The organism is Ellagibacter sp. (genome assembly GCF_048412355.1).
In the GTDB taxonomy this organism is placed as follows: domain Bacteria; phylum Actinomycetota; class Coriobacteriia; order Coriobacteriales; family Eggerthellaceae; genus Ellagibacter.
In genome coordinates this window covers 1-89841 of record NZ_DBFSAP010000020.1, presented here as the reverse complement: position 1 = coordinate 89841, position 89841 = coordinate 1, and the positions used below count along the sequence as shown (strand labels likewise).

The 89841-nt window shown below is 59.7% G+C and carries 72 protein-coding genes, 1 pseudogene and 1 riboswitch; of the genes and pseudogenes, 52 read left to right on the top strand and 21 right to left on the bottom strand.

The features are described 5' to 3' along the window. Positions 1–234: 234 nt before the first annotated feature. Positions 235–1494, bottom strand: coding sequence for an IS30 family transposase (locus tag ACMRQN_RS02915; RefSeq protein ID WP_418733747.1), 1260 nt, complete (start codon positions 1492–1494; stop codon positions 235–237). 380 nt (positions 1495–1874) lie between these two features. Here ACMRQN_RS02915 and ACMRQN_RS02910 point away from each other — a divergent pair, with 380 nt between their 5' ends. The 3 genes from ACMRQN_RS02910 to mscL all read left to right on the top strand — a co-directional run bounded on the left by ACMRQN_RS02910 (position 1875) and on the right by mscL (position 5591). After that, positions 1875–3839, top strand: a complete 1965-nt coding sequence (locus ACMRQN_RS02910) for a fructose-1,6-bisphosphatase (protein WP_418733746.1) — start codon at positions 1875–1877, stop codon at positions 3837–3839. A gap of 7 nt (positions 3840–3846) precedes the next feature. Beyond that, a complete protein-coding gene (locus ACMRQN_RS02905; RefSeq protein WP_418733745.1) occupies positions 3847–5034 on the top strand; it encodes a cysteine desulfurase family protein in 1188 nt (395 codons plus the stop codon). A gap of 119 nt (positions 5035–5153) precedes the next feature. Next, positions 5154–5591 carry a large conductance mechanosensitive channel protein MscL gene (mscL, locus tag ACMRQN_RS02900; protein WP_418733744.1) on the top strand — a complete coding sequence of 146 codons (438 nt, stop codon included), beginning with the start codon at positions 5154–5156 and terminating at the stop codon, positions 5589–5591. 95 nt (positions 5592–5686) lie between these two features. Here mscL and ACMRQN_RS02895 read toward each other — a convergent pair whose 3' ends face one another. The 5 genes from ACMRQN_RS02895 to ACMRQN_RS02875 form a co-directional block, all read right to left on the bottom strand. Further along, a complete protein-coding gene (locus ACMRQN_RS02895; RefSeq protein ID WP_418733743.1) occupies positions 5687–6661 on the bottom strand; it encodes an L-lactate dehydrogenase in 975 nt (324 codons plus the stop codon). Between the two features lie 83 nt (positions 6662–6744). Further along, positions 6745–7155: a pyridoxamine 5'-phosphate oxidase family protein gene (locus ACMRQN_RS02890; protein ID WP_418733742.1), complete on the bottom strand. Its 411-nt coding sequence runs from the start codon at positions 7153–7155 to the stop codon at positions 6745–6747. Between the two features lie 72 nt (positions 7156–7227). Then, positions 7228–8028: an energy-coupling factor transporter transmembrane component T family protein gene (locus ACMRQN_RS02885; protein ID WP_418733741.1), complete on the bottom strand. Its 801-nt coding sequence runs from the start codon at positions 8026–8028 to the stop codon at positions 7228–7230. Continuing rightward, positions 8025–9977, bottom strand: a complete 1953-nt coding sequence (locus ACMRQN_RS02880; protein ID WP_418733740.1) for an energy-coupling factor transporter ATPase — start codon at positions 9975–9977, stop codon at positions 8025–8027. Before ACMRQN_RS02880 ends, ACMRQN_RS02885 begins: the two co-directional genes overlap by 4 nt. 3 nt (positions 9978–9980) lie before the next feature. After that, complete coding sequence (locus tag ACMRQN_RS02875; RefSeq protein ID WP_418733739.1) at positions 9981–10574, bottom strand: ECF transporter S component; 594 nt, start codon at positions 10572–10574, stop codon at positions 9981–9983. Positions 10575–10718: 144 nt separating this feature from the next. Next, positions 10719–10889, bottom strand: a riboswitch (FMN riboswitch). 685 nt (positions 10890–11574) lie between these two features. On the opposite strand from ACMRQN_RS02875, the gene ACMRQN_RS02870 reads away from it, so the two are divergent. Continuing rightward, a complete protein-coding gene (locus tag ACMRQN_RS02870) occupies positions 11575–12624 on the top strand; it encodes an inorganic phosphate transporter (RefSeq protein ID WP_418733738.1) in 1050 nt (349 codons plus the stop codon). A 193-nt stretch (positions 12625–12817) separates the two neighbouring features. On the opposite strand, the gene ACMRQN_RS02865 is transcribed toward ACMRQN_RS02870, so the two are convergent. The 4 genes and pseudogenes from ACMRQN_RS02865 to ACMRQN_RS02850 form a co-directional block, all read right to left on the bottom strand. Then, a complete protein-coding gene (locus ACMRQN_RS02865) occupies positions 12818–14248 on the bottom strand; it encodes an MATE family efflux transporter (protein WP_418733737.1) in 1431 nt (476 codons plus the stop codon). A gap of 134 nt (positions 14249–14382) precedes the next feature. Then, a complete protein-coding gene (locus ACMRQN_RS02860) occupies positions 14383–15087 on the bottom strand; it encodes a class I SAM-dependent methyltransferase (RefSeq protein ID WP_418733736.1) in 705 nt (234 codons plus the stop codon). A gap of 36 nt (positions 15088–15123) precedes the next feature. Continuing rightward, positions 15124–16812, bottom strand: coding sequence for an NAD(P)H-dependent oxidoreductase (locus ACMRQN_RS02855; protein WP_418733735.1), 1689 nt, complete (start codon positions 16810–16812; stop codon positions 15124–15126). Then, a pseudogene (locus tag ACMRQN_RS02850) lies at positions 16809–16904 on the bottom strand (hypothetical protein); the annotation flags it as partial. The gene ACMRQN_RS02855 and the pseudogene ACMRQN_RS02850, both read right to left, overlap by 4 nt. A gap of 507 nt (positions 16905–17411) precedes the next feature. On the opposite strand from ACMRQN_RS02850, the gene ACMRQN_RS02845 reads away from it, so the two are divergent. The 3 genes from ACMRQN_RS02845 (at position 17412) to ACMRQN_RS02835 (ending at position 20333) form a co-directional block, all read left to right on the top strand. Next, positions 17412–18092: a hypothetical protein gene (locus ACMRQN_RS02845; RefSeq protein WP_296059595.1), complete on the top strand. Its 681-nt coding sequence runs from the start codon at positions 17412–17414 to the stop codon at positions 18090–18092. Between the two features lie 138 nt (positions 18093–18230). Next, positions 18231–19490 (top strand): MFS transporter, encoded by a 1260-nt coding sequence (locus tag ACMRQN_RS02840; RefSeq protein ID WP_418733734.1) that lies wholly within the window; start codon positions 18231–18233, stop codon positions 19488–19490. A 30-nt stretch (positions 19491–19520) separates the two neighbouring features. Beyond that, entirely contained in the window at positions 19521–20333 is an 813-nt protein-coding gene (locus ACMRQN_RS02835; RefSeq protein ID WP_418733733.1) for a rhomboid family intramembrane serine protease, read from the top strand. A 491-nt stretch (positions 20334–20824) separates the two neighbouring features. Here the strand turns inward: ACMRQN_RS02835 and ACMRQN_RS02830 are convergent, their stop codons facing one another. Continuing rightward, complete coding sequence (locus ACMRQN_RS02830) at positions 20825–21034, bottom strand: hypothetical protein (RefSeq protein WP_418733732.1); 210 nt, start codon at positions 21032–21034, stop codon at positions 20825–20827. Between the two features lie 79 nt (positions 21035–21113). Between ACMRQN_RS02830 and ACMRQN_RS02825 the strand changes: the two genes are divergently transcribed. The 18 genes from ACMRQN_RS02825 (at position 21114) to ACMRQN_RS02740 (ending at position 49177) form a co-directional block, all read left to right on the top strand. Next, positions 21114–21815 carry a LexA family protein gene (locus tag ACMRQN_RS02825; protein ID WP_418733731.1) on the top strand — a complete coding sequence of 234 codons (702 nt, stop codon included), beginning with the start codon at positions 21114–21116 and terminating at the stop codon, positions 21813–21815. A gap of 494 nt (positions 21816–22309) precedes the next feature. Next, positions 22310–24868, top strand: a complete 2559-nt coding sequence (locus ACMRQN_RS02820; protein ID WP_418733730.1) for a hypothetical protein — start codon at positions 22310–22312, stop codon at positions 24866–24868. A 135-nt stretch (positions 24869–25003) separates the two neighbouring features. After that, positions 25004–25396: a metal-sensing transcriptional repressor gene (locus ACMRQN_RS02815; protein WP_418733729.1), complete on the top strand. Its 393-nt coding sequence runs from the start codon at positions 25004–25006 to the stop codon at positions 25394–25396. 3 nt (positions 25397–25399) lie between these two features. After that, entirely contained in the window at positions 25400–28270 is a 2871-nt protein-coding gene (locus ACMRQN_RS02810; RefSeq protein WP_418733728.1) for a heavy metal translocating P-type ATPase, read from the top strand. Positions 28271–28566: 296 nt separating this feature from the next. Beyond that, positions 28567–29403 (top strand): ThiF family adenylyltransferase, encoded by an 837-nt coding sequence (locus ACMRQN_RS02805; protein WP_418733727.1) that lies wholly within the window; start codon positions 28567–28569, stop codon positions 29401–29403. Then, entirely contained in the window at positions 29400–30221 is an 822-nt protein-coding gene (locus tag ACMRQN_RS02800; RefSeq protein ID WP_418733726.1) for a TatD family hydrolase, read from the top strand. Before ACMRQN_RS02805 ends, ACMRQN_RS02800 begins: the two co-directional genes overlap by 4 nt. A gap of 401 nt (positions 30222–30622) precedes the next feature. Further along, complete coding sequence (locus ACMRQN_RS02795; protein ID WP_418733725.1) at positions 30623–31501, top strand: hypothetical protein; 879 nt, start codon at positions 30623–30625, stop codon at positions 31499–31501. Next, positions 31410–36599, top strand: a complete 5190-nt coding sequence (locus tag ACMRQN_RS02790; RefSeq protein ID WP_418733751.1) for an NEAT domain-containing protein — start codon at positions 31410–31412, stop codon at positions 36597–36599. Before ACMRQN_RS02795 ends, ACMRQN_RS02790 begins: the two co-directional genes overlap by 92 nt. A gap of 6 nt (positions 36600–36605) precedes the next feature. Beyond that, on the top strand, positions 36606–37829 hold the full coding sequence (locus ACMRQN_RS02785) for a heme-binding Shp domain-containing protein (protein ID WP_418733724.1): 1224 nt from the start codon (positions 36606–36608) through the stop codon (positions 37827–37829). Positions 37830–37831: 2 nt separating this feature from the next. Further along, positions 37832–38752, top strand: a complete 921-nt coding sequence (gene isdE, locus ACMRQN_RS02780) for a heme ABC transporter substrate-binding protein IsdE (RefSeq protein ID WP_418733723.1) — start codon at positions 37832–37834, stop codon at positions 38750–38752. Between the two features lie 6 nt (positions 38753–38758). Continuing rightward, positions 38759–39751 carry a FecCD family ABC transporter permease gene (locus tag ACMRQN_RS02775; RefSeq protein WP_418733722.1) on the top strand — a complete coding sequence of 331 codons (993 nt, stop codon included), beginning with the start codon at positions 38759–38761 and terminating at the stop codon, positions 39749–39751. Further along, positions 39741–40589, top strand: a complete 849-nt coding sequence (locus ACMRQN_RS02770) for an ABC transporter ATP-binding protein (RefSeq protein WP_418733721.1) — start codon at positions 39741–39743, stop codon at positions 40587–40589. Before ACMRQN_RS02775 ends, ACMRQN_RS02770 begins: the two co-directional genes overlap by 11 nt. A gap of 107 nt (positions 40590–40696) precedes the next feature. After that, on the top strand, positions 40697–41131 hold the full coding sequence (locus ACMRQN_RS02765) for a YbaN family protein (protein ID WP_418733720.1): 435 nt from the start codon (positions 40697–40699) through the stop codon (positions 41129–41131). Between the two features lie 277 nt (positions 41132–41408). Beyond that, positions 41409–42320, top strand: coding sequence for an aromatic amino acid DMT transporter YddG (gene yddG / locus ACMRQN_RS02760; protein ID WP_418733750.1), 912 nt, complete (start codon positions 41409–41411; stop codon positions 42318–42320). A 197-nt stretch (positions 42321–42517) separates the two neighbouring features. Further along, positions 42518–43780 carry an amidohydrolase gene (locus ACMRQN_RS02755; RefSeq protein ID WP_418733719.1) on the top strand — a complete coding sequence of 421 codons (1263 nt, stop codon included), beginning with the start codon at positions 42518–42520 and terminating at the stop codon, positions 43778–43780. A 264-nt stretch (positions 43781–44044) separates the two neighbouring features. Then, entirely contained in the window at positions 44045–47503 is a 3459-nt protein-coding gene (gene dnaE / locus ACMRQN_RS02750; RefSeq protein ID WP_418733718.1) for a DNA polymerase III subunit alpha, read from the top strand. A gap of 271 nt (positions 47504–47774) precedes the next feature. Continuing rightward, positions 47775–48575 (top strand): tRNA pseudouridine(38-40) synthase TruA, encoded by an 801-nt coding sequence (gene truA, locus ACMRQN_RS02745; RefSeq protein ID WP_418733717.1) that lies wholly within the window; start codon positions 47775–47777, stop codon positions 48573–48575. A 2-nt stretch (positions 48576–48577) separates the two neighbouring features. Beyond that, the gene (locus ACMRQN_RS02740; protein ID WP_418733716.1) at positions 48578–49177 is read left to right on the top strand and encodes a hypothetical protein; all 600 of its coding nucleotides are present in this window, start codon (positions 48578–48580) and stop codon (positions 49175–49177) included. A gap of 163 nt (positions 49178–49340) precedes the next feature. Here ACMRQN_RS02740 and asnB read toward each other — a convergent pair whose 3' ends face one another. Then, the gene (gene asnB / locus ACMRQN_RS02735; protein WP_418733715.1) at positions 49341–51344 is read right to left on the bottom strand and encodes an asparagine synthase (glutamine-hydrolyzing); all 2004 of its coding nucleotides are present in this window, start codon (positions 51342–51344) and stop codon (positions 49341–49343) included. A gap of 134 nt (positions 51345–51478) precedes the next feature. Beyond that, entirely contained in the window at positions 51479–51847 is a 369-nt protein-coding gene (locus tag ACMRQN_RS02730; RefSeq protein WP_418733714.1) for a hypothetical protein, read from the bottom strand. A 284-nt stretch (positions 51848–52131) separates the two neighbouring features. On the opposite strand from ACMRQN_RS02730, the gene ACMRQN_RS02725 reads away from it, so the two are divergent. The 3 genes from ACMRQN_RS02725 (at position 52132) to ACMRQN_RS02715 (ending at position 55599) form a co-directional block, all read left to right on the top strand. Then, positions 52132–53211, top strand: a complete 1080-nt coding sequence (locus tag ACMRQN_RS02725) for a helix-turn-helix transcriptional regulator (protein ID WP_418733713.1) — start codon at positions 52132–52134, stop codon at positions 53209–53211. Positions 53212–53226: 15 nt separating this feature from the next. Beyond that, positions 53227–53934, top strand: a complete 708-nt coding sequence (locus ACMRQN_RS02720) for a hypothetical protein (protein ID WP_418733712.1) — start codon at positions 53227–53229, stop codon at positions 53932–53934. 411 nt (positions 53935–54345) lie between these two features. Beyond that, positions 54346–55599, top strand: a complete 1254-nt coding sequence (locus ACMRQN_RS02715) for an ATP-binding protein (RefSeq protein ID WP_418733711.1) — start codon at positions 54346–54348, stop codon at positions 55597–55599. Positions 55600–55796: 197 nt separating this feature from the next. Here ACMRQN_RS02715 and ACMRQN_RS02710 read toward each other — a convergent pair whose 3' ends face one another. From ACMRQN_RS02710 to ACMRQN_RS02685, 6 genes are all read right to left on the bottom strand, one after another. Then, a complete protein-coding gene (locus ACMRQN_RS02710; protein WP_418733710.1) occupies positions 55797–57002 on the bottom strand; it encodes an RtcB family protein in 1206 nt (401 codons plus the stop codon). A 583-nt stretch (positions 57003–57585) separates the two neighbouring features. Beyond that, the gene (locus tag ACMRQN_RS02705; RefSeq protein WP_418239720.1) at positions 57586–58770 is read right to left on the bottom strand and encodes a Fic family protein; all 1185 of its coding nucleotides are present in this window, start codon (positions 58768–58770) and stop codon (positions 57586–57588) included. A gap of 680 nt (positions 58771–59450) precedes the next feature. Then, positions 59451–60683, bottom strand: a complete 1233-nt coding sequence (locus ACMRQN_RS02700; protein WP_418733709.1) for an ATP-binding protein — start codon at positions 60681–60683, stop codon at positions 59451–59453. A 549-nt stretch (positions 60684–61232) separates the two neighbouring features. After that, a complete protein-coding gene (locus ACMRQN_RS02695) occupies positions 61233–61865 on the bottom strand; it encodes a tyrosine-protein phosphatase (RefSeq protein ID WP_418733708.1) in 633 nt (210 codons plus the stop codon). Positions 61866–61871: 6 nt separating this feature from the next. After that, the gene (locus tag ACMRQN_RS02690) at positions 61872–63074 is read right to left on the bottom strand and encodes an LCP family protein (protein ID WP_418733707.1); all 1203 of its coding nucleotides are present in this window, start codon (positions 63072–63074) and stop codon (positions 61872–61874) included. An 18-nt stretch (positions 63075–63092) separates the two neighbouring features. Next, positions 63093–63689: a class B sortase gene (locus ACMRQN_RS02685; RefSeq protein WP_418733706.1), complete on the bottom strand. Its 597-nt coding sequence runs from the start codon at positions 63687–63689 to the stop codon at positions 63093–63095. Positions 63690–63882: 193 nt separating this feature from the next. On the opposite strand from ACMRQN_RS02685, the gene ACMRQN_RS02680 reads away from it, so the two are divergent. From ACMRQN_RS02680 to ACMRQN_RS02610, 15 genes are all read left to right on the top strand, one after another. Beyond that, positions 63883–65319, top strand: coding sequence for a lipopolysaccharide biosynthesis protein (locus ACMRQN_RS02680; RefSeq protein WP_418733705.1), 1437 nt, complete (start codon positions 63883–63885; stop codon positions 65317–65319). Then, a complete protein-coding gene (locus tag ACMRQN_RS02675) occupies positions 65319–66461 on the top strand; it encodes a polysaccharide pyruvyl transferase family protein (protein ID WP_418733704.1) in 1143 nt (380 codons plus the stop codon). The genes ACMRQN_RS02680 and ACMRQN_RS02675 overlap by 1 nt, the downstream gene beginning before the upstream one ends. Further along, complete coding sequence (locus ACMRQN_RS02670; RefSeq protein ID WP_418733703.1) at positions 66451–67443, top strand: Coenzyme F420 hydrogenase/dehydrogenase, beta subunit C-terminal domain; 993 nt, start codon at positions 66451–66453, stop codon at positions 67441–67443. Before ACMRQN_RS02675 ends, ACMRQN_RS02670 begins: the two co-directional genes overlap by 11 nt. Then, positions 67440–67952: a glycosyltransferase family 2 protein gene (locus ACMRQN_RS02665; RefSeq protein ID WP_418733702.1), complete on the top strand. Its 513-nt coding sequence runs from the start codon at positions 67440–67442 to the stop codon at positions 67950–67952. Before ACMRQN_RS02670 ends, ACMRQN_RS02665 begins: the two co-directional genes overlap by 4 nt. 22 nt (positions 67953–67974) lie before the next feature. Continuing rightward, on the top strand, positions 67975–68388 hold the full coding sequence (locus ACMRQN_RS02660; RefSeq protein WP_418733701.1) for a hypothetical protein: 414 nt from the start codon (positions 67975–67977) through the stop codon (positions 68386–68388). Positions 68389–69135: 747 nt separating this feature from the next. Beyond that, entirely contained in the window at positions 69136–69534 is a 399-nt protein-coding gene (locus tag ACMRQN_RS02655; protein WP_418733752.1) for a hypothetical protein, read from the top strand. Next, positions 69417–70922, top strand: coding sequence for a zinc-ribbon domain-containing protein (locus tag ACMRQN_RS02650; RefSeq protein ID WP_418733749.1), 1506 nt, complete (start codon positions 69417–69419; stop codon positions 70920–70922). Before ACMRQN_RS02655 ends, ACMRQN_RS02650 begins: the two co-directional genes overlap by 118 nt. Before the next feature lie 353 nt (positions 70923–71275). Further along, positions 71276–71464: a sugar transferase gene (locus ACMRQN_RS02645; protein ID WP_418733700.1), complete on the top strand. Its 189-nt coding sequence runs from the start codon at positions 71276–71278 to the stop codon at positions 71462–71464. 418 nt (positions 71465–71882) lie between these two features. Further along, positions 71883–72407, top strand: coding sequence for a hypothetical protein (locus ACMRQN_RS02640; RefSeq protein ID WP_418733699.1), 525 nt, complete (start codon positions 71883–71885; stop codon positions 72405–72407). Positions 72408–72493: 86 nt separating this feature from the next. Beyond that, positions 72494–73690 (top strand): ATP-dependent nuclease, encoded by a 1197-nt coding sequence (locus tag ACMRQN_RS02635; RefSeq protein WP_418733698.1) that lies wholly within the window; start codon positions 72494–72496, stop codon positions 73688–73690. A 252-nt stretch (positions 73691–73942) separates the two neighbouring features. Next, positions 73943–75484 carry an AAA family ATPase gene (locus tag ACMRQN_RS02630; RefSeq protein ID WP_418733697.1) on the top strand — a complete coding sequence of 514 codons (1542 nt, stop codon included), beginning with the start codon at positions 73943–73945 and terminating at the stop codon, positions 75482–75484. A 36-nt stretch (positions 75485–75520) separates the two neighbouring features. Then, the gene (locus ACMRQN_RS02625) at positions 75521–76354 is read left to right on the top strand and encodes a DNA adenine methylase (protein WP_418733696.1); all 834 of its coding nucleotides are present in this window, start codon (positions 75521–75523) and stop codon (positions 76352–76354) included. Between the two features lie 101 nt (positions 76355–76455). Beyond that, entirely contained in the window at positions 76456–76686 is a 231-nt protein-coding gene (locus ACMRQN_RS02620; RefSeq protein WP_418733695.1) for an FRG domain-containing protein, read from the top strand. A 494-nt stretch (positions 76687–77180) separates the two neighbouring features. After that, entirely contained in the window at positions 77181–78068 is an 888-nt protein-coding gene (locus ACMRQN_RS02615; RefSeq protein ID WP_418733694.1) for a sugar transferase, read from the top strand. Further along, entirely contained in the window at positions 78062–78202 is a 141-nt protein-coding gene (locus tag ACMRQN_RS02610) for a hypothetical protein (RefSeq protein WP_418733693.1), read from the top strand. The genes ACMRQN_RS02615 and ACMRQN_RS02610 overlap by 7 nt, the downstream gene beginning before the upstream one ends. A gap of 175 nt (positions 78203–78377) precedes the next feature. Here ACMRQN_RS02610 and ACMRQN_RS02605 read toward each other — a convergent pair whose 3' ends face one another. Next, positions 78378–79607: a nucleotidyltransferase family protein gene (locus ACMRQN_RS02605; RefSeq protein ID WP_418733692.1), complete on the bottom strand. Its 1230-nt coding sequence runs from the start codon at positions 79605–79607 to the stop codon at positions 78378–78380. 238 nt (positions 79608–79845) lie between these two features. On the opposite strand from ACMRQN_RS02605, the gene ACMRQN_RS02600 reads away from it, so the two are divergent. The 4 genes from ACMRQN_RS02600 to ACMRQN_RS02585 are packed head-to-tail and all read left to right on the top strand — an operon-like array spanning position 79846 to position 83388. Further along, positions 79846–80646, top strand: a complete 801-nt coding sequence (locus ACMRQN_RS02600; protein WP_418733691.1) for a hypothetical protein — start codon at positions 79846–79848, stop codon at positions 80644–80646. A gap of 43 nt (positions 80647–80689) precedes the next feature. After that, positions 80690–80956: a PqqD family protein gene (locus tag ACMRQN_RS02595; RefSeq protein ID WP_418733690.1), complete on the top strand. Its 267-nt coding sequence runs from the start codon at positions 80690–80692 to the stop codon at positions 80954–80956. A 60-nt stretch (positions 80957–81016) separates the two neighbouring features. After that, positions 81017–81550 (top strand): hypothetical protein, encoded by a 534-nt coding sequence (locus tag ACMRQN_RS02590; protein ID WP_418733689.1) that lies wholly within the window; start codon positions 81017–81019, stop codon positions 81548–81550. Continuing rightward, positions 81550–83388, top strand: coding sequence for an ABC transporter ATP-binding protein (locus ACMRQN_RS02585; protein ID WP_418733748.1), 1839 nt, complete (start codon positions 81550–81552; stop codon positions 83386–83388). The genes ACMRQN_RS02590 and ACMRQN_RS02585 overlap by 1 nt, the downstream gene beginning before the upstream one ends. 62 nt (positions 83389–83450) lie before the next feature. On the opposite strand, the gene ACMRQN_RS02580 is transcribed toward ACMRQN_RS02585, so the two are convergent. Then, positions 83451–84776 carry an ATP-binding protein gene (locus tag ACMRQN_RS02580; protein WP_418733688.1) on the bottom strand — a complete coding sequence of 442 codons (1326 nt, stop codon included), beginning with the start codon at positions 84774–84776 and terminating at the stop codon, positions 83451–83453. Between the two features lie 482 nt (positions 84777–85258). Between ACMRQN_RS02580 and nrfD the strand changes: the two genes are divergently transcribed. From nrfD to ACMRQN_RS02555, 5 genes are all read left to right on the top strand, one after another. Next, on the top strand, positions 85259–86179 hold the full coding sequence (gene nrfD / locus ACMRQN_RS02575) for an NrfD/PsrC family molybdoenzyme membrane anchor subunit (RefSeq protein ID WP_418733687.1): 921 nt from the start codon (positions 85259–85261) through the stop codon (positions 86177–86179). A gap of 69 nt (positions 86180–86248) precedes the next feature. Beyond that, positions 86249–86665, top strand: coding sequence for a GntR family transcriptional regulator (locus ACMRQN_RS02570; RefSeq protein WP_297149676.1), 417 nt, complete (start codon positions 86249–86251; stop codon positions 86663–86665). After that, positions 86646–87611, top strand: coding sequence for a slipin family protein (locus ACMRQN_RS02565; RefSeq protein WP_418733686.1), 966 nt, complete (start codon positions 86646–86648; stop codon positions 87609–87611). Before ACMRQN_RS02570 ends, ACMRQN_RS02565 begins: the two co-directional genes overlap by 20 nt. Before the next feature lie 267 nt (positions 87612–87878). Next, positions 87879–88649: a DmsC/YnfH family molybdoenzyme membrane anchor subunit gene (locus ACMRQN_RS02560; RefSeq protein WP_418733685.1), complete on the top strand. Its 771-nt coding sequence runs from the start codon at positions 87879–87881 to the stop codon at positions 88647–88649. 24 nt (positions 88650–88673) lie between these two features. Continuing rightward, a partial coding sequence (locus ACMRQN_RS02555) for a molybdopterin-dependent oxidoreductase (protein ID WP_418733684.1) occupies positions 88674–89841 on the top strand: 1168 nt, incomplete at its 3' end.

Below are 89841 nucleotides of genomic sequence, written 5' to 3'. Positions count from 1 at the left end.
GGTTGATTTTCATCTCTAGCCGGACACTTGCGGCATAAATAGAGTTTTCGCAGTTAGCAGGACGGGCGCGTGAGCGCCCGTCCTGTGTTTTCCCAGGTCGATATGGCCCGGTCTGCGGCAAATCGGGGCGTTCGGTTGAGTTTTGGGCATAGCTCCGCCTTCCCGTCTGGGTCGGATTTCAGACTCATCCGGACGGGCTGGAGGGCCTTGCCTATTCGGTTTTCCGGGCGCCGGCTACGGCACGAGCGGCTCCTCGCCTCGCTCGCGGCGGGCGGCCTCGATGGCCCCGGCGGTCATGTCGAGCCCGCCGTAGGGGACTTTCTCGACGCCGAGCGCGTCGAGCAGCTCGCGCCCGTCGTCGCCCAGCGCGGCCAGCAGCATGTCGATGGCGCACATGCCGCCCAAAGACGGCCTGGGCTCGGAGTTCAGGTGGGACATCAGGACGGCGCAATCGCGCCCCGTGAGCCGGTCGAAGCTTATGCCGCGCCGCTTGGGCAGCAGCTTGCGCAGCTCGACGTGGTTGCGCTCGCATCCGCCCTTCTGCTGGGACTGCCGGACGTCGCAGTAGTAGACCGAGCAGCGCCTGGCGGACGGGTCGAGCGCGGAGCGCTCGATGCCCCCGCAGTCGGAGAACTCGACGCCGTTATCGGTCAGGAGCAGGGAAAACAGGCGGGCGAAGGCCCTAGGCGCGGCTTTCTCGAGCATATCCAGCGCCGATTCCGTCGACGCCGCGGCCTTGTCGGGCATCAGCAGCGCGAGCTGGAGCCTGAACGCCCTCAGGTACAACGTGAGCAGGCACCGCCGGTCGGACGCGAGCCCGACCACGGTGTCCATCTCGCAGGCGGCGGCGCGCTCTTCCTCGGGCAATTCCATGAACGCGGCGAACGAGCGCGCCTCGCCGTGCGCCGTCGATTTGGGCGGCGCCGAGTGGGATCTCGGCTTGTAGCCGCACTTGCGCCGCAGCTCCAGGTCGCTCATGCCGGCGTAGCCGCGCTCGATCCACCGGTATATCGTCGATGGGGACGCCCCGACCTCGGCCGCCCTGGCCAGCGCTATCTGCTGGGGCGACAGGCCGCGGGCGATGTCCGCCCTGACCAAGCCCATCACGCGCTCGAACTCGGCCTCGCCTCGGTCGACGCCCATTCTGGATTCCCGCAGCTCGGCGTCGGCGAGGGCCTGCGCCCTGGCCGCCGAGTACTCGCAGCGCCAGGGCCGATTGCAGTGGTACCTGCGGAGCCTGCACCCGTTGCAGCAATGCGGCCACGACGCCAGCTTGGGGCAGGCGTCCTCGGGCTCGCCGGCGACGCGCCCTCCCTTGTTCGGCCCGCGCGAAACGGTTCGGTTGCGGGCCACCTCGTCGGCCACCGTCGACGGCGAGCGGCCCAGATCGCGGGCCATCTGCCTGCACGACTTGCGCTTGTCCAGGCCGTTCTCGATCGCGGCCCGGTCGGACTTGTCCAGCCTGCGGTACGCCTTCGTGGGCTTTTCCTCCATGCTTCTTCCTTTCTCTCGGGAGGGCCTTCGGCCCTCGCCTCCAGAAAGGAATTCTCGAACTCAGCCGGACATGTCCGGCTGAGTTCGAGAACGAAACTTAAGTGTTCGGATGAACTTGCAAATTAACCTTTTTCTTTGCCGTGATGTCGCGGCCTTCGAAGGGGACGTGGGTTGCGGCGGGTGTAGCAACTGGGGCTTTTCTAGCTGACTTCACCATTCCTTCACAACTTATCGTCGATTTTGTACACGACCTTGCTCGGGGCCCTTTCCGCGTGCCAAGGACTCGCCGAGCAATCTTGCCTTTGCTATATCGCTCATTCCCGCGAGCGCAGAAACCAGGTACCATGAAATTCGTACGCGCACGCAAGAAGGAGGAGCCCATGGAAGCCGGCGAAAAGCGCTATCTCGAATTGCTTTCCCGATCGTTTCCCACCATCGCTGAGGCATCTGCCGAGGTCATCAACTTGTCGGCAATCTTGAATCTCCCCAAGTCGACGGAATTCTTCGCTTCCGACATCCATGGCGAGTTCGAAGCCTTCTCGCATATCCTGCGCAACGGCTCAGGCTCGATCCGCCTGAAGGTCGACGACGTGTTCGGCGACACGCTCTCCGACGCCGAGAAGCGCGCGCTCGCCACGCTCATCTACTACCCGCGCGAGAAGGCGAAGCTTGCGCTATCGCAGGTGGAAGACGAGTACGCATGGTACGCCGTCACGGTGCCGCGCCTCGTCGCGGTCTGCAAGCGCGCCGCCCGCAAGTACACGCACTCCAAAATCCGCCGCGCCGTGCCAAGCGAGTTCGCCTACATCGTCGAGGAGCTTTTGACCGAGGATCGCCACGGTGTTGACAAGGAAGCCTACTACAGCGCCATCATCGATGCGGCGGTGCGCACGGGCCGCGGCATCGCGCTCATCGAAGCGCTCTCGACCATGATTCAGCGCCTCGCGGTAGACCAGCTGCACATCATCGGCGACATTTACGACCGCGGCCCCGCGCCGCACACCATCATGGACACGCTCATGGCGTACCATTCTGTGGACATCCAGTGGGGCAATCATGACATCGTGTGGATGGGCGCCTCGCTTGGCCAGCGCGGTTGCATCGCGCACGTGGTGCGCAACTGCGCGCGCTACGGCAACCTCTCCATCCTGGAAGACGCCTACGGCATCAACATCCTGCCGCTCGCCACGTTCGCGCTCGACGCCTACGCTGACGACCCGTGCGTCGGGTTCGCGCTCAAGGGCAACCCCGACCTTCCCCCCTCCGAGCTCGAGATGAACGTGAAGATCCAAAAGGCGATGGCAATCATCCAGTTCAAAGTGGAAGGCCAGCTCATCGATGAGAACCCGGCTTTCGGCCTCGATGAACGCAAGCTTTTGGACAAGATCGACTACACCCGCGGGACGGTGATGCTCGACGGCACCGAGTACGATCTCACCGACAAGGTCTTCCCGACCATCGACCCGGAGAACCCCTACGCCCTCACACCTGCCGAACAGGACGTGATGGAGCGCCTCGTCGCCGCGTTCACCGGATGCGAGAAGCTCCGCCGCCACATGCAGTTCTTCCTGGAAGCGGGAAGCCTCTACAAGGTGCACAACGGCAACCTGCTCTTCCATGCCTGTGTGCCGCTCAACGCCGACGGCTCGCTCAAGGAAGTCGACGTCTACGGCAAAACGTACAAAGGCCGCGCGCTCTACGACGTGATGGAGCGCCACGTGCGCGCCGCGTTCTTCAGCCATGACGAGGAAGAACGCCGTCGCGGGCGCGACATGCTGTGGTATCTGTGGCTTGGGCAGGGCAGCCCGCTGTTTGCGAAAAGCAAGATGGCCACCTTCGAGCTCTACCTCATCGCCGACAAGGCTGCGCGCAAGGAAGTGAAGAACCCCTTCTACACCCTGATCGACGACGAGGCTGTGGTCGCGAACATCTTCCGCGATTTCGGGCTCGACCCGGAAACGTCCCATATCATCTGCGGGCATGTTCCCGTGAAGGTGAAAGATGGCGAAGATCCCGTGAAATGTGGCGGCAAGGTCATCATGATCGATGGCGGTTTCTCGAAGGCATACCAGCCGACCACGGGAATCGCCGGCTACACGCTTATCTCGAACTCCTACGGGTTCATCCTGGCGGCCCACGAGCCTTTGGAATCGGCCCAGGCCGCGATAGAGAAGGAAATCGACATCCACTCGTCCCGACATATGGTGGAGCAGGTGAAGAAGCGCACGCTCATGGGGGACACCGACGAGGGGCAGCAGATGAAGCGCGAAATCGCAGATCTTGAGCGGCTGCTCAAGGCGTATCGCACGGGAGAGATTCCAAGACAAGAGCAAAAAGGTGAATGAAACCGCTATGAGCCATTCAACTGAAAGCTACCTCGACAACGCGGCGACCACGCCTACGCGTCCCGAGGCCATCGAGCGCATGAACGAGGTGATGCGCGACGCGTGGGGAAACCCCTCGTCGGTTCATGCCGTGGGAATGCGCGCGAAGGAAGTCCTCGAGGAGAGCCGTGCCACTATCGCCTGTGCGCTCGGGGTCGAGCCTGGTGAGGTGTACTTTACTTCGGGGGCTACCGAATCGAACAACCTTGCCGTCCGCGGTGTGTGCTCGGCGCGTCGCGACAACCCCGCCAAGATCATCACCTCGACGCTCGAGCATGCGTCGGTCACGCGAAGTGTGCGCGGTATGCGCCGCGAAATGGATTGGCCGGTCACCTATATCGATGCGGTTGATGGCAAGCTCGACCTAGGGCAACTGCGCGATGCGCTCACGGAAAGCCCCACGTCGCTCATCACTATCATGAACGTGCAGAACGAAGTGGGCTACATCTTCCCCTCGGCGGAGATTGGCCGCATGCGGGACGAGCTTGCCCCCGACGCGCTCTATCACGTCGATGCCACCCAAGCGTTCGGCAAGCTCTCCCCGAAACCGCGCGAATGGCACGCCGATTTGGCATCCGTCGCCTCGCACAAGATCGGCGGGCCGCGCGGTGTCGGCGCGTTGTACGTGCGCGACGGCGTCAAGCTGCACACGAACGCATTCGGCGGCGGGCAAGAGCGCGGGCTTCGCTCAGGCACGGAGCCGGTATTCCTTGCTGCGGGTTTTGCGCGTGCTATCGAGTTGGCGCAGGCCGAGCATGAGGAAACCCTCGCGCATGTGCGCGCACTGAACGCGCAGATTCGCGCCGAGCTCGCGCGTCTTGTTCCCAACGCCATCGTGAACTCGCCCGAGGACGCGTCCCCCTTCATCGTGAGCGTGAGCGTGCCCGGGCTGCGCAACGCGAAGTCGGTCGCGTACCTCAGCGACCGCGGCGTTTACGTGTCGCGCGCATCGGCGTGCGAATCGAACCACGAGCACGTGGCGGCCGGTACCTGGCGCAAGAAGCATCCGCTATCGCTCCAGGCGGCGGGCATCCCGCTCTCGCAGGGCAACACGACGCTGCGCGTGAGCTTCTCGGGCGCGACGACGGCGGACGATGTCGCGCGCTTTGTGGCAACGCTTGCGGAATGCAATGCAGAGCTCGGGAGCCGCAAATAGCAATTGACGGGGAAGCGTTCGGCGCGTGGCTATCCGCCGCACCTGGGGCATGCAGCGATTTTTGCTATAGTATCTCGCTGTAAGTTCGCACGCTTTCTTTTCAATCGATTGGGGAGGACATGAAGAAGTTCCTAGGGGAATTCAAAGACTTCATCAACCGCGGCAACGTGATGGATCTGGCCGTCGCCGTCATCATCGGCGGCGCGTTCACGGCCATCGTGACGGCGCTCACCACCAACATCATCAACCCGTTCATCTCGTTTATCGCAGGCGGCACTCCGGGCGAGATCTCGGGGCTGGTGGTGCCGGGCACTGAAATCGATTTTGGCGCCTTCATCTCGGCGGTCATCAACTTCCTCATCGTGGCGTTCATCGTGTTTCTGCTGGTGAAAGCCGTCAACAAGGCGCAGGAGGCCGCCGACAAGCTTGCAGGCAAGGAAAAGGAAGAAGAAAAGAAGCCGCCCGTGTGCCCCTTCTGCCTGGAGGAAGTGAAGGAGGGTGCGACGCGCTGCCCGCACTGCACCGGCGCCTTCGACGAGCCCGCGAAGAGCGAATAACCTGGTAATACGCCCCTAAGCGAGGCGCTTGCCATCAAAAACGCGGCCGCATCTTCAAACGGGAAAGTGCGGCCGCGTTCGTTTTGCAGGTCAGTTTACAGGTCGAGCTGCTCGATGACGCCTTTGAGCATGTCGGCGGACTCGCGCAGGCGCACTTGCTCGTCTTCGGAGAAGGGCGCGGGAACCTTGTACTCGATGCCTGCGGCGCCAACGACGGCGGGCATCGAAAGCGCGATGTCGGAAATGCCGTACTCGCCTTCCATCAAGTTCGATACGGGAAGAATCGGCTTCTCGTCGCGCACGATCGCCTCGCAGATGCGCTTCACAGACATGGCGATGCCAAAGTAGGTGGCGTGCTTCTTCTCGATGATCTCATACGCCGAATTCTTCACGTCGGCCTCGATTTTCGCCATGGTTTCGACGCTGTGCTCGCGCCCGCGCAGGCGGCTGAACACGTCGATCGGGATGCCCGAGACGTTTGCCAGGCTCCAGATGGCGATTTCGGAATCCCCGTGCTCGCCGACGATGCGCGCGTGGACGTTGCGTGGGTCGACGCCGAGATGTTCGCCGAGCACGTACTTGAAGCGTGCGGTGTCGAGCACCGTGCCCGACCCGATGACGCGGTTCGCGGGCAGCCCCGAGAGTTTGAGCGCCACGTAGGTGAGGATATCGACCGGGTTCGACACGACGAGCAGGATGCCGTCGAAACCGCTTTGCGTGATTTGCGGCACGATTGATTTGAAGATGCTGACGTTCTTGCTAACTAGATCAAGGCGCGTTTCGCCCGGCTTTTGGTTCGCACCCGCCGTGATAATCACGACGCCGGCGTCGGCGATGTCAGCGTAATCGCCCGCGTAGATGTTCGCCGGCGATGCGAGCGGCATGCCATGCGCAATGTCGAGCGCCTCGCCCTCGGCGCGGTCGTGGTCAACATCGATCAGCACCATTTCGGAGAACAACCCGCTTTGCATCAGCGCAAATGCGGATGCGGATCCCACGAACCCGCATCCCACGATGCCAACTTTGCGGAAATTTGCAGGCCGCGTGCCTGCCTCGGTGCCGTTTGCCATGAGCTGTTCTCCTTCGTCGAATGTCGTTTCGCTATTGTGCCACAAAACGGCCGTCGGCCCAGGGCAGCGCGGCGGTAATTCATCTAGAGCTCTACGGGAACCCATTCCTCATGGTTGCAAATCCAAGCCTGCGGTTCCTCCACGCTGAAGAACGTGAGCGTGGGGTCGTTTGGCCCATCGTAGGTCTCGCCAAGCCCGCTCAAATGCGCGAAGCCGGCGTAGCGGATGCCGTCGTTGACCTTGTCGTCGAGTCCCGCGCGTCCGCGGAGGATAAGCCAACCGTGTCCCGGCCACCATGCCGTCGCCTCGAACTTCGGGTTCGCGACGAGCTCGTCCCACACGTCCTTGGTCGTCGCGGTGCAAAACCAGATCTTGCCGTCCTGCTCGGCGGCGAAGCTGAAGGGGCGCACGTGCGGCTGGTCGTCCACGCTCGTGGCGAGATACCACGCGGGCACGGCGCTTAAGTACTGCAGGATCTTCTCGTTTCCAGTCATGAGGGTTCCTTTCCTTAAACGGTAGGGTACGAAATAATCTACGGGGAGGAATGCTAATTCGCCCCGACAGCCTTACAGCAGGATGTTCACCGCGATCACACAGGCCAGAAGGACGGCGATAAGCCCGCAGGCGACGCCGTCGCGAGGGGCGAAGCTGAGCGGATGGAGCCTCGTGCGCCCCTCCTTGCCGTGGTAGCAGCGCGCCTCCATTGCCGCCGAAAGCGTCTCGGCGTGGCGGAAAACGCTGGTGAACAAGGGAGTCATGAGCGACGAGAGCATCTGCACGCCGCGCACGGGGCTGGTCTTGAGCCCCGCACCGCGTGCAAGCTGTGCTTCGCGAATGCTCGAGAACTCGGTTGCGAACTGCGGCATGAAGCGCAGGGCGATGCCCATGATCATGCCGATCTCGTGTGCCGGCACGCCAAAGCGCGCGAAGGGGGAGAGCAGCCGTTCAAAGGCCTCCGTCAAGTCGAGTGTCATCGTGGTCAGCGTGACGAGGCTCATTCCCGCCATCATGAGCAGCAGCCGGCAGGCGATGAGCAAGCAGGTGAGCACGCCCTGTTCGCTTATGCGAATGAACGCCCATTCAAAATAGACGGGCCCTCCCTGCACGACGAACAGGTTCATGATCGATGCAATCACGACGATGAACATGAGCGGCGCGAGCGAGCGCAAAGCCTTCCTTGCGGGAATGCGGGCGAGGGCGTAGGCTCCCACCACGAGCAGCGCCACGGGAATAAGCGCAAGAAAGGACCTCGCGTTCAGGGTGATCACGATGAACGCGCACCCGAGCAAAAGCTTCGCGCGCGCGTCGAGCTTGTGAATGGGGCTTGTGCTAGGTACATAGCTTCCGAAAGAAAATCCGCGCATCATAAGAGACCTCGCAGACAGGAGACGATCGAGTCTTCGGTGGCAAGCCCCTCGTGCGCAACGGCAAGCCCGCCTTCGCGCAGAAGGTTCGCGAAATGCTCGGGCGAGGTGGTCGCAAGCCCAACGGCAGTCAGCTCGGCGGCGCGAGAGAACACCTCGGCAGGCGTTCCCTCCATGAGGAGCTTTCCTTCGCTCATGACCGCAACACGGTCGCAGAGATTCGCAAGGTCGTCCATATTGTGGGACACCATAACCACGGTGAGCCCCTCTTTGTGCAGGTGAGACACCATGTTGAGGAACGATTTGCGCGCCTTGGGGTCGAGCCCTGCGGCGGGCTCGTCGAGCACGAGCACCTCAGGCTCCATGGCGAGCACGCCCGCAAACGCCACACGGCGCTGTTGGCCGCCCGAGAGCTCGAAGGGGCTGCGAGCGGCGATTTCCTCAGGGTCAAGCCCTACGGTGCGCAGGGAGCGCTCGACCCGCGCAGAGACCTCCTCTTCCGAAAGGCCCAGGTTGCGCGGCCCGAAGGCGACATCTTCCGCCACGGTTGCCGCGAAGAGCTGGTTCTCGGGGTACTGGAACACCACGCCGACGCGCCCGCGCACGTCGTTGGCGGCGCCCTTCTCCGCGACATCGCGCCCGAAGGCGACGACGCGGCCGTTTGTGGGGTGCAAGATGCCGTTCATGTGCTGGATGAGGGTCGACTTGCCCGAGCCGGTATGGCCGGCGATGCCTAGGAACTCGCCTTTGCACACTTCGAGGGTTACGTTGTCGAGCGCCCAGAGCGCTTCGGGGGAATTGCCCCATTTTGCCTGCTTAGGGGCTGGTTTTTTGCCGGCTTTGCGCTGACGGCGTGCCTCGGCGGAGTCGTAGGTGAACGATACGCCCTCAAACTGGATAAGCGCATCGCCGCCCGCGGGCGCGGTGGAAGGTGCGGAAGTTTTCGTGCAGCTGGTCGAATCCTCGCGCACGGCCGCCGCTTCCGCAGGCGAGCCCTGGGATGCCACCTCATCGTGCGCGCTTCGGCGCTCGGCATCCTCACTATCGCCGCTGCAAGCTTTCGCCACACGTGACCCGAACAGGGAAAACACGCTTTTCGCAAGCTCCTCTTCGGTTACGGCGGCGGCCACGGGGACGCCAGCTCGACGCAGCGCCTGGGAAAGCTCGGCTGCGAAGGGAACCTCCAGGTTGAGGGCGGAAAGTGCATCGACATCGACAAGCACTTCCTGCGGCGTGCCGATGCGCGCCACTTTCCCCTCATCGAGCACGATGACGCGGTCGGCGAGCGCGGCCTCCTCCATGAAGTGGGTGATCATGACGACGGTCATGCCTTGACCGTTAAGCGAGCGAACGACGCGCATGAGCCCCTTGCGGCCGCGGGGGTCGAGCATTGCGGACGCCTCGTCCAAGATGAGGATCTCTGGGTTCATCGCAAGGGCACCCGCGATGGCGACGCGCTGCTTCTGCCCGCCGGAAAGAGCGTGCGTCTCGTGCTTCTCAAATCCTGAAAGGCCGACGTCTTTAAGGCGCTGCGTCACGCGTTTCCGCAGCTCGGCGGTGGGAACGCCGAGGTTTTCGGGCCCGAAAGCCACGTCGTCTTCCACAAGGGAGGCGACCAGCTGGTCGTCCGGGTTCTGAAATACCATGCCTGCGCTCTGGCGAATCGCGTAGGTGTGCTGGCGCTCGGAGGTGTCCATGCCGCAAACCTCCACCCGCCCCTTATCGGGAACGAGCAGCGCGTTCAGATGCTTCGCAAGCGTCGATTTCCCCGATCCGTTGCCGCCGAGGATGCACACGAACTCGCCGCGCTCGATCTGCGCGCTTGCGCCCGAGAGTGCGAACGCCTCGCCGTCGTAGGTGAACGAGACGTCGCGCACGCAGATGATGGGCGCCTCGGCGGACGCGGGGGCGGAGTTCTCGGCGGGTTCTTCGGGCAGAGGTTTCCCAGTCATGGCTTAGCGGCCTTTCACCTGGTTCTTCTTCGGGGTGATGAGGTTCGAGATCGCCTTGTATACGATAAGCGTCAGAAGCGAGTTCAGCACGGTTTTGATCAGGTTGAAGGGCACGACGGCGGGAAGCAGAAGCGGCATGATGACGTTAACGCTGCCATACCAGAACGCCACGCCGATCGTGAGGTTCGTGATGATGGCGCCGACGGTCGCGCACACAACGCCCACGATGAGGCCGAGAACGGCGCCTTTCAGGGTGTGCATCTTCTTGTAGATGAGCGCCGCGGGGACGACGAAGAACAGCGTCGCGCAGATGTTCATGAGCGAGCCGACCCATTCGCCCAGGATAAGGCCGTGAATCACCGCCGCGATCGCGCCGACGACGAAGCCTGCGCCCGGGCCGAAGGCGAAGCCGCAGACCATTGCGGGCATAAGCGAGGGGTCGTAGGTGAGGAAGGGCGCGGCCGGTAGAAGGGGGATCTGGATGAAGGAGAACAGCGCGGCGATGGCGCACATGAGCGCCATGGTGACAAGCTGTCGCGTGCTCCAGCGGTTCGTGTTCTCGAGTTCGACCTGCTTGGTTGTTTGTGTGGCTGACATGGCAGCCTCCTTTTCGCAAGGTGGGTTTCTGCGGGTCCGCTTCTCACCCTGCACAAAAAAGCGGGCCCGTATGAATTCCTTTGCATACGGGCCCGCGAATACGCATCAACGACACGCCCGGCAATTGCCGCGGCGCGCTGCGATTCTCTGCCTCTTCCATCCGGACTGTAACCGTTGGTCCCGGATTCTCACCGGATCAGCCAAGCGAACGAAGCACGGTGGGCGCCTCATCTGCTCGGGTCGCGGACTTCCAGCTTGACATGCTGCCTTCTGGTTACCGCCAGTGGGGAATCTCACCCCGCCCTGAAACAGAATTCATCTAGTCCGTATTGTATGTGCGAAGGCGACAGGCTTCAACCTCTCTGCGGAAAGTTTTTGGAAAAGGGAAGTGATAGGGTGATTTGAGGCTGGCGGCCCGCATGCCCCGTGTCGCGAAAACGGGTCATGCGAAGAAAAGACGCGCCCCTTTCCAACCTTAACTTGGATGAAACGCGCGGGAAACATGCATCGAGTATCTTTGAGGTGTCGACGCGGGAGGCCGCGCGGAAAGCGTCTGCGCGAAGCCTCGCGGTAGCGGCGAAATGCAACGTTGAGCGATTACGACGTAACGCAAGACCGCACGACGATGAACACCCTAAGGCGGCTCTGCGGCACGATGCCCCCAACCCACGTGCCGCACCCGCCAATTTCTTTTGCTGTGCAGTTGCTGCACAGAAACGGGGCCTATTTGCTCGTTTTTTCGAAGGGGAAGACCCTCGACCGCGCACAAGACGTTCCCGCTCCCCGTGGTTCTCGGTGTCAAGGGTTTGCCTGCGAGTCTCCGTCGTCGGCAGGTTTTATGCACGTTGCCGATATTGCAACCTTGCGTCCCCAGGCATGCTCTACATTGTTAAGGCTGTGTAAAATGCGGTCTGCATGAGGCGGCATGCCTCGTGATTGACACGCACGGGACCAAGACGAACTCCCGAAAGGGCGTTCAACAACATAGACGGGGTTGCACGTGGCGCTTACGTTCGTAGATTTTCTTACCCAGGCGATGGCTCAGCCCATCCTGTTCGTGATTTTGATCCTCGTCATCGGCGTGACCGCCGTTTCCGGCGCCACCGACGCGCCGAACGCCATCGCGACGGTCGTTTCCACGCGCTGCCTCAAGCCGAATACTGCGATTGCCCTCGCGGCTGTGTTCAACTTCGTCGGCCTGGTCGGCATGACGTTCATCTCCACCGCTGTCGCGAAGACGATGTTTGGGATGGTCGACTTTTCAGGAGACACGAACGCCGCGCTTTTAGCCCTGGTCGCAGCTATGATAGGCGCCATCGCATGGGGCATCATCTGCTGGATTTTCGGCATCCCGTGCTCGAAGTCGCACTCGCTCATCGCCGGCATCACCGGCGGCGCCATCGCGCTCAACGGCTGGGCGGGCGTGGTTCCCGCCGAGTGGGCGAAGGTCATCTACGGTATGGTGTTTTCCCTGGTCGCAGGCTTTATTTTGGGCTGGTTGTTCACCAAGGTCATCGAAGCGCTCTTCCGCAGTGTAAACCGCATCTACGCGAACCGCCTGTTCGTCATCATCCAGGACCTGTGCGCTATCGCGCTGTCGTTTCTCCACGGCGCGCAAGACGGCCAGAAGTTCATGTCCATCGCCATGCTCGGCGTGGCCTTGTCCTTCGGCAGCTCGACGCCCGATTCGAGCGGCTTCCCGATGTGGATCATGGTCGTGTGCTCGGCGGCCATCTCGCTCGGCACCGTCGTCGGCGGCAAGCGCATCATCAAATCCGTCGGTATGGATATGGTGAAGCTTGAGAAGTACCAGGGCGTCGCCGCGAACTTCTCGACCACGTTCACGCTTCTGTTCGCGAGCCTGACGGGCATGCCCGTCTCCACGAGCCACTGCAACACGTCCGCCATCATGGGCGTGGGCGCTTCGAAATCGATTAAGCGCGTGAACTGGAGTATCGCGAAGAACATGCTGCTCGCTTGGATCATCACGTTCCCCGCATGCGGCGTCATCGGTTTCGTTCTGGCGAAGCTTTTCATGATGTTCGCGTAGGCACATGCCCGTCTTGGGTTTGCCTGCACCCCGACATGTCCCGGTTTTGGGTCTAACTTCGATCTCTTTGCATAGGTAAGGGGTCCCGCGCCGCAACGAAGAGCGCGCTCGCGTGCACTGGCGCTAGGCTCGAGCGGTTGCGCCCCCTTTTCGGGCGCAACCGCTTATTCATTTTGCAGCGTTTATTCCCCTGTTACGCGGCGGCGCTGGAACGCGCTGCCTGCTTCTGCTTGCGCGCAGCGATCTTCGCGCGCTCCTTCGCGTAGGTGCGCTTCCTTGCGAAAAGGTAGAGCGCGATCATCGTGGTGCCGGTGACGATCCAGGTCACAGGGTAGATGTTCAGCAGCGCCTCGAAGCTGCCGAGCAGCGGGAACAGCGTGAAGACATAGATGACGCGCAGCACGCATGACCCGATGATGACGACGACTGTCGGAAGGATTGACCATCCCATGCCGCGCAGCGCGCCTGCCGTTATCTCGTAGGTGCTGGGGAGGCATTCGAGCAGCTCGACGTGCCATAACCTCGTGGTTGCGAAAACGAGGGCGCCCGCCTCGGTGGTGAAGATGCTCAGGCCCGTGTTTCCCAGGCTGACGAGCGCAACCGACACCGCAAAGGAGAGCCCGAGGGAGAGGCCCATCGACCAGGCGACGATTTTGTCGCAGCGTGAAAGGTTCCCTGCCGCGAAGTTCTGCCCGACAAAGGTGATGGCGGCCTGAGAAAACGCGTTGATGATGAAGTAGGTGTAGTACTCGAAGTTGAGCGCAGCGGTCGAGCCCGCGATCGCATCGGTGCCGAAGCTGTTGATCGACGTCTGAATGATGATGTTCGATACCGCGAACACGACGCCCTGCAAACCCGAGGGCACGCCGATGTAGAGAATCTGGTGCAGGGCCCGCTGGTCGACGCGAAGCTCCCGCACGTTCAGGCGGAAGTCTTCCTCTTCGTGCATGAGCATCACAATCACGATCGCCGCGGCGAGTGCGTAGGCGGCAACGGTGGCGGCGGCGACTCCCGCGGCGCCCAGGTGAAGGACTGACACGGCGAATATGTCGAGCACGGCGTTCGCCACCGCGGAGATGGCGAGCGCATAGAGCGGACGCCGCGTGTCGCCCTTTGCGCGCAGGATTGCCGAGCCGAAATTGAACACGAGGAAAAAGGCGACGCCGGCGAAATAGATTCGCAGGTAGCTAACCGATTCGGCGCGCGCTTCGTCGGGGATCCCCACGCTGTCTACGAGGAAGCCTGCGATGGCGATGCCGATCACGGTTACCAACACGGCGGAGACAATCGCGATCACCGCGGTGGTGTGCACGGCGGCGCGGATTTTCGAGCGGTCGCCTTGCCCGATCCGTATGGCGATCGTTGCGTTCGTGCCGATCGAGACTCCTACGAAAAAGCTGATGAACAACGCGACCAAGGGCGATACGCCGCCGATTGCGGCGAGCTCGGTGGAGCCGAGGAGGCGTCCGGCGACGATGGCGTCGGTTGAGTTGAACAGCTGCTGGAAGATGCTCGAGAAGGCCAGCGGAATGGCGAAGAGGAAGAGCTTGCCCACAAGCGGCCCATGCAGCATGTCGATGCTGTTGCGGTTCGCCTTCTTCTCCACAGTGTTTTGCGACGACATTCGAAATCCCCCAGATATCTCAATCGCTTGATAGTGACGCGCTCGCGCATTCGCGTTATTACGCCCGCGCGCAGTCGCCGAATTTCCTTTCTACCGCGCTGCGGGAGGTTGCGCAAGGGAGAAGCGGTGTGAAGTTAAGCGAGCGGTACCTTTATGCTCGCGGGGGTGATGACGTCGTAGCGCACCGCTTTGCCGGCGAGCGAATGGCTCGGCTTCACGCCCGCGAGATGCGGGCCTTTCGCAGGGCGCTTCACGACCACTTTGCGCGGGGAGGCGGAAATGGCTGCGGCGAGGAGCGCCCCTTCGTTTTGGCAGGGCGCTTCAAGATGGTGGATGAGCTGGAACTTCTTCTTCACGGCGGCGCTCTTGCGGCGCTCGGGGAACATGGGGTCAAGATAGATCACGTCGGGCGTGTCCCCAAGATGGGTCATGGCCTCGATGCTGTCTTCCTCGAAGAGCTCCATGCGGCGCGCGATGTCGGCGAGCTTAGGGTCGGCCTGCGCACGGGCGAGCGCGTCGCGCACGAGGGCCGCGATGGTGGGGTCCGACTCGTACATGCGCACGCGGAACCCAGCAGCGGCCAGGAGAAACGAGTCCTCGCCAAGCCCTGCCGTAGCGTCGATCGCCCACGGCTCGGTGCAGCCGCGGACCTTTGCCGCACGGACGAGGAGCTCGCTTGCAAGACGGCCCTTCCGGACGCGGGGGAGCAGCTGCGAGAAGTCGCCGCGAAGCTCCATCCCGCCGCCGACGAGGGCGAGCCCACGCTCGTCGCGCTGAAGCGACGCGGCGCAGGCCTCATCGCTTTCCGCTAATTCGATCTGTTGGTTGCTTTTCCTCATGGGATAGCATTCTAGCGTGTTTTTCCCGATAATGCGCTATCCGCGGGCAACGTGGCGGGGGTACCACTTTTGGAACCATGCGGTGAAGACGCCCATCAGCGCGGGGAGGACCGAGTTGATCGCGCCGACGAGGCTGGCGGCGTCCGTCTGCATGATGTAGTACGTCCAGACGGGCGTGACCAGGTAGAGGATTCCCCACGCTGCGGTCAGGATGCGGTTCGTCCTCATGAAGATCGGGTTGCGCAGCGCCGCGTCGCCGTTGTAGCTGTTCTTCGAGTAATGCGCGGTCAGCGGCACCTTCGTGAAGCAGGAGAGCGTCCAGATCAGCCCGAACAGAAGATACGATGCGGGAATCACCAGGATGGGAGGGGCTCCTGCCAAAAGCGCGACGGAGCACGCGCCAACCCCCAAGCCCGAGATCTGGTCGTAAAGGGTGGCCTTCGTTCGATGCATCAATACGGGCAGCAGCGCGCATACCGCCACGCTGGCAAGACTGCCCCAGAAGCCGTCGATGGAGGCTGCGATCCAAAAGACGATCCAGGGGATGAGGAGCAGCATCATGTTGGTTTTCGGCTCGGCCTCGTTCTTGGCGTGCGCTGTCGTGCTGCCCGCTGAGTCCGCGTCCGTGCCCGCGTCCATGTTGCCCGTGCCGCCCGCCGTGCCTGCGTTCGCGGCCCCGAAATACTCATCCCAGTGCATCATCAGGTCGAAGTCGCCCTCGACCGTGTACAAATGCCTCATGAGCGCTTCGTCGCCGGCGATCTCGCCGCTGGCAATCGAGCGCCAAACGCTCAAGGGGGTGTTGATCTGCGTGGTGCAATCCGAGGCAAAGCCCTCGACGGGTTTCTCCTCCACATGGCTTCCGCGCTCGCCAAGGACGATGCGGTAGGTCTTGCCGATGTCGGTGTAGTTCATGTCGAGCACGACGTCGCGCCCCGGCCACGCCTGCCTGCGATAGAGGGCTGCCATCTGGCGCGTGAACACCAGGCTGGGATCTTCCTTCTCGCCCGACTTGCCGACTCCCCAGCTCGCGTCCGCCATCGCCTCGAAGACGTCGCGCGGGAACAGGTTCTGGTCAAGCTTGCTGCGGGTCTCCTCGCGGATGCCGTCGCGCGCGAACTCCTCTCCGGCCTTCCTGACCCAGGAAAGGTACTCGTCGGTGCGCTCCGCCAGCTCGCCCACGCGGAAAAGCTCGCCCTGCCCGCAGAAGAGCGCGGTGTAGCCGCCCTTTCCGCAAAGCCGGTCGAACAGGTCGGTTACACCGCCGTAGTTTCCCTTCGCGGTGTAGAAACCGCAGGTCGAAATCACGACCGTGCGCTTGCCACTCATGTCATAGCGCGACGGGTGCCCGCCGTTTTCCGCCTCCGCGCTCATGAAGGGGAGCGACATGGGAAGCTGCCGATCAATCAGGTTCTTCAGCGGGCCGGGCAGCCCGAAGTAGTACAGCGGGAAGCTCCAGATAACGACGTCGGCCCACAAAATCTTCTCGATGACACCCTGCATGTCGTCGCGGATGCAGCATTTTCCCGGCGTCTTGCTCCAGCAGGAGAAGCAACCCCGGCAGGGCTTGATGTCGAGCGCGCCGACGCTCAGGGTCTCGATTGCGGGCGCCTGCCCGTGGGCACCTTCTTCTTGGGCAGTGATTCCTTGGAGGAAAGCGCTGGTCAGACGCCAGGTATTGCTTCGCTCGCCCTTGGGGCTGCCGTTGATTGTCAGGATTCTCATTTCGCGCTCCTCAGTTCGGCGGCGCAGTGCTCGGCCCAGTCGATGTGCATCTGCAGGCTTCTTCTGCCGAAGTCGGCGGTCATCTTCCAGTACGGGCTTCGGTCCTCAAGGCCGAGCTCGTCTTCGAATTAGTCGATGATATACCACAAACGGAATATGGGAAGAGGCCGCCAGGTAAATGTTGCGTAAGGTCGAAGCTGTGCCGCGCATTTTCAAAGGGGGTCCTGCCAGAATTCGGGCAGTTTTCATCATATCGGGAAGGCGGGGCTTGGGGGAAGGGGAGGTCCATCGAGAGGCATGTCTCGCTGACCTGGCATTATGCTTCTGTGCCGCCCGCACTCGCTTGCCGCAGGAATCGGACAGCGCTTTGCGAGCGACCTTCGGTGATGAAAACCACCCGATTTCTGGCAGGTTGGGGTGGCTTTTGTGACACGCCTCCTGCTTTTGGCGGCCTGAGCTCATTCCGTGGAAGACGGCGCAGCACGTTAGCGCTAGAATTGGTGCAATTGTCTCAAGGCCCAGGGCAAAGCTCCAAGCCCAAGCCCCAACCCCAAGCCCCGCCCGAGGCCAAAGGGAAAACGAAACCAGAGGAGAGACACGTGGCACAGGACTTCTTCGACCTGCTCTACAACGGCTATACCGGCGAGTACCAGCTGATGAGCTCGCTGTACCGCAACGGCCTCGACGCGCTGCGCCCGCCCGCCGACATGGGAATCGATGTGGTGTCGCTCAACCTCAAGCAGCAGCTCGAGCATCCCGGCACGGCTCCCGAGACGTTCTTTTTCCAGGTGAAAACGGCGGTGACGAACGTGAGCGAGGCTGCCGACCGTCCCGGCGCGATCGCGACGGTGGAGTTCAAGCTCAAGCAAAGCGAAGTGGACCTGCTCGCCTGCTCGCGCGACCGCGCGCTGTTCTGCTACGTCTACAACTACGAGGCCGATTCGCTCACGGACGCGTTCGAAGCGCCGTTCATCTGCTTCTGGCTCGACGGTACTCTCCTCGAGAAGGTTCGCAGCGGCGGCGCGTTCTTTCGCAAAGAGGGCGAGCCTAAGCTGACGCTCGCCTGCCAGCTGCGCAAACCGAAGCACGAATACGGCCACTGGCACGCGGTGGTGGTGGACGAGAAGGGCAGCAAGGTCGAGGGCGGCTACCTCGGCGTTGTCGGCGGCTCAGGATACCCGGCAGACGACGAGGCGGATCACTACAGCGTGGTCGGCTATCTCAAGTACGCGCGCAGCTGCTCGGGTGTCGCCGAGAAGTCGGACTCTCCGACGCAATAGAAGGGGAAATTTGCCCAGTTCGTGGGCTTCTTGGCCGAAACATGCCCGTGTGCTGTGCAAGGTGCTAGCATGGTGGGCAGGATTCGACGACGAAGGCGCCCGCGCGGCGCCTTTTTCAGGAGAGGAGGCCGCAAGGATATGTCGACGGGTGCGATCAAGCGACACTACGAGAAGGTGATCGCGGCATGTTGCTTCCTCATCCTGTTCACGAACGTCGGCCTGCCCTCCACCTCGTTTTCCGTGTTCCAGCCTTATCTGGTCGATCTGCCTGGCGTTGGCAACACCGGCGGCTCGATCATCATCTCGGTACGTACGTTCGTGTCGCTGATTGGCATGCTCGTGGTCGGGCGCTATTATGACCTGCTCAACTGCCGTATCGGTGCGTTTCTCGCATCGCTGTGCGTCTGCGCGGGCTTCTTTCTCTATTCGCAGAACACGGGAAGCTTCATCGGGCTGTGCGCGGGCTCGGTGTTCACGGGGCTCGGGTACGGCTTGGGCGGCATGATTGCCTCGACGATGCTGATCAACCGCTGGTTCCGCTCGAACGTCGCCACGGTGGCGGGCATCGCGGCGGTCGGGTCGGGGGTGGCTGCTGTCATCTTGCCGAACGTGGCGGTTGCGCTCATCGGCACGTACTCGCTTTCCGCGGCGTTCCTCTTCGAGTCGGCCCTCGCGCTTGTCCTCGGGGTGCTCGTCTTCTTGCTTCTGCGCAACTATCCGCGCGACCTGGGGCTTGAGCCTTACGAAGCGCCCGAGGGGAAGAAGGCGGGCAAGCCCGGCCGCGCCCGCGCCGCTCGTCGCAACCGCAACGTCCCCGCGAAGCTCGCGCCGCTCGTGCTGGTCGCAATGACGTTCGTCGGCTGCATCTCCGTCGGCGGCACGAGCTATCTGGCCGTGCTGTTCACCTCGGAGGGCTTTTCCGCCGAGGGTGCGGCGGCGCTCGTGGCGCTGTGCGGCGGCTGCCTTACGGTCGCCAAGCTCGCAAGCGGGGTCGTGTTCGACCGCGTCGGGACGAAGCGCGGCTCGATGTTCTTTTTCGCCCTGTTCATCGGCGGCACGCTGTTGCTCTGTTTGTCGGATATGGGGAACGTGGGGCTTGCGGGCGTTGGCGTGTTCCTTTACGGCCTCGGGCTCTCCCTCGGCACGGTGGGCATATCCGTTTGGTCGATCGAGCTCGCGCCGAAGGGGCGCGAGGCCAAGACGATCAAGAACTTCCAGCTCTGCTATGCGCTCGGCGGGTTCATCTTCACGTTCCTCCCCGGCTTTTTGGCAGAAGCGTTCGGAACCTATCTTGTTACGTACGTGATTTTGCTCGCGATGATCGCGTTCGCCGCCATGGTCGTCGTGGGTGTGTACCTTTTGGGAGACCGTCGGGTTTCTGATAGCATACGTTCGTAACACGCAACGGTTCCACGACAAGGAGCGGCAATGACCGACGATCCGATCACCTCACCTGACGCGCAGCAGGCGCCGGTATCTCCCGCGGGCACGCGACCTGCGCCCATTACCGACGAGCAGCTCCGCGAGATGATGCGCGACGAGGAACCTTCTTTTCTCGAGCGCAACTCGGGGCGTGTGGTGACGCTTGCGCTGATTGCGGTGAACGTGGTGTGTTTCGTGGCGGAGATGCTCATCTCGGGCACGGGCCAGGACATCTCGATTCTCACATTGGTCCAGATGGGAGCCATGTACGCCCCGATGGTGCAAGGCCCTGCCGACCTGTACCGCTTCGTTGCGCCCATGTTTTTACACATGGACCTCATGCATCTTCTGTTCAACATGGTCGCGCTCTACAGCGTGGGCGAGCTTTTGGAACGCGTGCTTGGGCGCGGGAACTTCCTTTTGCTCTATTTCGTCGCGGGCATCACGGGCAATGTTGGCTCCTACGCGGTCGACATGGCGCAAGGTGGCGGGCTGTCTGTTTCCGCCGGTGCCTCGACAAGCGTGTTCGGCCTGTTCGTAGCTGTGGCGCTTCTGTGCGTCCTCGTTCGCGGCAACCGAGCGGTCTTCCGCGACTTCTCGAAGAGCATGCTCTCGATCATCGCGGTGAACGTCATCTACACGCTGCTTGTGCCGAACATCTCGATCAGCGGCCACCTGGGTGGTGCCATCGGCGGCGCGATTGCGATGCTGCTGCTTCCTGCGGCGAGCCTTCGCACCCCGCGTTCGGTCCGCATCGTCGTGGCCGTGCTGTGGGTGGGGGCCGTCGCTGCCGTCCTCGTCTGGGGCGGCGTTTTCTAGAAAGCAATCGATGGGAATGCGGCGTGCTGTGCGGGATGAGCCGCTTTTGCTGGATGCGCTCCCGCTGTCGCTCGCGTTGCGCCCGCGCTTGCCGAGCGCCTCTGTTGCGCGAGCGCGCATCGCGCGGGCGCCTGCCCTGCCGATGCGCGCTGGTTCGATCGTGTCAGTTTTCGCGCAGGTAAAAGCTTGCGAGCTGGATGCCGTAATCGTAGCTGGAAACCGCTTCGAAGATGCCCGCCGCGATAGAAGGTTACGAATTTGTTTCGGCGGGCGCGCCGATTGGATGGCTCGGGTGCGGGGAGCCTCGCTTGTCGGGGCGTGGGCTTGGAGGCTTGGCTTCGAGGTGTGCGCGCCGACTGGTGGGATAATTTGGCGCCTACGAGCGAGGGGTTGCGTCGGGGCATGTGATGGTTTGGCGCCTATGAGTTTGGCGTCGTGGCTCCGGAGCGCTTCGAGAGCATGCTTGGCGCCTGCGGGTTGTTGCCTTGCTGCTATGCGCGAAGGGACTCGAACGCGCCTTCGATGAGGGCTTGGCCTGCAGAGCCCATCGCGCAGGCGAGGGCTGCGAGCTCGTTTAAGGTGAGCGTGCCAGGGTGGCGCTCCACTTGGGCGTATTCCGATATCGGCAAATCGATAGCGTCCGCACATTGCTGTGTCGTTAGCCCCGATATCTCGCGTGCGCGCGTGAGCCAGTTTTTCACGCCGCCTCCCTTCCCGTGAATTTGGCGCTATTAAGTTTAACGGGTAACAAGGCCTCGTCAATCGAGGGAATATGCAAGTTTGGTAGCATTGTTGCGGCAATGGGAGGTGCGCGTGGGCGATACGACGGACAATGCGATCGGCAACAACATCAGGGCGGTGCGCGTTGATGCGGGGCTGACCCAAACCGAGTTTGCGAAGCGCCTCCAAGTTTCTCAGACCACGGTTTCGTCGTGGGAGACGGGCAGCTCGCAACCTCGTCGCAGCAACCTCTTCATCCTGCTCAGCGAATTTCCCGGCCTCACCCTTGAGGATATCAACAGCGAGAAGAACGGTTTTGCTCGCCGGTCTCTTCGCCGCTCGAGCGATTCGCAACCTGAGCAAGCGCCATTGCTCGGGCGCGTGGCTGCGGGAGCTCCGCGCGACGCGTTCCCTATCGAGGAATACGTCGCTGTGCCGCATTCGCTGCACGAGCGTTACCCGAACGCGTTTTTCCTGCGCGTGTCCGGCGAATCGATGAATCGTGTGCTGCCGAACGGCTGCCTCGCGCTCGTTGTGCCCGAGTCCGAGGTGGTCAATGGGCACGTGTATGTGTTCGGGACGGAGAGCGGCGACTTCACGGTGAAGCGTGCAAGCGTCACCGAAGACCGCATAACGCTCATGCCCGATTCCTACCTTCCCGGATACGAGCCGATCGAGTTCACCCGAAGCGGCGAACACCCCCTCCCGCGCGTGATCGGACGGGTGGTGTGGTTCACCATGCCGGAGAGATTCCGCGTCTAGCTCTCACGGCCGGCGGACGTTCGCGCGCCCTCTTCTCGCAATCCCAGTTTAAAGGACGCGAAGGCAAGTCGCCGTGCCGCGTGCGCCAATCTTCCTGTAAAGGCGCGGCGGGTGCGTCTTGGCGGGGCAGGCGCGTTTGGGTGGGGCAGGCGCGTCTTCGCCGCCGCTGCGAAAACGGCCGCATGGCATCGGTTGCCTGGAAATCGTCTTGGTCCCGTTCCTCTCTTATCTCGAAATCGACTCGTCGTGGACAAAAACCACCGATATGTGAGGAGTTGCACTAGGGAAACTTTATGTTGAAATTTCTGAACTGGGAAAATGCGTGAGGCGAGTTCGCATATCTCCTCCTTCCCCTTCGAAAGGCACACATATCGGCCTTTATTGTCCACGACTTCACGAATTCGGGAAAGAAGCTTGCTCGCGCGGCGCCGATTTTGATGTGGGGGCGCGGTGGAAGTGGGCGCGCCGCGTGGCATCGCGCTTATACTTGGGGTATGGCTAACAACGATCAGGGATACGATCCGTTCGAGCCGGGCCATTCCACGCCCGAGTTCGAGCAGTTCGCACGCGAAAATCAAAAATATCGGAAGGCGAGTCACGCTCGCGGCGGCGCGGGTGGACAAAAGCGCATGCCATCGTCGGGTGCGCGCTCGCGCTCGGCTGCTGCGGGCGGTGCAGGGCCGCGGGCAGCGGGTTCTCGTAATGCGAACTCGCGCGTGGCCAGCTCCCGCAGCGGCTCGCCTCGTGCGGCTGCTCCTGCGGGAAGGGGCGGCTCGCCGTCTTCCGGCGGCTCGGGCAAGCACGCTTCGCGCGGCGCAGGCAAGACGCTACCGCAGACGCGTGCTGCCGACAGCCGCAAAACGGCAGGTCGTGCGGCTGCCCCTATGGGGAAGGCGCCCTCGCGCTCGTCGCGGCCCGCATCCCCGCAGCCGCCCCTGCAAACTCCCGAACCTCAGCCCGTGCTCGCTCGTGCGCACGGCAAGGCGCACAATGTCGTAGGGGTTCTCGTCTGCGTGCTGCTGGCGATTGCACTCGAGGTGTTCGGCTACAACTTCCAGTTCTTCTACTCCATGACCTATCCCGATGCGGGAAGCTATCTCGTCAATGGCGCGCAGCCCTCGCAAGTGGGCACGATTACGCTCGATTCCTCGTCGAGCTCGTTTGAGATCACGGGGCTCAACTCCACCGTGCGCTCCATCCACTTCACGCCGGTGCTCTCCGATGCCGCCGGTGCCGCGAAGGCGACCGACAGCAAGATCCAGGTCGTCATCTCGCTCGCCGACGAGGGCAACGCGAACTACTACGCGAACCCGGCCGTGTCGGTCGACCCCGCCGACCCCGCGACTACCTACATCTCGCTCGATCCCGCTGGCAAGTGCCATTCCATCAAGGTGAACATGACGAACCTCGCGGACATCGGCGCAGTTCAGGTGTCGGGCATCTCGCTCAATCAGAAGGTTCCGTTCGATTTTGACCCGCTGCGTGCAGCGTCGGTGCTGGCCATCCTGCTCGTGCTCTTCGCGCTGCGCCCTGCGTCGGGCCTCTACAGCCGCGTTCGCGACTCGCGCCTGACGAGCCACCGTATCCTTATCGTCGCACTCGTCGCCGTGCAGTGCGTGGTCGTGCTTGCGCTCGTGCTGTCAAACTCGCACTACGTGTCCTTGACGCAAACGCCGTCCTACGAGAACCAGTTTCAGTACCAAAAGCTCGCCGTCGCGCTCACGCAGGGGCATTTGTTCCTGAACGACGTGCCTTCCGACGCGCTGCAGGCGATGGCGAACCCCTACGATACGCAGGCGCGCGCGGCGCAGGGCGTGCCTTATCTTTGGGACCATGCGTACTTCCACGGGAAGTATTACGTTTACTTCGGCATCCTGCCGTGCCTTGTGTTCTACGTGCCGTGGCTGCTCGTGACGCACACGGGCTTTCCGACGTGGCTCGGCGTCGCCATCTGCGATTGCGTCTATGCGGCAGGGCTTATGTACCTGCTCTCGGCGGTGTGCCGCCGCTGGTTCCCGCGCACGTCAATCGGGGTGCTCGTGGTGCTCGACGTGATGCTGTTCATCGCGGGCGGCGGCATTATCCTCGCGCGCACGCCGTCGATGTACTTCATGCCCGAGGCGATGTCGCTCGCGCTCGTTTCGTGGGGCCTGGGGCTGTGGGTTTCGGGCACCTCGCGCGGCTATATCGAGCGGGGGAAGATCGTGCTCGGCGCGCTGCTCATCGCGCTCACCATGGCTTCCCGACCGCAGATGGTGCTCTCCGCGGTGTTCGGCCTCGTCCTTTTCTGGCCGTTTTTGCGCGACTCGAAGGGCGATCGCGGGGCCAGACGTAATGTCATGGGCGTCTTCAAGGTGGCGATGGTGCCGTTTGTGCTGGTCGCCGTTGCGGTGCTGGCTTACAACGCCGCGCGATTCGGCTCGCCGTTCGACTTCGGCGCGAACTACAACCTCACCACGAACGATATGACCCATCGAGGGTTCCACCTCGACCGCATCCCGTTCGGGCTCTACGCATACCTCTTCCAGCCGCCCGTGTTCGGTAGCCAATTCCCGTTCCTGCGGCAGGCCTACCTCGACCCGGCGTACCAGGGCATCACAATCTACGAGCCCATGTTCGGCGGCTACTTCTTCCTGTACCCGATGACGCTGGCCATTTTGGGGATCGCCATCGGCCGCGTGCGCGCTCACTTAAAGGAACAGCGCCTCATGCCGCTGTTCGTGGCGCTTGTGTGTGTGGCGTTCGCGCTGTGCATCTTCGATTTGCAAGGTGCGGGCATCCTCATGCGCTACGTGTGCGATTTCGGGTTGTTCTTCGCACTGGCGGGCGCGATTGTGTTCCTTGCGCTTCTGCAGGTCAAGAGTGAAAAGCGCCTCACGAAAGATTGGACGACGCAATTCTCTGCCGTAGGCTCGCGCGGGGCTGTCGCGGCGGCGGGCGAGGGCGCAGAAACCGTATCGGTGTACCGTATCTCGCTATACTTTATGTTCGCGACGCTTGTGCTCATGGTGATCATGAACGTGATGCTCTGGAATGTTTTCGGCATGTATTGATGTCGGCGCGTCCCCCGCTGTTCCTCGCTTGGTTTCGCCACTTTGCGTGTATTCCCTTGCATATACCCCTAGAGGGTATATAATGCCGACTGAAAGATACCTCCAGGGGGTATGTGAAAGAAAGGAAAGGTTGCGATGGCGAAGGCTAACGGCAAATGCACGGTAGAGGATGCGGACAAGGTCTCGGCTGATCGTGAGCACGCCGCATGCGAAAGCAAGGGCGCGCGTGCGCAAAACTGCTGCTGCCACCATAAGGCAACGCCGCGCTCCGAGGAGTTCCAGCGTGACCTGCAGAAGCGCCTCAACCGGGCAATCGGCCAGCTCAACGGCGTGAAAGCCATGATTGACGACAACCGCTACTGCGGGGACGTCCTAACGCAGCTCGCCGCCGCGGAGTCCGCCGTGCATTCCATTTCCGCCATCCTTCTGCAAAACCACCTGGAAACCTGCGTCGTCGAGCAAATCGAGGCGGGCAACACCGCCATCATCGACGAGGCGATGCAGCTCATCAAGAAGTTTGCGAGGTAGAAGATGACGCAAAAGCAAACCTTCGACGTTTCGGGTATGACGTGCGCCGCTTGCTCAGCCCGCGTCGAGAAGACGACCTCGGGCGTCGCCGGCGTCGAGCACGCTGTGGTGAACCTGCTAAAGAACTCGATGGAGGTGGAATACGACGGCAATCCCGCCACGCTCACCGCGATCAGCGCGGCGGTCGAGAAGGCGGGCTACGGAGCCGTGCCCCGAGTCGAGGCTGGCGCAGTCGCAGGTGCCCCGAGCAGTCCTGCCTCCCCGTCCGCCGCGCGGGAAAACGCCGCCGCAAAGGAGGCGGCGCACGTGCGCATGCGGCTCATCGTGTCGTTCGTGTTCACCATCCCCTTGTTCTACTTATCCATGGGCCACATGTTCGGATGGCCCTTGCCCGCTTTTTTCCTGGGCCATGAGAACATGCTTACGTTCGCGTTTACCCAGTTCCTGCTCTTGCTGCCCGTGATCTTCGTGAACTTCAAGTTCTTCCGCGTGGGCTTCAAGACGCTCTTCCACGGCTCGCCGAACATGGACTCGCTCATCGCGCTCGGCTCGACGGCGTCGACGGTCTACGGCATCGTCGCGATCTACCGCATCGGCTGGGGGATGGGCCACGGCGACATCGATTTCGCGCACATGGCGGCGATGGATTTGTACTTTGAGTCGGCGGCGATGATCCTCACGCTGATCACGCTTGGCAAGTACTTCGAGGCGCGCGCGAAGGGGAAGACCACCGACGCGATTGCGCAGCTCATGGACCTGTCGCCTAAGACGGCGATCCGCCGCAACGCCAATGGCGTCGAGGAAGAGGTTCCCGCCGAGCAGGTGCGCCCGGGAGATATCCTCATCGTTCGCGCCGGCGCGAGCGTGCCTGTCGACGGAGTGGTGATCGAAGGCGCGGGCACGGTCGATGAGTCCGTCATCACGGGCGAGAGCGTGCCGGTGGAAAAGGGCGTGGGAGCTGCGGTTACGGGTGCGACGGTGAACCGCACGGGATGGTTTGCCATGCGCGCCGAGCGCGTGGGCGCCGACACCGTGCTCGCAGGGATCGTGCGCATGGTCGATGAGGCAACAAGCTCTAAGGCCCCTATCGAAAAGCTCGCCGACAAAATCTCGGGAGTGTTCGTGCCCGTGGTCATCGCGACCGCGCTTCTCACCTTCGTCATTTGGTTGTTCGTCGGTGCGGGCGTGGCGACCGCGCTTTCCCACGCGATCAGCGTGCTCGTCATCTCATGCCCCTGCGCTCTGGGCCTTGCCACTCCGACCGCCATCATGGTGGGGACGGGACGCGGCGCCGCGAACGGCATTCTCGTGAAGTCGGCCGAGGCGCTGCAGACCGCGCACGATGTGAAGACGGTCGTGCTCGACAAGACGGGGACCATCACGAAGGGCGCGCCGGAGGTGTGCGAGGTGCTGGTGGCTGAAGGAGCCTCGGCGCTCGCTTCGGACGCCGCAGGTCGTGTCGGTGGAGCCCCGAGCATGGCAGATGGCTTCGGCGGCGCTCAGTCGCTCAGCAGTCCTGGCTCGCACGAGCAGTCCACTGGACTGTTCGGCTCGTGCGGAACTCGCTTTGTGAGCGCAGCCGGAGCCATCGACGAGCTGAATTGCAATGATGCGGCAGCCACTTTCCTTTCCCTTGCGTACTCCCTCGAGAAGCGCTCGGAGCACCCGTTGGCCCAGGCTATCGTGGTATACGCTGAGGCGCACGGCGTCACAGCCGAGGAGGTCGAGGCCTTCGAGCAAGTCCCTGGCGGCGGACTTCGCGGTCAGGTTGCGGGGCGTGCGTGCCTCGCCGGTAACGCGCGGCTCATGGGGGAGGGCTGCATCGACATCGCAGGGGCGGAAGGAGAGGCGCAGCGCCTTGCCGACGAGGGCAAGACGGTGCTCTTCTTCGCGGTCGACGGTGCGCTCGCGGGCCTTATCGCGCTGGCGGATGAGCCCAAGCCTCGAAGCGCTTCGGCGCTCGCCGAGCTTTCTCGCATGGGCATCCGCACTGTCATGCTTACCGGTGACAACGAGCGCACGGCGCACGCTATCCAGAAGCGCGTCGGTGCAGACGACGTCATCGCTGGCGTGCTGCCTCAGGGTAAGGAAAAAGTTATTCGCGACCTGCAAAAACAGGGGACAGTTGCCATGGTGGGCGACGGCGTGAACGACGCTCCCGCCCTCGCGCGCGCCGATGTCGGCATCGCGATCGGCGCGGGCACCGACATCGCCATCGACAGCGCCGACATCGTGCTCATGAAAAGCGACCTGGCAGATGTGCCTGCGGCGATCTCGCTTTCGCGCGCGACCATGCGCAATATCAAGCAGAACCTGTTTTGGGCGCTCATTTACAATGTGATTTGCATCCCCGTGGCGGCGGGCGCGCTCTCGTTCGCGGGCGTAACGTTAAACCCCATGATCGCCGCGGCGGCAATGTCGTGCAGCTCGGTGTGCGTGGTGTCGAACGCGCTTCGCCTTCGCGGCTGGAAGCCTGTGGTGTTCGGCGAGGCGGCATCGGCGCTGGAACCCGAGGCTGCACCCGACGCCGCGCCCGAGGCTACGCTCGCAAGCGAGGCGGGTGTGCCCACGATGGACGAGCCCTCTGCGGAAGACGGCGATGGTTCGCCTGTTTCCGCTGGTCATAGTGAAAGAGTACAAACCGTGAAACCGAAGGAGATCACCATGGAAAAGAAGCTGTCCGTTGAAGGAATGATGTGCCAGCATTGCGTCGCCCACGTGAAGAAGGCGCTTGAGGGCGTCGAGGGTGTGGAAGAGGCCGTGGTCGACCTTGACTCCAACAGCGCGACGGCGAAGCTCTCTGCCGACGTGGCCGACCAGGTGCTTGTCGACGCTATCGTCGATGCGGGATACGAAGCGAAGGTCGTCGAGTAGCAAGACGCCTCCTTCGTGGTCAAAAGAAAGAGTTGTGCGTTGTTGGTGACTCGCTAAAGTGACATTCCCTCTGTAGTTACACCCCACATTACCAAAATCTGGGGTGTAACTGAGACAATTCTCGACTCCCACCCATTTGAAAGAAGCGAACGAGTGCGCATATCTCGCTCAGTTGACCACGAACTTGCCCTACTGCTCCACGAGGCGTTGCGAACACCTATCTATGGTGCGCTTTTGAGGGCAAGCCACGCCCCCGCCCCCCTAATTCGCCAAAGTCCACCGGAAGGAACGCACTCATGGCTGAAAACGCCGAACCGAACACAACCCCCGCACCTGATGGGCGCCCGCTCGTTGCGCGAACATCCCCTCTCGAGGATCGATGGGGAAGGCTCTCCATCGTGTTCGGCCAGGACGGCGTCGAGCTTCTTGCTGGCAAGAAAGTGCTCCTCTTCGGTTTGGGCGGTGTCGGCTCGAACTGCCTTGAGCCCCTCGCGCGCGGCGGTATCGGATCGTTTGTGCTGGTCGATTGTGACGTTGTGCAGCCCTCGAACGTGAACCGCCAGGCGGTTGCTTGGGAGAGCACCATCGGTCGACGCAAGACGGACGTTGCGCGCGAGATGGTGCGCGCGATCAACCCCGAAGCTCAGGTGGAAACGGTCGACGAGTTCGTCCTGACCGAGAACCTGCCCGCCTTCCTCGATGCGCACAGCGACGTCGACTTCGTGATCGACGCAATCGACACGGTCTCGGCGAAAATCGCCCTCGCGAAGCTGTGCGAGGAGCGGGGTCTTCCGCTCGTGTGCTCGGCGGGCGCTGCGGATCGTTTCTTTCCCGAGCGCCTTTCGTTTGCGAACATCTACGATACGCATGATTGCGGACTTTGCCGCATCTTGCGCAAAGAGGCGCGCAAGCTCGGCATCAAGCGCTGGACCATCCTGTACTCCGATGAGCCCTCGGCGCGCGAGCTTTTGGGCACCCAGCGCCTGCCCGAGCCCGAGCAGGCGCCCGGTGAGCGTCGCCGGAAGCTTCCGCTCGGCACTACTTCCTGGATGCCTCCCATCATGGGACAAATGATTGCGGGCTATGTGATCTGCTCGCTTATGGGTTTGGAAAACGGCGGGCGATCGCTATGATGGAGGGGATCCCGCTCATCGACGCGCACTGCCACCTGGACTTTGCGGGCAATGCGGCGGAACTTGCCGCTGCGTATGCCGCATGTGGCGGCGCGCTTTCGGGAACCTGCGATCCGCGGGATTTCGAACGGGTGCGCACGATGCTCGCCCCCTGCGCCCCGCGCGTGCGGGTTGGCTTGGGGCTTCATCCGTGGTGGGTTGCCGATGGCACCTGCGGGGAAGGGGAAATCGCGCTGTTCGAGCGCTTGGCTCCCACCGCGCCCCTGATCTCGGAGGTGGGGCTCGACTTCCAGCCGCGGCGAGCGGAGACGCGCGATGCGCAGATCGCGGCGTTCGAGCGCGTATGCCTTGCTGCCGCTCGCCCGTTTGGGGATGGGAAGGCCGCGGGGCGGTGCACCGCAAGCTCATCCGCGGAATTCCCGCGACGCATTATGTCCATCCACTCATCGGCGGCAGCGATGTGTACGCTCGATGTGCTCGAGCGCACGGGGTGTCTCGATGCTTGCATCTGCATCTTCCACTGGTTCTCTGGCTCGCAAGAGGAGCTGAACCGCGCAATCGAGGCGGGATGCCTCTTCTCCGTGAACGAGCGCATGCTCAAAACGAAGCGCGGCCGTGCCTATGCGCGCGCCATTCCCGAAGAGCGCCTGCTCATTGAGACTGACTTCCCGAGCAAGCCGACCCCTATGGCGATTCCCCAAGACGTCTCCCCGCGCCTCGAGCGCACGATGTCGTTACTTGCTGAAGCGCGCGGCGCCGACGAGCGCTTGTTGGCCTCGGCCATCGCCGACGCAAGCGAGCGCATTCTCCTCTCATAAGGAAAAGTGAGGCTATCCCTCAAAGGGGACAGGTATAGCGACAAGCGCAAGAAGGTTATCATTTCGCCAAAATGCAGTCGACTTCAGTTAGAAGCCTTAGTAATATCCCAATTGTAAGATCCTGAGTCAAGACGCCATAACAGTTTCCTGCAGCTAACTTTATGAAGTTTTCATGAACTAACTTAAAAAGGAAGCAAATCGATAGTTTAAAAGTTAGTGAAGGGTTACAGTGGCTCGGTGCACTTAGAGTTACCCATATGTAACTTGTGGCCGAGCTTAGCCGACAGGCTGCCGACGGTTTGTCAAAAACAATGAGGAAGCTCACCGTCAGTCGAAAAGCCGTCCCAAGTTTCTCGAGAGGTAACAGCCCTAATGTGGAAATGGCGAGGAAAGGAAGTGGGATGGAAAATAATTCGCAACCGAACGATAAGGGAGCCGCGAGAGCGAGCCTTTCGCGCAAGGATCCCCTGGTGGCGGCCCTGCCGCGTCGTGCCACAAATGTAGTTTTGGCGGCAACGCTGGCTGCAAGCATGGTGCCTTCGGCGGCGTTTGCGTCGTTCATGGACGAAGTGAACCAAGCCATGACGCAGAACCAGGGCGAGGTTTCTCAGAACCAAGACGCCATTGACCAGGCGGACGAACTGTATGCGCAATCCGTGGCTGAAGAGGGAACGAGCTCTGCGGTTCAGACCTTGGCTACAACCGCCGACGATACGGCAGCATCCCTTGACCATGCGAACCTGCCCGATGGTCAGTATAGCGTGAACATCAAGATGATGAACGCCAACAGAAAGCAGGTGTCCATGGCCAACGGCGCCGTGGGCAATGTGGTGGGCGATGACTATTGGCATCAGATGACGCTTGACGTGGTGAACGGCGAGTACTGGTTGACCATGCGTTGGGTGCCGCTTGACCGTATGCTCGGGAGCACGCACTTCGTCGGCTATCTGGCGAACCTGTCCTACTTTGAGGACTACACGACTACGCCGTACATCAAGGGCACGCAGGTCGACGCCAAGGTGCTCGCGCTATGTCAACGAAGACGGGACGCCTGTCTACGACAGCTACAACGACCCGTCGTCGTCTTCGTTTGTCGGAAACAACGTGTACCCGAAGGACGTGCAGATCAAGATCTCGGGCAGCGCTCTCGAGGACGGCTATCAGCCAGTGCATGTGTTCGTGCCGGTCATGGAGGCCATCATGACGGGTGCTGGCGACCAGAACTGCTATGTGCAGCTGGATTGGGACACTCTGTCGACGAACTACCTTTCCGCGGATAAAAGCGAGTTGAAGAAATCTCTCGATGTGGCCAACGCCACCGAGCAGGGGTCTAAAAGCGATGACGCATGGAGTGCTCTTGAGGCGGCCATCGCAACTGCCCAAGGTGTCTACGACAACGCCTCCGCCACCCAAGATGATGTGAACAACGCCACCACCGCGCTCGACGCTGCCGTAAAAACCTTCCAGGATTCGGCGGATGTTTCCTCGAATGACCCCTACGAGGGCAAGCTTGAGCAGGGCGTTCGCTACAAGACAGCCCAGCTGCTCTATAACGCCGATGGCAGCGATTTCAAGTCCTCCGATGGCGAGCCCAATGTGCTGAACGGTTTTTGGACCACGTTTGAGACTGTGGACAACGCTGATGGCAAATATGCTGTGACCATTGAGGATCCCTATAATACGGCAACTCCGGCAACCGATCCTGTTGCGGACTCCGTCGCATATGTCGCCTCCGATGGCTCTGTCAAACAAGCGGTTAAGGTGTGCGATCGCCAAAAGGGGTCGGAGAACAGCCGTCAGACGGAATGGGTGGTGTATACCGACAACCTGAACGAGAAGATTCAGCTGAATCTGTCCTACACGATTGATGGTCAGGCGAAAACCCAGACTGTGTATTTGCAGCCGGCAAAAGAAGGCGCGACGCTGGTCACGAGCTTACTCAGCGCTCTTTCCGGAAGCGGCTACATGAAGTCGTCGGATACGAATTACTCGCCGTTGTATCTGGCGATTCAGGATGCGAAGTCCGTCGAGCAGGGCAAAAAGACTGCGGAAGCGTACGCCGCTTTGCAGCAGGCTATTACCGCCGCGCAAACGGTGCTGGACAGCAATAACAAAAAGCAGCCTTCGGTGAACACCGCCACGGAAACCTTGAAGTCGGCGATTGAAACTTTCCAGGATTCCGCGGATTACGTTGACCCGTTTGAGGGCAAGATCGTCCAAGGCGAGATGTATCAGCGCGATGCCGAATTCGTCGATGCATCGGGCAACAAGCTGTCTTCGAACCCTCTGTCCGGTACCGATTGCTTGAGCACGTTCGGTCTGTCAACGGACGGAGATTCCAAGTACTACGTCACATTCAGGAACAACTACAACACCCAATCGAACTTGCGCGACAAGTATCCCCAGGTCACTGCTATCGAGTATAAAGTCGGCAACGTTTCTCAGTCCGCCGTGCTGACCTGCGATCGTTCGGTTGGCAACAACATTCATTACGGCCTTTGGAAGCTCGGTCTTGACGATTTGACCCAGCAGGTTGAGCTGACCGTCCATTACACCACGTCATCTGGCGAGCAGAAGTCTGACGTCATCTACTGCACGCCCCTTAAGGCGGACGCGAAGTTCGGAAAGTATCTGGATGTGGTTTTGGACAAGGCGGTTTGGTGCGTTGCGGCAAAGGGCACGAAGGTGGACTATGCTCCGCTGTACGCTGAAATTCAATCTGCTAAGGCGCTGCAGCAAGGTGATCATTCCGACGAGAAATGGAATGCGCTGCAAGACGCCATTACTGCTGCTCAAACGGTTCTTGATATGGATACCACCGACGGGAACACGCAGGAAAAGCTCGACGCTGCGGTATCGGACCTGCAGGCTGCGGTCGATGAGTTCAACAAGAAGGAGGCCGTCAATTCCTACGAGCTTGAAGTGGGTAAATGGTACGGCGTGTATGGCGGCTACACCGCGAAAAGCGACATGTCGTCTCAGGGCCTGTTCTCCATGTCGGACTACCGTTTCACCGAAGACGGCACTTACGACCTGAATATTTGGTTCCTCGCTACTGAAAAGCCGACAACGGTGAAGTATTCGACCGAAAACGACCTTTCCAAAGCCGAGACCGCATGGATGTCCAGCGCCATGACTGCTCGTTTGAACGTTCCGGAATTGAACAAGCTGTACATGTGGGTTACCTACACGGATTCCGAGGGAACTCTTCATGAGAACGTTCCGTTCACGGTCGACTACAAGTACCTGAGCAAGGGCAATTTCAGCTTGCGCGATAACCAGCTTGATCAGGGCTATCTGTATGCGGCCTTGCAAACCGCCAAGGCAATCGAGTACGGCGAGAAGAGCGATGAGGCTTGGGCTGCTTTGCAGGATGCCGTCGCATCTGCAACGAAGGTCCAGAAGACAAGCAGTTCCGAGAAGAGCCAAGCCGAGGTCGATAAGGCCACGGCCGATTTGAACGCTGCCATGGAAACCTACAACGCCGCTCCCGATGCGACTTCCCGAACGTATGGCTTGGAGGTTGGGAAGCAGTACTCCAATCTGTACGAGGAGCTGATCGATGCAAACGGAGCAGCTGCCCCCATTGGTGCCGAAAGCCCATTCTATGTGTATGGCCCGTCGTATTCGCTGCAGCAAGACGGAACCTTCTCCATGGAGGTCGATACCCACGACAACGTTGGTTCCAACGCGAATGAAGAAGTGAAGTCGTGCTTGGTCAGTGCTATTAAATGGAATACCAGCGACGATGAGTCGACCGCGAAGGACGCGGTGAAGGTGGGCGGTTACGTAGGAAACTACACGCCCGGCACCGGAAAATGGATGCTTGAAGGCGTTAACGATCCGGCTCAGTTGTATTACTGGGTGACCTACACCGACGGTAATGGCGTAAAGCACGAGAACGAGAAGTACTCGGCGAAGCTGACGAAGCTCAGCTCCTCGGACCACGGTTTCTTCGAGCAGAGCACGACCTACACAACCGACGATACGAAGCTCTATGCCGCGTTGAAGAAGGCAGAAGCCGTTCAAAAGGATGAGAACAAGACAGACTTGGCGTGGACCACGTTCGAGCTGATGCGCGAGACGAATTACATCTACTACGTCAACGAGGCCCTTGCGCGTCCGCAATCCGAGGTTGACGAGCATACCAAGACCGTTGAGGACGGAATCGCCCTGTACTTGAGCAGCCAAACCAACAAAGCCGATTTCAGTGCTTTGACTTCTTCTATCGCCGAGGCCAAGAAGGCTCTGGCCGATGCGAGCGCAATGCAGGATAAGGCCGCTGCCCTTCTTCAGGGGCAGATCGACGCTGCACAAAAGATCGCTGATGACGGCAATTGCGGTCAAGAAGCCGTCGACAGTGCAAGGCAGGAGCTCGACGCAGTTCTGGATTCCTACAAGGCCTCCGCAACGAAGGCAAGTGTGAAGTCGCTCTCCGATGCGTTGACCGAGGCCGGCAAGCTGAAGGACGCGGGCAAGGGCACGGCGGAATCCCTCGAAGCGCTTGAGACCGCCATCACCGCAGCTCAGGGGGTCTATGACAAGGCCACCGGTTTCGCTGGCGATCAGATCCTGGGCACCGATGCCGAGGTGAGCGAGGCGACCGTTGCCTTGAACGCCGCCATCGCCACGTTCAAGGAGGCGAACGCCGAGACTCCTTCTGCGGGCGACCTCGACTTCGCCAACCTGGCGGACGGCACTTACACGGTGAACGTCGACATGTACAAGATGGACCGCGCGAGCAAGTCCATGTCCGACCAGGCCATCAACCACGAGGTCGAGCTGACCGTCAAGGGCGGCGAGTATTACTTGACCTTTGATTTCCAGGGGCTGAAGTACCTGGGGCAGTTCGGCTATCTGGGCTGGCTGAAGTACTACGACCAGGGCTACACCTACTCGTACGGATACCCTCAGGGCTCGACTTCCGATGCCACGGTGCTCACCACGCAGAAGAACGACGACGGCTCCGACGTGTACGACGCTTTCAACACCGACGGGTCAGCCGACAAGCTGTTCAGCGGGCTGTATCCGGACAAGGTGCGGGTCAAGTACGTGCAGACCGCGCGCGATGACGCCGACGGCTTCGTTCCGCTGCGTGTGTTCGTGCCGGTGATGGAATCGATAAGCGCCGGCAGCGGCGAGCAGGACGTGCTGGCCAAGGTCGACAAGACGTCGCTTAAGAAGAAGGAAGACGCCGCCGTCGATGCGACCGAGCTGCAGGCAGCCATCGCTTCTGCCGAGAATGCGCTTGCCACTAGCAAGAAGGGCGATGCCGCGAACGAGAAGCTTCAGGAAGCCGTGGATGCTGCCCGCGCCGTTCTTTCCAAGGATGGCGTGACGCAGCCCGAGGTCGATGCTGCTTTGGCCGCGTTGCAAAAGGCTACCGACGAGTTCGACGCAGCCCCTGATGCGGTGGTCGTCGACAAGACGGGGCTCGCTTCCGCCATTTCCGAGGCCAAGGCTTTAGAGCAGGGCAAGAAGACCGATGACGCCTGGAACGCTTTGCAAGCTGCCATCGCGAAGGCCGATAAGGTTAACAGCGACGCTGACGCCACGCAAACCGATGTAACTTACGCACTGGAAGCGCTGACCAATGCTGTGAACACGTTCAAAGCCTCCGCCGATAAACCCGCGGAAAGCACGCTCGACTTCTCGAACCTGCCTGCCGGCACGTACAGCATCACCATCGACATGTACAAGATGAACCGCACCGACAAGTCGATGTCCGACGTGGCTATCAACCACAAGGCGAAGCTGACGGTCGACGAGAACGGCGAGTACTGGATTACCCTCGATTTCGGGAGCGTGAAGTCCGGCACCACCAACGGTTACCTGGGCAGCCTTTCCTACTACGACGACGGTTACACCTACAGCGGAGCCAAGGTCAACGGCACGCTGGTTGCCGGCACCGTCGTGGACTACCAGACTGGCGTGGACGGCAAGCAGTATCCTAACCACGTGACGGTGAAGTTCGTGAAGCAGGCGCGGGAGGACTCCGATCACTTCATTCCGCTGCAGGTGTTTGTCCCGGTGATGGAAGAAATCGCGGCCGACTGCGGTACGCAGGACGTGCTCGCGAAGTACGACCCGTCTTCGATTCAGAAGCTTGACGGCGAGATTCCCGACCAGACCGAGCCGGGTGTGAACGGTACCGATACCCCCTCTGCAACGACGCCGACTACCACCGTTACTGGTCCGACCACTGCGACGAAGGCTGGCGTGACAACGGCTACCAAGGCGTCGTCTAGCTTGGGGAAGACTGGCGACGCGACAGCTAACGGCCTGATGGCAAGCGCGGTTGCAGGTATCGTCGCCGCGGCGGTTGCTGCATGCGCCGCTGTGCGCCGCCGCTTCGGCAAGCAGGAAGGCGAGGAGTAATCGATCATGCACGCCCGCAACTCCTCTTTGCGCGTAAGCGCGATGTTTCTGGCGGTGTGCGCGGCTTGTACGGTAGCGCTGGCCCTTGCGGTTGGCGTTACCGTACTTCAGCCGGGTGCCGCCTATGCTTCCGACTACTACTCCGCCACGGCGACCCCGTGGTATCGCAACCCTGCAACGGGTATCATCGAAGACTCCGGCGGCGAGGACTCCGAGGTCTTGGGCCAGTCCATGACCGAGGGTTGCGTCTCGCCGAACGCGTTCCTCGAAATCGACGACGCAGGCAACCGCTATGTCACGTTGCGCCTGGGCCTTATGGACAATATCAACAATGTGAACATCCTGGCCGATGATGACTGGGTGAACGCGTATTACCAGTGCTCGCCCCAAACCATCGCCGTCGATGGCGCCACCACCGATTTCCGCTTCCTCGTGGGAAGCGAGGGCGCTATCTTCCGCATCAACATGTACGTAGTGCCCATGGGTCGCGAGGTTATCTTCTATGTGACGCTCTCGGGCTTTTCGGAAGGCGTGAACAACGGCGGGTTCTACGTGGAAGGCTCGAGCGGTTCTTCGACGACGGCGACGCCTTCTGCGGGCACTGTCGCGGGGGTGACGGCGTCCACGGGGTCGGCCGTCACCGCGTCAACTGCGCAGTCGGGGGTTACGAGTGCATCGAGCGCGGCTCAGCAGCTGAAGGCCAAGATTGCCGAGGCCGAGCAGCTGCTGAAGAGCTCCACGAAATCCGACGAGCTGAACCAGGCACTGCAAACGGCCCTCGACGAGGCCAAGGCTGTGCAGGAGAAGACCGATCCCGCCGATGACGAGCTCAAGGCTGCTGCCGATAAGCTTGGCGATGCCCTGACCACGTTCAAGAACTCCGTTTCGGCCCAGTCCGTGGCGGGCTCCTCCGATGGCATCGAGGAATACGACGCCAGCGGCAACAAGGTGTCGCAAGACGACGGCGCATCGGCTGCTAGCGTGAACGTGCCCGTCTCGACCCTGGTCGTCGGCGGCGTGCTGCTGGTTGTGATTATCGCGGGCCTGGTGTGGTTCTTCGCGTATTATCGCCCGCGCCATGTGGGCGGTCCCTCGAGTGCCGCTGCCGCTGCGGCAGCGCCTGCGGGCGGGGCGTTTCGGCCCTATGAGGCCGGCCCTGCCGTGTTGCCCGAGGAGAGCGAGTCCACGAATGCATCCGCTTCATCTTTCGCATCTGAACAGGGGAGATAATTGTGACAAGCAGCTTCAACGCGTTTGCGCGGCGCGGCTGCACCCGACGCAGCGCCTTGACCCTCATGGGCCTTGGCGCTGCATCGCTGGCGCTTTCCGGCTGCGTGAACCAGCATCCCGATCGCGATTCGGGCGAGGACGGCCAGCTGCGACTCGTCGCCACGTCGCCCGCTTCCGCCGACATCACCGACAAGCTCAACCTCGACTTGGTGGGCGTGTGCTCAAGCTCCATCAGTTCCATTCCCGATCGCTACGCCGACGCTACGCAGGTAGGCACGGCTATGTCGCCTGACCTGGAGGTTCTTAAGTCGCTCGACCCGAGCTACGTCATTTCGCCGAACTCGCTGCAAAGCGACTTGCAGCCGAAGTACGCTGGCGCGGGGCTTGCCTGCATCTTTCTGAACCTACGCAGCGTGGACGGCATGTACAAGTCCATCGAGGGACTGGGTAAGAAGTTCAACCGCGAATCGGAGGCGAATTCGCTGATCAGCGACTACAACGCTTTCATGACGGATTATCGCCAGAAGAACGCGGGGAAGGAAAGTCCGCGCTGCTTGGTGCTGATGGGCCTGCCCGGCAGCTACATCGTCGCGACCGACAACAGCTACGTGGGCAGCCTCATGGCGCTCGCCGGCGGAACGAACGTGTACCAAGATACGGACATGGAGTTCCTGAACGCCAACACCGAGGACATGAAGCAGAAGGAGCCCGACATCATCCTGCGTTGTGCGCACGCGCTGCCCGACCAGGTTGTGGAGATGTTCAAGGAAGAGTTTTCCACCAACGACATCTGGCGGCATTTCAAGGCCGTCGAGCAGGGGCGCGTCTACGATTTGCCCTACGATCAGTTCGGCATGAGCGCGAAGTTCAACTATCCCGATGCGCTGGATACGCTTCAGCCCATCCTGTATGGGGAAGGGTAGGCCGCCATGGTAAGTATGGGAAGGAAAGTCGCTGCCTTCTGCGTGGTTGTCCTGGGGCTGCTTTTGCTGTTCGTGTTCGCCGTGAACACCGGCAGCCTTCAGGTTTCGCCATTGCAGCTGTTCAATGGCTTGTTCGTGGCGTACGATCCCGATGTCGCAACCATCTATGACCTGCGTTTCCCGCGCATCTTCATCGCCATGGTGGGCGGTGCGGCAACGGCGACCTCGGGCGTGTTGCTGCAGGCGGTCATCCGAAACCCGCTTGCGGATCCGGGAATCATCGGCATCAACGCAGGTGCCTCTCTTGCCGCCATTTTGGTGACGGCGTTTGTGCCTGTATTGTTCTACTTCACGCCGCTGTTCGCCTTTGCAGGCGGATTGGTGGCGTTTGCCCTGGTCTACAGCTTGTCATGGAAGGGTGGGCTTTCGCCTTTGCGCATCATCTTGGTGGGTGTTGCGGTCAGTGCCATGTTCACGGGCATCGCGAGCGCGCTCGATAGCGGCACGGGTTCAAGCATGTCGAGCGTCACGAGCATCGTGGATGCTAACATCACGATGAAGACGTGGAGCGATTTTTGGACGCTTTTGGCGTACGCCGTGGTGGGCCTACTGCTCGCCGTGTGTGTGTGGAAGCGCTGCGATTTGCTGGCGCTCTCTGACAAGACGGCGCGCTCAATCGGCGTGAACGTGGACCGCACGCGTATCTTCGTGTCATGCATTGCCGTGCTTTTGGCCTCCATCTCAACGGCAATCATCGGCCCAATCAGCTTCTTGGGCCTGATCGTGCCGCATATCGCGCGCCTTCTGGTGGGGTCGGGGCACAAGACTCTCATCCCGTTCTCCATGCTGCTTGGCGCGCTTTGCCTGCTTTTGGCTGACACAGTCGGACGCACCATCGCTGCACCGTACGAGATTTCGGCGGCAATCATTATGAGTGTCGTGGGCGGCCCGGCCTTCATTCTGCTGCTGAGGAAAGCGAGGGCGAGCTATGGTGAATAGGGACGAGAACACGACGTACGCCCAGGTGGAAAGCGAGTTGCGGGGTGCAAGTGCTTTGCACGCTTCGGGCAGCTTGTTCACCATTCGGGGCCTAACGTTTGCCTACGGTGACCAAGTGATCTTCGACGGCCTCGACTTGACGTTGCGCGAGGGGCTTGTGACCACGCTCATTGGCGCGAACGGCAGCGGCAAGACCACCCTGTTCAACCTGATGACCAAGCAGTTGCGCCCTCAGGCCGGGGATGTGTATCTTCGACGCGGCAACATCGCCTACATCGGATTGCGTGATTTCGCACGACTGGTTTCGATCGTGCATCAGAACAACACTGCGCCGGGCGATTTGTCCGTCGAGAAGCTCGTGCGCTACGGGCGCGAGCCTTATCACGGCATCGGTCAGGTTGCGAGCACTGAAGAGGATGACGCCATGGTACGGTGGGCTATCGATACGTGCGACCTGCGCGGATTCGCCGAGAAACCAGTGGCTTCGCTTTCGGGCGGCCAGCGTCAGCGCGCCTGGATCGCCATGGCGCTGGCTCAGGGCGCGCGCGTGCTTCTGCTCGACGAGCCCACAACGTATTTGGATGTCCGCTATCAGCTGGATATTCTGCGTTTGGTCCGCCGCCTGAACCGCGAGTTCGGCTTGACGGTGGTCATGGTGCTGCACGATATCAACCAGTCGCTCTATTACAGTGACGAGGTGGTGGCGCTTGCGGGTGGCCGCATTGTGGCGCAAGGCGCTCCCGAACAGTTGGTGACTCCGCAGCTGGTGAAGAAAGTGTACGGCGTTGACCTGGGGATAACCGAGATTAATGGTAAGCCTTTCGTGCTGGCGGTATAAGGCAGGTCTCCCCCTCGAGCGTGTTATCCTTGGTTGATTTCTTATCTAAGCCTTGGTAAACTTTTTCAAATTTGTGAGAGATGTCAAACAGTAAGCAGGTACGATACGTGAACGAACAAGCTGCGCAAATCGAGCAGGGCGTTGCGGTTGAACAGGCAAACCAAGAAAACTTTCGCCTGCGCCACGGCCTGTGGGCGGCGGGAGGCTTCCTCTTCTTCGTGCTGGGGATGGCGGGCGTGGTGCTGCCAATTCTGCCTACGACGCCGTTCATCCTGGTTGCCGCCTTCTGCTTTGCGCGCAGCTCCGATCGCCTGAACAGCTGGTTTAAAGGTACAAAGGTCTACAAGATGGTGCTCGAGGGCTATATGACCAAGCGCTCCATGACGCTGCGCGCGAAGCTCACCATCCTCGTGCCCGTTACCGTGCTTCTGGCTGTGGGCTTTGCCATGATGAGCAGTGTTCCCATCGGCCGCGCGATTGTTGCCATCGTGTGGGTGGGCCATATCGTCTATTTCGGGTTTATCGTGAAAACGGAGCGCTAGGACGTTGTCCCACGTCAGCTGGGACGGTTTCGAAAGCCGAAGCCCTCGCCCGAGGCAATTTCCTCCAGGTCAGAGCTCTTTGAAGCTTGCGCCCTCTTCGCCCCATGCGCCTAGCGGCCCTTCTACCTTGCAACCCCGTGTTGCCCTTCGCTGTAGAGGCGGCGCCCATCGCCGACCCTCCTCCTTGTGCGGGTGACGCTGGCCATTGCGCCCGCGCTCCCTTACAATAAGGCGGTTTGGCGATTTGGTAGGGAAGGAAAGCGGCCGCGTGAGGCGAATGGGCAGAAGCGATCGTGCCACGATGGTGGGCTTTCTTGCGCTCGTGTTCTGGAGCATGATGTTCGGGTTTGTGCGCCTGACCTCGCAGGGTTTCGGCGTCTTGCTCGGCGGTGCGCTCATCTACACGCTTGGCGCGATCTCGCTGTTCATCGTTTTGCGCCCGTCGAGGCCGCGCGCCTATCCTTTGAAGTATTTCCTGGTCAGCGGTGGACTTTTCGTGTTCTACGAGGCAGCTATCAGCGCCTCGATCGGCCTTGCCGCCTCGTCCACGCAAGCAGTCGAGCTCAGCATGGTGAACTATTTATGGCCCTCACTTACCGTTCTTTTGAACTCCACGGCGATGCGCGGCGCGCGCGGATTCGCCCGTGCTCTGCCGGGTGCTGCGGTTGCGACGGTGGGCGTAATGCTCGCTATCGGGGGAGATGCCGGCCTTGACGCGGGCGTCGTTGCGGCGGATATCTCCTCGAATCCACTTCCGTTCGCCCTGACGCTCGCGGCGGCACTTGCCTGGGCGTCCTATTCCGTCGTCACGCCGCACATCACGAACGGCAAGGATGCCACGCCCTATTTCATGATCGGCGTCGCGGCGGTGTTCTGGGTGATGTTCGCCACCTCGGGCGCGCCTGTTCCCCAAAGCATGCCGTCTATCGGGTCGATCCTGGCGCTTCTTGCTGCGATGGGCTCGATCGCCGCGGGATATGCGTGCTGGAACCACGGGCTGCTGTTCGGCAATGTGTCGCGCATGGCGCTTGCATCGTATGCGGCGCCCTTCCTTTCGGTGGTGGCGAGCTCGATCATCTTGGGGCTCGCGCTACCTGGTCTTTTCTGGGCGGGAGTCGCCTTCGTCGTTGCGGGTTCGTTGCTGAACCTGCTCATGGGCAAGCGCGCGGAGAGCCGCGGAGATAACTAAATCGGGAAGGGAAGGCTTAAGGAGCTCACCCGATAGAAGGGCGTCTCTGGTTCTTTTGCGTCCTGACAGCTCGTTTTCTCACCGTTTGTCCGCTTTAATTCTGGTTTTGCGCGAATTTGCCGCTTTGTGCTGGTCTTTCGCACGTTCTTCCAATACCATCATGGTCGATTTGACCTTATCTTTACGGAGGAATCCCCATGCATCCTTGCGCCGATGCCGAAGCGCTTGCTTTCGCCCAATCCGAACCTGCAGGAAAACTGACTGCCGAGCGCGTACGCGATGCGGCCGCGTCCGCCGAGGGCGCCATCATCGAGTGGCGCCGGCTGTTTCATCAGTATCCTGAAGTTTCGGGGAAGGAATCGCATACGCAGGAGATGCTCTGCGACGAGCTCGGTCGCCTCGGGGTGGAATATCGCCGCCTCGATAACAACGGTATCATCGCGATGATTCGCGGGGAGGCCCCCGGAGCCTACGATTCCGCCGGCGTCCCTGCGCGCCGCGTGGCCCTTCGCGCCGACATCGATGCGCTTCCGGTGACCGAGGATACGGGCGCGCCGTTCGCTTCCAAGAACGAGGGCGTCATGCATGCGTGCGGCCACGATGCGCACATGGCCATGATGCTCGGCGCGATCCGCATTCTTCTCGATATGAAATCGCAGCTTAAGGGAGAGGTTCGTATCTTGTTCCAGCCTGCTGAGGAAATCTCGATCGGCGCGCTTTCCATGATCGACGCGGGCGCGCTCGACGGCGTAGACGCTATCTACGGCGCGCACATCTGGAGCGAGGTTGACGCGGGCACGGTGTCGTGCGCACCGGGGCAGCGCATGGCCAATACCGACTGGTTCCACATCGACATTGAGGGCGTCTCCGCGCACGGGTCCATGCCGCACAAAGGCGTCGACGCCGTTGTCGTGGGGGCGGAGATGGTCAACGGGCTGCAGGTGCTCGTCAGCCGCGACGTGTCGCCGTTCGACCCGGTCGTTGTTACCGTCGGCGAGTTCCACGGTGGCGAGGCGCGCAATATCATGGCTGGTCACGCCTATCTTTCAGGAACGGTGCGCACCTGGACCGAAAGGCTGCGCCGCGAGGTTCCCGATCGCCTCGAGCGCATCGTGAGCAAGATAGGCCACGCTTTCGGGGCCAAGGTGAAGTTCACGTTCGAGGAGGGCAACGCGGGCCTCGCAAACGACCCCGTGTGCGCGGAGGTCGCGCGGCGTGCGGTCGTGGATATGCTGGGGGAGTCCGCGGTGTCGGATTACCGCGGTACGCTCTCGGGCGAGGATTTCAGCGAGTACCTGAACATCGTGCCCGGCGTGTTCTGCTTCGTCGGCACGCGAAACCCCGAGGTGGGGGCTTCGCATCCGCAGCACAGCTGCCATTTCACCATCGACGAGAGCGTGCTCGCAAAGGGCAGCATGGTCGCCGCCCAATGGGCCTGCCGCATGTTGGTAGCGGAATAGCGGGCGTCGTCGTGCGCACTTTGCGGGTTCCCTGAGGGCCCGCGGCTGCTTGCGGGCGCTCCGCCCCGATGCTGGCGGAGATTCCTCGCGGCGGCGCATGTCGGGCTCTCGTGCGCCTTCCCTGAAAAACCATCATTTGTTCGCTGTGTTAGCCATGCAAAACTTGCCACTTGCTGCTATGATTAAACGCGAGAAAACAGCTGCGCACTCACACTTGCAAATACACTCCGCGCGCATACCACGTAAGCGATTCGAGGCATATCCATGGCGTTCGTACATTTGCACAATCACACCGAATATTCCCTGCTCGACGGCTTGACCCACGTGAAGGACATGGTTCGTCGCGCCGCCGATCTCGACATGCCGGCGGTGGCTATCACCGACCACGGCGTCATGTCGGGCGTGCCGGAGCTGTGCGACGCGTGCACGGCGGTCGAGAAGGAAACGGGCAAGAAGGTCAAGCCCATCTACGGCTGCGAGGTCTACTTCACCACCGATGAGGAGCTGCGCAAGGACGTAAAGCCGAAGCTGTACCATCTGCTGCTCCTTGCGAAGACCAACGAGGGCTATCACAACCTGTTGCACCTGGTCAGCGAATCGCATGTCGACAACTTCTACTACAAGCCGCGCACGACGTTCTCCATGCTGCAGAAGTACGGCCACGGCATCATCGGCTCGTCCGCGTGCATCGCGGGCATCATCCCGAAGCTTCTGGACAACCGCCAGTTTGACGACGCGGTCGAGTGGGCACGCCGTTTCGCGAGCTGCTTCGACGAGGGCGACTTCTACATCGAGCTGCAAAACCAGGGCCTGCGCACCGACGCCGGCATGACGCAGACCGAGCTCAACCGCCAGCTCACCAAGGTCGCCCAGCTTGCGGGCCTAAAAACCATCGCCACGAACGACTTCCACTACCTTAAGAAGGAAGACGCAAAGGCGCAGGACATCATGCTGTGCATCGGCACGGGTTCGGCGGTGAACGACGCGAACCGCATGCGCTTCGAGAACGACGAGTTCTACATGAAGACGGAAGAGGAGATGCGCGAGGCGCTCTCCGAGTTCCCCGAGGCGTGCGACAATACGGTCGAGGTGGCCGAAAAGATCGACGTCGTGCTCGAGCGCGACTCCATTCTGCCGCGTTTCCCCTTGCCAGAGGGTGAAACCGAGGAAAGCTGGTTCCGCAAGCAGTGCGAGTGGGGCTTGAAGAAGCGCTATGGCGACCCCGTGCCCAAAGAGGCATGGGATCGCTATGAATACGAGGCTGGCATCATCTTGCAGCAGGGCTTCCCGGCGTACTTCCTCATCGTGCAGGAATACATTGCCTGGGCCCGCAGCCAGGGAATCGGCGTCGGTCCGGGCCGTGGTTCGGCCGCAGGCGCCATCTGCACTTATGCCATGGGCATCACCGACCTCGATCCGCTCCCCAACGGGCTTCTGTTCGAGCGCTTCCTGTCGCCCGAACGCGTGGAGATGCCCGATATCGACGTTGACTTCGAGGATGAACGCCGCCAAGAGGTTATCGAGCACATCAAGGAAGTCTACGGCGAGGACCATGTGTCGGGCGTTATCACGTTCGGCAAGCTGCAGGCGAAAAACGCCGTGCGCGATGCTGCGCGCGTGCTCGACTACCCTTACAGCGTGGGCGACCGTATCTGCAAGATGATCGGCGACGAGCTCGGCATCACCATCGACAAGGCGCTCGAGACGAACCCTGACCTGAAGAAGGCCTACGACGGCGAAGAGGACGTGCGCCAGGTCGTCGACGCCGCGAAGTCGATTGAAGGCCACGTGCGCGGCGAGGGCGTGCACGCCTGCGCAACCATCATCTGCCGCGACCCCATGGCCGACCACGTGCCCATGAAGCGCGACACCAAAGGCGGCGGCATCATCACGCAATACGACGGCCACTACACGCCTGACCTGGGCTTGCTCAAGATGGACTTCCTTGGACTGCGCACTTTGGGCGTGCTTTCGCGCGCGTGCCGCAACGTCGAGCAGACCACTGGCGTCAAGATGGTGCCCGAGGAGATTCCCACCGACGACGAGGGCGCCTTCGCCCTTATGCGCTCGGGCAACATGGACGGCCTGTTCCAGGTGGAAGGCTCGCTGTACGTGAGCCTGTTCGCACGGCTCCCACCGCGCCGCTTCTCCGACATCGTCGCATCAATCGCCCTCAACCGTCCGGGCCCGCTCGAGTCCGGCATGGTCGACGACTACGTGAAGGTGGCGAGCGGCAAGACGCCCGTCCACTACTACGACGATCGCCTGCGCCCTGTGCTCGAGGAAACCTACGGCACCATGGTCTACCAGGAACAGATCATGCAGGTGTCCATGGTGATGAGCGGCTTTTCCGCCGGCAAGGCAGACAAGCTGCGCAAGGCAATGGGCAAGAAGAAAATCGACATCATGCGCCTGCTCCAGGAAGACTGGAACAACGGTGCGGTTGAGAACGGCTACTCACTCGACATCGCGAAGAAGATTTGGGATGACGCGGAGAAGTTCGCTAAGTACGCGTTCAACAAGTCGCACTCGGCTGCATACTCCATCCTGGTCATGCGCACGGCGTACCTGAAGGCGCATTACCCCAACGAGTACATGGCCGCAGTGCTGTCGAGCTACATGGGCAACACCGACCGCCTCATCCGCTACATCGCGAGCTGCAACCACAACGGCACGCCCGTGCTGCCGCCGGACATCAATTCGTCGAACGCCGAGTTCACCCCGGTTAAGGATGGCATCCGCTTCGGGCTCGTCGGCGTGCGCGGCGTCGGGCGCAACGTGGCCGACGCCATCATTGCGGAGCGCGAGGAAAACGGCCCGTTCACCAGCCTGCATGACTTCGTGAATCGCGTCGATGCGAAATGCTTTAACCGCAAGACGCTTGAAGCGCTCATCAAGGGCGGTGCCTTCGATTCGACGGGGTACACGCGCAAGCAGCTCATGTACTTCCTGGAGGAAACGCCGCTGCTCGAGAACGCCTCGAAGCGCCAGAAGGATCGCGACGCCGGCCAGGTGAGCATGTTCGACCTGTTCGCCTCCGATGAGGACTCAGGTTTCCAGGAAGACGTGCCCGCGCCCGACGGCATCGAGTGGGACAAGCGCACCAAGCTTGCCTACGAGAAGGAAATCATGAAGATCTACGTGTCTGAGCACCCGCTTGCACCGTACGAGAGCGCGATTTCCCGCATGACGAAGTTCCAGCTGGGTGATTTGGCCGAGCGCACGAAGGAAATCAAGTCAGCGACGTTCGTCGGCATGGTGTCCAATGTGGTGACCAAGCTCACCAAGCGCGGTACGAAGATGGCCACGTTCACGATTGAGGACACGACGGGCCATATGGAGTGCATCTGCTTCAAGTACGACGAGAATGCGGAGGCCATCCACGAGGATGCCATCGTGAAGATCAAGGGCAAGTTCGAGCACAGTGACCGCGGCAACCAGATCATGGCGTTCGAGATTGAGGAAATCGAGTTGAACGAAGCGGATGCTCGCCCCTCGCATCTGCAGCTCAACGTGCCATCGTGTGAGTTTGACCAACAAAAACTGCTGCGACTGAACCGCATCTTGCAATCGTATCCCGGCCGCGATGGGGTCGTGCTTCTCGTCACGCAGTCCGACGGACGCCGCTTTCGTGCGGAGCTGCCGGTCACGGTCGACTCGGGCTCGCCGGTCATGCGAAGCGAGCTGCAGGATTTGTTCGGACGTGGCGCGCTGATCGCTTAGGGAGTTTGTTGTCGCTGGCCTGGGGGGATTCCTCGGGCCAGCGTTTTCTTCTGCCTGATAGCTCATTGCGCGCCGCAGTGTTGCAGGTCGCCCGCGACTTGCCTCAGGTAGCCTCCCTTGGTTCTTCGCAGGTCGGCGCTTCGTGTCCCCCTGGCTCGCCGCAGGTCACCGAATCTCGCCCCTGGCTCTTTGCGGGTCACTGTATCTCGATATGAGATTCGCCGCCTTATTGCTTGCCGTGTTCGCTCGCAAATAAGGTATCATGCTCGTTATGGATAATGTCAAAAACGATATGACGCTTTCGCTTGCCGTCGCCTACAATGGCAAGCCTTTCAGCGGCTTCGCTCGCCAGCCCGGCCAACTTACGGTGCAGGGCGAGATAGAACATGCGCTTGAGCTGCTGTTTCGCCGCGAGGTGGAAACTACGTGTGCCGGCCGCACTGATGCGGGCGTCCATGCGCGCGCTCAAGTGGTGAGCTTCGACATTTCGCCTGATGAATTGCGTGATCGTACGCTTGAAAGTCTCGCCCGGTCGATGAACGCGCTCACGCACGAGGCCATCGTCGTGCGCTCGGTCGACGAGCGCGAACCCGGCTTCTCCGCCCGCTTCGACGCGACGGAGCGCGAGTACCGCTACTTCATCTGCGTCGAGCCTGCGCCGCCCATTTTCCTGCGTGATTTCTCCTGGCACATCCCGAAGTCACTCGATGTCGAGGCGATGCGCGAGGCGTCCCGCGCGCTCATCGGCGAGCACGATTTCAAGAGTTTCTGCATGGCGTCAAGCGCGGTGGGGAAGCCGACGTGTCGCAATGTGCATGAAATCTCGTTCGCTCGCGAAGAGGTAATGGGGGAGCGGGCCGTCGTCATCACGGTGAAGGGCAACGCGTTCCTCCATTCTATGGTGCGCACTATCGTGGGCACGCTTGCCATGGTCGGCCGCGGCCAGCGGAAGCCCGAATGGGTCGCCGATGTGCTCCAGGCGTGCGACCGATGCGCTGCTGGGGAGAACGCACCTGCAGCCGGCCTCGTTTTCTGGAACGTGAGCTACGACGGCGTAAGGGACCACGTCTGATCATGGTGGAGCGAAAGACACATTTTCACGGCAGGCGCGAGTATTTTACGTTCGGCGATGGGTTTCCCGGCTTTGGAGAAACCGACGAGCTCAAAGCCGCACGTTGGAACGCGGATCTCTTTGAGAAGGCACCTGTTTCAGAACCTGAGAATGATCCCGTTGCCTATACGGGTGATGAGGATTTCCCGACGCGTGGCCGCTACAGTGGAGTTGGAGTAATCGTTGACGAAGGGGCCGATTTCGATCCCGAGCCGGCGTCGTGCGATGGCGTCAAAGCCGCTGCAGCTAGCGGGAGTCCCGAACCCGTTGCTCCCGCAAGCAAGCCTGGGCCCATCGCTTTCGCCCGCGGCGCCGAACCTGCCCAGTCGACCAACACCTCCAAGCGAGTTTGCCCTGTCGACGACTCTAAACCCGCTGCTCTCGCATGCAATCCCAAACCCGCTGTCCCCGCAAGCAGCTCCAAACCAGCCGCATCTGTCGAGGCCAAGCTCGACCTCTCGATGTTCCGCGAGCTGTACCGAAGCCGAGACGGGCGCCTCGTGTTCTTCGAGCACCGCGCGACCGGCCATCTCGCCGCCGTCGACGCATCGAAGCTCGTGTAAGCTGAGCACCCTCGGTTTCGGGTGTCGTGGCAAAGCATTCCCGCTGTCCCTCGGCCAATCGCCCGAACTCAAGCGGGGCAGCAATAAGCTTGCTAACAAATAGCGCCCCCTGCATCGATCGGTCGAGCAAGGGGCGCTGCTGTTCTCGCAGTTAGTGAATTCGTTAGCGTGCTTCTGGCTTTTTCGGCACGGTTCGGTCGACGAAGTAGATTTTGTACCACATGAGGAACATGTACACGATCCAGATCTTGCGCGAGCGATCGGCGCCCGCCTTGTGCTCGTCGAGCAGACGCACCAGCTCATCAGTGTTGAAGAACTCGCGCGCGATGTCGCCCGTGAACCATTCCTTCACCATGGTGTAGTAGCGCTCCTCGCGCAGCCAATTCACGACCGGCACGGGGAAGCCGAGCTTCTCCTTCTGCGCCCAGTCCTTCGGGATGGCGAACTCCGCAGCGTCGCGCAGCGTGAGCTTCGTCTGCTGCTCGTTGGCCTTGAGCGACGTGGGGATGGTGGCCGACAAGTCGAACACGCGGCGATCAAGGAAGGGCACGCGCGATTCGAGCGAATGCGCCATCGACATTTTGTCGGTCTTGAGCAGGATGTCGCCCACCAGCCAGAAGTACAGATCGACGTACTGCATGCGCGTCGTCTCGTCGAAATCGGCAACCTCGGCATACACGGGCGCCGTGAGCGATTGCGGGGTGGGGGCGTTGCAGCCGCCTTTGAGCAGGCTTGCGCGCTCCTCGGGTGTGAAGGCGACGCCGTTCGCGTTGGTGTAGTACCAGTCCTCAGGCGTCTCGCTTGCGCGCTCAAGATAGTTCGCGCCGCGCAGATGAAGCACGCGCATCGCATGGGATGCGCCCTTGAGCAGGCCCTTCGGCGCCCAGCTTACCTTCGCGTTGGAGAACGGCGTCTGGTAGATTCGATAGCCTCCGAAGAACTCGTCAGCGCCTTCTCCGGAAAGCACGGCCTTCACCTGGGTGGCGGCAATCTGGTCGACGAAGTACAGCGCCACGGCGGAAGGGTCGGCGGAGGGCTCGTCCATGTGCCACTGTACGCGCGGAAGGCTCGCCCAGTATTCCTCCTCGCCGATGTACTTGTCGGTGTTGGCGATATGCAGGTCGTCCGCCAGCTCGCGCGCCCAAGAAATCTCGTCGCGCATGGTCTTGCCGCCGGCGCCTTCGGCATTGTTCGCCGCCGCCTGCTTGTAGCACTCGAAGCCCACGGTGAACGTCTTGATGTCGGGGTTCTCCTTGGCCAGGCACGCCGCCATGTAGCTGGAGTCGATGCCCGACGACAGGAAGCTTCCGACCTCGACGTCGGCCACGTTGTGATAGCGCACGCTGTCACGCATGACCTCGTCGATTGCGCGCGCGGTGTCCTCGCGGTTGCGGTTTTCATCGAAGTGGTACTCGGGGCGCCAGTAGCGGCGCTCGGTGATGGAGTCGTCGGCGTGCACGGTCATGCAGTGCGCGGGCGCAAGCTTGAAGATGCCCTTGAAGAAGGTCTCCGGCAGCGCGCTGAACTGGAAGCACAGGTACTGCTCGAGTGCCTCTCGGTTGAGCTCGCGGGTGTAGGCGGGATGTTCCAGGATACATTTGATCTCGGACGCGAAGATGAACTGGCCGTTTTGCTGCGTGTAGTAAAACGGTTTGATGCCGAAGAAATCGCGCGCGCAGAAAAGCTCGCGGGTCGCGCGGTTCCAGATGGCGAACGCGAACATGCCGCGCAGTCGGTCGAGCACGCCTTCGCCCCATGCGAGATAGCCCGTGAGCAGTACTTCCGTGTCCGACTTCGTCTTGAACTGCCAGCCCTGCTCCTCGAGTTCGGCGCGAAGGTCCTGGTAGTTGTAGATTTCCCCGTTGAACACGATGGCGAAATCGCCCTTCGCGAGCATGGACTCGGGCGTGCCGCACGGCGTGCCGTCGGGCATGAGCGCGGGGGAGGTGATGGACGAGTCGTGTTCGCCTGTCGCGCGAACCATGGGTTGGTTGCCGTTCGCCAAGTCGATGAGCGAGAGGCGGCGGTGCCCGAGCGCGATGCCGCTTTCCGCGTCGAGATACTGGCCCTCGCCGTCGGGCCCGCGATGCGCCATGATGTCGCACATGGCCTTGAGCGCGGGGGCGTCAGCGCTGGTCGCTTGGGTGAATCCGCAGATTCCGCACATGCAAAAGCTCCTTCATATCGATGTCGTGCGCTCGCGCGCAGCGATTCTCGTGTGGGTAGGTTTCCATGATAGCGAAAGCGCATGACGTGCAGCCTTCTTCTGCGAAAACTGCGGAAACGCCGCGCAAATGGGCGCTAGCGGACGGGCGGCTTGGGCTCGGCCGGGGGAGCGGCTTGAGCGCGGGCGTCGGGCGTGGAGGCAATCGTCACGTCGGGGTTCTCGTACACCACACGGGCTTCGGTTTCCGCACGGGCGAAGTCTTCGGCGGTGAGGGCCGAGCGGAAGATCACGTCGACCGTGCAGCCGAGGTCCTCGGCGATGAAGCGGCGGAACTGCGCGGCGTCGGCGCGTGAGAACGTGCACCCGACATCGAGCAGAAGGCAGGCGTCCCCGCCCGTGCGTGCCTGGTCGGAGGCGTAAAGCGAGAATACCGCGACCTTCGCGATGGCATAGCGTGGCGCGACGCGGGAAACGGCGTCGCGGATGGATCCGAAATCGTTCATGAGATGACTCCTTTGCAGCCTGGCGGGCTTAATGGTTGCGTAGGGTTCCAGTATATCGCCAATCGCGAAGATGGGCGCGCCAGCGGGAGAATTGCGCACGAAGGCGTGCGGGCGTTTTCGCGAGACGCCCTCATCAGCACCAGGTGGGTTAAAGCTCTCGATTCCGCGACATGGCAAGGATAACGGTGTAGTTCTCGCAATCGCGTGATCGCGCGGATGATGGTCTAAAACTAACCCATCAGGGAGGGCATCCTTCAATCATCAAACGAAGGAAGGAGCTTAGGGTGAGCCAGGGCATGCCGGGGCTTCCCAAGAAGATGGTGCCCCTGATGATCCTTGAGATTCTGCGCGAGGAGACGGATGGCGAGCATCACCTGACGCAAAAAGAAATCGGCGAGAAGATTCTCAAGCGCTACGAGCTGTCGGTGGACCGCAAAGCGGTCAAGCGCAACATCGACAACCTCATCGACATGGGGTTTCCCATCGAGTACTCGAAGTCAACGCGCATGATGCCGAACCAGAATACGGGCAAGCTGGAGGAAAACACAACGACGTCCGATTACTGGTACGTGCACGATTTCACCGAGTCTGAGCTCAGGCTGCTTATCGACGGTCTTTTGTTCTCGAAGCATCTTCCCTACAACCAGTGCCGGGAGCTCGTTGACAAGCTGGTGGGGCAGTCGAGTCGCTACTTCAAGCCGCATGTCCGCCATGTTTACACGATGCCCGCTACGCTTCCCCAGAACCCCGAGCTGTTCTTGACCATTGAGACGCTTGACGAAGCGATCGATGCCAAGCGCAAGGTTGCATTCCGCTACCTTGAGTACGGGACCGACGGCAAGCAGCGCCCCAAGCGCCGCGAGGATGGAACGGTGCGCGAATATATCGCGAGCCCCTACCAGATGGCCGCCAAGGAAGGGAAGTACTACCTTATCTGCAACTACGACAAGTACGATGACGTTTCGAACTACCGCATTGACCGCATGGCGGACGTTCGCGTGCTCGATGATGAGCCGGTAAAGCCGTTCGAATCGCTTGAGGGTGCCGGGAAGGCGGGCCTCGATTTGGCGAAGTACATGGCGGAGCACGTCTATATGTATTCTTCGGCCAACGCGCGCTGCAGGTTTCGCGTTACGCGGGCGATGATAAGCGACGTTATTGATATGTTCGGCTCGAACGTCGTCTTTAGCGACGAGACCGACGAGCACGTTACCGTGAGCGCCCACGTGAACGAGCGCGCCATGTGGCAATTTGCGAAGAATTTTGCCCCTGACGTGCTAATATTTGAGCCGAAGTGCCTGGCCGACCAGGTACGCGCCGAAGCCGAGCGCACAATCGAAGCGTATAGGGAATTGGAAGGATAGCGGAGGGATTTTGCAATGAGTGATAAAAACACAATCGACGGCAAGATTTTCGACTTCGCATACGAGCTGGCTATGCGTGATGCAACGATGCGGACGGCATTCACGGGAACAACGATTTATGCTCTGCTGGGCAAGAGGAACCCCAGCACAAAATGTGATGCAACTTTCGAGCAGAAAGAAAACGCCTCGCGCGCTAAGAATGCTGTTTGGCGCTATATCGAGGGAATCCGCACTAATAAGGGGTACAAGGATAAGGATGAGCACGATGCTATCTTCCTTAGAACTGCCAAAAAGGTAATCGATGCGTTCAAAGAGTATAGGGATGGGGGCTCCTCTTTCACCTTTGGTAACGCGCAAAAACTCATCAACATGACCGCGAAATATATCGCCCTAGGTTTTTACATGGATGATTGCAGGGAAAAGTTCCAATATTGTCATTGTCCCATGGACGGCATAATGGTTGAAAAGGTAATCACGTTGCTTGAAGGCCGTGAAGACATACGTGAGACTTTCGGGCTTGAGAAACGCGGTTGGAAAGGCGTGCTTCGAGATACGGCATGGAGCAAGATCGAGAAAGCCGAAGAAGGCTACGACAGATTTCAACTCATCGTGGATTCACTTAGAGGAGATGAATCTGTTCTCGAAGTGTTAGGCGCGCAAAGACCTGTTTCCCGACTTGAATTCGACTTCTGTGTTTGGGGCAGCGACGAAGATGAAGGATAGCGGCTCTGAGGTGGTTCCATTGCCTGGCTCTTCATCTCTATAGAAATCCCAGCAATGTAGCATCCTCGAAACTCAAACATCGAGCCCATTCGTTTTCATCTCCCCAGATCGAAAGAGGAGCGGGCTATGAGATCGCAAAGATGTTCCGCTTGGTCTCTGCTTTTAGGACCCGCGAAGAGTCGCTGTCGGGCCATGCGACGGAAAAGAGCTCAGTGTCGGGTTTGCACCCAAAAGTCTTGCCGCTCACGCCCGACGTGAGACAAATCATCCGACTCCTGTCTCATCCCGTCTCGCACTGGGTTCCTCGCCGTTTCTACCTGACGTAAAACCGACGCAAAATTTTTCGTCGGCTTTGCGTCGGTTTTGTTCTATGATAAAAGGCAAAAGAACGCATGAGGGGAAGTGGGCACTGTGCGAGAGAGCAAGAACCTCGAATTCAAAGAAATGGTTTCCGGCACTTATCTTAAGACGGTGAGCGCCTTTGCCAACTATGGAGATGGCGAAATCTTGTTTGGGGTTTCCGATGACGGCGAAGCGGTCGGGCTTGAGGACCCAACGGGAGATTGCTTGAGGATCGAGAACGCAATCAATGACGGTATATCCCCCCGTCCCGATTTCGAAATTAAAGTCGACTCGCGTACTAGCGTGGTGACATTGCGCGTGTTCGAGGGGCCGGAAAAGCCCTATCTTTACCGCTCGAAAGCGTATCGCCGATCGGACACGTCGACGGTAGAGGTTGATTCGTTCGAGCTAAAACGCCTTGTGCTCGAAGGCTCCAATCTGACCTTCGATGAGGCGAAATCTCCTCATCAGACCTTTTCTTTTAGTTCGCTCGCAAATGCGCTGGAAGAAAAAGTGGGAATCGGTGTGTTCAATGAAGACACGCTAAAGACGCTTGGTCTTCTTTCCGCAAAGGGCGATTTCGATAACGCTGCAGCCCTGCTTGCGGATAAAAACGATTTTCCCGGCATCGATATGGCGCGCTTCGGCCAGGATGTCAACAATATCCTCGATCGAAGTACCTGTGCGGGCCTTTCTGTGCTGGTTCAACTTGCCAGCGCCCTTGAGATGTTCGACCGATATTACTCCTACGAGCGCATCGAAGGCTTCAAGCGCGAGAATCATGAGCGAATCCCCAGTGAGGCTTTCCGAGAGGCTGTTGCAAACGCGCTCGTGCACAGGATGTGGGATGTCTCTGCGCACATCCGCATTTCCATGTTCGATAATCGTGTGGAAATAGTCTCCCCAGGCGGGCTCCCTCGAGGGGTGACAACCGAGGACTACCTCTCGGGAAATCTATCCATCCTCCGCAATCCCGTTCTGGCCAGTGTTTTCTTTCGTCTTGGCATTATCGAGCAGTTCGGCACAGGAATTCGGCGCATCAGGGAAAGCTACGCTAGAACGGGGACAAGACCGCGGTTCGAGATTGCAGGGGGCTCAATAACTGTGATTCTTCCCGTCACGGATGCAGAGCCACTGCTTGATGCCGATGAAAAGGCGATTATGTCCCTGCTTTTGCCAGGTCGTCTTCTCTCGAGAAGCCAAATCACAGACGCGTGCGGTTTCGGAAGGGACAAGACTTTAAGGGTGCTCAAGCAGCTCGAAAAGAAGAACCTCGTTGTGGTTCAGGGCGCTGGTCGTGGGACTCGCTATGCCAGAGCGTAGATGCTTTCGCGGCACTCCTCATTTGCGGTTTTCTATGGGGAACTTTGGGGCTTAATGGATTTCAGCTGAGTCTAAGCAGCCTATAGGAACCGGTGGTGGTTCCCTCGGTCGACATGGAAGATGCAAAACCGACGCAAAATTTTTCGTCGATTTTGCGTCGGTTACGGCGGGCGGAAAGCAGCCCCCGTCGCCTTCCCTTACGACGCTTTGAAGTTGTAAATAGGCCTCATGACGTCAATGATATCCACCGACTCGGCGATGGGGCCGATGATGTCCTCGATGGGCTTGTAGGCGCTCGGCGCCTCGTCGATGGTGCGCTCGTTCACCGAGGTCGAATAGATGCCCTCCATGGCGGTCCGGTATTCGCGCAGGTTGAGCGTTTCCCTTGCCTCGCGACGCGACATGACGCGGCCCGCGCCGTGGGGCGCCGAGTTGTTCCACGCCTCGTTGCCGCGCCCTTTCGCGATGATGGAGCCGTCGCGCATGTTAAGCGGAATGAGCACGGTCTCTCCCGCGTGCGCGGCGATGGCGCCCTTGCGAAGAACCATCTCATCCACGTCGATGTAGTTGTGGACGGTATGGAACTCCGACGAGGCGTCAAGCCCCGTTTTCGCCAGAATCTCCACCAGCATGCGCACGCGGTTGCGGGCGGCGAAGCGCTGGCAGACGTCAACATCGTGCAGGTAGTCGTCCATGTAGCTGCCGTAGAGCCAGCACAGGTCGGCGGGCGCGTCGGGTCCGGCATCCTTGTATTGCGCTGCGAGCTTCTTGAGCGCCACCTGGATCTCGTCGCGGCGCCCGGCCGACTTGTACGCGTCGATGAGCTCCCGCTTGCGCTCGAAGAAGCCCTCCTTGCCGCTGTGCAAATCGACGGCGAGGCCTTGGTAGTAGTTCGCCACCTGCAGCCCCAGGTTGCGCGAGCCTGAGTGGATGACCAGGCGCTGCATGCCGTCGGAAGCGACGTCGATCTCGATGAAGTGGTTGCCGCCGCCGAGGGTGCCCAGCGAGCGCTTGAGGCGCTTGACGTCCCTGAGCTCGCGGTAGCAGCGCAGCTCCTCGAAGTCGAATTGCTCCTTGCGCCCATCCCAAACGCGAGCACCCGAGGGGATCTCGTGGCACGCCTCGTCGAAGGTGGGCAGGTCAATGGGCTTGTGGCCCAGGTCAGCCGTGAGCATGCCGCATCCGATGTCGACGCCCACGAGGTTGGGTACCACAGCGTCCGTGACCCTCATCGTGGTTCCGATGGTGCAGCCTATCCCGAAATGCGCGTCGGGCATGATGGCGGTGTTTGCGCCCTCCGCAAACGGCATGCCGAGCATCGTGCGAATCTGCTCGACGCACGCGTCCTCTATGTTCGTCGCGTAGCACGCTGCCGTACCGTGCGTTCCCTCAATCGTGAACATGACAATCCTTCCTGCTCCTTGGCGGCTCCTAGGAGTTTGACGTGATGCATCATAGGCGCTCTCTTAGGAATCGGTTGTCCCTTCTTTCGTACACGCTATTTCGCAATACGGTCAGGTTGTCCTAGCGCGAATCGCATTCTTGGCGCTAGGCCTTCCCCCGAACACTTTCAGGAGGTGCTTCTTTGGAAGAGGGGTCTTGTTCGTCAAGCCATCGGCTTCGTGAGCTTTGTGGTGGTGGGGAAGGGAAGGGGCTCGGCGGCGCGACCCTTCCGGGCGCAATTAGCGCAGCGATTCGGGAAGAATTCGGCACGAAAACCGAGGTATCCCACGACGGGGGCTTCATTTCTGCGCTCCATCGCGGGTTGCTTTTCAGTCGCGGGAGGAATTCCCAGGTCAGCGCATCGCCCAATTCGAGGGCGACCCACGACTCGTGGCTTCCCCGTGGGATACCTCGGTTTTCGTGCCAAGATTTGCCTTGGGGGCTGTACTATTTCAGACTCGCGCGCCATTCCGATTCGGAAGAGCAACTTGCCCTTCCGAGCGTTCGCTTTTTCTGTTTATTACCGGAAGCGACCCCTTATGGCTATCGTGCTGCAATTCTTCGTATGCCTTGCAATCTCGATGCTTCCTCGAGTATCCCGATAAGCTCATCAGCCTGGTAGTACGCTCCTCGTTTCGCATTGCCCATCTTCGAAAGGATGCCTCTCTCGCAAGCGGTCTCTATAAGAGTGCGTGCCGCTCGGTCGGTGATGGCGAGACGGTTGGCGACATATGCGGCGTTCACGACAGGCTGTTCGACGAGAAGCTCGGGTAAACCGTGGGACGCCGATCCTGCGCGGTCGGTGTTCGAGGCACGCCATGCGCTCAACACATCGTCCACGTCGTCGGCGATGCGCAAACCGATGACGACGGCAAGCTCCAGAGCATCGGCAAAGCAGGCGATAATTGGCTCAATCTTTCCGACGTGGTAGGCGTCGAGCGCTTTCATGTACCGTTCAACGTCATGCAGCAGGCCCGCTGAGACGGGCAGGGTTGAATGCATCAGGACTTCGTCGTTTGCAAGCATGCGATGCACGAGCGCTCTGCCAGTGCGGCCGTTGCCGTCCGTAAAGGGGTGGATTGTCTCGAACTGAGCGTGGAAAATCGCTTCTTTGGCCACGGGAGGAACGTCCTCCCGCACCCCGAACTCAATTAGGTCGTTGATGTAGTCTGGAACGCGACTTGCGTGAGGGGGCACGAACGACGCTCCATGCGGGCTGTAGGGCGTGCCACCGATCCATACCTGCTCGTCTCGCAGTCCCTCCCACTCGGAGGTTTCTGCCATGAGCACGTCATGGATGCTGCAGATAGAATCGATGCTCACGGGTCCACTTTGCCGCAGAGCCTCGCGCATGGCGGCGACGTTGCCCGCGATGAGGAGCGCATTCGTAGGTGCCTTGTCGGAAAGTTCTGCGAGTGCCACATTGCGCACGCTCGATGTGAGCCTCTCAATCTGGGAGCTCGATGAAGACTCGCTTCTTAAAAGGAGGGCTGGAAGGTTCCAATCGCGCGCATTCTGGGCTTCGTCGAAGCGCGTTACGGCAACTTCGACATCTGCAATCCGCCGCTGAATCTCAGGAGACAGGTTGACCGTCAGTTGGGCAATCTTTGCTGGGAGCGCAGCCTCATATGTCGGCAAAATCTTGCGTCTGCGACTCTTGGGTATGAACGCGAGCTCGTCGTAATCCCTTTCCCATGCGCATGTCTCATAGGCTACACTCGGCCACATGACTTACTCCTTGCGAATTCAATGTCGATTCTGCTAGTTTTACGGAAGTGAATCATAGTACACTTCCGTAAAACTAGCAATAGATGTCATCATTCGTGTGCCTCTTGCGATTACAGATGTTTCTTCGTTTGACGAGGCCGGCGCTCAGCTCGTCCGGCTGGACGCTCACTTCCAAACAGATTGTCGAGCCCGCCGAGCGCGTTTGCATCACGTTCTCCCATCCCCTCGCATGAGAGCCCTAAAGGGAATGTGGCGAAGTGTGGCGGCGGGGGAAGGGGAGGGGCTCGACGCCGCGACCCATCTGGGCGCAATTGGTGCAGCAATTCAGGAAGATTCTGGCACGAAAACCGAGGTATCCCACGACGGGGGCTTCATTTCTGTACTCCATCGCGGGTTGCTTTTCGGTCGTAAGAAGAATCCCCAGGTCAAGGCCTCGCTCAATTCGAGAGCGACCCACGACCGCGCCTTCCGCGTGGGATACCTCGGCTTTCGTGCCAAGATCTGTCTTGAGGGCTGTACTTTTTCGGGCCGCTGTCCACTGCATTCGCTCAGCAAGCAGGCTTGTCCAAGAGCGTTGAATGCTGTCCCCGCTATATCGGGGGTTCGTCCGATTGTTGGAGGCTCGCATTCCCAACGCCGTTCCCGGACTCTTGGAGAGCGTTCAAAGTGCGTCCAAGAAGCTATTTTGGCAGGCTTTCCTCGTCGAGCAGATAATCGAACACGGACATAGTCAGAATCCCCTCGTTGTCGTAAGTCGGCTTCACCACATCGCGCACGAGCACGATCTTGCTGAAACTGTCGGGTACTTCGCGAAGTGGGGCCTTTTCCTGGCGTGTTTTCTCCTCATCCGGCAAGTGAAGCGCCGACTGTATGTAATAGCGCCGGGAACCTAGATTCGCGACGAAATCCACCTCGAGCTGCTTGCGCACTACCTTGCCGTCGACGCGCCTAGCCTTCGCGACGGAGCCGACGTCGACGGAAAAGCCCCTCGCGCGCAGCTCGTTGTACACGATGTTCTCCATGATGTGGGTCTCCTCGACCTGCCTGAAGCCTAGTCTCGCGTTGCGCAGGCCGATGTCCTCGAAGTAGTATTTCTTAGGACTCCCGATGTACTTGCGTCCCTTGACGTCGTACCGGCGGGCCTCTTCGATGAGGAAGGACTCCTCAAGGTAGCTGATGTAAGTGGAGATGGTGTTCGCGGTGATCTTCGAGTTCAGAACGCTTTTGAAGGTCGCCTCGATTTTGGGTGGGTTGGTGAGCGAACCGATGGAGGATGCCAGCACGTCCACGAGGTCTTCGAACTCTTGGGTCTTTGCCACCTTGTTCCTGGCCACCACATCCTTCAAGTATGTCTCGGAGAACAGGCGCTCTAGGTAGCGTGACTTTTGCTCGTCCGTGCGCATGCCAAGAAGAAGGGGCATGCCTCCGAAGACGACATACTCGGCCCAACCCTGGTATTTGTCTCCCTCAAAGCCTTGCATGAATTCGGAGAAGGACAGTGGTCGCACTCGGACCTCGTCTCCTCGTCCGCGAAACTGCGTCATGACGTCAGAGGACAGCAGTTTGGAGTTGCTGCCTGTCACATAGACGTCGACATTTCGCATGCGCAGCAGGCCGTTGAGCACACCATAGAGGCGAGGAGGCTCGTGCCCGCGCAGCTCCTCGTCGGAGATCGCGTATTGCACCTCGTCGAGCATGACGTAGTATCGCGACGTCTTATTCGCTATCTTGGACTTCAAATAGCTGTCAAGCACACCCGGGTCGCGCAGGCCCCTGTTCGCCTCCTCGTCCAATGCAACCTCTACGATACGATCGTCGCCGACCCCTAGCTCGTCTCTGAGGTAGTTGCCGAAGAGTTCGAACAGCAGATATGTTTTGCCGCACCGTCTGACGCCCGTGATTACCTTGATCATCCCGTTGTGCATTCTGTCGATCAGATTGTTTAGGTATCTATCCCTGCGCACTTCCATGTCTGCCTCCCTCAAATTTTCATTTAGTGATTATGTCACATGTTGCATTTTCGCTCAATGTGAACCCATAGTGCGATGCAATTCGGTCATGGAGTGTTTGAGAATCAGGAACGTTCGCGGCGCAACGGTCGTTCCCATCCGTCAGGCATGAAAGTCGCTTCAGGTCTTTGCGCTGAAGGTGGCTGTCGGAAAAGCGTTAGCTGTTGGAGCGAAAGCTGATTCGAGTCCAGCCTTTCTGAATGTTCGTCATCGCCACAACGACGTGTGCGCTGTGGCGGCCTTTGGAGCTCTATCTTTTCGCGGGCAGGCGCGATAGGCGATTAAACGATTCTCGATACTCTGACGATAAAAGCGATAATGGCGATAATCGCGAAAGGCCAGGTGGAACTATGGAGGGAAAGAGCAAGTCCGAAACTAACCCGTTCTAACCAATGGCAAGCGCCGACCCGCCTGTGCCTGCCGGGACAATCAAGATTAGGCAGAAGATAACCCCTAGTATTTCTGGGCTTCCTTGAGCGCTCTCATGTAGGTGGCGTAGTGCTCTACCCGGTGGGCGTCGCTTGCGAGGTAGTCGACCAGCCCGTTCTTGAGCAGGGCCGTTGCAGTGCGCCGACGCGGGTTGAAGATGCTCCCCTCCACGAAGTTCGCGGAAAGCTGAAGCCGGCAGCCCATTTCCCTCATCTCGCGCGCGACGTCGAGATTCTCCTGCACGGGCTTGTAGCGTTCGGGGTGGGCGATCACGATGTCGACGCCCTTGCCCTGGATGGTGTAGATTGCGCGCTGCCAGTTCGCCGGCAGATGGCTGCTTGAGAACTCGAGCAAAAGCAAGTTGGTGTCCTCGATGCAAAGGCTCGGCGCCGCATCGAGCCCCATGTCGGCGAGCTTCTTCCAGTGAACCTCATATCCCAAGCTCAGACGTACGCCGTTCTTCTCCGCATGCGCCTTGAAGGCCCGATAGCGCTTCTCGATGAGCTCCGCATCGAAGTCGGAGTGCTTGCAATGCGGGGTGCATACGATGTGGTCGATGCCGGCATCCCGCGCGGCAAGCAGCATTTGGTGGGACTCCGCCGGTGTGCGCGAGCCGTCGTCGACCCCGTTTAGGATATGGCAATGGATGTCGAACACGGCGCCCTATTCCTCGCTTCCCACCTCGTGGTAGTACACGTTGAGAACCGTTTCGTACACGTTTGTCTTGTCCAGGTAGAACTCCGCGAACTTGTCCCCCTGCTGCATGGTGCCCTGAAGGGTGGTCATGTCGACCGACGTGATCCCCGTTGCCAGGACGGAGCTTGCCAGGTAGCTGAACTCGTTGAGCCCCAAGTTCGTCACGGCATAGTTTGAAGCCGTCGTGTACAGGTTAACCAGCGTCCCGACGTTGCCCTGGGCACTCGAGAGCGCCTGCTTGCAGAACGTCTCGACGAACTGCGACTGGCGCGCTTGGCGGTCAAGCGACGACGTCAGCACTGACGTGTCGCGCCACTGCACGTACTTGAGCGCGTTGCTCCCGAACAAAACGGTTGGTTCGCCCTCGACGATGTTGGTGTTGGGAACCGACTGCGTCGGGGTCAGCGACACGCCCCCGATGGCATCCGCGAGCGCGCCGACGCCGTCCATATCGAGCGAGAAGTAGTAGTTCACGGGCATGTTGTACAGCACGCGCGAAACCGCGGAGGCGGTGTATTGGCTGCTCAGCTCACCGCCGTCGCCGTACGCGTAGGCCAGGCACAGCTGCATGGTCGACATGCCGGTGAAGGTGTCTCCCATGAACTCGCCCACCTCGACCATCGAGTCGCGTGGGATGCCGATTCCCGTCGTCTCGCCGGTGTCGAGGTTCACGGCGAGCACCATGACGGCGTCCGCCTGCCCGACGCTCTTGCCCGGCACGACCTCCTCGGTCTGGCGGTCGTAGCCTATGATGGCGACGGAAACCATGTTCTCGTTCAGCGTGTACGTCTTCCCGTTGTACTCGACGGTGCGGCCCTCGTCGTAAGTCACAGCGCTGTCGTCCGCCTGGATGTCGTCGGCGGTGTTGGCCTGCTTCACAGCGCTCTCGCCCGACTTCATGAAGGCGAAGGCGGCGACAGCGATGACGACCGCGATCGCCACGAGAATCCCCACGACGATAGCAACGCGCTTCAGGATTTTCTTGCGGCGCGAATGGTGGCGCTTCTTCTTCCTGATGAGGACCTCTTCCTCCATCGTCTGGGGCGCCTCGGGGTTCGCGGGCGTCGGGGCCTCCTCGGGAGTCTTAGGGGTCACGGGTGCCTCGGGGGTCGAGGTGGTGCCGCTGCCCGTCTCATCCAGGGCGTTGTCTTTCGTTTCGCTTTCTTCCAAAGTGCTTTGTCTTTCGCGCTAGTAGGTCGGTTGGTCGCTGACGAGAACTCCCGTCACGAGGTATCTTCTCACGATGTGGTTGGAATCGCCGGTGCAGGTGCTCAGCTGCACGATTTTATCGCTTGATGTGAGGGTCGTGCCTTCGCGCACGTTCTCGACGAGCGAGTCGGGGCTGAGCACCGAGTCGAAGTACTGCTGGACGATGGTCGGGTCGGAGAAGTTGAACGAGTTCAGGATGTGACGGTTGTCGTACTGGTATGCGGCGATGATGCGATAGGTGAGGATGTGTCCGTCGGTGTAGAGGTACATGTCCTCGTGGGAGTCGAAGAAGTCTTTGTTCTCGAAGCGGTGCAACGTGGTAAACATGGTTCCCTGCACCAGGTTGTGCCCGTAGATCACCGTGACGGGGTCGGAGAAGTCAGTCCTGTTTGCCAGCTGCGTGTAGATGGCGCCCTCCTCGGACCATTCGCCGTCCTTGTTGTGCTTCAGGTAGAACGTGTCATCGGTCGGGTGCTGCACCACCGGGTAGTTCACGTCGGTGCCGGGGATGTAGATCCAGGCGTAGATGTCGGGGTTCTCCAGGCGAAGCGACGCGAAGTCGATCGGGTTTTCCACTCGCGGATCCGCGGCGTCTTGCGAGGTGGTGGGAACTTCTGGCTCGGGGGTCGCGGCATGAGCTACGAGCGGTTTATGCAGCATAAGCCTAAGTACGAATCGTATGAGGATTTCATTGAGCACCTTGAGGGTATGCTCGGATGATTTGTCATTTGACGTTAGCGGTGGTTTGGTGGCGGTAAAGATAAACAGATTGGCCAAGAGCGCAAAGGAGAGATACGGCGGGCTTTCCAAGGTTAAGAAGGCAACTCTTTGGATAACCCTGTGTAGTTTCCTGCAACGTGGACTTTCTTTCATCACGGTCCCCATCTTTACTCGCTTGCTGAGCACTGCGGACTATGGTTCTGTGAGTGTTTACCAGAGCTGGGAAATGGTCGCTATGTATGTGGCTACCCTTGGTGTCACATATGGTGGCTTCAACAACGGTATGATGCGCTTCAAAGACGATCGCGAGGGCTATACGACTTCTGTAGTTGGCTTGGTTCTTGCTCTTGGCGTGCTTTGGATTGCGCTTTGCTATACTCTGTCCGGCAATGTCGTGGCCATTACGGGTATGCCGCTTATGCTCTCGTCCCTGTTGTTCGTCGAGGTAATTGTTAAGGGCATCTACGATATTTGGGTGTCCAGGATGAAGTTCGACTATGAGTATCGGAAACTCGTTCCGGCTTCTCTGGTTCTTTCTATTGCGGTTCCCGCGCTCGGCATCCTATTTGTTGTGATGGCTAGCGATAAAGTTCTCGCTCGAGTTCTGTCTTTTGTACTTGTCGAGGCGGCTTTTGCAATGGTTCTTGGCGGATGCATGCTAAAGCGCAGCAAGTGCCTGTTTAAATGGGAGTATTGGAAGTTTACCCTCCTGTTTAACATCCCCTTGCTTCCGCACTACCTTTCGCAAGTGGTGCTAAGCTCCAGCGACCGCATTATGATTGCGAACATGTGCACCGCATCCGATGCGGGCATCTACAGCATCGCCTATTCGGCGGGGATGATCATGACGTTGCTCACCAATTCCCTGAATTCGACTGTCGTTCCATGGCTCTATCGCACTCTGGCCGCAAAAGAGCTTAGGAGAATCAGCAAAACGAGCATTACGGTTCTTGGGGGTTTGGCTTTGATTGTGCTCGTTGTTGATATCCTGGCCCCGGAAGTCGTCGCTATCCTGGCTCCTGGGGAGTATAGCGAGGCGATGACGCTTGTTCCCGTCATCGCCGCGAGCGTGTTCTTCATGTTCATGTATTCGTACTGTTCAAACATTGAGTTTTATTACGAGAAGACTGGCCTCGCCTCCGTCGCTTCTGTGCTCGCTGCAGTGCTTAATGTTGCCCTCAACGCCGTGTTTATCCCTTTGTTTGGTTATCGTGCTGCGGGCTATACAACCTTGGCGTGCTATGTGGCGCTCGGCGCTGCTCACTACATTTTCTCTCAAAAGGTCGTGCGTGCAGAGGTTGGCTCCGCTGTCCTCAACGGCGCCGCCGTGTGGGGGCTCGCCCTTATCTTCACTGCGATTTCTCTTGTTCTGCCGCTTCTCTATCCACACCCTATCGTTCGATATGTCGTATTCGGCATCGCCGTCGTTGCGGTCGTCGTGTTCCGCAAAAAAATTGCCACAAAGGTTAAGGAGTTCAAAGGTTGATGATTTCAGCTCTTAAGCAAGACATCTACGTGTCGACCATCATCGACTCGCATAACTATGGGACCGTGCTGCAGGCGGTTGCAACTCGCGATGTCCTCGAGCGCTACGGCCACCCCGTTTTCATAGACTATTGCCGGCCGCATTGGACAACTAAGGGCTGGATAAAGTCGTACATGGACAACGCCAATCGAAGCGTGCTTGAGAGACTTGCTCGCCTCGTTGCGAATGCGCCGGTTAGGCATAAGTCATCGACGCTGTTTCGCTCCTTTGTCGAGCGCGAACTTGAGCTGTGCTCGTCAGCGCCGTACCTTGCTCGCGGCGAAGGGCTCGACCCCTCCGCCGCGTATTGCGTGGGCAGCGATCAAACGTGGAACATCGAGTGCAACTATGGCATCGACCCCGTTTATTTCCTCAAGAATGTACCTGGGAATTACAAGAAGGTTGCCTTCTCGGCGAGCTTCGGGCGTCCTGACCTGAGCGCCGAGGAGATGGCGCTTACAAAGCCGCTGCTCTCGCAATTCGATGCAATTTCGGTACGCGAGAGCTCGAGTGTGGCGATTCTGGAAGGAATGGGTATTGGCGGTACGGCTCTCAAGGACCCTGTGCTGCTCTGCCGACCGGAGCTTTGGCTCGAACTCGCGGCGGGCGTTCCCGCTGCAGCGGACGGCTACGTTCTCGTTTACATGCTCAATGATAATCCTGGCATGTGCGCGTTTGCCCGGGAGCTTGCCGAGCGCGAGGGGCTGCGCGCCCGCATCGTGACGTTCAACCCCCTGAAACGCGCACCCGAGGGACTGGAAGGCATTTGCCTTCCCAAGCCCGAAGAGTGGGTCTCGTTGTTCCGCGACGCCTCCTACGTGGTGACGGATTCTTTCCATGGCACTTGTTTCTCGCTCCTGTTCGAGCGTCCCATGGTCGTATTCGACCCGCCTAAGTTTTCGGTACGCCTCAAAGATGTGCTCGGGGATTTCGTGCTCGCTGACAGGCGAGTTGCTGACGGGTGCGACCCCATGGACATTGCCGACGCATCGATTGATTGGAGCGCGGTGCGGGCGCGCAAGGAGAGGTTCGTGAAAGAGGCGAGGGCTTTTCTCGACGGCGCGTTCGAGGCTTGTGTCGAGGTAGGGCAAAATGGCAGATAGCGCTTCTCGATCTTGCGCGAGGTGTCTCGCAGCCATTGATTCCGATGGCGATGAGCTCATGCTCTCATCGTCGGGTGGAGCCTTTTCGATTTTGGCGCGAAGAATGCTCGATCTCGGTGGCGTTGTGTATGGCCACGCTTTCGATGATGGGCTCCACGTTGGCTGCGTGCGAGCAGAGAATCTTGACGAGCTCTCAGCGATGCGCGGCTCCAAATACGTTCAAAGCGATATGGGCGACGCGATTGCGAGCGTCGGGCGCGATCTCGGCGCAGGGCGTGAGGTCCTGTTCAGTGGGACGCCTTGTCAGATAGATGGGCTGCTCGCATTTCTCGGCGGCCCACGGGATGGCCTGCTCACCGTGGACATCGTTTGCCACGGGGTGCCTAGTCAGGCGTTCTTCGCTGACTGTATGGGGGAGGAATTTACCGATCGGCTGCTTTCGCTTCGCTTCCGCGACAAGCGTGAAGGCTGGGGCTGTGGTGGTGGTGCCTCTATTCTCCATTCCGGGATTGAAAAGGATGTGCCTTTCTCGCCCGAGATCTCGTATTACTACAAGCGCTTCCTTGCTGGAGATGTGTATCGCGAGAGCTGCTACAGGTGCCCCTATGCCGGCGGCGAGCGCCCCGGCGACTTCACTATCGGCGACTTTTGGGGGATTGATGTTAATAGCTCGGGTCTCGATGCTCGCCGCGGAATTTCCCTCGTCATTGCTAACACGGCGAAGGCTGAAGAACTCATCCCCTATATAAAGAGTGAGACCTCGTGGGCCGAACGCCCTCTGGAGGAAGCGGTGCGCGGGAATGATCAGCTCATGCACCCCACTCCGCGGCCGGAGTCTCGCGATGTTGTGCTCGAGCGCTGGAAGGAGGAAGGCATCGGCGTGCTGGAGGATGAGCATCGTCGGTCTGTGTCGCTTTCTTCTAAGAAATGGCTGGCTAAAAGGGCAATAAAAAAAGCTGTAAAGGGGGTTCTGGGAAAATGAAGAATCAGCCGAAGGTCTCTTTGATTGTGCCGGTCTACAACGCCGAGAAATGGCTTCCCGCGTCGTTCCGCTCATTTGAGGGGCAGACGTACTCCAACACCGAATGGGTGCTCGTCGATGACGGGTCCGTTGATGGGTCGGCAGCGTTGTGTTCTAAGTGGTGTTCGGTCGACCCCAAAAAACGCAGATTCGTGCGCAAGACGAACGGGGGTGCGTCTTCAGCGCGCAATGTTGGTCTTGATGCGGCGACTGGCGATTATGTGCTCTTCTGGGACAGTGATGACGAGCAGGACCCGAAGGCAATCGAGAAGATGGTTAGGAGTCTTCCTCTGGCCAACGGGATTGCGGTCTGCGCAATACGCCGTGTGCTGCCCGATGGCTCGCGCCATGATCTTTTTACCTGCAAACATCACGTTGTGGAGCCTGATGCGGCTGTCGGCGAATGGCTCGGGGGGGGTCTCTACGGGTCCCTACTCGAAGCTTGTGCCAAGACGATTGCTCATCGATAACGACATCAGGTTTGAGGAGGGGGTGATTAACGAAGACGTCCTGTGGACGGCGGAGGTTCTGGCCGCATCAAGCTCGGTCGCCTTCATTGGTGAACCCCTCTATCGCTATATTGCCCACGAAGGAAGCGTGACCGGGACTTTCGACTCCGGGGTCGCCATTGTGTTCGATAACTGCAGAAGGCTCGAGCATTTTGTTTCGGGACTTTTCCCTGGGCTCGAAGGGGACTGTGCCTCTTACTGCGCACGTGCCTGCTGGAGCGTCATTCTTGCCGCTTCAAGGGGCGAGAACAAGAAGCGGTACCCTAAGGTCTATACGAGGGCTATGGTTGAGCTATCCAAAAGGGAAAAGGACATTTCCCAGTTTTGCGCGTCGCCCAAGGATCTGATTCTCCGTGTTCTAGTTAAAATGCGGCTTTATGGTCTCCTGAAGAAATGACAAGTCTAATCTCAAAGGAGGGTTAGAGGCTATTGGAGAGATGTATTCCGAACCTTCATTCTGATGACTCCGAATGTTGCGGCTGTAGCGCCTGCTACGCTGTGTGTCCTTGCGGCGCTATAGCCATGGAGCCGGACTGCTACGGGTTTCTGTATCCGCGAATAGACCAGGCACGATGTATTTGCTGCGGAAAGTGCCTTAGCGTGTGCGTGTTCAAGAAGAAGCTTGGAGCAACGTCGAAAACGATGGCAAAGCAGTAAAACCAAAGCTGCTAACTGACGCAGCTAATCGACACAATAGAAAGACCCCGTATGCTGTTCAGCTTTCGCATCACGTGGGCTGGGCGAGTCGTCACAATGTGGATGGGACCTTACTGACACGGGCTAGACCTCTGTTTAGTGCTTCGCCAGTGAAGTCATTCGTGCTTCGGCTAAGTTCAAGATCGAGTGCGGTATGGTCGTGGATGATCGCAAATGCAATCGAGGCTGAAGACTACGTAACTGCTCGAATCCGACCCACTCCGCTTCTGCCGTTTCTACCCCGCAACTCAACCGAGTTGCGGGGTTTCTCGGTCTTTGGGCGGATTATTCGCTGCCGGTTAACGGTCGTTAACTACAGGGGGTGACAATCGGCAAAAGGCCCTCTTTCGTCGTGTCGCCGCTCGCCCTTAGGGCACGTCCAAAATACCCCGTTTTCCGCCTCTGGGCAGGAGCGCAATCTCGCGCTCCCCGACCCAGGGGAGGAAGCATGCTCTCATCGCGAGGCTGCCGCAGCAGCTACGACTGCATCGTCAAAATCAAGTGCGTTACCACGCGCCCGATACTGTTCAGCCAGCTCATGCGTAGCGACGGAGAGTGGGCGGTGAACCCCGAGGAGCTGTTCGCAGACGACCGAAGCCCCGCCTCCGAGCAGCAGCGCGTCCACGAGGACGAATTGCATTCGCTCATGCGCAGCGCTGGATTGGGCGAAATTCTCCCTGAGCGAGCTCAGCCAGGGCATGGTGTCTGCGGTTTGGGTATGCGGATTTGCTGGCGCAATGGGGCGAGGAGCGGAACAGGCCCCTCAAGCCGTCCGACGTCTCGCGCTGCGATTCCGCCCGAGTGTGGTGGCGTGGCGAGTGCGGCCACAGTTGGCGGCTGTCCGTGAGGACGAGGGCGTTCAACGACGCCGGATGCCCGTACTGCGGCAGGAGGCTGACGCTGGAGGGCTTCAATAGCGCCGAGTGCCTGGACGCTGGCATCTTGCACCTCTGGCATCCCACCAAGAACGGCGACCTGAAGCCTTCGCAGGTCTCCGATCGCACGGCCAAGAGGATCTGGCTGCAATGCCCGACGTGCGGGTACGAATGGCGCGAGAGCCTGTGGGGGACTCGCAAAGAGAGCCGCAAGTGCCCGTCGTGCCATGGGGGAAGGGGGCACTATCTCGCCAAGGGCAGCAACGACCTCGGGTCAAAGAGGCCGGACGTCGCCAGGCAGCTCGACCCCGAGCTGAACGGCGGCCTGCGCGCCGAGGACCTCCACGCCCACGCGGGCGCCATGGTGTGGTGGCGCGGACCGTGCGGCCACGTCTGGCGCGAGAAGGTGAGCATGCGCTCCATGCGCGTCGACGACAGCTGTCCGTACTGCAAGAACCGCAAGCTGCTGCGCGGCTTCAACGACCTGGCCACCGCGTATCCCGAGCTCGTGGCCGAATGGGATTTCGAGCGCAACGGCGACCTGGGGCCCGACGGCGTGAGGCTCAACGCGACCAAGCAGGTCTGGTGGAGGGGAAGCTGCGGCCATGAATGGCGGATGTCGCCGCGCCAGCGGGCCGTCGAGGGGCTGGGCTGCCCGTACTGCTCGGGCCATCGCGTGCTCGCCGGTTTCAACGACCTCGCGAGCCAGCATCCCGAGCTTCTGGCCGAATGGGATTGGGAGCGCAACGGCGACCTGGGGCCCGACGGCATCGTCTCCGGCAGCGCGAGGAGGGTCTGGTGGAGATGCGGGCGTGGGCACGCATGGCAGATATCCGCCTACAACAGGACCGGCGGCGCCGACCGCGGTTGCCCCTACTGCGGCGACCGCAAGGTGCTGAAAGGCTACAACGACCTGAGGACGACGCATCCCAAGATCGCGAGGGAGTGGAACAAGGAGCGCAACGGCGACCTGAAGCCGACCGGCGTGATCGCCAACTCCAACAGGCGCGTCTGGTGGAAGTGCAAAGAGGGCCACGAGTGGTCCGGCCTCATAGCGAACCGGGCGCGCAAGGGCAAGGCGGACCCGGGCTGCCCGTACTGCTCGGGACGCAAGGTGCTCGCCGGCTACAACGACCTGGCCACCACGCATCCCGACATAGCGGCGATGTGGCACCCGCGCATGAACAAGCGCTTGAAGCCCACCGGCGTGCAGGCCGTAAGCCGCAAGCCCGCATGGTGGCGCGGCGAGTGCGGCCACGTCTACCAGATGGCCGTCCGCGACAGGGCGAGGGCCAAGCCGGGCTACTGCCCGTACTGCTCGGGGAGGAAGAGGCCCGAGAGGCCGATAAGGCTCGACTAGCCCTCGGCCCCTCGGCGAGGAAGGAATGGGGGGAGGCTGGTCGGTGCCTCCTGCCTATAGGCGTGATTTTGCGAATATTGGACTGGACGGCCATGCGTGGCGGTTATGAGGGTCCGCATCGTTTTCTATGACTGGATTTATGTATACGTCGACGTTGATGCGAAGAATCGTCCCATTGGGAATCTGCCCCAATGGGACGATTTTCTATCCGATTCGAAGGCAGCTTTTCGAAGCTGGTTCATCGTCGATGACGGTCGGAATGAGCTGCAAAAGTCCGGAGGTTCAAACTCCAGGAAGCAGATAGTTCAGCTATCCAGTCAGAGCATTTCTGCAGGTAATCTTGCGTTTTCGTCTTGACAAAAGGGATGACGCTTGTAGGTCCCAGGCCCGAGCGCCCAGCTTTCTGTGCCGAGTTTGAGAAGCGTATTCCCGGCTGGCACTATCGCACCATGGTGACGCCGGGGCTCAGCGGCCTCGCGCAGGTGACGGGTGGGTACGATCTGCTCCCTAAGGAGAAGGTGCTTCTTGACCTGTGGTGGTGAGTGTCCTCTTCATTGCGTTGCCGGCTAAGGCAGGTGCTCTAAATTCGCGCAAGAACGTGCGCGGTTGCTCGCGAGGTATTGAACATTGAAGGCCTGTTGACTTAGTCTTCCTGTGTTTGCCCATGCCATTGTCTGTCCTTTGTGCTGGTCGTGCGATGAAATCTGGGATCGAGGCGGCGGCTGTGGCGTCAGGACGGTTGGCGGTCTGGCTGAGGGCATGGATTTTCGGCCTTCGTTAGCAATTGACGATGGGGAACCATGGGGAAACTCGCGGCCTCTTTCTCGCTTTAACGCGGCTGTTTCGGCAATTACACGGTATTCTGTTTGTGGTGTGTTGTCGCGTGATATGTGGTGCGGTCTTGTCCGATTCGGTAATCATGGCATGCCGATTCGACCGTGTTTTCGCTAAGGAGTACAGTTGATCAAGGGTGCGTTTCGTGAAAACCCGTTTGTCGGATTTGGCTGCGGTGGGTACCGGTCTTTCTGCGGATCTGAGCTTGCGCGTATAGGGCCGTTCGATAGGGTACAGGTAGTTGCGGGGCAAAATAACTGCGGCAAGTCGGCGCTTGTCGATTATTTCATTAAAGTGCTTGGAGTGATAAATGCGCGTGGTGAGCTGAGAAAAGAGGATAACCCTCTCGTTCAGGCTGATGTCCCGTTGGGGCTTCAGGGCTCCAGCGAGCAATCGCATACAACAATCTCTCTTTGCGTCGGTGTTGATGCACTTGATGAAAGATTAATGCGGGATGCGCAATCGCCGAGGCAGCGGCTTCACGCAGAGAGCCTTTCCAGACTCTTTCGGGGTTTCCCGTATGCTGCGAACGAAGGAAAGACTGCCTGGATAGATTTTACTTTTGGGCGAGAGGGGAACGCTTTGGATACGAAAGCGCACTTTGCGCTCAGTATTCGCAGTATGAGGCCTCGGGTGCGGCAATCGATTTAACCGATGCGTCTCTATCCATTTGCAGTAGTGCTGGCAATGCGGCGCTCAATTACGCCAACGTCGTTCGTGCTGCAATGCCGTGGGACTTGCTGCCCAAGCTTCTAAAAGTCGATGCTGTCAGATCAATCGTTGATTCGGATTCGACGGGCAAGGATGGCATAATTAATAGCGGAGTGGGACTTCCAGCCGCTCTGTTGCGTTTGAGGAACCCCGAGAGAGGTGATTTCGAGCTGTCGAGGCAACGTTGGGACAAGCTCGAAGGCTTCGTGCGCGACGTTTTGAACGACCAAGGCGCGTCGCTCCTGGTATCTCATGCCAGCCATGTCATCTCGGTCAAAACGGCCGACACGGATTACCTTCCCCTTGAATCGCTTGGCACTGGGGTAACAGAGTTGCTTATCTTGGCGTCGGTTATTGCGTGCAACGTAGACAAGATAATATGTATTGAAGAACCCGAGATACACCTGCATCCAGCGCTTCAGGCGAGATTCATGGACTTCTTGCTCGCGGATGAGTCGAACCGCTTCATTGTGACAACGCATTCGCCGACGATAATTAATGCCGCTGGAGTTCAAGTCGCCCATGTGAGCAAGGCGAACGGAATATCTGCGTGTCGTCAGCTTGACGGAATGGTCGTTGCTCGCGATCTTTTGGACGACTTGGGTGCGAAGGCCTCAGATTTGCTCCAGTCGAATTTTGTTGTATGGGTCGAGGGGCCTTCGGACCGCATCTATATCAACCATTGGATTGAAGAGTGGGCTGAAGGGCGCGGCATTCGGCTTAACGAGGGTATTCATTACAGCGTCATGTTGTACGGAGGAAAACTCCTGAATGCGCTGGACGCGAACGCCGCTGGCTCCGACGATAGTCTGATAGCCTTGTTTCGAATTAACACTCATTTTTGTGTGCTTATGGACTCGGATAAGAAGAGCAAGAGCTCTAGGCTGGGCGAGACGAAGCGGCGAATAGTGGATGAGTGTGAGGCAAGTTGCGCGATGTCTTGGGTTACCTGGGGAGCGACGATTGAGAACTACGTGCCTGAAGAAGCTTTGGTAACTGCTATCAAGGTCGTCCATCCTGGAAAAAAGTGGAACCATGAGCTCGGCAATCGCTACGTTTGCCCGTTGAGCTTTAAGTTTAGTGGCTCGCGTTCTGGGGCACCGAATAAGATTGCGGTTGCCAGGGAGGTTTGCCAGGTCGGTTTCGAACCCCTGGGCAGGTGCCGCGAGCGGGTGGCAAAGCTCTGTAGCGCAATCTGCTCGGCGAATGGAATTGAGGTTTAGACAAGGTGGAGCAGCCTTCCCCACTCTCGCTATCGTGGCTTGAGTTAATCCGTCGACAGATTTCAACGGTGAGCATCAAAGCAGTGCCGACGGCTGATGCGCCCTGCTTTCGCTGTGGGCTGCAAAGTGGGAAAATAGCCGATGGTGGAGCAAGGATTCGATCGAGGAAGCAGGTGCGCTGGCATGTCGCGAAAACCTAAGTGTCTCGAACCGTTCGGTATCAAGGGGATTGAAGTCTCGAGGTTTCGTGCTATGCATGACCTTGAGATTGGACTCGGACAGCTCGTCACCGTGATAGCCGGGCAGAATGGGACGAGCAAGTCCACCATATTGGGCATGCTAGGGCAACCGTTCGGACTCAGGGATCGGCGGACCATCTTCAGCAAGCCGTTCAGCACTAAGTTTACCGACATATTCAACATGTCGTCCGAGCATGATATTCCAGGTGAGCATTTATATTACGTCGATTTCAACGATGAGGCCATAGCTGGGTCCCAAGGACAGCATGTCCAGGTCAAATCGTTTAAACGTCCCGCAAAAGACAAGTCTTCCATTCGCATTGTCACCGGTGCCTCTCGCGCCAAAGGCGAGGGCAATATTGACTACCCCGTAATCTACCTCGGCTTGAAAAGGACCAACCCTGTCGGTGAGTTCTTTAACCCGCAGGCCGAGCAGACGGACTTTTCGGAAAGCGAAGTCGAGCAATTCAATCAGTGGTACGCTCGTGTTATGGTCGATCAGGAAAAGACTACCGGTGTCGTAAGGATGTCAAAGCATGGACAGAAGGAAACCCTTCTTGTCAACACCCCCACCTACGACTATCTCGCCAACTCCGCCGGGCAGGACAACCTTGGGCAGATATTGGGCGCCCTTATCTCTTTTCAGCGGCTAGCCGATGCTATGGGCGAGGAATACAGAGGCGGCCTTCTCCTGATTGACGAGCTTGACGTGACCCTGTTCCCCTCCTCTCAGGTGAGGCTTTTCGAGCTATTGGAAGAGCAGGCTGGGGCGCAGAGGGTGCAAGTTGTTTTTACCACCCATTCAATGACGCTTCTTGAGAAGGCCGTTGAGGAGACGCAGGACAGAAACGATATGGTCAAGGTTCTGTATCTCAAGAAAAGGGAGTCTGGAATCAGGCTGACGGTCGACCCACCGATAGACGAGATTCAAGCCGACCTCATGGTTGAGCCGCTGAGGCCAAAAAAGGGCTTCAAAGCTGAAATCTGGTGCGAGGACGACGAAGCGAAATGGGTGCTCGGGCAGATAATGCCTTCACGGTTGAAACGGAAATGCGACATTGTCTCCGCGAAGCTCAGTTGCGGCGAGCTGGGTGAGCTCGCCGTTAGGGATATAGCTTCCTTGCGAGGTGTGTGCTTCGTGGTAGACGCTGACTCGAACAAAGATGTGGCGAAGCGGATAAAGGATTGCGGCAGAAGGTTCGTGCTGCCTGGAGGCGGTACGTCGCCAGAGCAGTCTATATATGATTTGCTTTCCAATCTCTCGGATGAAGATGACTTTTGGATCAATAGCAGGCAATACACCAAACAGGTCATGCTCAGTCGGTTTGCCGACTCAAAGCGTGAATTCGAACGCAATGGCGGGGATAAGGAGCGTAAGCATTATAAACAATGGTTTAGGAGAGAGAAAGCCGAAGGCCTATGGGGTGAAAATGGCTCGTCTGTTGCCGCTCTTTGGATAAAGAAGTACGAGCCGGAGATTCAGGACTTTAACGAGAGACTCGAGCGAAGAGTTGACGGAATCATAAAACGGCAGCAGTATGAACGAGGGCAGTAAAGTGTTACTTGTTCGACGCATTGAGGAGGTGGAAAGATGGCGACTACGTACACGCCCATCAGGTATCCTGGCGGGAAGACGAAGCTGTATCCTGAGATTAAAGCTATCCTTGAGTCAAATGACTTGCTTGGGCATCCTTACGCCGAGTTGTTCGCTGGTGGTGCGGGACTTGCCATCAAGCTCCTCCTGAAGGGCGATGTGTCCTCGATCGTGATTAACGATTTTGACCGTGCCGTGTACTGCATGTGGGATGCCGTCGTCAATCACGCCGAAGAACTGTGCGAGTTTATCGACTCCGTCGTCCTAGACATTGAAACCTGGAAGGCGATGCGTGCTGTGTACCGAAGCTCCGATGATGTTGGCGATTTCGAGCTCGGCAAGGCGGCTTTCTATCTCAACAGGACAAACGTGTCGGGCATCCTAGGCGGCGGTGTTATAGGCGGGCTCAAGCAGGCCGGCAACTACAAGATGGACGTTCGCTTCAACCGTGAGACCTTGAAGAAAAAGGTCATGGACATCGCGGCGCGAAGGAGCGATATCGAGGTAACAAGGCTTGACGCAGAGGATTTCATCAACGATAGAATGAGTGATTCCGAGCTGTTCGCCTACCTCGACCCGCCGTATGTGCAGAAGGGTCCCGGCTTGTATCGAAGCGCGTTCGACGAGGCGAAGCACAGGTCGCTTGCCCGGAAAGTCGGTGACGCCAGGAGCAAGTGGGTCGTGACGTACGATGCCGACAAGCTCATTGACGATATTTACGGCGATTACGAGCGCGGAGACCTTGAGATTAGCTATACGGCCAACGTGAAGACCGTCGGCAAGGAAAAGATTATCCTCGGACCGGGTCTTAACTGGCCCGAAGGGCTCTGAAGCTTATTGAGCGGTGAATCAGTTTGCGATGGCGGAACGCGGTCTGACAATGGCGGTGGCGAACCAGCATCGCTATCTGCTGCGGCTCCGTTTTGGTGTTCATGGCCCGCATGCAGCATTACGACGGTGCGACGCGTCTGCTCGATGCGGCTTCGAGCCTCGACGTTGCGCATTGCTTCGCGTCATCCAGACATGACGAAGTGACTGGCGTCGTGTATTCCTGTAGGGTTAACCCCGATATGCGCGTCTCGATTGGAGAACAGCCCGACGGTCGGGAGCCCGATTGGTACGAGTTGACCGATCGTTGCCGGGGCGGGCGCCCCTGCTCGTGATACCGTGGGGCTATGAGCCGAGAATTGCCGCGCAGCATGGGGCGTTCATCATGACATCGCTCGACGGCTCGCTGGCTGACCCAAATCTTTTCATGAGCTAGGCGGTCGACTTCGAGGTTCGTCCGATTTGGATTCCTCCAAAGCTGAAGCCTTCCGTGAGAAGGTGCCTGGTGGCAAAGTAACGAGAAGCCGTGGCGTTGCGGTGGCCGACCCTGGCGGAAGGCTGCATTAGCCGGCTTCGGTTGCGAGGTTCATGTAGCCGCGCGCCGCTTGCGGAGAATCGTCTCATTGGGAATTCGCCCCAATGAGACGATTCCGTTTGGGGGAGAGGGGTCGTCTTCGGGCTCGACCCGACCCTTCGAATTGTCGTCGGGTGTTTTTATTATACGCAAAGCGGTAGCTGCGATTCGCTGGTGCGATACGCTGTCCGTAGTGCCATTGGCAATACAGAAAACTGCAGATCAAGCCAATGATCAAGCATATCGGCGCCTTTAGTGTTTTTCGTCTTGACAAAAGGGATGTCGGTAATTGGCCCGCGCCCTATGATCTTGGCAGAGTATGAACAGATCGGGGCTCGTTCTCGATATGGTGCTAATGATATCCGCCCGGGGTTAACTGGTTGGGCTCAAATCAATGGCCGCGATGCGGTGACAGTGGAGGAAAAGGCGCGCCTGGATGGGAATCTGCCCCAATGGGACGATTTGTTATCTGATTTAGAGGAAGCTTTTCGGAGCCGGTTTATCGTCGATGACGGTCGGAATGAGCTGCAAAACTCGACGAAGCAGGAGTCGGCTTTCGACAACTCAACTAAGACCGTCGCTGTTTCCGGCGGTACGTTTTCGTCTGCCGTCTCCGTCGACCTGTGTGCGGAAGGTTGTGCTCCTGTCAACAACGGCGATGGCACGTACGGCGTTGTTGCCGGCGTGGCGCAGAACGGCACGAAGGCGTACACGAGCTTGCAGGCTGCCGTTGACGCGGCTCAGCACGGCGAGACCATTCAGCCGCTGAACGACACCACGGAAAACATCACCACCAATGCGTCCAAGCAGATTACACTTGACCTGAATGGGCATACCCTCAACGGTGGCTCGGGCACTGCGAAAGCGACCATTCTGAACGAGGGCACCGTGACTATTACCGACACGAGTGCTGGCAAGACCGGCACCATCAAGCGCGACGATCAGGGCATCGAGGGCGAGACCAGCTATTACGTTATCCATAACATCGGCACAATGGTTATTGACCAGGCGAATGTTATGAACAACTCTGGCTACTGGCGTCGCAGATGTGATTCTTGCGCATCCTATGGCAAGCAAGGCCGGAAAAGATTACGCTACGCAAATCAAAGCCGCGGTCTAGAAGAGGAGCAAAAGAAATGCTAAAGAAATACGAGAGCCCCGAGCTGGATGTCGTCGAGTTGGAAGACCGCGACGTTATTGTTGCGTCTGGTGTGTCTGGCGGCATTAGCGGTCCAGGCGGTATTGAGTCGGGCGATGGGGAAGACGTCTGGGAGTAATCCTTGTAGCGTTATGCTGTATCGGACGAGGGCTTGCTAGAGTACTTAGCATTTCCGGACATTTAGTCGCTAGATGACTCGAAGGGCGGGCGGTTTGCATCCGCCTTTCGATTTCCGCAGCCGCTTTCCCAACCTTCGTCAAAAGCGGCGGTCGCCTTCTCGGGCCTTCGTCTTTCTACATCCTGGTAACCTCAAGGCGTTTGAGCAGATCGACGTCTTCTTGCGCGCTACGTGCGTCGGTAACGAGCTCGCTCATGTTCACGTTGCGCGCGAGGCCCTTGCGGATAACGTGCCCCACTTGGTAGAGGCACGCGGCCGGAGCAAGCCACGCGTGCTTGCGCGCCGGCGCCCAATGAGCGCGCCCGCCCTCGTAAAGATAGCGAAGCAAGGTCGCGGGGCTGCGGAAGCTGTGCAGCACCGTGCGGGTTGCCTGCGCGCCGCGCTCCATCTTGCGCCCCATGTTCCCCCTCTGCATGATGTAGAGCAGAAGGTCGCTCGCAAGCTGCGCGTCGGCTTCGCCAAACCATGTTGCCGACGTCTGAAGCCCCAGGTAGGTGCGGCAAAGCCACGTTGTGGTGACCGCCAGCTTCTCCATACCGATCTGCTGCGCCGCATGTTGAAAGCCGCGCTCCCAAAGCTCGTCGGTCAAGTACGCGTCGACGAACATCTGCCAATCCAGAATCTGGCGAAGCCCCAGACCCGAACCTAGATGCTGGTTGACATGCGCGAGGAGAACCAGCCCGTTTTCAAGCGGCGGCAACACGGGCACGCTGAAGCCTGCGACATCGGTCCATTCGGCGCGCGGGATGGCGTCGTAAATGGCCTGGTCAAGAAAATATGCCTGCTGCTTGTTGGTGCATGTGCTGAAATAGCGATGCAGCTCGATTTCGGGGCAGCCCGCCTTCTTGAAGCCCGCGTGGCGCGGATTGATTTCAAGCTCAATATCGTTTTCCCAGCCCAAACGTTCCATGAGCGAAAACGCCTGCTCGAAATGGTCGGGCGGCACGATGAGGTCGATGTCTCCCATGCTGCGGCTGTTCGGCTGCTGGTAATTTGCCGCAGCGGCCGCGCCCTTCAGCACGGCAACGGGGATGTCTGCCTGGCGAAACTCGGCGAGCACGCTGTCTTGTGCCATCATGAGGCGATACCAGCCCGACAGGTTTTTCCCCGCAAGCGCAAGGTATTCCGCCTGGTCGGCCGGGGAGAGCCCAAGGGATTCGATGGCGTTTGCCGGATAGCCGATGACGGATTGCGCCTCCAGCTCTGCCCGTACGGCAGGCCACAGACCGTCAGGGATGGGTGGAACGGAGAGTGTGTTGGGAGCCTTGTCGCGCTTCGCGTGTTGAAGGGCGCTTTCAGCGGCGATGATTCTAATCGCGTATTCTTCGGCGGCGGAAAGCTCCACGGATTCTCCCTCTCGTTGCTTCGTTGCGGCATGCGCGCGCGTGGAAATTACCTGCGAACCTGACAATCGGTCGCGCGTTCTTCCTGCGCGCCTATAATATAGCAGCGACAATCATGATTCGAGAAATGCCTACATACCGTGCAATTCTGGAGTTGTTGCGGTTGCTTGCGCCTGCCTGCAGTTCGCCCGTGTCGGCTGCAACCTGTCCGCGCCGCCGCCTTCCCAAGGAGCGAAGTTTATGTTCTGCGTCCAAATAGCCGAGGTTCTTGTCGCTATCGAGAACCGCTATGCGTTCTCCGAGCGGCTTTGCGCGGACTACATCGTCAACGTCGCACCTGATGAATGCAGCTTTTCGGTATCGGCGACGCCAGAGGAGATTGCGGCGGAAAACAGCGACGAGGGCACGTTCTCGCCCGCGTATTGCGAGTCGCTTGCGCTCTACCGCAAGATTTGCACGCGCATGCTGGACTACGACGCGTTCCTGCTCCATGCGGCGGTCGTCTCGCATGCGGGCCGCGGCTTCGCGTTTGCGGCGAAAAGCGGTACGGGCAAGAGCACGCACGTCGCGCAGTGGATGCGCGCGCTCGGCGATGACGTGACGGTGGTGAACGGCGACAAACCCATTCTGCGCTGGCGAAATGGGGAAGCTGCCGAGGAGAAAGACGCTGGGGCGCCGAACGAGACGCCTGGTGGGGAAGCTGTCGAGGTCGCCTGCGACCAGCTGGCGGGTGAGTTCGTTGCGTACGGCACTCCGTACTGCGGCAAGGAGAACTGGGGGCAGAACACGAGCGTTCCCCTTCACGCCGTTTGCTTTATCGAGCGCTGCGAGCCGGGCGAGCCGGACCGACTGTCCCGTTTGGAAGATGACGGGGAAATCATCGCGCGCATCATGAATCAGATTCTGATGCCGAATGATCCTGTTTTGGCTGCTCGCCAGCTTGATTTACTCGATAGGTTGGTGAGCAGCGTGCCGTTCTACGTGCTGCGTTGCACGCCGACTCCTGCCGCCTTTGACGCGGCGTTCCAGATGACGCTGTGAGATAATGGGCGCGAACAGATGCATCGATGCGAAGGGTCTGAGCATGAAGATTAAAGACGGCTTCATCGTGAACAAAGTGGGCAGCCAGCACGTGGTCGTGCCGGTGGGCGAGGCCAGCATGGAGCGACACTGTATGATTCGCCTGAACGACACGGGCACGTTCCTGTGGGAGCAGCTCGGTGCGAATATCACGGAAGATGCGCTGGTAGAGGCTCTGCTGGCGGAATATACGGTCGACGAAGACACGGCGCGTGCCGACGTCGCGACGTTTTTGGAGAAGCTCCGCGACGCCGACCTGCTTGAGGAGTAGGAGCCTAACTGTTAGGCTCCAGACGGCAAGCGATTCATGACATGCGAAAGAGACATACCCTTGGCGGCACCTGACACGGGTGGGTCTTCCGCCCCTGATAAGCCGCGCAAAATCGAGGACGTGCTCGCATCCGAGGGCTTCTACATGGGGCCGCCCGTGGGCGTTTCCATGTGGCCGATGCTGCGCAACCGCCACGACGTGATGATGGTGGTGCCCGCCGAAGGCGACCTGCGCCGCTACGACGTGGCGCTGTATCGCCGCGGCGAGAAGTACGTGCTGCATCGCGTGGTGGGGCATTACGAAAACGGCTCTGAAAAAGGCTACGTCATCTGCGGAGATAACTGCATCATGCTGGAGTACATTCCGCGCGAGGACGTGCTCGGCGTGCTGTGCGGCTTCTATCGCGATGGCCGCCACATCGATTGCGAGACCTCCCGCGGATACCGTGCGTACTCGAAGCTGTGGGTGGCGCTGTTCCCCGCGCGCAAGGTGTGCAAGGGCGCAAACGCTGCGGTAAGGCGCGCGGGCAAGCGCGTTCTTGTGGCATGCGGCCTGCGCAAACGCGATGCTGTGAGCGAAGCGGGGCGAAATTGATGCGCGGGGCAGAGGCGCGCGAGCAAGACAAGGTCACCTACAAGTGGCTGTTCTCGCAATCGAAGGCGCAGCACGGCCGCATCGTTGCGCTGTCGGTGCTGTGCACGGTGCAAGCGGCGGTGCTCGTGAGCTTCGCGCTGGCGTGCCGTGCTGTTATCGACCAGGCGGTCGCGGGAAACATCGACGGCTTGCTGGCAAGCGCGGCGGTACTTGCTGGCGCTATCATCGCGCAGCTGGTGCTTCGCCTGGCTATCAACAGCACCCAGGAGCACATTCGGGCCCGTTTCGCCCTTGAGCTGCGGAAATCGATGCTTGACAGCATCTTTGCCGCGCGCTTCGGCAACGTTTTGCGATTCCATTCCGGCGAGCTTTCCAACCGCATGTTCTCCGACGTGCAGGTCGCGTCGAATGGCGTGGCGACCATCATCCCGAACTTCGTGTCCATGCTCATGCAGCTCGTGTTCGCCATTGCGGTGCTCGCGCTGATCAGCCCGCCCATGGTGGCCCTGTTCGCTGCCGCCGCGCTGCTCTCGTTCGTGCTGGCGCGCACGCTGCGCGGACGGTTGAAGGCGTTGCACAAAACCGTGCAGGAAAAGGAAGGCGCCGTGCGCGTGTTTCTGCAAGAGGCGCTCGAGCATCAGCTGGTCATCCGATCGTTCGGGGCCCAGCCCGCCACGAGCGCGCGCGCCGACGCGCTGCAGGAGGACCATTTCACCGCGCAGATGCGCCGCCGCGGGTATTCCATCGCCGCCAACGCGAGTTTCTCGTTCTTCTTCAACGCGCTGTACGCCGTGGCGCTCACGTGGTGCGCGTTCGAGCTTCTGCATGGCACCATGAGCTACGGCACGCTCATGGCGGTGCTACAGCTAGTGGCGCGCATTCAGGCGCCGGTTTCCAGCTTGTCGGGCATGCTGCCGCAGCTGTATCAGACGCTCGCGTCGGCGGAGCGCCTGATGGAGGTGGCGGAGTTGCCGCGCTCGGAAGGCTGCTTGCCCGTGACGGCTGAGGAATTCTATCAGCGGCTCTCTGGCGTGAGGATGCGCGATCTGGCGTTTTCCTACGATGACGAGGAGGCGGAAGGTGCCGCTGTGTCTGCAGGGGGGATGGAGGCTCCTTCTGAAGAAGAGCCCGTGAGCTTTACCTGCGCTGACGTATTCGTTCCCAAGGGCTCCTTCGTGGTGGTTGAGGGGCCTTCCGGCTCCGGGAAATCTACGCTGTTCAAGCTACTGTTAGGCGCCTACGATGCGGACGGCTTCGCGTACGAGCTCGCCGAAGGTGCCGTGACGTCCGCACCCGCCGCGTCTGATGCCCCTGCAGGCGCGCTCTCTGCGGGTGCGCCTCGTACCGGCGCCCCTGCTGCGGGCGCTACGACCGCCGTTTCCGCCTACGCCGCATCTCAGGTGCCGCCTGGCGTGTTCGCCTATGTGCCGCAAGACAACTTCCTGTTCGCAGGCTCGATTCGCGAAAACGTGGCGTTTGCCAACTCTGATGCGACCGATGACCAGGTAAAACGTGCGTGCGAAGTGGCGTGTGCATGGGGCTTCGTGGAAGAGCTTCCGCTGGGACTCGACACGATGATCGGCGAGCACGGGCAGGGCCTTTCCCAGGGGCAGCTGCAGCGTCTGGCTATCGCGCGTGCGGTGTGCTCGGGTGCGCCCATCATGGTGCTCGACGAGGTCACGAGCGCGCTCGATGACGCGACAGAAGCGGCCGTTCTTGCCAATATAGACTCGCTACCTGGTAAAACGATTTTCGTCGCCGCCCATCGCGCAAAGGCGCGCGAGTTAGCCACCATACGCCTTCACGTGGAAGACGGCGTGCTGGCAGAAGCGCGTTAGGGCACTTTCCTGACGCGGAGTTTTCTCTTTTGCGAAAGTGGGGACGTGCTCGCAAGAAGCCGCTATGGTTCCAGAAGCCCCGCCATAAAAATTGGCAGGTAAAGCACGTTGCCATCGCGGAAAAGGTTAGTCTCCGCAAAAACGAGAGCCCGGTCTATTCCATAGCCTCTTGCTGCAAGCGCATTGTCAAGTGCTGCATGCGTTTTATAGTACCTTCCCGACTTGACTTCGATGGCCAGCACGTCTCCAGCAAGCGTCTCCTCCACAAAGTCGAGTTCCCCTACCTTTTTCGATGTGAAGTAACGCAGCTTGAAACCCCTGGCTTTCAACTCTTGAGCGACAAAACCTTCGAATGCTGCGCCCATATTCATACCGAATGAGCCCTCTGCTTCTCCGTCAAATACACCCTGGGCAACCTTTTTCGAATATGATGACATGAGCATTCCGGTGTCAAGATAAAACATCTTAAACAGATTTCGTTGTTCTCCGACCAAGAGAGGAGCCACCGGCGCGCTTACGTTATACACGGGAAGAGCGACGCCCGCCTCAGAAAGCCAGAGGAAGTGCTCCGTCACTTGCGAGAACCGCTTCACGCCTTCGATAGATGACAGTTTGAATCGCCGATTCTTGGACCCGACCTCGCTGGGAATCAAGTCATATATGTCACGAATGGTCAGCCTAAGATCTGGCGGCGCATACTTTGCGATATCGTCATGGTACAACGAATGGAGATCGCGATGTATTTTCCGTACCTCATCAATGTTGCGAGTGGCCAAAAAAGCGTTGACGGCGTCAGGCATGCCTCCCACCACCACATACTGGCGAAATAGGCTGAGCAGGCGGTCGTACAGATAGTCTGGAAGCTCTTTTTCTTCCTCGAGATGGTTTCTCAGCATGTCAAAAGCAACCGATGCAACGCCGTTAGCCCAGCAAAACTCTTCGAAATCAAGCGGATACATCTGAATCTGCTCGACATATCCGACAGGAAGAGAATCGATGCCCTCGAGTTCCACACCAAGTAATGACCCTGTGAGGATGAAACGGAAATCTCCACGCTGCACGAGATATTTGATAAACGTTACTATGTTGGGACACTGCTGAACCTCGTCGATAACTACGACAGTCTTTCGCGCAATCATTGGCTCAACTGCGGCGATAGTCATTCGCATCAGAAGTTCGTCGGCGCTTTTCGCTGCCGAAAAAGAATCGCGCACAGAAATGTCTTCAATCAAGTCGAATGCTACGACATGCTCAAACGATTCTCTTGCGAAAGCACTGACCAGAAAAGACTTGCCCACTTGTCGAGCGCCTTTGACAAGCAAAGCTTTATTGGGCGATGAATCGAGCCAGGACTGAAACTGCGCCTTCGCTTTTCTGTCGAGCATCATACTCCTCCCTTTTGCGTGTGATTGATATAATAGAATACACTTTTCCGAATTTTATAGGCATGTGATATTACACTTTTCCGAAATTTAAAGACATGAGTAACTGCACTTTTCTGAATTTATAATCAAGCGCCTCTTCGGGGAAGCGAAACCCAAGTTCGTGGTCAACTGAGCGAGTTGTGCGACGTTTTTGTTGCGGAAAACCGGCGTTTTCGCGCCCCGTGATCTCAGCTGGGGCACCTCTGCCGGCAAAAGGCCTGGTCGCAAATTTTCCGTGAGAGCACGAGAAGAAACCAGGCGCGCACAACTCGCTCAATTGACCACCAACTGCCGTTTGTGCTCCAGACGAGCTGGAAAGGCACTGCGCCGGGATGCGTAATCGTTGCGGAATCTAAATTGTCGTGCGACAAATGCGCCTCTTAGGCAAAACATATGGTAGATTATCGTTGACAAAACGAGCAAGGCTGCAACAAGGAAGGGGCTGCGTGGTTTTCAGCAAGTTGATAGCCATCTACCTTTTCCTTGGCGGGACCGCCGCCGGGGCCTTCGCGCTCACCGCCCTCTTCGACGTCGCCAAGGCTGTGAAAGACCATCGCCGCGGCGAGTACGGCAGAACGTTTCTTGCCCCGCAATCGGTGATTTCGGAGCCAACGTACAAGCGCATTCGCCGATTTGTGTACGGCACCGCGCTGGTCGTCGTCCTCACAGGCGAATTATGCCTGGTCGCAGACCTAGGACGTCCCGAAGCATTCTTCTTCCTGTTCCTGTACCCGACGAGCAGCCTGGTCTCCATCGGTGCTTTCGCCTTGACGCTGCTCACTGTCTTCCTGGTAATCTCCCTTGCCGACACCATTTTCGTGCTGCCGAAATGGGCGCGCGCCGTATCGTTCGCCGCAAAGGCGATAGGCCTTCCTGTTGCGGTCATCGTGATGGTCTACACGGGCTTGCTCCTCCAAAGCGTTATCTCGGTCGAAGTCTGGCAGTCGGCGTGGCTGCCCGTTCTGTTCGCGGCATCGGCGCTCTCGTGCGGTTGCGCAGTGATCATGCTTGCGGCCTGCACCTGCGAAGATGTGCGCGTGACTCGTATCATGGCACGCTTGCTCGCCTGGATCGACATCGCGTTCATCCTGATCGAGATAGTCTCCATAGTTGCTTTGCTTGCCTTCGGTAAGGGGAGCGCCTCCATGGCGGTCATGAGGCTTCTCGAAGGCGACCTGTCGACTACGTTTTGCGCGGGTTTCGTCGCCTGCGGACTTGCGATTCCCCTTGTTGCGGAAGCGGTTTCCCTGGCGCGCAAGCGGGAGATTCCCACTCCGGGTGCGGCGGGAATTGCCACATTGGCGCTGGTCGGAGGGCTTTGCCTTCGAATCGCCATCGTCGCATGCGGCGTGGCGCCTTCGCCATAGCAGGTGAGCAAAACCAGCTCGCAAAAGCGGGCTGCCGATCATACGAGGTAAGTGCAAGAAAAGGGAAACGTGAAGCAGCAGATTAAAGAAGTACCGCCGTTTTCGTTCGATGAGTCCAGCGATTTGCCGCTGTGGGTGCAGCTGCGCAATCGCATGGCCTACCTCATCACGTCAGGCTTCTACAAGCCGGGCGAGAAGCTACCGACGGTGCGCAAATATGCAGCTGAACTGCGCATTGCGTACAACACGGTGAGCAAGGCCTACATGGGGCTCGAGCGCGACGGCTACGTGACCACGGTGCGTGGCAGCGGTGTGTTCGTGAACGATCCGGACGCTATCTTAAAACCTGCGCCGGAGGTGGACGCGCTTGTCGAAGAGTTCGTGAAAGGATGCCTCGAAAACGGCATGGCATATGATGACATTCCGAAGATGGTGTCTTCGTGCGTGAGGAGGATGAAAAAGGATCATGAGAAAGTTCAAGGATAAGACCCACCCTCAGGGGCAGAAGGACACGTATCGTCGCTCCGAAATGGAGTTCGGCGTTGCGGCGGACGCATATCGCTCCGACCCGACGAAGAAAGCCACGCGAAACGGCGCGGTGATGATCTCTGTGGTGCTCGCTCTTGTCGCGTTCGCGGTTGTGCTTGCGGCGTTCATTCTCGCGTTCGGCAAGTTCACGTTCGCGGGGATCATCGTCTCCGTGATTGTGGGCCTCACCGTCCTGTCTTCGGTACATGTGTGCATGGACTGGGAACGCGTCGTGGTTATGCGCCTCGGCCGGTTCGACCGCCTTGCGGGCCCGGGGCTGTTCTTTACCATTCCGCTATTCGAATTCTGCACGCTGCGCGTCGATCAGCGCATGAATGCCACGCCGTTCGGCGCTGAGGAGGCGCTGACCAGCGACCTTGTGCCGCTCGACGTGGACGCCGTGCTGTTCTGGGTTATCTGGGACCCCGAAAAGGCCTGCACTGAAGTGCAAGATTGCCACTTCGCCGTGGCGCTTTCCGCGCAAACGGCCCTGCGCGATGCCATCGGCCGCGCGTCGCTCCAGAACGTGGTCATGCGCAGACATCAGCTTGACCAGGAGCTTCGCGAAGCCGTGGAGCAGAAGGTGTCGGACTGGGGCATCTCCATCGTGTCGGTCGAGGTGCGCGACCTCATCATCCCCAAGGAGCTTCAGAATGTGATCTCGCTTGAAGCGCAGGCCGAATGCCGCAAGAGCGCGCGCATTACGCTTATGGAGGCCGAGAAGGACATCTCCGCGATCCTCGACGACGTCGCGCAATCGTACAGCCACGACGACATCGCCCTGACGCTGCGCAAGATGCACCTCACCTACGAGGGCATGCAGGACAACGACGGGGCACTGGTGGTCCCCAGCGCTTACAGCGACGGCTTCAACGCTAAGCCGGGCGAGGAGCCGGCGAAGTAGATAGTGAAACCCCCAATTATCTACAAGATAGAATAGTTACACGTGATATTGTCGCACGACACTATTGATTGTCGTGCGACAATTTTGTTACAATCCACCAAAAGGATCACCAGCTGAGATCCTGGGCAAATATTCGGTGAGAGGTCATCTTTGTCGCCACATGGATGAACTGCTTGTCGAATAGGCGGAACGTGCGGGCGAGGCGCGTTCCGCAAAACAGGGTTGCCCGCACGATGCGGGCGCCAAAGAGATACTAAGGGGGGAAACATGGGTCTTGAATCCTTATTCCTGTTCACGTTGCTGGGAGGGCTAGCGGCAGGAGCCTACGTGTTCGAAACTTGCTTCCAGCGCACGCGCAAAGGCGAGCGTCCGTGGCTCGTTCCTCTGGTCGTTGTGGTGCTGTTCGCCATCGGCATGATCGCCGCCGCGACGCACGCCCACAGCCTTTCCCGCGCATTTGCGTCCATCGGCGCGGGCACGGTCAACTTCGGCTCCGGCATGGTCAAGGAAGTGCTGTTCGCGGGCATCTTCTTCATTCTGGCGCTTATCGACCTCATCATCACCTTCGCGAAGAAGGACAGCCCGTTCGCTCTGCGCGTTATCGGCGCGATTGCGGCGGTGCTCGTCATCGTGCTCATGGGCACGGCCTACATCGATGTATACGGCAACGCTGTGTGGAGCAACGCTCCCGCGACCGTTCTGACATTCGTCGCAGGTGCGTTGGCGATGGGCCTTGGCCTGTGCGCCGCTTTCGGTTCGGCTGACATCGCCGAGAAGCCGGTCATGTACACGCTGGTCGCCGTCGACGTCGTGCTCGCCGTCGGTCTGGCGCTCGAGATCGCCGCTTTCTCCGGCGCGGGCTTGAACCCGGCCATGCAGATCGCGGGCCTGGTCATCGCTCCGGTTGCGTCCGCGATTCTGGTGTTTGCCGGCGCAAAGTTCAACAACAAGAAAATGCTCGCGATCGTCGTGTGCGCCCTGCTGGTGATTGGCGTTGCCATTGCCCGCTACGGTTTCTACGCGACCTGCGCAATGTAGGAAAGCAGAAAGGGGGAACCAACAGTGAGTACGAACAACATTTCCCGTCGTGGTTTCTTGGGTGCTTCTGCTGCTGTTATGGCTGGCGTCGCGGGTCTGGCTGCGACCGGCTGCTCTGCGGAATCCAGTCTTGAGGCCACCGACGCAAAGGGCATGCCCATCGATCCCGCGAAGGGCGGCGAATGGACGTCTGCAGCATGCTGGCACAACTGCGGCGGCCGCTGCGTTAATAAAGTGCTGGTGAAAGATGGCGTCGTTGTTCGCCAGAAGACCGACGACAGCCATGAGGACAGCGCTGATTATCCGCAACAGCGCTCGTGCCTGCGCGGACACGCCCAACGCAAACAGGTTTTCGCGGCAGATCGCCTGAAATACCCCATGAAGCGCAAGAATTGGTCGCCCGACAATCCGAACGGCGATCTACGCGGCATCGACGAGTGGGAGCGCATCAGCTGGGATGAAGCTTACAAATACATCGCCGATGGGCTGCAGAAGGCCAAAGAGCAATACGGCAACCGCTCCATCCTGCTGCTCAAGGGATGGAATTCCGAACTCACCCGCACGCTCGGCCTGTTCGGTGGCTTCACCAACTTCTGGGACACCAACTCTTACGGTTCATGGGACAAATGCCCCAACATTATTGGCTTCAATGTAAACAAAACGCCTGACCAGACCATTAACGACCGCTACGATTTGCGCAATTGCGAGACCATCGTGATGATGGCAATGAATCCCGCATGGTCGGCCGCCGGCAGCCAAATGCTCAACTACCTTGAAGCCAAAAAGGCTGGCGCCAAGTTCATCTACATCGACCCAATGTATTGCGAAAGCGCCGCAGCGCTCGACGCGGAATGGCTGCCTATTCGCCCCGCAACCGACATGCCCTTCATGTTCGGCTTGGCGTACGCAATGCTCGAGCAGGACGACAAGGAAGGCATCATCGATTGGGACTTCCTGAATAAGTGCACGGTCGGTTTCGACGCCGACCACATGCCGGCCGATGCCAAGGATAATAAGAACTTCAAAGACTACGTCATGGGTACCTACGACGGCACGCCGAAAACGCCCGAATGGGCAAGCGAGATTTGCGGCATCGACGCCGATGCGATTCGCAAGCTTGCCGTTACCATGGGCAAGAAGAACAAGGTCGCTTTCTTGAGCTCCGCAGCGAACGCCCGCGTAAACAACGTAG

Excerpts from the sequence above, each read along its gene's own strand:
- ACMRQN_RS02915 (WP_418733747.1), bottom strand. The coding sequence starts at position 1,494 with ATGGAGGAAAAGCCCACGAAGGCGTACCGCAGGCTGGACAAGTCCGAC.
- ACMRQN_RS02910 (WP_418733746.1), top strand. The coding sequence starts at position 1,875 with ATGGAAGCCGGCGAAAAGCGCTATCTCGAATTGCTTTCCCGATCGTTT.
- ACMRQN_RS02905 (WP_418733745.1), top strand. The coding sequence starts at position 3,847 with ATGAGCCATTCAACTGAAAGCTACCTCGACAACGCGGCGACCACGCCT.
- mscL (WP_418733744.1), top strand. The coding sequence starts at position 5,154 with ATGAAGAAGTTCCTAGGGGAATTCAAAGACTTCATCAACCGCGGCAAC.
- ACMRQN_RS02895 (WP_418733743.1), bottom strand. The coding sequence starts at position 6,661 with ATGGCAAACGGCACCGAGGCAGGCACGCGGCCTGCAAATTTCCGCAAA.
- ACMRQN_RS02890 (WP_418733742.1), bottom strand. The coding sequence starts at position 7,155 with ATGACTGGAAACGAGAAGATCCTGCAGTACTTAAGCGCCGTGCCCGCG.
- ACMRQN_RS02885 (WP_418733741.1), bottom strand. The coding sequence starts at position 8,028 with ATGATGCGCGGATTTTCTTTCGGAAGCTATGTACCTAGCACAAGCCCC.
- ACMRQN_RS02880 (WP_418733740.1), bottom strand. The coding sequence starts at position 9,977 with ATGACTGGGAAACCTCTGCCCGAAGAACCCGCCGAGAACTCCGCCCCC.
- ACMRQN_RS02875 (WP_418733739.1), bottom strand. The coding sequence starts at position 10,574 with ATGTCAGCCACACAAACAACCAAGCAGGTCGAACTCGAGAACACGAAC.
- ACMRQN_RS02865 (WP_418733737.1), bottom strand. The coding sequence starts at position 14,248 with ATGTCGTCGCAAAACACTGTGGAGAAGAAGGCGAACCGCAACAGCATC.
- ACMRQN_RS02860 (WP_418733736.1), bottom strand. The coding sequence starts at position 15,087 with ATGAGGAAAAGCAACCAACAGATCGAATTAGCGGAAAGCGATGAGGCC.
- ACMRQN_RS02855 (WP_418733735.1), bottom strand. The coding sequence starts at position 16,812 with ATGAGAATCCTGACAATCAACGGCAGCCCCAAGGGCGAGCGAAGCAAT.
- ACMRQN_RS02840 (WP_418733734.1), top strand. The coding sequence starts at position 18,231 with ATGTCGACGGGTGCGATCAAGCGACACTACGAGAAGGTGATCGCGGCA.
- ACMRQN_RS02835 (WP_418733733.1), top strand. The coding sequence starts at position 19,521 with ATGACCGACGATCCGATCACCTCACCTGACGCGCAGCAGGCGCCGGTA.
- ACMRQN_RS02820 (WP_418733730.1), top strand. The coding sequence starts at position 22,310 with ATGGCTAACAACGATCAGGGATACGATCCGTTCGAGCCGGGCCATTCC.
- ACMRQN_RS02815 (WP_418733729.1), top strand. The coding sequence starts at position 25,004 with ATGGCGAAGGCTAACGGCAAATGCACGGTAGAGGATGCGGACAAGGTC.
- ACMRQN_RS02810 (WP_418733728.1), top strand. The coding sequence starts at position 25,400 with ATGACGCAAAAGCAAACCTTCGACGTTTCGGGTATGACGTGCGCCGCT.
- ACMRQN_RS02805 (WP_418733727.1), top strand. The coding sequence starts at position 28,567 with ATGGCTGAAAACGCCGAACCGAACACAACCCCCGCACCTGATGGGCGC.
- ACMRQN_RS02800 (WP_418733726.1), top strand. The coding sequence starts at position 29,400 with ATGATGGAGGGGATCCCGCTCATCGACGCGCACTGCCACCTGGACTTT.
- ACMRQN_RS02795 (WP_418733725.1), top strand. The coding sequence starts at position 30,623 with ATGGAAAATAATTCGCAACCGAACGATAAGGGAGCCGCGAGAGCGAGC.
- ACMRQN_RS02790 (WP_418733751.1), top strand. The coding sequence starts at position 31,410 with ATGGAGGCCATCATGACGGGTGCTGGCGACCAGAACTGCTATGTGCAG.
- ACMRQN_RS02785 (WP_418733724.1), top strand. The coding sequence starts at position 36,606 with ATGCACGCCCGCAACTCCTCTTTGCGCGTAAGCGCGATGTTTCTGGCG.
- ACMRQN_RS02775 (WP_418733722.1), top strand. The coding sequence starts at position 38,759 with ATGGTAAGTATGGGAAGGAAAGTCGCTGCCTTCTGCGTGGTTGTCCTG.
- ACMRQN_RS02770 (WP_418733721.1), top strand. The coding sequence starts at position 39,741 with ATGGTGAATAGGGACGAGAACACGACGTACGCCCAGGTGGAAAGCGAG.
- yddG (WP_418733750.1), top strand. The coding sequence starts at position 41,409 with ATGGGCAGAAGCGATCGTGCCACGATGGTGGGCTTTCTTGCGCTCGTG.
- ACMRQN_RS02755 (WP_418733719.1), top strand. The coding sequence starts at position 42,518 with ATGCATCCTTGCGCCGATGCCGAAGCGCTTGCTTTCGCCCAATCCGAA.
- dnaE (WP_418733718.1), top strand. The coding sequence starts at position 44,045 with ATGGCGTTCGTACATTTGCACAATCACACCGAATATTCCCTGCTCGAC.
- truA (WP_418733717.1), top strand. The coding sequence starts at position 47,775 with ATGGATAATGTCAAAAACGATATGACGCTTTCGCTTGCCGTCGCCTAC.
- ACMRQN_RS02740 (WP_418733716.1), top strand. The coding sequence starts at position 48,578 with ATGGTGGAGCGAAAGACACATTTTCACGGCAGGCGCGAGTATTTTACG.
- asnB (WP_418733715.1), bottom strand. The coding sequence starts at position 51,344 with ATGTGCGGAATCTGCGGATTCACCCAAGCGACCAGCGCTGACGCCCCC.
- ACMRQN_RS02730 (WP_418733714.1), bottom strand. The coding sequence starts at position 51,847 with ATGAACGATTTCGGATCCATCCGCGACGCCGTTTCCCGCGTCGCGCCA.
- ACMRQN_RS02720 (WP_418733712.1), top strand. The coding sequence starts at position 53,227 with ATGAGTGATAAAAACACAATCGACGGCAAGATTTTCGACTTCGCATAC.
- ACMRQN_RS02710 (WP_418733710.1), bottom strand. The coding sequence starts at position 57,002 with ATGTTCACGATTGAGGGAACGCACGGTACGGCAGCGTGCTACGCGACG.
- ACMRQN_RS02705 (WP_418239720.1), bottom strand. The coding sequence starts at position 58,770 with ATGTGGCCGAGTGTAGCCTATGAGACATGCGCATGGGAAAGGGATTAC.
- ACMRQN_RS02700 (WP_418733709.1), bottom strand. The coding sequence starts at position 60,683 with ATGATCAAGGTAATCACGGGCGTCAGACGGTGCGGCAAAACATATCTG.
- ACMRQN_RS02675 (WP_418733704.1), top strand. The coding sequence starts at position 65,319 with ATGATTTCAGCTCTTAAGCAAGACATCTACGTGTCGACCATCATCGAC.
- ACMRQN_RS02670 (WP_418733703.1), top strand. The coding sequence starts at position 66,451 with ATGGCAGATAGCGCTTCTCGATCTTGCGCGAGGTGTCTCGCAGCCATT.
- ACMRQN_RS02665 (WP_418733702.1), top strand. The coding sequence starts at position 67,440 with ATGAAGAATCAGCCGAAGGTCTCTTTGATTGTGCCGGTCTACAACGCC.
- ACMRQN_RS02655 (WP_418733752.1), top strand. The coding sequence starts at position 69,136 with ATGCTCTCATCGCGAGGCTGCCGCAGCAGCTACGACTGCATCGTCAAA.
- ACMRQN_RS02630 (WP_418733697.1), top strand. The coding sequence starts at position 73,943 with ATGCATGACCTTGAGATTGGACTCGGACAGCTCGTCACCGTGATAGCC.
- ACMRQN_RS02625 (WP_418733696.1), top strand. The coding sequence starts at position 75,521 with ATGGCGACTACGTACACGCCCATCAGGTATCCTGGCGGGAAGACGAAG.
- ACMRQN_RS02620 (WP_418733695.1), top strand. The coding sequence starts at position 76,456 with ATGGCCCGCATGCAGCATTACGACGGTGCGACGCGTCTGCTCGATGCG.
- ACMRQN_RS02610 (WP_418733693.1), top strand. The coding sequence starts at position 78,062 with ATGCTAAAGAAATACGAGAGCCCCGAGCTGGATGTCGTCGAGTTGGAA.
- ACMRQN_RS02600 (WP_418733691.1), top strand. The coding sequence starts at position 79,846 with ATGTTCTGCGTCCAAATAGCCGAGGTTCTTGTCGCTATCGAGAACCGC.
- ACMRQN_RS02595 (WP_418733690.1), top strand. The coding sequence starts at position 80,690 with ATGAAGATTAAAGACGGCTTCATCGTGAACAAAGTGGGCAGCCAGCAC.
- ACMRQN_RS02585 (WP_418733748.1), top strand. The coding sequence starts at position 81,550 with ATGCGCGGGGCAGAGGCGCGCGAGCAAGACAAGGTCACCTACAAGTGG.
- ACMRQN_RS02580 (WP_418733688.1), bottom strand. The coding sequence starts at position 84,776 with ATGATGCTCGACAGAAAAGCGAAGGCGCAGTTTCAGTCCTGGCTCGAT.
- ACMRQN_RS02565 (WP_418733686.1), top strand. The coding sequence starts at position 86,646 with ATGAGAAAGTTCAAGGATAAGACCCACCCTCAGGGGCAGAAGGACACG.
- ACMRQN_RS02560 (WP_418733685.1), top strand. The coding sequence starts at position 87,879 with ATGGGTCTTGAATCCTTATTCCTGTTCACGTTGCTGGGAGGGCTAGCG.